The sequence below is a fragment of the Leifsonia sp. LS1 genome (assembly GCF_020521355.1).
Lineage (GTDB): Bacteria > Actinomycetota > Actinomycetes > Actinomycetales > Microbacteriaceae > Leifsonia.
In genome coordinates, this window is the sequence record NZ_BPER01000007.1 from 1 (window position 1) to 115,343 (window position 115,343).

Genomic DNA, 115,343 nt, shown 5'->3' on the forward strand with positions numbered 1-115,343 from the left:
CCACCCCACCCCACCCGACTAAATCCGGAGATGAGCCACGACAGGCGCGTTTCCTCCGGTCGAACGGCGAACTGAGCGGCGTGGCGATCTCAGCCTCCGGAGTTACGGAGTGCACCACAGGCGGCCCAACGGACCGGTTATCCACCGATCCTGCCGACGCACGCCACGTGTGCCCGCCGCCCGGCACGCTGGGGCCATGGATTGGATGATGCGTTTGCGAGACCTCGGGGGTGTCGCATCGTCGGCGCAGCTGATCGCTGCGGGCGCGACAGCCGAGGCCCTCACCCGTGGCGTGCGGAGTGGCACGATGATGCGCCCGCGGCGCGGGTACTACGCGCTTCCCGCCGCTGATCCGATGGCTGTCAACGCGGTGCGAGCGGGAGGTCGGTTGTCGTGCCTCTCGGCGGCGGCGACGTACGGGCTCTGGGCAGGGCGCGATCCGCGGCTGCACGTCACCGTCCCGGCAAAGTCGACGCGGCTGGCTGATCCCGGCGTCGACGTCGTGCGGCACTGGACGACGCGGAGCGGCGGTTCGGAGGTGTGGCGGGTGTCCGTGGTCGACTGCCTGCGCTCGGTCGTCCGATGTGCGCCCCGGGAGGATGCTGTCGCAGTCTTGGACACGGCGGTCACCTCGGGGTTGGCCCGTCTCGCGGACATGGCCTCACTGGTCGCCGGTGAGCCTGCATGGACGGCGGGCGTGTTCGCGCGCGCTCGCCCCGGTTCGGAATCAGGGGTCGAGTCGATCGTCCGGCAGCGACTCACAGAGCGCGGCCATGTCGTCGAGCAGCAGGTGCATGTCGCCGGCGTCGGACGGGTGGACCTGCGCGTCGGAGGACGCCTCCTCGTCGAGATCGACGGGTACGCGTTCCATTCCGACCGCGGTGCGTTCGAACGGGACAGGCATCGCGATGCGGAGCTCGCGCGTCGTGGGCTGAGCGTGCTCCGGTTCTCCGCCGCGCAGGTGCTCGACAGTTGGCGCCAGGTCGAGGCGGCAATTGATCGTGCGGTCACAGATCCGGAGGTCCGGTACGACACTCCGCTCAGAACGCAGCAACTCCGGAGTCTTGCCTGATGTCGGGCAAGAACGCCGGAGTTACTGGGGCGATGCGCGAAGCGCTAGACGATGCTGAGGAGGAGGTGGCCGGAGGAGACGGTCTCGCCGACGGCGGCATTGATGCCGGAGATCGTCCCGTCCTTGTGGGCGGTGAGCGGCTGCTCCATCTTCATGGCCTCGAGGACGAGCACGAGGTCGCCCTTGACGACCGCATCGCCGTCCGCGACGGCGACCTTGACGACGGTCGCCTGCATCGGGGCCGTGAGGGAGTCGCCGGTCGCGGTGTCGACCGCGGCGGCACTGCCGCGGCGACGCGGGGCGGGAGCGCTGGACGCGGATGCGGCGCCGCCGCCGGTGAGGAGCTTCGCGGGCAGAGACACCTCGATGCGCTTGCCCTCGACCTCGACGACCACGCTGCTGCGGCGCTCGGCCGGCGTCTGGTCGCCCAGCTCACCGGACCACGGCTCGATCTCGTTGGTCCACTCGGTCTCGATCCAGCGGGTGTAGATCGAGAACGGCTCGCCGTCCTGCGGGGCGAAGGCGGGGTCGCGGACGATCGCGCGGTGGAACGGCAGGACGGTCGGCAGGCCGGCGACCTCGAACTCGTCGAGGGCACGGCGGGAGCGCTCGAGCGCCTCCTCGCGGCTGGAGCCGGTCACGATGAGCTTGGCGAGCATGGAGTCGAAGGCGCCGCTGATCTCGTCGCCGGCCTGGATGCCGCTGTCGACGCGCACGCCGGGTCCGCCGGCGGGCTTGAAGACGTGCACCGGACCGGGGGAGGGGATGAAGCCGCGGCCGGCGTCCTCGCCGTTGATGCGGAACTCGAACGAGTGACCGCGCGGCGCGGGGTCCTCGTAGTCGAGGGTGCCGCCCTCGGCGAGGCGGAACTGCTCGCGGACGAGGTCGATGCCGGTGACCTCTTCCGAGACGGGGTGCTCGACCTGGAGCCGGGTGTTGACCTCGAGGAAGGAGACGGTGCCGTCCTTGCCGATGAGGAACTCGCAGGTCCCGGCGCCCTGGTAGCCGACCTCCTTGAGGATGGCCTTGGACGCGGTGTAGAGCTGCTCGGTCTGCTCCGTGGTGAGGAACGGGGCCGGCGCCTCTTCGACGAGCTTCTGGTGGCGGCGCTGCAGCGAGCAGTCGCGGGTGGAGACGACGACGACGTTGCCGTATGCGTCGGCGAGGCACTGGGTCTCGACGTGGCGCGGCTGGTCGAGGTACTTCTCGACGAAGCACTCTCCGCGGCCGAAGGCGGCGATGGCCTCGCGGGTGGCGGAGTCGAAGAGCTCCGCGACCTCCTCGCGGGCGCGGGCGACCTTGAGGCCGCGACCGCCACCGCCGAAGGCGGCCTTGATGGCGACGGGGAGGCCGTACTGGTCGACGAACTCGAGGACCTCCGCGGCGTCGGCGACCGGGTTGAGGGTTCCGGGCGCGAGCGGGGCGCCGACCTTCTCGGCGACGTGACGAGCCGACACCTTGTCTCCGAGACGCTCGATGGCGTCGGGCGACGGGCCGATCCAGGTGAGGCCGGCAGCGATCACCGCGCGGGCGAAGTCGGCGTTCTCGGCGAGGAAGCCGTAACCCGGGTGCACGGCGTCGGCGCCGGACCGCCGGGCGATCGAGAGCAGCTTGTCGATGACCAGGTACGTCTCCGCGCTGGTCGTGCCCTCGAGCGCGTAGGCCTCGTCGGCGAGCTTCACGTGGAGGGCGTCGCGGTCCTGGTCGGCGTAGACGGCGACGGAGCCGATCCCGCTGTCCTGAGCGGCGCGGATGACGCGGACGGCGATCTCGCCCCGGTTTGCGATGAGAACCTTGGTGATGGCTGGCACAGTTCTCTAGCCTATGCCGCCCGGCACCCCTCGTTTTGGACGATCCTCACAAAAATGAGTGCCGCGGTAATTGGAGGGTCTACAACCGATTCCAGAGCGAGGTCCACTCCACGCCGAGTTCGCGGACCAGGGTGCGCAGTGTCGAGAGCGAGAGGCCCACCACGGTGCTGGGGTCGCCGTCGACGCGTGTGATGAAGGGGCCGCCCAGGCTGTCGATCGTGAACGACCCGGCGACCTCGAGCGGCTCGCCGCTCGCGATGTAGGCGTCGATCTCGGCGACGGTCACGTCGGCGAACGTCACGGATGCAGTCGCGGTCGCGCCGACCGCGGCGTTCTCGCGGCCGTCGCGGTGGTCGATCAGCCAGTGGCCGGAGTGCAAGACGCCCGTGCGGCCGCGCTGGGCGAGCCAGCGCTCCCGCGCGACCTCGGGCCGATGCGGCTTGCCGTGGATCAGCCCGTCGATCGCGAAGGCGGAGTCGCCGCCGAGGATGAGCCCGTCGATCGGTGCGCCGTCGAGCGTGCCGCGGACGGCCTCGGCCTTCAGTCGCGCGAGGAGGTGGACCATCGCGTCGGGGGCGAGCGGACCGTGCTCCGCCTCCGCCGCGGCGACCGCGGCGGGCTCGTCGACGTGCGACGGCACCACGATCGGCTCGATGCCGGCGGCGCGCAGGAGCGCGAGGCGTGCCGGGGACGTGGACGCGAGGTAGAGGCGCATGGTCACCTGTGGGATGCTCGAAGGATGCCCCAGAACGATGAGGTCGACCTCGACATTACCAACGTCGCCCACGGCGGCGTGTTCGTCGCGCGCCATGAAGGACGGGTCGTGTTCGTTCCGGACACGCTTCCGGGCGAGCGCATCCGCGCGCGGATCTCCGACCGCACCCACGACCGATTCTGGCGCGGCGAGACGGTGGAGGTGCTGGAGGCCGCCCCCGAGCGGCAGGAGCACGTCTGGGAGGCGGCGTCGATCGACCGAGCACCAGGGCGGCGGGCCGGAGGCGCCGAGTTCGGGCACATCCGCCTCGACCATCAGCGCGAGCTCAAGCGCCGGGTCATCGAGGACGCTCTGCAGCGCACCGCGAAGCTCGACGCCGACGCGATCGCGCAGGTCGGCCCGTCGGGAGGCCGGGTCCAGGTGGAATCCGTGGCCGGTGAGACGGCGGACGGCACCGGCTGGCGCACGCGCGTGCGGCTGCAGGTCGGTGCGGCCGGCGAGGTGGGCCCGTACGCGGCGCGCACCCACACCATCGTCCCGGTGCGCAGTCTCCCGCTCGCGACCGCGCTGGTGCAGGAGTCGGCGCCGTTCGGGCAGACGTTCCCCGGCGCGGAGTCCGTCGACGTCGTCGCCACCGGGGCGGGAGCCGCGCACGTGCTCGTCAACGAGGCGCCCGTCCGCATGGGCAAACGTCTCGCGCGTCCGCGCCGGCGTCCGGTCCCGATCCGCGAGCGCGTCGGGGACCGGGAGTTCCGGCTCGACGCCCGCGGGTTCTGGCAGGTGCACCGCGGTGCGGCCGAGACCCTCACGCGGGCGGTGCAGGAGGCGGTGGACGAGGCCCTCTTCGACCCGCGTGCCGCGAACCTCGACCTTTACGGCGGCGTCGGCCTGCTGGCGGCGGCGGTGGGGGACCGGTTCGGCTCCACCCTCCGCATCACCTCCGTCGAGAGCGACGAGGCCGCGACTGACGACGCCGCGGAGAACCTCGCCGACTGGGTGGGCGCCTCCGCCGTCACGGCGAGGGTCGAGCGATTCGCGGCCGACCTCGCGGCCAACGCGAGTGCGAGCGAGCGTGCGCGGCTGCGGGCCGCGACCGTCGTCCTCGACCCGCCGCGCTCGGGCGCCGGACGTGCGGTCGTCGACTCGATCGCCGCTCTCGCGCCGGCCCAGATCGTCTACGTGGCGTGCGACCCCGTCGCGCTGGCGCGCGATCTGGCGTTCTTCGCCGACCGCGGCTACCCGCTCCGCTCGCTGCGCGCGTTCGACCTCTTCCCGAACACGCACCACGTCGAAGCGGTCGCCACGCTGACGCCCTGACGGGGGTCATGGGGTCCTGCACCACTACGATGAACCACATGGTGCGGGTATCTATCGTCGACGATCACGAGTCGGTGCGGCTGGGGCTGAAGGCGGCCTGCCAGGACGCCGGTTACGAGGTCGTCATCACCGCCGCGACGGTCGACGAGTTCGTCGCCGAGATCGGCGGCCAGGAGTGCGACGTGGTCGTGCTCGATCTCTCGCTCGGCGATGGGTCGAAGGTGACCGACAACGTCAAGCGCGCCCAAGCCACCGGAGCCGCCGTGCTGGTGCACAGCATCGCGGACCGCGTCGCCAGCGTCCGGGAGGCGCTCGCCGCGGGCGCGGCGGGAGTCATCCCGAAGTCGTCGCCGACGACGACCGTGATGAACGCCATCGCCACGGTCGCGCGGGGGGATGTCCTCAACAACCTCGAGTGGGCGACCGCGATCGACGCGGATAGCGATTTCGCCAAGGCCCAGCTGGGCCGGCGCGAGCGCGACGTGCTGCATCTCTACGCGTCGGGCCTGCCGTTGAAGGCGGTCGCGGCGCAGCTCGGGATCGCGAACTCGACGGCTCGCGAGTACCTGGACCGGATCCGGGTCAAGTACGTGGAGGTCGGCCGCCCGGCCCCCACGAAGGTGGATCTGCTCCGGCGCGCGGTGGAAGACGGCATCCTGCCGGGTCTCGACCCCGACACGGGCAATGAGCGCGTCTGACTTCGCGCGCCCCGGCAGCGTGCCGGGTGCCCCGCGCGAGTCGTCGAAGCCTCGCAACCCGCTGAGCCGCGCCCGCATCGAGCGCATCGCGGACCGCACCGTGGCGGCGTTCGGACTCGTCTTCGGGCTGCAGACCATCCCGTCGGCACTCGCCCAGCAGCACGCGCTCGTGCAGCCGTGGGGTCTCGTGATGACGATCGTCATCTTCGGCGGCATCGTCGTCACCGTGCTCCTGGCGATCCTGCAGCGCTGGGTCAAGGGGGCGATGGCCGTCCTGGCCGTGCTCTACCTCGTCGCGATCGTCACGTGGCCGTTCGTGGTCTCCGACCCGGCGGCGTTCACGGCGGACAAGCCCTGGATCTGGTTCCTCTGCAACGTCTTCACCGCGTTCGCCGCCGTCGCCTACCCACTCTGGCTGGCTGTGGTCTACACGCTGATCGCCCCGATCGCGTACGGCGTCGTCCGGGCGCTGCCTGCCGGTGGCGGCGTCGGCGCCGAGCTGGCCGGCTTGGACGCGGTCTACGCGATCATCCTCGGCGGAGCCATCCTCGCCATCATCGCGATGATGCGTCAAGCGTCGTCGGGCGTCGACGCGGCGCAGAGCCAGGCGCTCGCCCGGTACGCCACCGCCGTCCGTCAGCACGCCACGGAGGTGGAGCGCGTCCAGGTCGACGCCATCGTGCACGACAGCGTGCTCACGACCCTGCTCTCGGCGGCCAGCGCGCGGACTCCGGAGCAGAAGGAGCTGGCGGCGACCATGGCGGCGGACGCGATCGGCCACCTGCACGCGGCCGAGGCGTCCGGTCCGGAGGACCAGTCCCTCGTCGGCCTCGACCGCCTGAGCGACCGGCTGGTGACGGCCGCCAACGCGTTCTCCTCGCCGTTCGCGATCGAAGTGCAGGACGTCGAGGTCCACAGTCTGCCCGTCAACGTGGCGGAGGCCGTGTACTCGGCCAGCGTGCAGGCGATGGTGAACAGCATGCAGCACGCGGGCGGGCCGGAAGTGCGCCGCAGCATCAGCATCCGCGGGGGCACTCCGTCCGCGACCGTTCATATCGTCGTGCGCGATGAGGGGAAGGGCTTCGCCGCGGACGAGGTGCCGGCGGAGCGTCTCGGGCTGCGGGTGAGCATCCGCGATCGCCTCGCGAAGGTCGGCGGGCGCGCGCGCATCGAGTCCGAGCCCGGTGCGGGGACGACCGTCGTCATCCTCTGGCCGTCCTCCGACCGGGAGCCGGAGGTGGTCGAGTGATCACCCTGAACCGGGTCCTCTTCCTCGGCCTCGGCGCCCTGTTCTCGGCGTATCACCTGTTCCTCGCGCTGTCCTCGCTCTCGATCCCCGCCAATCCCGGGCCGCCCATCGCGGCGATGATCCTGTACGGGGTCGCGACCGTGATGAGCCTCTGGCCGACGAGCCCGACGAAGATGCCCCTGTGGCTCGCAGCGTTCGACCTCGCCGTGTGCGTCGTCATCCCGATCCTCGTCACGAGTCAGCTCGACCCGGCGAAGGACAACGGCTACGGCACGTGGTACGTCGCGGCCGTCGGCACGCTGATGACCATCTGCGCGGTGCGCCGGCAGTCCATCTTCGCGTGGGCCGGAGTCGGTTTCCTCGCCGTGCAGACCGTCGTCTGGGCCGGCCCGGGGGCGCTCGCCGGGCTCGGAGTCATCGGCTCGGTCGTCTGGGTCGGCGTCGCCGTGGTGATCGCGGGCTCGCTCGCCAAGGCCGGCCGCGACTCCCTCCAATTCGCCAGGGCCGAGCGGGAGGCCACGGAGTGGCAGGCCGCTCAGGAGGCGCACGTCATGGAACGTCAGCTGCGGCTGCGGCAGACGTATCGCGTCGCGGCCCCGATGCTCGCCGAGATCGTCCGACGCGACGGCGACCTGACCGAGGCCGAGCGTCGCGAGTGCCGTTATCTCGAGGGCGCCATCCGCGACGAGATCCGGGGGCGACGCCTGCTGAACGACGACGTGCGCCGGGAGGTCATGGACGCCCGTCGGCGCGGCGTGGTCGTCAGCCTCCTGGACGAGGGCGGGATCGACGACCTGGACCAGCGTGGACTCGAGACGGTGTTGCGCCGTCTCGCCGAGGCGATCCGGGGGACGACGACGGACAAGCTGATCGTCCGCACCGTGCCCCGCTCGTCGAAGACGGCGGTGACCGTCGTCGGCCTGCGCATGTCGGACGACGGCGCCGCCAACGCACTGGGCGCCGAGTCGGACGACGACGAGGTCGATCTCTGGCTGGAGATCCCGCGACCGGTCGTCTAGCTCGCGGCGCGCACGAGCGCCAGATCGTGTTCGACCATGGCGCCCACGATCTCCTCGAACGCCAGCGTCGGTGACCAGCCGAGCTCTTCCCTGGCGCGGGAAGGGTCGCCTCGCATCTCCGCGACGTCGGCAGGACGCTTGAACCGGTCGTCGACTTCGAGACGATCCTGCCAGTCCAGGACTCCGGCACGCAAGAAGGCGGCCCCGGCGAAATCGCGAACCGAATGGGTTCGGCCCGTGGCGATGACATAGTCGCCGCCGCTCTCGGCGTCGGCCATTCTGACCATGGCGTCGACGTAGTCCGGCGCCCATCCCCAGTCACGGCGCGAATCGAGGTTGCCGAGCTGCAGCGTCTCCTCGAGGCCGGCGGCGATCCGGGCGACCTGGGCGGTGATCTTGCGCGTCACGAATGTCTCCGGACGTCGAGGTGACTCATGGTTGTACAGGATCGCCGAACTCGCGTGCATGCCGCGGCTCCGGTAGATCCCCATCAGGCTGTGCCCGAGTGCCTTCGCGGCCCCATACGGGCTCGCGGGCCGCACGGGTGTGGTCTCCGTCTGCGGCGACTCGATGGCCGAGCCGAAGATCTCAGAGCTCGACGCCTGAACGAATCGGACAGTGCGTCCCTTACGCTCTTGCAGGCGCCACGAAGCTTCGATCAGAGCTGCCACCGCGGCACCCGACACTTCGACCGTCGCCAGTGGCTGTTGCCACGAGAACGCGACCGAACTGATCCCGGCGAGGTTGAACACGATGTCGGGTTCGACCTCGTCCACAATGTCGACGAGGCTCTGAGTGTCTGCGAGGTCTCCCGTCCGCCAGATCACCCGATCGTCTGCGGGAAGGAGATCACCGGGACGGATGAGGGCATGGATCTCATGCCCTTCCCCGGAAAGCTGGTCGACAAGGTAGCTGCCGTCCTGACCGGTCGCACCGGTGAGGAGGATTCGCTGGGCGGCCGCCACGATCAGCGGGAGAGGTCGGACTGCTCGCGGAGATCGTTCTCGACCATCATCGTGATCAGCTCTTCGAATCCGACCCGGGGTGTCCACCCGAGGACGTCGTGTGCCTTGCTCGCGTCCCCAATGAGGAGGTCGACTTCGGCCGGCCGCATGAAGCGCGGATCCTGACCGACGTACGGGCTCCAGTCGTCCACTCCGATGGTACGGAATGCCACGTCGAGGGCCTCGCGGATGGAGTGCGTCTCGCCGGTCGCCACGACGTAGTCGTCGCCGACCGGCTGCTGCAGCATTCGCCACATCGCGTCGACGTAGTCGCCGGCGAAGCCCCAGTCGCGCTTCGCGTCGAGGTTGCCGAGGACGAGCTGATCCTGCAGCCCGAGCTTGATGCGCGCGACTGACTGACTGATCTTGCGCGTGACGAACTCGGGGCCGCGCCGAGGCGACTCGTGGTTGAAGAGGATGCCGCTGGACGCGTGCATGCCGTAGGACTCGCGATAGTTGATCGTCATGTAGTGACCGAAGACCTTCGCGACGCCGTACGGAGAACGCGGCCAGAGCAGGGTGGACTCGCGCTGCGGGACCTCCTGCACTTTGCCGAACATCTCAGACGAGGACGCCTGATAGAAACGGACCTTCGAGATATCGTCGCCGGCGTAGAGGCGCGTGGCCTCGATGATGTTGAGGACGCCCTTGCCGGTGACGTCGGATGTGAGGGCGGCGTTCTCCCAGGAGTACGCGACGTACGAGATCGCACCCAGGTTGTACACCTCGTCAGGCTGGGCGATTCCCAGCACCCGCACGAGACCCGAGACGTCGGTGAGATCGCCGGTCAGCAATGTCACCTCGGGAACGGTGGTCCGGACCAGGTCGTACTTCGGGTTGTTCTGGCCGCGGATGAGGCCGAACACCTCGTAGCCCTTCGAAACGAGGAGTTCCGCGAGGTAGAGGCCGTCTTGTCCGGTGATTCCGGTGATGAGAGCGCGGGTCATTCGGTTGGTTCTCCGTTTCGTAGAGCGCTGCTGGAGCCCTCCCATCGTATCGGCACGAGGCTGGGCATCGGCGTCGCCCAGGCGCGTGCGGTGACTGCGTGCGATGGTGTCCGCGATCCGCAGGTTAATAGGAGAAAGGGGCCGACACCCGAATTGTCGGCCCCTTTTCAAACCCCGAGTCAGGGCGACAACCCGAATATCGCCCTGACTCGCCCCCAAAGCACTCGCCCGCTTACCCTAGTCGGCGAGTGATTCGGCGGTGTGACTCACGAGGAGAGACACCTAGCAATAACAATATTGGCGCGCTTCCCAGGTATTACATAGTCGTCATTTTGGAGGACATCGGGGGACACTCGGTGTCCTCCCTGTTCCCGCTCGTCCGGAATCGCGCCTGTACCGCATCCGGGGGACGCCTCCTCCGGGGTACAAACCGGGGGACGCGACCGCTCAGGCGGAGAACGACCGCCAGGCCCCGGGACCGGGGGAGAGCGGCGTGCGGAGGCTGCGCTGGCTGCGCCCCCAGGCGTCCGGACCCGTCGTGGGCCGGGCGTCCCGGGCGGCGGCGGCCTGCTCCGCAGCGGCTGCCGTCAGCACGGCGGTGACGGCGGCGACCTCCTCGGCTGTCACGCCACGCGTGACGAACCGGATCTGCGACGGGTCGAGGCCGGCGCTCACAGCGGAATGTTCCCGTGCTTCTTCGGCGGCATGGTCGCGCGCTTGGTGCGCAGCGACCGCAGCGCCTTGATGACCGAGACGCGGGTCGCCGCCGGCTCGATGACGCCGTCCAACTCGCCACGCTCCGCGGCGAGGAACGGGCTCGCGACGTTGTACGTGTACTCGTTGGCGAGCTTGGTGCGCACGGCGGCGACATCCTCGCCGGCCTCCTCTGCCCGCTTGATCTCGCCGCGGTAGAGGATGTTGACCGCGCCCTGTCCGCCCATGACGGCGATCTCGGCGGTGGGCCAGGCCAGGTTGATGTCGGCGCCCAGCTGCTTGGAGCCCATGACGATGTACGCGCCACCGTAGGCCTTGCGCGTGATGATCGTCACGAGCGGCACCGTTGCCTCCGCGTACGCGTAGAGCAGCTTCGCGCCACGGCGGATGACGCCGGTCCACTCCTGGTCGGTGCCCGGCAGGTAGCCCGGCACGTCCACGAGCGTGAGGATCGGGATGCCGAACGCGTCGCAGAACCGGACGAACCGCGATGCCTTCTCTCCGGCGTCGATGTTGAGAGTGCCGGCCATCGCGCTCGGCTGGTTCGCGACGATGCCGACGGAGCGGCCGTCCACGCGGGCGAAGCCGATGACGATGTTGGGCGCGAACAGCGGCTGCACCTCGAGGAACTCCGCGTCGTCGACGATGCCCTCGATGATGGACTTCACGTCGTACGGCTGGTTGGGGGAGTCCGGGATGACGGTGTTGAGACGTCGATCGGCGTCCGTGGTCTCGAGCTCCGGCTCCGACTCGTACTCGGGCAGTTCGGCGAGGTTGTTCTGCGGCAGGTAGCTGAGCAGATTGCGCGCGTAGTCGAGGGCATCCTCCTCGTCGCTCGCGAGGTAGTGGGAGACGCCGGATACCTTGTTGTGCGTCAGGGCGCCGCCGAGCTCCTCGAAGCCGACGTCCTCACCGGTGACGGTCTTGATCACGTCGGGGCCGGTCACGAACATGTGGCTCGACTTGTCCACCATGATGACGAAGTCCGTGAGGGCGGGGGAGTACACCGCGCCGCCGGCCGCCGGGCCCATGACGATCGAGATCTGCGGGATCACACCGGAGGCGGCGGTGTTGCGGCGGAAGATCTCGCCGTACTTGCCGAGGGCGACGACGCCCTCCTGGATGCGGGCGCCGCCGGAGTCGAGGATCCCGATCATCGGCACGCCGGTCTTGAGGGCGTGGTCCATCACCTTGATGATCTTCTCGCCCGCGACCTCGCCGAGCGATCCGCCGAAGATGGTGAAGTCCTGGCTGAACACGGCGACGTTGCGGCCGTGGATGGTGCCGACGCCCGTGACGACCGCATCGCCGTACGGACGCTTGGCCTCCATGCCGAACGCGTGGGTGCGGTGGCGGACGAACTCGTCGAACTCGACGAAGGAGCCCTGGTCGAGCAGGAGCTCGATGCGCTCGCGGGCGGTGAGCTTGCCTTTGGCGTGCTGCTTCTCGATCGCGGTCTGCCCGCTGGCGGTCACGGCCTCGTGGAACCGCTCCTTCAGGTCCGCGAGCTTGCCCGCGGTGGTGGAGAGATCGGGGGTCTGACGTGCTTCGGTGTCGGTCACGCCGTTCACTCTACCTTCTAGTGCAGAGGCGATGCCGTTGAGGAGTTCCTACAAAATCGGGGCCTCACGCTGGCAGACTGGGCCAATGCAGCAGAGCGATCCTCACGCCTTCCGTCGCAGTCGAGCCGTCGTCCCCGTGCTGGAGGTGCTCGACGAGGCCGGGTCGACGAACGACGTCCTCACCGCGCGGGCGGCCACCCTCCCGGACCTCTCCGTCATCGTGACCGGCAACCAGACCGGAGGGCGTGGGCGCCTCGGCCGGGTCTGGGTGGCGCCGCCCGGTCGCACGCTCGCGATCTCGGTGCTCCTGCGCCCGGACGGGCTCGCGCCGGAGGCGTTCGGCTGGTTCCCGCTCCTGGCGGGCCTGGCGATGAGCAGAGCGGTCGCTCCCCTCGTGCCCGGCACGGTCGCCGTGAAGTGGCCCAACGACGTCCTGATCGACGGGGCCAAGGTGAGCGGGACCCTCTCGGAGCTGCTCCCCGACCTCTCCGGTCTGGTCATCGGTGCGGGAGTGAACCTTTCGCAGGAGGCCGACGAGCTGCCGACCGACACCTCCACGTCGCTCGTGCTGGCGGGGGCGGAGTCGCCGGATGCGGACATCGTGCTGTCGTCGTATCTCACCCAGCTGACCGCCCTCTACCGCGAGTACCTCACCGCGGGCGGCGATGCGGTGCGCAGCGCCCTCCGCGACGAGGTCGCCGAGGCGTGCCACACCCTCGGCCGCGCCGTGCGCGTCGAGCTGCCGGGAGGGGACACGCTGCTCGGCACGGCCGTCGGCATCGACGCCGACGGCAGACTGATCGTGGAGTCGGAAACGGGGCGCACGGCTGTCGCAGCGGGAGACGTCACGCACCTGCGGTATTAATGGGAAGCATGAGCAACACGACGGACGGGGTGCCCGGCCAGCCCCCGGAGCGGGTGATCGCGCGCCTGCGCCGCAACGCCCGCGTGCTGTTCTGGCCGAGTGTGGCGTTGATCGCCGCGAGCGGTGCCGCCGGGTACTTCGCCGGCCGGCTGGACGAGGTCTGGGAGATCGTGCTCCTGTGGTCGGCCGCCGCCGCGGTCCTGCTGCTGTTGTTCCTGCTGCCGCTCGCCGCGTGGCTGAGCCGGCGCTACACGATCACGACGCGCCGCATCGTGATCCGGCACGGCTTCTTCGTGCGGGTTCGGCAGGAACTGCTGCACAGTCGCGGCTACGACGTGAGTGTGAAGCGCAACTGGCTGCAGAGCGCCTTCCGCTCGGGCGATGTGCGCATCAACGCGGGTCTCGATCACCCCGTCGTCCTCAAAGACGTGCCGAAGGCCGACCAGGTGCAGCGCGCGCTTGGCGAACTGATGGAGCACGCGCAGAACGTGGTCGCGCTGCGGCGTCAGCAGTCGGAGTCAGTCTCCGACGAGACCACCGTCTGGGGCAGCCGCTAGCGTCGAGCCGGTCAGTACGGCGGGCTCGCCGGGCCGGGTGCCGCCTACAGCCCGGTTCGTGCGACGCGCCGCGCGCCGTCCTGCACGCTCGGGTGAGAACACCCACCAGCGGTAGAAGGCGAAACGGAACACCATGCCGAGGGCCAGGCCGACCACGTTGTTCGCGATGTTGTCCGCCAGGAGCGACGTGAAGCCGAGCGCGTAGTGGGAGACCCAGACGCAGAGCAGCGGGATGGCCATCCCGGCGAGGCTGACGATGAAGAACTCCGCGCCCTCGCGCGCGGTGTTCTCCTGCCGGTTCTTCGCGAACGCCCAGTACCGGTTGCCCACCCAGTTGGTGCCGATGGCGACGAGGGTGGCGATGGCGGTGGCGATGAGCGTCTTGTGGGGGACATTCGAGAGCACGGTGAGCATCAGTCCGTTGAACACCGCGATGTTGACGACGAAGCCGACCGCTCCCACCGCGCCGAACTTGATCAGCTGGGGGAGAAGTCGCGCTTTGCGCGCCGGGATGTCTCGTTGCCCGGGCGATGTCGAACTCTGCGCCATGAGCCGAACCCTACTCGACCGGGTTGTCAAAAGTATGTGTGCGAATGGCCGACGGTGAGAACGCGCTCAGCCGGCTTCGGTTCCCGGCTGGCGGGGGGAGTTGAGCGACGCGGCGTCAGAGCTCGCGGACGCGTCGTCTTCGAAGATCGAGAGTGCCGCTGCCTCGGCCTCGGCGTTCCGTCGCGCTGTCAGGCCGTCCTTGCGGTGATGCCCATACACCCAGTAGCGGTACAGGAGGAAGCGGAACGCCGTCGCCAGGAGGAGCCCGATGACGTTGGTCGAGACGTTGTCCGCGAGCAGGGAGGTGAACCCGAGGACGTAGTGCGAGATGTACAGGCAGAGCAGGCTGATCCCCAGGCCCGCCACCGCGATGACGGTGAACTCGAGCAGTTCCAGCATGAAGTTCTTGCGCCGGTGCTCGCGGAACGTCCAATAGCGGTTGCCGAACCAGGTCACGAGGGTGGACACCGTGACGGAGACGATCTTCGCGCCGAGAGGCGATTGCCAGAAATGGTCGCTCCCCGCCGCGCCGAGGCGGAGCAGGTTGAAGATCCCGACATCGACGAAGTAGCCGACGATGCCGACGACGCCGAACTTCAACGCGTAGCGCACGAGGCGTTCGTACAGAGTGGAGAGGACCTTCATCGTTTCCCGGGTGCGAAAGAGGGATCGGCAGTCGGTCGGTCGGCCGACCGTCGAACAGTATAGGTCGCTGTCGGCCCTTCCGTGACGCCACCCCCGGTAGACTGCCCTGATGCGAAACACAGTCGGAGTGATCGGCGGCGGGCAGCTGGCACGGATGATGATCCCTCCGGCGGTCGAGCTGGGCATCGATATCCGGGTGCTCGAGGAGGCCGCGGGCATGAGCGCGGAAATCGCCGCGACCGGTGTCGGAGACTACCGCGACCTCGACACGGTGCTGGCGTTCGCGGAGACCGTCGACGTGATCACGTTCGACCACGAGCACGTGCCGCCGTCGATCCTGCGGGAGCTGGTCGAGCGCGGGATCCCCGTGCATCCCGGACCGGACTCCCTCCTCTACGCCCAGGACAAGATCCAGATGCGGGCCAAGCTCAGCGAGCTCGGGCTGCCCGTTCCGGACTGGGCGGCCGTGGAGTCGGCCGACGAGCTGGCGGCGTTCCTGGCCGACCACGGCGGCCGCGCCGTGGTGAAGACCGCGCGCGGCGGCTACGACGGCAAGGGCGTGCGCGTGGTATCCGAGGCGGGTGAGGCGGACGACTGGTTCCTCGCGCTCGCCGAGGACGGGCGCGGCGGCGCCCTGCTCGTGGAGGAGCTGGTCTCGTTCCGGCGCGAGCTGGCGCAGCTGATCGCCCGACGGCCGTCCGGCGCGTCGGCCGTCTGGCCGGTGGTGGAGACCATCCAGCGCGACGGCGTCTGCGCCGAGGTGATCGCCCCGGCGCCGGGGGCGGCGGGGCGCGTGGCGGACGCCGCGGCCGACATCGCCACCCGCATCGCGGACGGCCTCGGGGTCACCGGCGTGCTCGCCGTCGAGATGTTCGAGACGACGGACGGCCGCCTCCTGATCAACGAGCTCGCGATGCGCCCGCACAACAGCGGGCACTGGTCGATCGAGGGGGCGGTGACGAGCCAGTTCGAGCAGCACCTGCGCGCCGTGCTCGACCTGCCCCTCGGCGAGACGCGTCCCCGCGACGAGTGGTCCGTCATGGTCAACATCCTGGGCGGTCCCGCGGAGGGGACCCTGCAGGACCGTTACCCGGCCGCGCTCGCCGCGCATCCCGAGGCCAAGTTCCACGGGTACGGCAAGGAGCCGCGGCCGGGCCGCAAGGTCGGCCACGTCACGGTCGGCGGCGACGATCTCGACGACGTCGTCTACCGCGCCCGCGCCGCCGCTGCGTACTTCGAGGGCTGAATTCCGGGGGTGTCCGCACCGCGTGCCGTAACCCGGACGCGGGGGAGCCCGCCTTTACGATTGTGGGCATGCCCGAGAAGTCGCAACCCCTGGTGTCCGTGGTGATGGGGTCCGACTCGGACTGGTCCGTGATGCAGGAGGCGTCGCGGCTGCTCACCGAGTTCGGCGTCGCCCACGAGGTGGAGGTCGTCTCCGCGCACCGCACACCCGTCAAGATGATCGACTTCGGCCGGGCCGCTGCCGGCCGTGGCGTCCGCGTGATCATCGCGGGTGCCGGCGGCGCGGCCCACCTGCCCGGCATGCTCGCCGCGGTGACCACCCTCCCGGTCGTCGGCGTGCCGGTCCCGCTCGCGCGCCTCGACGGCCTCGACTCGCTGCTCTCCATCGTCCAGATGCCGGCGGGAGTGCCGGTCGCGACGGTGTCCATCGGCGGCGCCCGCAATGCGGGACTGCTCGCCGTCAAGATCCTCGCGACCGCCGACCCGTCCCTGGCGACCGCACTCGAGCGTTTCGCCGCCGATCTGGAGGCGAGCGTCGAGGAGAAGAACGCGGCGCTGCACGCGAAGCTATGAACCCCACGAGCCCGCTGCGTCACCCGGACGCGTCGTCCGCGCCCGTCATGACCCGGCGGGCCTGGTGGCTCGTCCTCCTGAACGTCCTGCTGCCGGGTTCCGTCCAGCTGGTCGCCGGAGATCGTCGGCTGGGACGCGTCGGCCTCATCGCCACGGGGCTCCTCTGGCTCGGGGCGATCGTGGCGCTGATCACCTACCTCGTCGCCCCGACCGCGATCTACACCTTCTTCACCCAGGCCGCCAGCCTGACCGTGCTCCAGATCCTGCTCATCGCCTTTGCGATCCTCTGGGTGGTGCTCACCCTCGACACGCTCCGTCTCGTGCGCCTGGTGAAGACCAGGCCCAACGCCCGTGGCTGGATCGCGGCCTTCGCCGTGCTCGTCCTCGTCGGGCTCACGGGCACGGCGGGCTACGCCTCCGTGGTCGCCGGCTCCGCGCGCGGGGCGCTCGGCGACATCTTCTCGGCGGGGCCGTCCGAGCCGCCCGTCGATGGCCGGTACAACATCATGCTGCTCGGCGGCGACGCCGGGCCCGACCGCGAGGGCCTCCGCCCCGACAGCATGTCGGTCGTGAGCATCGACGCCTCGACGGGCAAGGCCGTCACGATCGGCCTGCCGCGCGACCTGGATCCGGTGCCATTCCCCGAGACCTCCCCGCTCCACACGCTCTATCCGGACGGCTACGGCTACGAGGACCGCTGCGACGTCGACGTCTGCCAGCTCAACTCCATCTACACCGAGGTCGAGGTCTACAAGAAGGACCTCTACCCGAACGCCACGAAGAACAAGAGCGAGCCGGGCATCGAGGCCATGCGCGACGCCCTCGAGGGTGCGACCGGTCTGACCATCCAGTACTACGTGCTCATCGACATGCAGGGCTTCTCCGACCTGATCGACGCCCTCGGGGGCGTCGATATCACGGTGACCGACCGCGTCCCGATCGGCGGGGATGAGAACCTCAACGGCGTCGCCGAGTGGATCGAGCCCGGCCAGCACCACATGGACGGCTACCACGCCCAGTGGTACGCCCGCGCCCGGCACGGGTCGAGCGACTACGACCGGATGGCGCGCCAGCGCCAGCTGCAGGACGCGATCCTCAAGCAGGTCAATCCGGTCAACGTCGTCAGCAAGTTCGAGGGCATCGCCAAGGCCGGATCCCAGGTGATGAAGACCGACATCCCGCAGTCGATGCTGGGCTACTTCGTCGACCTCGGGATGAAGACCCGGAAGCTGCCGGTCGACCAGCTGGAGCTGGTGCCGCCGACGATCGATCCCACCGACCCCGACTACACGGAGATCCACCAGCTCGTGCGGCAGGCGCTCGCGCCGGCGACGCCGAAGCCGACCGCGAAGTAGCCGAAGCGCACTCAGCCCACCCCCCAATAGGTCACAGGGACCGCTCAGCGCAACCCCGTAGCGTCGCCCGCCTATGACGGGTACTGGTGGAAACGTGGCTGAGACGACGACACGACGACCGGCGACGGGCCGGCTGACCGCGCTGGACGGGCTCCGCGGACTCGCGGCGGTGATCGTCGTGTTCCATCACGCCCTGTACACCAACCCCGACTTCCCTGGAGCCCCCGGCGGCGGAGACGCCCCTGTCGGCTCCGCACTGTGGTGGATCAGTTACACGCCGCTGAAGTTCCTCACCGCGGGCGTGGAGTCGGTGATCGTCTTCTTCGTCCTGTCCGGCCTCGTGGTGACCCTGCCCGTCGTGCGGCATCGCGGTTTCGACTGGGTCGCCTACTTCCCGCGCCGAGTCGTGCGGCTGATGGTGCCGGTGACGGCGTCGGTGCTCCTGGCAGCCGCGTGGGTAGCCGCCATCCCGCAGATCACGACACAGGCCGCCGGAACGTGGCTGAGCAACTCCTCGACGCCGGACTTCGGCTGGGAGTACATCGTGAAGGCGATCGACCTGCTCGGCGGCGACGGGCAGATCAACAATCCGCTGTGGTCGCTGCGCTGGGAGCTCGTCTTCTCTCTCGCGCTGCCCGTGTTCGCCGTCGCCGCCATCGCCGTGCGGAAGTGGTGGATCGGCGGCCTCGCCGCCGCCTGCGCCCTCACCTGGCTCGGCGCCCGCACCGGGTCGGGGGAGCTCGAGTATCTTCCTGCGTTCTTCGTCGGCGCGGTGATCGCCGTGCGACTGGAGGCGGTCCGCAACGTGGCCGATCGCATCAACGCCCGATGGTACCGTCACCCGCTGTGGGCGGCACTCACTGTCGGCAGCGGCCTGCTGCTCATCGCTCCGTGGCTGTTCGGCCCCGGCATCACGGAGCTGCCCGAGTTGCAGCACGCACTCAAGGGCCTCATCCCGCTCGCCGCCGCGGGCCTGGTCGTGGCCGTGCTGGGGTGGAAGCCGCTGCGTGCCGTCTTCGAGTCACGGCCGTTCCAGTTCGCCGGGACGATCTCGTTCAGCCTCTACCTGGTGCACGTGCCGATCCTGATCTTCAGCACCTACCTCTTCGCGGACGAGCCCTGGTACGTCGCACTCCTGTTCGGGATCCCGCTCGCGACGGCGGTGGCCGTCGCCTTCACCTGGCTGATCGAGAAGCGCAGCCACGGGTGGTCGAAGAAGGCCGGCGCGTGGGCGTCCGAGCGTTATCGCGCCTGGTTCGGCCGGGAAGAGCCGGAGCAGACCGCGCGTCCTGCACTGTCGGCCCCGGCCGAGCGCGAGCGAGAGGACGCCGGCCGCCGCTGACGACCCCCGCGCGGGCGGTCACAGATCGGCGTGCAGCTGCCAGACCCGCTCGGCGGAATCCCGCCAGCTGAATGCGCGCGCCCGGTCGGAGCCGAGCACTCCGAGCCGCTCGCGCAGGGCATCGTCGTCAAGGACACGGCCGATGGCGGCGGCGAGCCGCTCCGAGTACCCGTCGTCGTCGTCGGTGGAGGCGACGCGCTCGACCACGACGCCCGCGCCGCCCGCCACCTCCACCAGGGCGGGATCGTCGGAGTGGATGACGGGAAGACCGAACTTGAACGCCTCCACGATCGGGAGGCCGAAACCCTCCGCGAGGCTCGGGTACACGAACACTGTCGCACGGCTCAGGACGACCGCCAGATCGGCGTCGTCGAGGCGGCCGAGCGCCCGCACCCGGTCCTCGGGAAGGCCGGCGGCGGCGGCGACGCCGGTGGCGCTGCCGTCGCCGTAGCGGTCCGGACCGGCGATCAGCAGGGGGATGCCGTGGGTCTCGGGTCGAGCGATCGCGCGGATCAGCGGCGCGACGCCCTTGCGGGGCATGATCGATCCGAGAGTGAGCGCGTACGAGTCGGGCAGCGCCAGGCGGGCGGCGCGCTCGTCGGCATCGGCGGGCAATCGCAGTGTCGTGGCGGGGGCGCCGCCGATCACCCGGATGCGATCGCCGAAGTCCAACTCCTCCGAGAGGCGTGCCGCCACGGCGTGGGTCGGCACGACGATCGCGTCCGCGTGCTTGCGCGCACGCTTCGCCATCGCCTTGGTCCAGAGGGCGCCGCCCGCGCCGAGCGAGTCGGGGTGCGTCCACGCGAGGGTGTCGTGGATGGTGACGGCCACCTGGTCGCCTTCCTCACGGCGTTTGCGCAGCGGGGCGAAGAGCGAGGGAGCGTGCACCATCCCGCGCACCGATCCCATCGAGACTCCGCCGGGCAGGGCGACCGCGAGCTCGCGGTGGGCGAGCGGGAGGCGCGCGATGTCGGCGATGCCCGGGAGCGCAGCGCGCAGCGCCTCGAGCTCTTCGTCGGGCACGGCGGAGACGATCCCGACCACCTCGCACCCGCGAGGGGCGGTCCTGATCAACTGACGGGTCAACTCCTCGGTGTAGCGGCGCGCGCCGCCGGGAGTCTCGCCGATCAGTTCATCGATCACCACCCTGAGGGTTGTCATTCTGCTCCAGGACTCCGTGACGCGCCGCGTCGGCCAATGCTTCCTCCCATGCACGCATGGGCTCGAGGCCGGCTGCGCGCCAAGCCGCGTGACCGAGCACCGAGAACGCAGGCCGCGGGGCAGGCCGCACGAAGGTCGAGCTGTCGGTCGGTGTGACCCTATCAGGGTTCAAACCGGCCTCGCTGAAGACCGCCTTCGCGAACTCGAACCAGCTCGCGCGGCCGGAATTCGTGCCGTGGTAGACGCCTGCAGGGGCATCGGCGTCGAGCAACGCGACGATCTGCCGGGCGAGGTCGCCCGTCCACGTCGGCTGGCCGATCTGGTCCGCCACCACGCTCACCGTCTCGTGGGTCTCGGCGAGCTTCACCATGGTCTTCGCGAAGTTGGCGCCGCCGGCCCCGTAGAGCCACGCGGTGCGCACGACGTAAGTGCCCGTGGGATGGGCGGCGAGGGCGAGCTCCTCACCGGCGGCCTTGGTGCGGCCGTACGCGTTGATCGGGTCGCGGGGGGTGTCCTCGGCGTACGGCTCGGTGGCGAACCCGTCGAACACGTAGTCGGTCGAGACGGTGACGAACTTCGCGCCGTACTGTGCCGCGGCGATCGCCAGGTTCTCGGTGCCCGTGGCGTTGATCGCGTAAGCGTCTTCCTCGTGGGTCTCGGCGTCGTCGACCTTGGTGTACGCCGAGGCGTTGATCACCACGTCGTGCCCGGCGACGGCCGCGATGACGGCGTCGCGGTCGGTCACGTCGAGGTCGGCCCTGCTCAGCGCGGTGATATCACGGCCGCCGAGGGCCTGCTGGAGGTCCTGGCCGAGCTGGCCGGCCGCACCGGCGATCAGGTAGCGCGTCATGGCGTCGCCGCTCAGGCGTCCAGCGCGGCGCGGGCCTTGAGCGGCTCCCACCACTCGCGGTTGTCCCGGTACCACTGGACGACGTCGGCGAGGCCCTGCTCGAACGGCACCTGCGGCTCGTAGCCGAGCTCGCTGCGGATCTTGGAGATGTCGACCGAGTAGCGGAGGTCGTGCCCGAGGCGGTCGGCGACACGGTCGACGTAGGACCAGTCCTTGCCGGTGGCGTCGAGCAGCAGCTGGGTGAGGTCCTTGTTGGTGAGCTCGGTGCCTCCGCCGATGTTGTAGATCTCGCCGGCGCGACCGTTCACCAGCACCATCGCGATGCCGCGGGTGTGGTCGTCGACGTGCAGCCAGTCGCGGATGTTGTTCCCCTCGCCATAGAGGGGCACGTGCTTGTCGTCGATGAGGTTCGTGACGAAGAGCGGGATGACCTTCTCGGGGAAGTGGTAGGGGCCGTAGTTGTTCGAGCAGCGCGTGATCGACAGGTTGAGGCCGTGGGTGCGGAAGTAGCTGCGGGCGAGCAGGTCGCTGCCGGCCTTCGACGCCGAGTACGGGGAGTTCGGCTCCAGCGGGCGGTCCTCGGCCCACGAGCCCTCGGCGATCGACCCGTACACCTCGTCGGTCGACACGTGCACGAATCGCTTCAGGTCGTGGCGCAGCGCGGCGTCGAGCAGCTGCTGCGTGCCGAGCACGTTGGTCTCGACGAAGATCGAGGCGTCGCGCACCGACCGGTCGACGTGCGACTCGGCGGCGAAGTGCACGACCGCGTCCACCGTCGGGAAGAGCTCGTCGAGCAGCGCGCCGTCGCGGATGTCGCCCTTGACGAAGGTGTAGCGCGGCGAGTCGGCCACGGGGGCGAGGTTCGCGAGGTTGCCCGAGTACGTCAGCGCGTCGAGCACGACGACCTCGGCGCCTTCGAGGCCCGGGTACGCGTCCTGCAGGGTGCGACGGACGAAGTTGGAGCCGATGAACCCGGCGCCGCCGGTGACGAGAATCTTCATAGGAGTCATGGGTGCTTTCTGTCGATGATCAGTGCAGGAGTCTACCGTGCGGGCCTGATTGGTAGACTCCCGGGGTGCAGATCCGAGAACTTTCGATTCCCGACTCCTACGAGATCACGCCGAAGCAGCACCCGGACGACCGCGGTCTCTTCACCGAGTGGTACCGGTTCGACCGGTTGGAGGAGGCGGTCGGTCACCCGCTCGAACTCCGCCAGGGCAACCTGTCGGTGTCGAAGCGCGGGTCGGTCCGCGGCATCCACTTCGCCGACATCCCGCCGAGCCAGGCGAAATACGTCACCGTCCCGCACGGCGCAGTCGTGGACTACGTCGTCGACATCCGTATCGGTTCCCCGACCTTCGGCCTCTGGGACAGCGTGCTCCTGGACGATGTGGACCGACGAGCGGTCTACGTCGCAGAAGGTCTCGGGCACTGCTTCGTCGCCCTGACAGAGGGTGCGACCGTGAGCTACCTGGTGAGTGACACCTACAATCCCGGGCGCGAGCACGGCATCAACCCCCTGGACGCCGATATCGCCCTCGTCTTCCCTCCGGAGGCGGGCGACCCGATCCTCTCTCCGAAGGACACCGACGCCCCCGGCCTGATCGAGGCCCGGGGCAGTGGATTCCTGCCGACCTGGGACGCCGCCCGTGCCTTCTACGCGTCCCTCGATGAGAAGTAAGTAAGGAACGACAACCATGCGCGGAATCATCCTGGCCGGTGGATCCGGTTCGCGGCTGTGGCCCATCACCAAGGGCATCTCGAAGCAGCTGATGCCGATCTACGACAAGCCGATGATCTACTACCCCCTCTCCACGCTGATGATGGCGGGGATCAACGAGATCCTGATCATCACGACGCCCGAGTACAACGACCAGTTCAAGGCGCTCCTCGGCGATGGCTCCCAGCTGGGCATCCGCCTCGAGTATGCGGTTCAGCCCTCTCCGGACGGCCTTGCACAGGCGTTCATCATCGGTGAGGAGTTCATCGGCGACGAGTCGGTGGCGCTGGTGCTCGGCGACAACATCTTCCACGGCAGCGGGCTGGGTTCCGCCTTGAGGGCGCACAGCGACATCGATGGGGCGCTCATTTTCGCCTACGAGGTGAGCGATCCGACCGCGTACGGTGTCGTCGAGTTCGACGACGACTTCAAGGCGCTCTCGATCGAGGAGAAGCCGCAAAAGCCGAAGAGCAACTATGCGGTACCCGGCCTGTACTTCTATGACAACAGCGTCGTCGAGATCGCGAAGACCATCACTCCGAGCGCACGAGGTGAGTTGGAGATCAGCACGGTCAACGAACGCTACCTCGATGGCGGCACGCTGCAGGTCCAGGTGCTCGATCGCGGGACCGCGTGGCTCGACACCGGCACGTTCGAGTCGATGATGCAGGCGTCGGAGTACGTTCGGGTCATCGAAGATCGGCAGGGTTTCAAGATCGGCTGCATCGAAGAGATCGCCTGGCGTGCCGGCTGGATCGATGACGCGCAGCTCGCCGAGCTCGCCCGCCCCCTCGTGAAAAGCGGATACGGCCGGTATCTCACCGGACTCGTCTGAGCGCAGGTGTGCCGAGGGGCGCATCATCCGATAGCGTGATCGAATGCGCTGGCCAATCGTGGGTCCCCGAGTCCGTCTCATCTCCGTCGCGGCGGCCGCGATCGTGCTCGTCTGCGGTGTCGTGCTCGCGCTGGCTGCGCGCGATGTCGGATGGCTCGTCTGCGGGCTCGTGCTCGACCTACTGGTGGTCGTCGTGGTGGCGGCGAGATCCGCCCACAATCAGCTGAACATGGTCGCCGAGCGAGTGACCGCGACGCGTGCGGAGACCCAGGTCGTGCGCTACGAGCCGGGGGAGCCGCTCGATCTCCTCCGCCGGGACCTTCAACGAGACGTCTCGGCGCTGCTCGTCCTGAACCGCATCACCCCGCCGACTGGAGCCATGCCGGCTCCAGGCGGTTGGGCGGCGACTCCCGACACCCTCCTTCTCCTGGTCGATCGGATCCTGGCAGCGGAGGAAGAGCCGCTGGTCGTCGAGTGTGGTAGCGGGACGTCGACGGTGTGGATCGCTCTCGCCCTTCGCGCCCGCGGGGCGGGCCGCGTCATCTCCCTGGAGAACGACGCAGAGTACGCGGCAGCCACCCGTGCGGCGCTCTCTCGACTGGGACTGTCCGACTGGGCGGATGTGCGGCACGCGCCTCTCCAGCGCGTTCGCGTCCGAGATGAGGATGCACTCTGGTACTCTGCGGAGGCCATCGATGACCTCTCCGGAATCACTCTCCTCTTCGTCGATGGGCCGCCCGGACATTTCGGTCCGCGAATGCGCTTTCCCGCCGTGCCGCTGCTGGCGGGGAGGCTGTCCACGGGAGCGCTCGTGGTCTTGGACGACATCGACCGCCCAGACGAGCAGGCCGTCGAGGCCGAGTGGACCGCCCACACCTGGGAGGGAACGTCGTTCCGCCGCGCAGGTGGTTCCGATCGAGCAGCGCTCTTCGAGACGATCCGCTGAGCTCAGTGCCGCTTGATCCCGCGGGCGAGAGCGTCCGCCACCCGGACGACGCGCCTCGATGAGATCTCATCGAGGCGACGCTGCGCCGCATCGAGGCGCGTTTCGAGCTCCCCGCGCGTTTCCTCCTCGAGGTGCAGTCGCTCTTCGAGCTCTTCAATCCGCACCCGTCCGCCCTCGACCGCTCTGACGGCGACCGCGTACCGCTCGTGTTCTGCGGCGATATCGCCACGGAGAGTGCGCTCCGTGGCCGCCACGATTCGACCGGCGTAGCGCGCCTCACCCTCGGCCTGATTGTCTAGGAACACGTCCTCGACCGCGGCCTTCGTGCTCACCAGTCGGCGGTCTTCGACGTAGGTCCCGTCGACGACGCCGGCCGCGAGCTCGGCCTCACTCGGATGCCTGAGCACGTAGTAGGCGAAGAGGGCTCCCTGCTTCCAACGCCAGTACTCGCGCATTCCATGGTGATTCGGGCTGGGGGCGAGTTCGGGATTGGACTCGTACGCGCGACCCGATTTGACGACTTTGGCTTCGAACTGATCCCACGACCGCCACGGAAGGTGCAAGACCTCGAGCCCGAGTTCGGTCGGGAGCTCTCCTGTGGGGAGAGTGACGAAGTGATTGCCCTGGGCGACCTCGACCTCGGGGTCACCGACGTGAACGGCGTCGGGCGTCGAGTGAGCGCGTAGGCCGATCCGCTGGAGTTCCTCGACGGATCGGTTGTCACGGAATCGCAGGCGCTCGAATCCGGTGCCGCGGAGAGCGGGCCTGCCGGTCATATCCACGACCGGCACGGTGAAGGCGCGGAGCGACGCTGGTACCTCTGCGAGGACGTCTTTGATGGTGGCGCCTCCGGCGACGGGCATCCAGAACTCGTCGGCGTCGGCGTTGACGACCCAGTCGGCCGCGTACCGGTTGTAGGCGTCCCGGGCCATGCCCGTGACGACGCTGTGCTGCTGCTTGCGGTGCACAGGGTCGTGGCGCAGGTCGATCCGGTCGCCGAAAGATTCGAGGATCTCTGTCGTTCCGTCGGTGGAACCGTTGTCTGTGACGATGAGGACGTCCACTCCCTGGGCGAGGGAGTGCTCGATCATCGGCCTGATGATATCCGCCTCGTCGCGGACCATCAGAGTCATGGCTAGTCTCACGGGTGAGTTTTCTGTCGGGGGTGAACAGGGGTACCCCCATCGTACGCGGGGGACCTTCTCCTAGCGCGGAGGGCGGGAGAACCCGCGCGCCCGCAGCCGCAGCCCGGCGCGAAGTGCTGCACGGAGGGGAAGGAAGAGCGGGCCGGAATACACCTCGGCGAGGTACCGGTACGCGCTCTCGTGGTGCGCCTGCTCCATCGGGCCGGGCTCGGACGAGGTCGAATGGCCGCCATGGTGGGTGGCACGGGCCTGGGGCACATACACATTCTGGAACCCGGCCAAGCCGATCCTACGCCCGAGGTCGACGTCTTCGAAGTACATGAAATAGCGCTCGTCGAAGCCGTTCAGTTGCGCATAGACGTCTCCACGCACGAAGAGACACGCACCCGAAAGCCACCCGACGGGTGTCGGCCGCCCCGCACCGAGCGTCGTGCGGTAGGCCCGCGTCCACGGATTCGTGGGCCAGCTCCGTGAGAAGAGCGCGTGCCCGACACCGGTTCTCAGCGACGGGAGGGGGCGGCCCGAGGGGTAGAGCGAACCGTCGAGATTGTGGATCGCCGGTCCGAGCGCTCCGCTGCGGGGGTCGACCTCCGCTGCCGCGAGCAGCGCGTCGACGGCGCCGGGCGCAAGAGTGAGGTCCGGGTTCGCCAGCATGAGGAAGTCCGCAGACGGGCCCGCGGCGACGCCGCGATTCATCGCCGAGCCGTAGCCGAGGTTGTCCTCCAGAGCGATGAACCGGGCGCCATGCGCCTCCGCGATCGTCCTCGATGCCTCCGCATCCTGCGACGCATTGTCCACCACCGTCACCTCGAACGGTGACGAGGAGGCCTCCGACAACGACGCGAGGAAATCCCCGAGCACGTCTGAGGAGTTGTACGTCACCGTGACGACGCGAATGCTCGCGGTCATCGGGTTGCGAGCGGGCCCTGTTCGGAACCGAGATCGGTGAACTCCGGCTCCAGATACGACGTCCCTGTGGCCTTCGGGTAGTACGCCACGTTGAATGCGACGGCTTGCGGGTGGTCGGCGAGGTGACGGTTCGACCGGTCGAGGAGCGACACGTTGATGAAGTACTTGCCGGTGCCGAGCTGCACGTTGTTGAGGCGGAACTCCACGGTGCGGCGGCCCTCGAACGGGTCGAGGTCGTGGCCAATCAGATCGCTGCGGGTGCCGTACACCACCTGCCCGTGCGCGTTGTCCATCTGGATGGCGGCCACCCATTCCGGGCTGAGCGTCGGATACTCGAACGTGGTCCGGATGATGAGGTCGTCGCCGTGCTCGACCCGGTCGCCCTCCTCGCGCCCGGCCGCGCGGATCGTCGTCTCGAGGATGCGGGGGACGGCGAGATCCTGCTCGGGGTCCGCGTGCTTGGCGAGGTCGTCGATCCGGCGCTCCTCGAGGATGTCGCGGAATCGGGCGACGGCCTCGTGGGACTCGCCGCTGTAGACGACCTCACCCCGGTTCAGCAGGATGGCCTTGTCGCAGAGTTCCATGACCTGAGCCAGCGAGTGCGTGACCAGGATGATCGTCCGGCCTTCCTGCTGGAACGTGCGGATCTTGTCGAGACACTTCCGCTGGAACGCTTCGTCACCCACGGCGAGGACTTCATCGACCAGGAGGATGTCGGGGTCGGTGTGCACCGCGACGGCGAACGCGAGGCGGACGTACATCCCCGAGGAATAGAACTTCACCTGGGTGTCGATGAAGTCGCCGATCCCGGAGAACTCGGCGATGTCGTCGAAGCGCTCCTCCGTCTCTTTGCGGCTGAGTCCGAGGATCGCCGCATTGAGGAAGACGTTCTCTCTGCCCGTCAGGTCGGGGTGGAAGCCGGCGCCGAGCTCGAGGAGCGCAGCGATCCGGCCGCGACGCGAGACCGTTCCGCTGGTCGGGTCGATGATGCCGCCGATCACCTTGAGCAGCGTGCTCTTGCCGGAGCCGTTGTGGCCGATGAGGCCGATCGTGGTGCCCGCCTTGATCGTGGCCGTCACGCCTCGGAGCGCCCAGAAATCCTCACGATGCTTGCGGCCGGCACGCCCGAACGTGACCAGGCGCTCCTTCAGTGAGTTGTCCTTGCGGATGACGAACCGCTTGGTGACATCGTCGAGGACGATGACGTCAGGACGCCCGTCGGGCGGGCTCGTGAGCTGGGGGGACATCGATTCCTCGTCCACGTTGATTCGATTCGTCATAGTGCCTGGGCGAAGTTTCCCTGAAGCCGGGTGAAGACCCGGTGGAAGAGTGCGATGAGCACGAGTCCGACGACGCCGGCGATCCCGAGTCTGAGCATCAGCTCCCCGGGGTACTCGGCCGTACCCTGGCCGCCGATCCACAGCGCGCGCTGGAAACCGAGAACGGCCAGCGTGAGCGGGTTGTTCGTGTAGACCTCCAGCAGGATCGGAGAGTGGATGACGCTCTTGACCATCGTCCACGAGTACACGATGGGCGACGCCCACATGAGCACCATGAGAGCGACGTCGACGAGGTACTGGATGTCGCGCATGTAGACGTTGAGCGCCGCGAGCAGCAGCCCGAACGCCACGGCGTACACCAAGAGGACGAGGAACGAGGGGATCAGGTAGATGAGGCCCGGTCCGAGCGGGAACTTGCCGAGGACGATCGTCGCGATGACCAGGATGCCGAACTGGATCGCGAAGTTGAACAGCGCGGATCCGACGCTCGCCAGCGGGAAGATCTCCCTCGGCAGGTAGATCTTCTTGATCAGCCCCGAGTTTCCGACGATCGATCCGGTCGATCCGTTCACGATCTCACTGAACAACGTGTAGGCGGTCAACCCGGAGAAGATGTAGATCGCGAAGTCGGGAATGCCGCGGGCTGCTCCGAGGAACTGGCCCATGACCACGTAGTAGATGAGCAACTGTGTCAGCGGTCGCACGAGGGACCACAGGAACCCGAGGGCGCTGTCCTTGTAGCGGGCCTTCAGGTCGCGCCGGATCAGGAGGTCGAGCATCTGTCGCTGCGACCAGATCTCGCGCAAAGAGCCCCACGAGGAGCTGAAAGAAGGGCCGGAGGAGCCGACGGTCTGCAAAGGAGCCGTCCTCAGCGCGGCGTATCGCGCCTCGCGTACCTCGCGGTCTGTGGGTGTAGGAGTAGTCATGAGCGCTCGACAGTTTACCCTGGCCGTTCCTGGCTATCCCCTGCGGAACTCCCGACAGGACGGTTGTTAGACTCCCTCCATCATGGGCATCTCCACTCGACTCCGCAGTTTCGCAAAGAAAGGCGCGAAACGTGCGCTCCTGACAGTGGGAATCGAGCCGTCGTCGATCCGACGTGTCGCCGAAGCGGAGTCGGTCCCCGTGGTCGAGCCCGCGCACCGCTACGCCAACGGGCTCACGACGGAACTCGCCCTCTCGACGGCGCGACGGTGGGCGCACGCACACAAGGCCGCCTCCGCTGCCGCTGTCGTCGTCATCGGGACTGCCGAGGGGCTCTCCGAGTGGATGCACAGCGTGCGGCACACGATCCCCGCCCACTTCCTCGTCTCGTCGGCCGCCTCGGCCGAGCTGGCGTCGGCGGACGACGGTCATTACACCGTCTGCGGCTTCCTCGACGGCGACGATGTCCGCCTGCGTCCGATCCTCCACCACGTGCAGCAGTACTGGCGTCGGTGCGATGTCATCCTGATCGACGCCGCGCAGTCGCTCCCGAGCGCCGACGACATCGTGCGACTGCAGCACGCCGCACACGAATACGATCGCGATGCGGACCTCGGCGTCGTCGCACCTGCCTACCGCTCAGGCCAGTCGGTCGTCCCCGGGTTCTGGTTCGACCGGGTCGGTGAGCGTTTCGTCGCGCCTGAACCCGAGAAGGATCTCGGGCAGGCTCAGATCCCGCGTTTCGTGTTCACCGCTCTGCCTCACGGGATCCTTCTGACGAGGGACACGGTCGATCGCGTCATCTGGCCGAGCAGCGACGCGGACGCCACAGGCAGCCTCGCCGACGACGTGCACGGGTTCATCGCCCGCGCCTGGCTTCAGGGCATCTCGACTCTCGCATACACACCGGTCGTGGTCGACGCCGCCGACATCACACCTCCTCCGGTGACGGATCTCCACCGCTCCTGGCTCCTCGACCGCGTCGTCACGGGGGCGGACGGTCGGCGACGAGTGATCTTCGTGCTCAATGCGACCACGATCTCCGGTGGCATCAAGGTCGTCTTCGAGGAGGCCGAGGGGCTCGCCCAACGAGGATTCGACGTCCAGATCTGGTCGCTGCAGGGTCAGCCCGACTGGACGGAACTGGCCATCCCGGTCACCACTTTCCGCAGCTACTTCGACATGGTGAGAGCGCTTCGCAGCGAAGACGCGATCAAGATCGCGACGTGGTGGGAGACGCAGCAGGTCGTGTGGCTCGGGAGCGCCGTCCGAGGAATCCCCGTGAGCTACATCATGGAGTTCGAGTCGTGGTTCTACCCGACCCAGCCGCTCTCGCGGGCGGCGGTCGCGGCGAGCTACCGCCCCGAGTTCCACAACGTCACCATCGCGAGCTACCAGCAGACGGAGCTCGCCGAGATCGGTGTCTCGGCAGAGCTCATCCCGGTCGGTTTCGACCCGCGCCACTTCCGGACACTGAAACGCGTCGAGCGGCGCGACGACACGGTGCTCGCCCTCGGTCGCACGTTCTTCCAGAAGAACTTCGCCTTCACGGAGAAGGCGTGGCGATCGCTCGGTGACGAGCGCCCGACCCTGCTGCTCTTCGGGTTCGAGCCCGACATGCTCGTCGACGAGAGGGTCGAATACCGGGTGCGCCCGTCGCACGCGGAGGCGAACGAGCTCTACAACACCGCCGCGGTGTTCGTGCAGACGTCGCTCCACGAGGGGTTCGGCCTGCCGGTCATCGAGGCCATGGCGGCAGGATGCCCGGTGATCACGACCGATTCGCACGGCAATCGCGACTTCTGCTTCGACGGAGAGAATTGCGTCGTGGTGGAGCAGAACGACGTCCCCGCACTCGCTGAGGCATTCCGCCGGGTCCTCGGCGACCCCGAGTTGCGCGACAGGTTGAGCCGCGCCGGGCTGGAGACGGCCAAGCGCTACCGGTGGCCCGTCATCTTCGACGAGCTCGCGGAGCACTACGGCCGCATCGGCTGATTCACCCGAGCAGCCGGCGCCGCACCCGCCCGGCGAATCGCCACGCGCGTGTGCCTCGCACACCGCGGACGGGCGGATGCGCCGCCGGCTGCTCGGCGTCCGCCCCGACTCGATCGAGCACGGGTTGCGGGCGCTCCATCAGGTCGCCCAGCAGAGTCGTGCGGAGAGGCGCCGTGGTGCGGCTCCAACGCCATTCGTCCCGGATCGCGCGAACACGTTCGACCGTCGCCGTCCGGAAGGCGTCGTCCGTCGCGTATGCACGGATCGCCTCCTTCGTCGCCTCGACGTCTCCGATGGGGGTGACCGTGCCGAGCGATTCGCGGCCGATGTAGTCGGCGAACCAGTCGCCCGCTGAGACGACACTGGGCAGCGCCGCCCAGAAGTGGTCGAGGATCCGGGTCCGGAACGCGTAGTGCGTCTCAAGCGAGTCCCGGTGAGCGGAGATCGCGATGTCCGCATCGAGGAGGTAGTCCGCCCGTTCGTCGGCAGGAACCCACTCGTCGAGGAAGATCACGGAACGCCCGAGCGCTCCGATCTGCTCAGCGACGGCCATCGCGCGCTCCACCGACGGCGGGCGTCCGATCACGCTGTTCGGGTGGACCGTGCCATAGAACACGAGTTTGTAGCGCGGATCCGCTTCCGCAAGTTCGGCGATCGCGCGGATCGGCGTCTCCGCGTCGAACCAGTCCCAGATGCCGCCCGCCCACAGCACCACGAAGTCGTCGTCGGAGATCCCGTGCGAACCGCGCAGTCCGTGCGACCGCTGGACCGGATCCGACTCCTCCGTCCCGAACGGCACCAGGCCGATGATGTCGTTGAGCGCATGATCCGCGAAGGTGCTCGGGATCAGGCCGCCGCTGGCCATGATGTATCCCATCCAGTAGTCGCGCTGCCGCTCGTTGGAGGCGACGAAGTACGTGCCCGCCTGCGAGACGAACCGGAAGTACTTCAACAGCTCCGTGAACTCGCGGTCCTTCGACGGCAGGTCGCGGAAGCCGCTGATGACCTCCGAGCCGACCGTCTCGACGGGGAGCGCGTTGTACAGGTCGAAGATCAACCGCACATTCCGTCGGGTGGCGGCTCGGGCGACGTTCGTGTCGAACAGCTGGGCGAAGACGGCGTCATGGCCGGCGACGAGCAGTTCGAGCTCCTGCCTGCTGCGGTAGGGAGCGACGGCCACTCCGGGGAGGTCGAGCTCGAGGTGGCTGCTGCCCTCGACGCCCACCGCCAAGGTCACCGGCATGTGCGGCGCGAGCGCCCGCGCGATCGCCACGTATCGGAGGCCGGGTCCCGCCATCCGGCGTCCGACGACGTCGGGTGCGACCACGAGGAGTCGGGGGGCGTCGGCGGTCGAAGGGTCGGTCGGTACCATGGAGAGTCTTACTTCCTGTCTCTAGCGCCCGAGGAACGAATGCTTCGCACAAAGGTGACGGCCGCAGCGCGGTCGATCGTACGTACGCTGCCCGCCGGAGCCAAGGAGCGTGTGCGCGAAACCTTCTCGAGCAAGTTGTTCCAGCGTAATACGGCGGGCCTGGGCGTGTCCGCGGAGGTCCTCGACTGGGTGCGCCTCAACCGCAGGCCCGTCAGCATCGTGATCCCGAGTTACAACGACGTCCCGCTGCTGACGGAATGCCTGGCTTCCATCGATCGCACGTGCGCGGGTTTCGAGTACGAGGTCATCGTCGTCGACGACTACTGCCAACCGGAGAACAGCGAGCGGCTGCGCGCCCTCGAGGGCGGTCGCGTGCGCATGGTCTTCAAGGAGGAGCGTCAGGGCTTCGCGGTGTCGGTGAACGTCGGCATGGCGCAGGCCAAATACGACATCGTGTTGCTCAACAGCGACATCGTGGCGCAGGCCGGGTGGCTCGACGCCCTCCAGCACGCCGCGTACGCCATCGACCCGCGGATCGGTCTCGTCAGCCCGAAACTGGTGTACCCGGACGGCCGGATCCAGTACGGCGGCACGTACTACGCCCGTGTCCTGGCACCGCAGTGGTTCGGGCATCTGTACGTCGGGAGCGCGGCGACGCGGCCGATCGCCAACGTCGCCTCGTACAACAGGTCGATCTCGGGTGCGTGCGTCTACGTCACTCAGGAGGCTTACGCGCGACTGGGCGGTCTGGACGAGACGTATTGGCTGGGCTTCGAAGACGTGGACTACGGGCTTCAGGCGTGGAAGGCCGGCATCCGCTGCTTCTACGAGCCCCAGTCGCTGCTGATCCACCACGAGTCGGCCAGCCGCGGCTACAGCCAAGGCAAGCGCGAGCTCGCCTCGATGCGTCATTTCTGGGCGCGCTGGGAGGGCCTGTTCCTCCGCAGATCCGTGCCGGAGACCTTTGAAGTCGACTTCGTGGTCAGCGAGAAGGCGGACGCGATCTGGCGCCGGTACGTCGACGAGGTCGCAGACGGCCTCGCGGAGCGCGGTGTCGTCACGCGCGTCCATGTCATCGACGGGCCCGCCGCCGACGAGCGTCTCGTCGCCGAGCTGGAGCCCCGGAGCAGCCTCGTCGTCTGCGCCGATTGGGGCTCGGAGGAGACGGTGTGGCTCTCCACGCTGGAGCGCGGCAAGCCCGTCTACCTGCTCCCCACGGTGGAGAGCGGGCTCTTCCCGCAGGACCCGGCGTTGCAGACCCAGATCGTCGCACGCTACCGGCCGGAGTTCGCATACGTCGCGGCGAATCGCTGGGCCGCGGACCAGCTGCGTGCTGAGACCGCCTGGGAGACCAGCGCCCGTGTCGTGCCGGCTCTGGCTCCGCGGCCGGAGGCCGAGGCGGCGGCACCCGAGCACCCGATCGCCCGGTTGATCAGTGTCGGCTTCTCCGCGCGCGATCGTGCGCGGCTCGAGCGGATCGCCTACGGGTTGGAGGCCAGCATCCGCCATGTGGACAGCGCTCTCGACACCGGGGCGATCGAGCGGATCGCCGCGGAACGTCCCACCGCCGTGATATCAGACGAGGAGTATCCGAACAGCGCGGCGCCTCTGGCGCTGATGGGAATCGGGGCGGTGTATGTCGGTCGGGCGAATCCGCGCACGGCGTGGGAGGTGCTCGACGGCTACAACGCGCTTCTCGTGGACACGGCGTCGGACGACGCCCTGCGCCGAGCGCTCCGCGACATCGTGGACGACGCGCAGGTGCGAAAAGAGCTCGCCGCGAACGGCTGGGCCTCCAATGACCACCACCACCGCCGGACGGCGGCGGATCTCGCCGACGCCCTCTCCTCGATCGCTCGCCGCGCAGTCTGAGTCCGCTCGGATATCGCGTTGCTAGACTTCCGGCGACGCGTGGACGGCCGCGTGCACGAAGGTCGAGGTATCCCATCCGCATGAGCACATCGAAGCCCGGTCTGGTCTCCGTCATCCTCGTCAATTTCCGCGGAGCGGACGACACCCTGACCTGTGTGCGCGAGTTGCTGCAGAGCGATTGGCCGCACGATCTGCTCGAGATCGTCGTGGTCGACAACGCTTCCGGCGATGACAGCGTCGCTCGCCTGCGCACCGTGGACGACCCGCGGGTGCATGTCGTGGAATCTCCCCAGAACACCGGTTTCGCGGGTGGATGCAATCTCGGTGTCTCCGAGTCGTCCGGTGAGTTCGTGGCATTTCTCAACAACGACGCGCGGCCCGACGGCCGTTGGATCGCCGAGGCGATCGCGACCTTCGAGTCTCGACCCGATGTCGGAGCCGTGGCCAGCAAGGTGCTCGACTGGGAGGGCGAGCGGGTCGACTTCGTCGACGCGGCGGTCACGTGGTACGGCATGGGTTACAAGCCGCACACGGGCGAGGTCGACCGCGACGAGTGGAGCGTGGAGCGCGACGTCCTCTTCGGCACCGGGGCGGCGATGTTCGTCCGACGGGATGCGTTCGACCTGCTCGGGGGCTTCGACGAGAGCTATTTCATGTTCTATGAAGACGTCGACTTCGGTTGGCGCCTCAACCTGATGGGGTACCGGTTCCGTTTCCAGCCCCGGTCCCTCGCTTTCCACAAGCACCATGCCTCCATGAAGACCTTCGGGGCATATCGCGAGGAATACCTGCTCGAGCGCAACGCCCTGGCGACGCTGTACAAGAATCTCGACGACGATTCCCTGGCGCGGGTGCTGCCCGGCGCGATCCTGCTCGCGGTGCGGCGTGCAGTCGCGCGTGGGGAGCTGGATTCGACGGCACTCGACCTGCGCGTCGCGGGGGACGACAGCGAGCTCGCGATGCCGGTCGCCAAGAGCACCGTCGCCGGGCTGTTCGCCATCGACCGATTCGTGGAGGGTCTCGGAGACCTGGATGCCAAGCGCGCTGCCGTCCAGTCCTCCCGTCGGCGGTCGGATTCCGACCTCCTCGGGCTGTTCGGCGAGTTGGACGAGCCGGCGTACCCGATGGCGGGGTATCAGCGCGGGTACGAGTCCATCGTGAGCGCGCTGCGCGTGCTTCCCACTGGCCGCCGTAATCGTGTGATCGTGATCACCGGCGACCCGCTCGGCGAGAAGATGGCGGGGCCGGCTATCCGTGCATGGAACATCGCGAAAGCGCTCTCGGCTGCGAGCGACGTGCGGCTGCTGAGTCTCGGACATGTCGCCATCGACGGTGACGGGTTCGCGGTCGCCTCCGTCTCGCACCATCGACCGTCGTCGATGAAGGAGCACGAGGAGTGGGCTGACGTGATCGTGCTGCAGGGACACGCGCTCGCTCTGTTCCCGGCCCTGCAATCGACGACCAAGATCGTCGTCGTCGACCTCTACGACCCCATGCATCTCGAACAGCTCGAGCAGGGGCGCGCCCAGAGTCTGGAGCGATGGAACGAGCAGATCCTGGAGACGACCGACCTGCTCAACCATCAGATCGGCCTGGGCGACTACTTCCTGGCGGCGAGCGAACGCCAGCGCAGCTTCTGGCTCGGGCAGCTCGCGGCGTCGGGGCGCGTCAACGCGTACACCTATTCTCGCGACGAGGACTTGCGGAGCCTCATCGACGTCGTCCCCTTCGGCATCGAGGAGCACGACCCCCGTCTCACGCGACATGCCATCCGTGGACGCATCGCCGGGATCGGCGAGAAGGACAAGGTCGTGGTGTGGGGCGGTGGGATCTACGACTGGTTCGACCCGCAGACCCTGGTCCGCGCGATCGCATCGCTAGCAGAGCGACACGACGACGTCCGGCTCTTTTTCCTCGGCGTCCGCCACCCCAACCCGGATGTGCCCGAGATGGCAGCGGTCGCTCGGACGCGGCAGCTCTCCGCCGAGCTCGGCCTGACCGGAAAGCACGTGTTCTTCAACGAAGAGTGGGTGGACTATGCCGACCGGCAGAACTACCTGCTGGACGCCGATCTCGGCGTCTCCACACATTTCCAGCACATCGAGACGACCTTCTCCTTCCGCACCCGCATCCTCGACTATCTGTGGGCCGGTCTGCCGATCGTCACCACCGACGGCGATTCCTTCGGCGAACTCGTCACCGCTCGTGGACTGGGTGAGGCCGTGCGCGAGCGCGACGTCGAAGCGCTCGCCGCCGCGCTCGAGCGCTACCTCTACGACCCGGAGGCCGTTTCGACGGCGCGCGCGGCCGTCGCCGTCGTGCGCGAGGAATTCCGGTGGAGCCGCACGCTCGAGCCGCTCGTCCGATTCGTGGCGGCTCCGCGGAAGGCAGCGGATCGGGACTCCGTCGAGCGGAGAACGACTGGCCAGGCGCCGGTACGACGCGCGCGCCCGACCGGCTGGCGACGCGATCTGCAGCGCGTCCGGTACTACCTGAAGAACGGCGGACCGTCGGTCGTCGCGGAGAAGCTCAGGGTGCGTCTGGCGCGACGGTGACATCCGAACGGAGGGAAGCGGATACCGCGACACGAGCGACTGGCGCTTCGCTCGGCCGGACGAGGGACGTACTCTGTACGAAAACCCCCACCTTTCGCCCAGGCTCCCGACCGGGCTAGACGAGAATTCGAGGGCTACCTCATCATGACCCGCTCCAGACTGCTCGCCGGCGCCCTTGCGACGCTGCTGCTCGTTGTGGGGGTGTTCGCGTTCGGAGCCGTCGCACCGCAGCAGAAGGCCCAAGCGCTCGACGGCTCACAGTTCAACCCCGCGATGATCATCTCCGACGGGTTGTTCTACGACGGCAATGCGATGTCGCAGAACGACATCCAATCGTTCCTCGCCTCCCGCGTCTCGTGCTCGAACAGCAACTGTCTCGCTGTCGCCCAGTTTCCCTCGAACAGCCGGGGCGCGGACGCGATGTGCGCCGCATACTCCGGTGGAGGCAACGAGTCGGCGGCCGCGATCATCTACAAGGTGCAGAAGGCGTGCAACATCAGCGCCAAGGTGATCCTGGTCACGCTCCAGAAGGAGCAGGGACTCATCACCGACCCGGCCCCGTCGACGGGGAAGATCAACATCTCCATGGGGTACGCCTGCCCCGACACTGCTGCGTGCGATTCGCAGTATTACGGGTTCTTCAACCAGGTCTACAGCGCAGCGCACCAATTCCAGCGCTACGGCAACCCGCCTGGCACGTCCAACTTCTTCACCTGGTTCCCGGTCGGTGCGCCTTCGGCCGTCCAGTACAACCCGACCCCGCCGCCGACCTGTGCGGCGCCGACGATTACCATCCAGAACAAGGCGACCGCCGCCCTGTACTACTACACGCCGTATCAGCCCAACGCCGCGGCGCTCGCCAACCTGTACGGGACGGGCGACCGGTGCTCGAGCTACGGCAACCGCAACTTCTGGGTGTACTACAACCAGTGGTTCGGCAGCACCGGCAGCGACCCGACATACGGAAGTCTCGACGAGGCATCGGTCGCATACAACACGAGCAACGCCACGCTCAACTTCCGGGGCTGGGCGTTCGATCCGGCGTCGCCCAAAAGCACGATCTATGTGAATGTCCACATCTGGGGCCCGAACAACTTCTATTCGGTCCAGAACTGGGCGGCGTCGCAGGCGCGCTCCGATATCGGGACCGTGTTCCCGCAGGCGGGGCCCAACCACGGATATACGGGATCGGTGAACATCACGCAGGCCGGGACGTACAAGGCGTGCTCGTATTCGATGCGCTCCGCGGGTCCGGTACTCCTCGACTGCAAGAACATCGATGTCGTGCAGACGCCGCCGAAGGGCAGCGCGGACGACATCACGCTCCAGATCGATGGGAACAAGGCCTCCGTGCTCGTGCGCGGATGGGTCATCGACGGAATCGCGCCGACCTCGACCCGCCGCGCGGACACATGGGTGACGATGCCGGACGGGAAGCAGGCCGCCTACTCGGCCACGGCTGACCAGTCCCGGCCGGATCTGACACCGTTCTATCCGGATGCCGGCCCGAACCACGGGTTCCAGACGAGCATCCCCCTCGCCCAGGTCGGGACCTACCAGTTCTGCGTCTATGGCATCGGCACTCCGTACCTCGGTGACAACAACACGCTCCTGCGTTGCGCCACCATCCAGTTCGGCCCCTCCCAGGCGATCGGGAGCCTGGACTCGGCGACGGTCCAACTCTCGGGGTCTTCGGGTTCCGTCGCGGTGAAGGGATGGGCGTTCGACTCCGCGGCTCCGTCGCAGACCACGGCCATCGACGTCTGGATGACGGCACCGAACGGTTTCAAGTCCGCGACGCACCTCGTCGCCAACCAGAGCAGGCCGGATGTCGGAGCGGTCTATCCTGCGGCCGGCGCAGCACACGGAGCCTCAGGGTCGATCCCGTTGAACAGCGGTTACGGCACGTACCAATTGTGCGCGTACTCGATCGGGTCCACGCTGTTCCCCTCGTCGGCGACGCTCTTGAACTGTCGGAACATCGCCTTCGGGCCGAGTGCGCCGACGGGGTCGTTCGACTCGGCCGGCATCACGTATGACGGCGCGAACGCCTCGATCGCGGTCGGCGGCTGGGCGTTCGACGCCGGTCTGCCGGCGACGACGACCGCGATCGACGTGTGGGTCACGGCTCCCAACGGCGCGCGGTCGGCGACCCACCTCGTCGCCGACAAGGCCCGCTCGGACATCGGCCGGGTGTTCCCCGCGGCCGGACCCAATCACGGTGCGAGCGGCAGCATCCCGATCACGCAGATCGGCACCTACCAGGTGTGCGCCTACTCGATCGGGAACCCCTTCTTCGGGAGCACCGCGTCTCTGCTCGGCTGCAAGAACCTGTCCAACGGTCCGTCCCGTCCGATGGGATCCTTCGACAGCGCTTCCGTGCAGACCGTCAACGGCCAGTCGACGATCTCGGTCTCCGGCTGGGCGTTCGATGCGGCGATCCCGTCTGCGACGACGGCCATCGATGTCTGGGTGACGCTGCCCAACGGTGCGCAGTCGGCGACTCACCTGGTCGCCGATCAGAGCCGCCCGGATGTCGGCCGTGCGTATCCCTCGGCGGGGGCGAACCACGGGGCGTCGGGGAGCATCCCGATCACGCAGGCCGGCACCTACAAGGCCTGCGCCTACTCGATCGGGGCGGCGCCGTTCCCCGGAGCCGCAACGCTCCTGGGGTGCCGCACCGTGACGAAGTAGTCGTCAGCGGGCTCGACCGCTCAGCGCGAGCGGTCGAGCAGCTCCCCGCAGCTCACCTGCACAGCGAAGTGCGGGATCGGCAGGCCGCCGATAGAAACGGTCTCGTCGTCGGGCGTGCCTGGTGAACGGCAGACGGCTGCCGCCTCCGCCAGGGACGCCCGCCAGGGCGCTCCGGACTCGTGGGTCGGGAGCCGCGCGGTCATCGACCAATTGGGCAGAACCAGGAGGACGGTCCCGACGAGGACCGCGGACGAGAGGATCCGCCCGGCGACGACCGAGCTGACGCGATTGCGGAAGGTCTGGACGGCGGCGGCCAGGGAAATGGCCGCGAGCGCCAAGGGGACGACGGAATAGCGAGCTGCGCCCCACATGAGCCAGAGCGCCGGATCGTACTGATCCTTCCAGCGGATGGCGACGGCGATCAGGAAGAACGCCGTGCCTGCCACGAAAGCGATGGTGGCGAGTCCGCCGAGCTGCCGTCCCCAGAGGACGCTCACGAGCACGACGAGCACTGCAAGCACTCCGGCGACGGCGAGTGCAGCCAGGTGGGCGAGCTGGTAGAGACCGATGGATCCTGCCTCGCCGGCGAATTGGGCCAGGTACACGCGCCAGAGCAGGGCGCGGAGAAGTCCGACGGACGAGAGGGGGTCGGTCTTGATGCCGAGGCTTGCTCCGGAGGAGATCACGACCACCTGCAGCGCTGCGCCGGCGAAGAACGCCAGGGGGGCGACGAGCCTGCGCGGCCCGGTCCGGGTGTCGAACGTCTGGAGGAGAACCAGCGGGGTGAAGACGAGTGCGAGGGGATCGCTCGTGATCGTCAGGAAGACCACAGCAGCGGTGACGAGTGTCCAACTGACAGACGCCCACCGTGTGACGAGGACTGCGAACATCGCGCAGAGGAGGTACCAATGCGCGTTCGCGATGCTTCCGTTCGTCTCCACGTCGCCGACGGGCATCGCCACGACGGCAGCCCAGATCGACAAGCGGACGATGCGGGACGGAAGCCGTTCCCGCAGCACGACGAACATGAGCGTGGCCGCCGCCGCCGTGATGGCGCACGCCGAGACCGAGACGGCGGCCGGGAGCACGCTCAGCGGGATGACCGCGGCGAGGACGCCGACGACGACGCGCGGTACGACGTGGAGGTAGCCGTTGAACGGTGTCAGGAGCGCGGAACCGAAGTCGCCGTGAAGCGCTCCGGTCACGAAAACGTTGCCGTCTTCCGCCCAGAGGGCGTTGAGGCCTCCTGCGGGTATCCGGAACACGCAGATGGCGGTGCCCGCGACGAAGAGCCCGAGCGCCCACCACCACGTCGACCCCATGCTCGCCCTGCCGACCGGCCCGAGGCACCACGCGATGAACACCCGCAAAGGGCTGCCTCCGGTTTCCCGATGCGGATCGGTATCGGAGTCGGAGATGGATCGGACAGCGGGGGGCACGGCTATTCCTCTCAGCGGGAGGGGCGGCTTCAACGGACTCGAGAGAGGAGGTCTTCGCAGGTGAGCCGGACGGAGAATCCTGCACTCGGGACTCCGCCGATCCTGACGAACTGGTCGTCTGAACCGGGAACGTCGCATCGCTCGACCGCTCGCTCGAGGGAGACCCGCCACGGTCCGGCCTGCGGGGAGGGGATCCGTGCGTCCATGGACCAGCTCGGGAGGACGAGGCAGATCAGACCGACCACGACGACGGACGTGCCGACGATGCCCGCGACTCGCTTTCTATCCATCAGGGTCTGGAGTGCGGCACCCAGCGAGATCGCCATCAGCGTGAGCGGCACGACGGAATACCGCGCCGCGTCCCAGCGGAGCCATATGGCCGGGTCGTATGCCGGGCTCCAGCGGATGCTCACGGCGGCGAGGAAGAACGCTGCCGCGGCGGCGAACGAGATGACGGAGAGGCCGCCGAGCTGGCGCCCCCACACGATCGAGACGACGACGACGAGGAGGGCGACGACCGCTCCGACGATCAGAGCCGCCGTTCCGAAGGTCGCGAAAGCCCAGAGCGAGCCGGCCTCCCCGGTGTACTGGGCGACGTAGACCCTCCAGAAGAGCGCGCGGGCCAGCCCGGCGACCGACGGCGACGCCGCCTTGATCCCGAGGCTCGCTCCGGATGCGATCACCACGAGCTGCATCGCCGCGCCGACGAGGAAGGCAGCGGGGATGATGAGCCGGCGGAGCCCGGTTCGCCGATCGATGAGGTGCAGGAGGACGAGCGGGATGAAGACGAGCGCGAGGGGGTCGCTCGCGACCGTGAAGAAGGCGACCGCTGCGGCGAGGATCGCCCAGCCGGTGGAGGTCCATCTCGTGACCAGCACGGCGAACAGTGCGCCGAGAAGGTACCAGTGCGCGTTCGCGATGTTCCCGTTGGTCTCGACGGATCCGATCGGCATCGCCACGACGGCGAGCCACACGCTGACGCGGACGAACGTCGACGGGATCCGCGACCGAAGGGCGACGAAGATCAGCGTCGCGCACGCGGCGGTGATGACGCAAGCAGCCGCGGTGATCGCCAGCGGCAGGACGTCGAGCGGGACGGTCGGTGTCAGGAGACCGGCGACCACTCGGGGCACGAAGTGCAGGTATCCGTTGTACGGGGTCAGCAGCGTGGCGAAGAAGTCGTTCTTGGTCGCGTCGGTGACGAAGACGCTCGCGTCTTCCGCCCACAGGACGTTTCGCGCCGCGGCCGGGATGCGCGCGAAGCAGATCGCTGCGCCGACCAGGAAGAGGCCGAGCGCCCACCACCACGTGACACCCATCCGCGCGGACCCGACCGGGCCGAGGCACCATGCCACGAATCGGCTCAGCCACCGAGGCCCGAGGTGCTGCTGCGGAGGGACACCGACCTCCGACGTGACGGTGTCGGGATCGGATGGCGGTACGTCGCTGGCTGCTCTCACGGGTATCCCGGTCTCGGCGGTGATCGACTGCCGAACTTCGCCGGCGGAGGTCGAGGCGGCTGGGGCTGCAGCTGCCACCCACGACATCTTATAGACTCGTCATCGGTCCGGCCCGGGACCGCCGCGGTGAACCGCGCACATCCCAAGATTTGGAAGTCCATTGGCAGAGAGCTTCGAGAAGGACGTCGTCGTCATCGGTGGAGGGGGGCACGTCGGGCTGCCGCTCGCGATCGCCCTTGCGGACCGTGGTTCACGCGTCGTCGTGTTCGATATCAACGAGAAGACCGTCGCGACCATCAACGGCGGGACGCTGCCGTTCACCGAGCCGGGGGCCGAGCCGGTGCTGAAGCGCGTTCTCGCCGACGGTCGACTGACGGCGACGACCGATCCGGCATCGGTCGCGACGGCGGAGAATGTGGTCGTCGTCATCGGCACCCCGGTCGACGAGCACCTCAACCCCGATCCGAACGCCATCCCGAAGGCGCTGGAGTCCACCAGCGGGTACTTCCGCGACGGCCAGATCCTCATCCTCCGCTCCACCGTCTATCCCGGCGTGACCGCGCTCGTCGAGCGCACGGTCGGCGGGCTGGGCCTCGACATGGATGTCGCCTTCTGCCCGGAGCGCATCGCCGAGCACAAGGCGATGGAGGAGCTCTTCTCACTGCCGCAGATCGTGTCTTCGCGCACCTCGCGCGGTCGCGAGCGCGCGAGCCGCCTGTTCTCGACCCTCACCGACGAGATCGTCGATCTCGAGCCGGAGGAGGCGGAGCTCGCCAAGCTGTTCACGAACACCTGGCGCTACATCAAGTTCGCCGCAGCGAACCAGTTCTACATGATGGCCAACGACCGCGGGCTCGACTTCGAACGGATCCGCGCTGCGCTCAGCCACAACTACCCGCGCGCGAAGGACATCCCCGGCGCCGGGTTCGCCGCAGGCCCCTGTCTCTTCAAGGACACCATGCAGCTGGCGGCGTTCAGCGACAACAAGTTCTCCCTTGGCCACTCGGCGATGCTCGTGAACGAGGGGCTCCCGCTCTACGTCGTCACGCAGCTCGAGAAGCGCTTCGACCTCGAGAACCTGACGGTCGGCATCCTGGGCATGTCGTTCAAGGGCGGATCGGACGACATCCGCTCCAGCCTCTCGTACAAGCTGCGCCGCGTGCTCAAGTTCAAGGCGAAGGCCGTGATCTGCACCGACCCGTACGTCTCGGAAGAGACCGACGACACCCTCCTGCCGTTGGACAGCGTGCTCGAGAAGGCGGACGTCCTGATCGTCGCGACCCCGCATCCCGAGTACCGCGGCATCCTGACCGACAAGCCGGTCGCCGATGTCTGGAACCTCCTCGGCAACGGGGTGACCGTGTGACTTCGACGCCACGCGCTTCGATCGTCATCCCCGCCTACAACGAAGGGGAGTCCATCGTCCCCGGGCTGGAGCGCATCTTCGAGGCCGTCACGGTCGACGCTGAGATCCTCGTCGTGGTCGACGCGCCCGAGGACACCACCATCGCCCCGGTGGAACGCCTCGCCGCGAGTCACCCGAACCTGCGCATCGAGCTGAACACCTACGGCAGGGGACCCGCCCAGGCGATCCGGTTCGGCATCGACAAGGCGACCGCGCCGACGACGGTGGTCACCATGGCGGATGGCTGCGACGACCCTCGCCAGATCGACGATCTGGTGCGGCTGGTCGAGCGCGGAGTGGTGGTCGCGGCGGCTTCGCGCTACATGGCAGGCGGACAGCAGGTCGGCGGACCCCGTCTGAAGTCCTTCCTCTCGCGGTCGGCCGGCAAGTCGTTGCACACGCTGACGAGTGTGGGCACGCGCGACGCGACCAACTCGTTCAAGGCCTACAAGACGGACTTCGTCCGCGACGTCGGGATCGACAGCCGCGACGGTTTCGAGATCGGTCTCGAGCTGACGGCGAAGGCCAGGCGCCTGCGCCTGCCCGTCGCCGAGATTCCGACGATCTGGCTCGACCGGACGTTCGGAGAGTCGAACTTCCAGCTCAAGAAGTGGATCCCGAAATACCTTCGCTGGTATCGCTTCGCGTACGGCCCGCAGCTCACCATGAACGAGCTGAAGGCCAAGTCGCTGGAGATCGCGTCCAACGGGTAGACTTGCGCGATTTCACACGTCAGGCATCGGAACCACAGAGGATAGGAAAAGCGTTGAGTAAAGTATTGGTCACAGGTTCGTCGGGATTCATCGGCGGCTACATCGTCGAAGAGCTCCTTCGCCAGGGTCACGAAGTCGTGGGAGTGGACAACTACTCCAAGTACGGCCCAGTCACGAAGTCCTATGACGACAACCCGAACTACACCCTGGTGGTCGGAGATGTGCAGGACACCGCGCTCATGACCGAGCTGCTGTCGGATGTGGACCACTTCATCGCCGGTGCGGCGCTCATCGGCGGCATCTCCTACTTCCACACGTACGCGTACGACCTCCTGGCGCAGAACGAGCGGATCATCGCGTCGTCGGTGGATGCCGCGATCGAGGCGCACAAGAAGGGCCGCCTGAAGAAGGTCACGTACATGTCGTCCTCGATGGTCTTCGAGTCGACCGATCGCTGGCCGAGCAGGGAGGGCGACGAGCGCGAGGTGGCGCCGCCGCTGTCGTCGTACGGTTTCCAGAAGCTCGCGGTCGAGTACTTCGCGCGTGCGGCCTGGGACCAGTACCGTCTGCCGTACACGATCCTGCGCCCCTTCAACTGCGTCGGGATCGGCGAGTCCCGTGCTCGCGGTGACGTCGAGATCGACTCGGGCAATGTCAAGCTCGCGATGAGCCACGTCGTTCCGGACCTCGTTCAGAAGGTGCTCAAGGGTCAGGACCCGCTGCACATCCTCGGCGAGGGCAACCAGGTGCGTCACTACACGTACGGAGGGGACCTCGCCCGCGGAATCGTGCTGAGCCTCGACCACCCGGAGGCGCTCAACAACGACTTCAACATCTCGACCGCCGACGGGCACACCGTGGTCGAGCTCGCCGAGATCATCTGGCGCAAGATCAAGGGCCCCGACGTCCCGCTCCGGCTCGTCAGCGACCAGGGCTTCGAGCACGACGTCCAGCGTCGCGTTCCCGACGTCACCAAGGCGAAGGAAGTGCTCGGGTTCGAGGCGACTACGAAGCTCGAGGACATGCTCGACGAGGTCATCCCGTGGATCGAGAACGCCGTCTCCGAAGGCACGATCTGACCGGGATCCGCCGGTCGTCGAGCGGGCGTGTCGCACGGTGCGGCGCGCCCGCTCGGTGCGTGCAATGAATATGGAATGATTTCACTGTGAGTTCGCGTGAGGCCTCGTGGGGGGCGACAAGCCGGGGCCTCGCGGGCTCATGGACGGTCTTCTGGCTCGCGTTCGTCGCGTTCACGGCTGTCGCCGTGTCGTGGGCACTCGCGTCGCCGATCTTCTCGGTTCCGGATGAGAGCGCCCACGTCATCAAGGCGATCGGCCAGGTGCACGGCGAGGTCGTCGGCCACCGCGAGGCCGGGGTGCGGCATCTGGTCGTCGACCTGCCGCAGCAGTTCTCGTTCAGCTCTCAGACGATGTGCTTCGTCTACCATTCGGAGGTCCCGGCTTCGTGCGGGATCGAGGTCGGCGATCCGCGCGGTGCCACAGAGGCCGCGAGCTGGGTGAGCACCTACAACCCGATCTACTACTACCTGGTCGGTTGGCCGAGCCTGTTTCTGGGCGGTCCCGCCGGGATCTACGCCATGAGGATCGCCAGCGCGATCCTCGGTGGTCTGCTCTTCGCCGCGGCCTTCCAAGCCGCGACGGCTTCGCGCCGTGCATGGTGGCTGCCCGCCGGCCTCGGGTTCCTCGCGCTGCCGATGGTGGGCTACTTGAACGGTTCGGTGAACCCCAACGGGGTGGAGATCGTCTCGGCCGTCGCACTGACGGCCGGCCTCCTCGGACTGCTGGGGACATTCGATCCGGCCCGCTTCGAGCCGTCCGCACTGCGCAGAGGGCACCTCTGGGCCATTGTCACGGTGGCGGCGATCCTCCTGGCGAATGCCCGTGCGCTCGGTCCGCTCTGGGTGGTGGTGATCGTCGCGCTCTGCTTCGTGGCCTGCGGCTGGCAGTCCGTCCGCGGACTGTTCGTGACGGCGCGGAGCTACATCTGGCTCGCGATCATCGCCGCCGGCGGGCTGTTCTCCATCGGCTGGACGCTTGCAGGCGGAAGCCTCTCCGGCCAAGCGGAGAAGGCGGACGCGCCGCTCGTGGACGCCGGCTTCCTCCAAGGGGCGACGTACATGGTTCGGGCAACACCACGCTTCGCCGTCGAGGCTCTCGGATACTTCGGCTGGTTCGACGCCCCGCTCCCCGGCTACGCGTTCTGGTTCGCGGTCGCGGCGCTGGCCGTCCTCGCCGTGCTCGCCCTCGCGACGGCGCGACGCCGTGAATTCGTCGTCCTGGTGATCGCGGTCGGTGTCGCGGCGCTCCTGCCCGTCCTCGTGCAGGCGTCCAGCGTCCATCAGACGGGAATCATCTGGCAGGGACGCTACGGGCTGTTCCTGTATCTGTCGGTGATCCTCCTGTTCGCCTGGGTGCTGTCCCGAGGCGGGGGCGATCGGATCGCGTTCCTGTCCGTGCGTCTCACCTGGACGATCGGCGCGCTCCTCTGGATCTTCGGGGCTCTCGCTTTTCTGCTCACCCTTCGTCGGTATGTCATCGGGAATGCCGAGCCGATCGGACAGATGCTCAAGGACCCCCAGTGGCAGCCGCCACTGGGCTGGCCGGTGCTTCTGGCGCTCTTCCTCATCGCGTCGGCGGCGTTCGTCGTCCTCGTCGGTGCGGCGGCCCAGCGTCTCGCCCGTTCGGATGCCTCGATCCGGGAGCTGACGACGACGTGAGCGCGGATGGGCTCCCGAGGGTCGCCATCGTCTACGACTGCCTCTACCCCTTCACGACCGGCGGCGGCGAGCGAGTGTATGCCGAGATCGCGTCGCGTCTCGCCGCGCGCGGGCACCATGTCGACTACCTCACGAGAACGCAATGGGAGGGCGACACCCCCGAAGCCGCCTTTCGGATCGTGCCCGTCTGGTCAGGGGATGTCGCGAACGCGCAGGGGGACCGGCTCCCGGCGGCGGCGGCGGGGTTCGCCAGGGCCGTGCATCGGGAGCTTCGTCGGCGGCGCGACGACTATGACATCGTGATCGTCAGCGCGCTGCCGCCGCTCAACGTCTTCGCCGCACGTCTGGCGCTGCGTGGCCGTCGGGCCTGGCTCGTCGCCGACTGGCTCGAGGTGTGGACGTACCGCAAGTGGCGCCAGTACTCGGGCGTACTCGTCGGTTCTGTCGCCTTCCTTGTGCAATGGGCCGGCCTGCGTCGAAGCGACGAGGTCACCGTCAACAGCACCTTCACGCTGAACCGGGCCCGTTCCCGGCTGCGCGACGGTGAGGGTGTCGTTCTGGGACTGGTGGACCTTGTGCCCGATCGGGGCGCGGCCGATCCCGCACGCCCCCGGCCGACCATCCTGTTCGCCGGACGGCACATCCCGGACAAGCAACTGCACGTCCTTCCTGCAGCCGTCGCCGTGGTCGCGAGCTCATTCCCCGATGTGCGCCTCCTCGTGACCGGTGCCGGCTCGGAGACCGGGCGGCTGCAGGAGGCGGCGGCAGATGCCGGCATCGATGTCGAGTTGCTCGGACGCGTCTCGGACACGGAACTGGCCCGCTTGATGGGCGACGCGGGAGTCCTCGTCAATCCGTCCCGCCGGGAAGGGTTCGGGCTCGTTGTCGCCGAGGCGGCATCGCGCGGCACGCCCAGCGTCGTCGTCGCCGGCGAGGACAACGCAGCGGCGGAGCTGGTCGAGGATGGTGTGAACGGGTATGTCGCGGCCTCGACCGCCCCCGAAGACCTGGGCGGCGCGATCGTTGCCGCGCTTCGAGGGGGCGCAGGCCTGCGGTCGTCGTCCCGCGCTTGGTACGAGCGTTCGCGGTCGGCGAGGAGCCTCGACGCCTCGATCGACGAGGTGCTCGAGCGTTACCGTTCTGCCAGAGCGCGCTGAAAGGCGTCGAGCACGCCGCCAGCCGTCCGCTGCCAGGAGAATTCCCGGGCGCGCTCAACCCCTGCCGACTCGAGGGCGTGCAACCGCGTGCGATTCCAGGGGAGCTCGGCGAGTGCCTCAGCCCAGGCGGCCGTGTCGGTCGGCGGAAGGTAGACCGCAGCATCGCCTGCGACCTCGTGGAGGACCGGGATGTCGGAGCACACCACCGCGCGTCCACGAGCCATCGCCTCCAGGACCGGGATCCCGAAGCCTTCGAACCGCGTCGGGAATGCGACGAAGGAGGACTGCCTGAAGAGGTCCTCGAGCTCGCCCGGGCTCACCCATCCGACGAAGTCGATGTCAGGCTCGATGCCGAGGTCGGTCGCGAGTTCGCGGAGCGGGTCGCGTCCGGCGACGCCGCCAGTGATCGCGAGTCGGGGCCGGCGGTCGGGCTCGAGAGCGGCGAGAGCGCGTACGAGCGTTTCCCCGTTCTTGTGCGGCATCCTGTTGCCGATCATCAGAGCGAGGGGGCGCTCGGCGGCGGCGGGGGAGCCGCTCGGTGCGACATCATCATCGCCGCTGAGCGGCACGATGTCGATACGGTCGCGCGGGACGCCCAGTTCCCGCGTGATGTCGGCGGCCGACGCCTCGCTGATGGTGACGAGACGGGTGGCCGCCTTCGCGGCGCGACGTATCAGCCAGCGCAAGGCGGCTCCGTACCGCCCGGGCACCCACTCGGGGTGAACAAACGGGAGCACGTCGTGCACGGTGAGGACTAGCGGAACACTCGTGCGGATCGGCCCGAGGTTCGCGGGGGAGTGAATCAGGTCGGCGCCGATCCGCCGGGCTGCGCGCGCCACATTCCGGATCTCCCCTACGGCCCATGCCACGCGGTTCTCTCCGCTGACTCCCGACGGAAGGACGTCACCGGGGAACCAGCTCAGGTCCATCGACTCCGCCTCCCGCGAGATCAGCGCGGTGAAGTCGAAGCCTGTGCCCTCCGGCATCGCGGAGTACATCCGCTCGACGTAGGACTCCATGCCGCCTTTGGTGCCGGTGAAGAACAGGAGGTCGACGAGCACGCGGGGCATCGGCATAGCCTAGCGGACCGCCCGCTCCGCGCGAGCCGTGACCCGTCGGCGGGCGACTTCGTAGACGATCGCCTGAAGGAGTTCGCCCGCCAGGAGCACGGCGAAGACCCAGACCAGATCGTCGAGGGCCACCGCGGCGAGCGCGGCCCCGAACGTGATCGCCGCCACGAGGGCACGAAGAAGGGTGAGGAGCTTCGCTTCGCCCATGCGCCGCAGGCTCGCGAACGGGATGGTGGTGGCGAGGGAGGCGGCACGCCAGAGGCAGGCGACGAGCAGAGGAAGGGCGGTGGCGCTGGTGGACCACGCGTGGGAGAACACGAAGCCGAAGATCCCGAGCCATTCGCACACGAAGATCACAGCGATCGCCGCGACGACACTTGCTGTCGCGAGGACGATGTCCAGGCGGGAGTGGTCCTTGAGCAGCCGCAGCCGCAGGTAGTTGAGCGGGATGGCGAGCAACCCGGAGACCGTACTGATCGATGTGAAGAGAACCGCCTGGACGGGGCCGAGCAGCGCGAGGATCGTGGCGTTCAGCGTCGGGTAGACCCCACCCGTGACGGCGACGTCGGTCACGACCCAGCCCATGACACGGGGCTCCGGCCGAGACGCTCGGTGGTCGACCGGCCGGGAGCGGATTACCGTGGCGGCCAGGATACCGGCGACGAGGGGGATGAGAGCCCAGTCCAACCCGGCGAACGCGCAGAGCACTCCGCACAGCGCGCCAGCGCCCACCGCCAGGGCCGACCACATCTCACGGACCTCCAGATGCTCCGCGACCGAAACGCCGCGGCCGACTTCGAGCGACGCGACGAGCACCGGGAGGGCGATGCACAGGACCCACGCATTGTGGTAGCCGACCGCAACGGCGACCGCCGCGAGGAGGGACAACCCGGCGAGCCAGAGCGGAAAGACGACCCGGCGCTCCGTTGCTGCGGAGCTCAGCCGTGACTCCACGACCACGGCGAACGTCACCTGACCGACGAAGGTGGCGATCATGCTCGCCACGGCGACTGCGCCCTGCTCCTCGAGGGTGAAGATGTGGGAGGCGATGGCGATCGTCGCCGCGGGGATGACCGCGAGCGAGACACCGCCGACGAGCGTGACGACGGACATCGCGGCGCGGCGGAGATTGATCTCCGGAGGGAGCTCGGTACTCATCAGGCGCGTCTGTCTCCGAGGCGGAGCCGAAGCGATGTCACGAAACCGATCCGTCGGTCGACGGCGGACACCGCTCGCGAGCGTTTCTGCGCCGTTCTGCCGGCGCGCCAGCCGGCGATCCGTCCGCTCAAGGATGCGAAGTCGCGGGAGAGCGCGATGTCGCCGACGCACACGATCAGTTCGGTGACGACCGCACGCAGACCGTACCGGCCGGTGAGCACACCGTAGGTGCGAAGCAGGTACCCGCGACCGAAGCCGGCACGGCGGCGCTGGCTCGCGGACGAGCGGCCCGAGGTCGCGCCGCCGAGATGGACACCTCGCGCGTGCGGCGCGGCGGTGGTCGGCCAGCCTCCCGCATCCAACCTCAGCGCGAGGTCGAGCTCCTCGCCGTACATGAAGATCGCCTCGTCGAGCAGGCCGACCTCAGTGAGGGCGGAGCGGCGGAAAGCCGCCACCGCACCATAAGGGCCGAGCAACCGCCATCCCTTGTCGGAGTCCACCTGGTCCATCTGAGCGCCGTTGAAGCGGGTGAAACCCGCCAGCGTTGGATCCACACACAGGCCGTACGCATCGATCCGCCCGTCCGGTTTCGTCAGGACGGGAACGGCGGAGCCGCAGTGCGGATTCGCGTCGAGAGCTGCGACCAACTCGGAGATCATCGCGGTGTCGGCGACGACATCGTTGTTGACGAGGATCACGATGTCGCCGGTGCCGTGACGGATCCCCGCGTTGCATGCGGCGGCGAATCCCGAGTTGCGTTCGAGCGCCACCACGTCGACGTGCGGATGCTCGCGCAGCCGTTCGAGGGTGTCGTCAGGGCTCGCATCGTCGACGACGACGACCCGGTGCTCGTGTGTCTGTGCGGCCAAGGAACGTAGGCAGGTCTCCGTGACCTTCCAGTTCCCGTGCACGGGCACGATCACGTCGACCGATGTCGTCACGGCATTCCCTTCTCACGCACCCGTCCACTATCGCATCCCCGGGGAGTCGACGGGTTCAGCGGGCGACACCGGTTAGGATCGGATCGCCTCATCCGACTCCGAGAGAAGCCACGTACGCAATGCTTGAGACCGACACGATCGAACTGACGATCGTCATGCCCTGCCTCAATGAGGCGGAGACGCTGGCGACGTGCATCCGGAAAGCCACCGGCTACCTGGAGAGCAGCGGCGTGTCCGGAGAGATCGTGATCGCGGACAACGGCAGCACCGACGGTTCGCAGGAGATCGCCAGAGAACTTGGTGCTCGAGTGGTCGACGTGCCTGAGAAGGGGTACGGCGCTGCGCTCTTGGGCGGTATCAACGCCGCCCGTGGAACGTACGTCATTATGGGTGACGCCGACGATAGCTACGACTTCTCCGATCTGGACGCGTTCCTCGAAAGATTGCGCGCGGGCGATGAACTCGTCATGGGCAACCGCTTCCGCGGAGGCATCGAGCCCGGGGCCATGCCGCCTCTGCACAAGTATCTGGGCAACCCGGTGCTCTCTGCGATCGGCCGCATCTTCTTCCGCTCCCCCATCAAGGACTTCCACTGCGGGCTCCGCGGGTTCAACCGTCAGTCCATCCTCGATCTCAAGTTGCAGACCACTGGGATGGAGTTCGCGAGCGAGATGGTGGTGAAAGCATCGCTCGGCGGCAGCCGCGTGAGCGAGGTGCCGACCACTCTCAAGAAGGACGGCCGGTCGAGGCCCCCGCACCTTCGGAGCTGGCGGGACGGCTGGCGTCACCTGCGGTTCCTTCTCATCTTCAGTCCGCGGTGGCTGTTCCTGGTGCCCGGTACGGTCGCGTTCCTCATCGGCATCCTCGGCACCTTCTTCCTGAGTCTCGGTCCACTCGTGATCGGCGACATCGGCTTCGACATCTCCAGCCAGGTGTATCTCGCCGCATTGTCCGTCGTTGGCTACCAAGCGGTTCTGTTCGCCATTTTGACCAAGATCTACGCGCAGCACGAAGGCTTCCGCATCCCGAGGAGCCGCAACTTCGATCGGCTCGAGCGAAGGATCAGCCTGGAGTCGGCCGCGATCGTCGGCGTCATCATCTTCGTGCTCGGGCTCATCGTCGCGATCGTGCAGTTCTCGTTTTGGGCGGGGAGCGGGTACGGCGCCCTGGATGCCGACGCCACGCTCCGGATCGCCATCCCCGCTTCGCTTCTGATGATCCTGGGTGCCCAGACGATCATGGCCGGCATGTTCCTCGGCGTGCTCTCGGTGGTCCTCAAGCGCCGATGAGCGGGTTCCCGACGGTCGGGATCGCGCTCTGCACTTACAACGGTGCCCGGTTCCTCGACGAGCAGCTGGCGAGCATCCTCGAGCAGGAGCCGCCGGCCGAGCAGGTCGTCGTCGCCGACGACAGCTCGCGCGACGGGAGCCTCGAGATCGTCCGGCGCGCCGCCGACGGCACCGGCGTGCCGATCGTGGTGCTCGAGGGGACGGGCGCGCCCCTCGGTGTCACGGCGAATTTCGAGCGCGCGGTGAGCGCTGTGACCCAGGAGCTCGTCGCCTTGAGCGATCAGGACGACCGCTGGCATGACGACCGCCTCGCCGTGCTGCGCGAACGCTTCGCAGCCGACCCCGACCTCGTGCTCCTGCACACCGATGCCGACCTGGTGGACGCGGAGGGTCGTCCGCTCGGGCGCACGCTGTTCGAATCGCTGGAGGTCCAGCCGCACGAGTTCGCCGCCGAGGAGTCCGGGAGGGCGTTCGAGGCGTTCCTGCGCCGCAACCTGGCGACGGGAGCGACCGTGGTCTTCCGGCGCTCGCTGCTCGACCTCGCGACCCCGTTCCCGGCGGACTGGGTGCACGACGAGTGGCTCGCCATGATCGCTGCGGCGACCGGTCGCGTCGGTGTCGTCCGGGCGGCAACGATCGACTACCGGCAGCATGGTGCCAACCAGATCGGCGTCGGAGCACCCACCCTGTCCCGCAAGATCGGCCGCGTCCTCGAGGCCCGCGGGGAGCGCAACCGGACTCTCGCGAGCCGGTTCGCCGTGCTGGCGGATCGGCTCGCCGCTCTCGGTGACCGCGTCTCCGACGAGCAGCTGGCCGAGGCCAGGGCCAAGGCGTCGTTCGAACGCACACGGGCCGAGTTCCCGGCGAATCGCCTGCGCCGGGCGCTTCCCGTGCTGCGTCTGGCGAGGACCGGCCTCTACGAGCGCTATGCGAGCCGGGGCAGGGCGGACGTGCTCCGCGACCTCCTGCAGCCCGCCTGATCCCGCCGTCGCGGCATCACGCGGCGTCGCGGCGCGGCAGCCGCAACCGCCAGCTCATCCCCTGCGACGCCTTCACCGTGCAGACGATGAGCAGCAGCCAGCCCGCCTCCACCAGGATCGAGCTCTCGAACACGCTCGTCACGAGCAGGGCGACGAGCACGAGCGGCGCCCAGGCGTAGACGACGCTGCGCCGGTTCGAGGCCAGGAGCCATGAGCGGACGAACGCCAGCGCGATCAGGGCCACGAAGAGCAGCAGCCCGATGATGCCGACCTGGAGGTAGACGTCGAGATAGGCGTTCAAGCCGTCGGAATGGTAGACCCCCGTGGCCGACTGGATCGCTGTGAACGGGTACAGCTCGGTGGGCCACGCCCCGACCCAGCCCCAGCCGACGCTCTGCTGCACCGGGATGAGCTCCCAGATCTGGATCCAGAGCCGGTAGCGCACCTGGAAGTCGGCGCGCGCGTTGAGGAGGTCGATCACGCGGGTGCGGTACAGGTACGCGAGCACGAGCGCGGCGACGGTGAGGATCGCGAGGCCCCACTGCACGAAGGTGCGCTGGTGCGCCGGAACCTTGCGCATCAGGTACAGGGCGAAGGTCGCGAGTCCGACGACGAGTGAGACCGCCGCGATGACGGGCGAGTGGGCGAGCAGGATGCAGAGCACGGCGAGGGTGATGGAGAACGCGGCACGCGGCGGGCGCACCGAACGGGTCCGCAGCTCGACCAGGAAGGTCACGAACGCGATGAGGGCGACGATGCTGAGCTGGTTGCGGGTGCCGAAGAGGCCTTGGATCGGTCCGCCGACGGCGATGTTGCCCTGGATGCCGAGGAACGTGATCGGCAGATCGATCAGCAGCCCGCTGAGCACCTCGAGGGCGAGGGAGACGGTCAGCAGGAAGCGCAGGGCGTCGCCCACCACGCGCACGATCTGGATGGCGTCGCGGACCAGAGCGATGTAGACGGCGAGGAACGCGAACAGCAGCTGGTAGATGACGCCGGCGAGAGTCGCCCACTGGTATTGGCTCCACAGCAGTGACAGCGCGCACCAGCCGACGAACAGCAGCGCCGACACCGGGAGCAGGCCGTGCCATTCGATCAGCTTCCACTGCGCGACGAACGAGATCGCGGCGAGCACGGCGAGGCCGCCGAGCACGCCGATCAGACCGGGCCAGCCGATCAGGGCGCGGATCGCGTGGGTCGAGAACGCGGTGCCCACTGCGACGAGCGCGAGAGCCGAGTTGAAGCGGGCCGACCCCAGGAACTCGGTCACCGCGGCGGGGACCCGGGGGGTGCGCGGTTCGGCCATACCTGGAATCCTACGGTGCGGCTTGTTTCGTCTTCACCGCGAGCACGACGAGGAGGGTCCATCCCGCCTCGATCAGGATGCGGCTCTCGGCGAGGGACTGGGCGAGCAGGGCGGCCAGGAGCAGCAGAGGCAGCAGTGCGGAAGCGGTGTACGGGAGCCGGTCGGCGACGTCGACGCGCGGCCGGTCCACGGCGGTGAACCACGAGCGCCAGAGCGTGCTCACGATGAGCAGGCCGAAGAGGATCAGGCCGATGACGCCGAGCTGCAGCCAGACGTCCAGCCAGGCGTTGTGGGCCTGCAGGTAGACCACGCCGTTGCGCTCGGCGAGGTCGTGGAACGGCGAGACCCAGGGCGCCCAGTAGCTCACCCATCCCCACCCGAAGACCGGGCGTTGCTGCGCGAGCCCGATCACTTTCTCCCAGATGTCGAGCCGCCCGGTCAGATCCTCGCTCTTGCCGAGGAGTGCGGGGACGCGCGGAGCGAAGATGGCGATGAGCGCGACGGCCGCGATGGCCGTCGCCGCGGCCGTGAGATAGACCGGGCGGCGCCGGCTCGGGGCGACGCGGCGCGTCCACAGCGCGAAACCGAGCACGACGGCGGTGACCAGCGTCGCGACGATCACGGTCGACGACCGGGTCAGCGCCAGCGTCAGTGCGGCGACGACGAGCCAGGTGATCACGACGCCGCGGCGGGGCGCACGATCGGCGAGCTGGATTCCGAAGACGATCAGCGCGAGCAGCGCCACCATGGCGAGGAGGTTGCTGTTGCCCAGGATTCCCTGGATCGGTCCGCCGTGGAACAGCAGATCCCGGCTCCAGTAAAACGCGGAGGGCAGTCTGCCGGACGGGACGGGCTGGATCGGCGTGAGGGGGAGCACCGGCCGCCGCACGAACACGGCGACGATCAGCTCGAAGACGAGGGAGAGGCCGAGGATCCACTTGAACGCGTTGCTCAGCGCGGCCACCAGCCCCGGCCAGCTGAGGCAGAGCGCGAGGAAGACCGCCGCCGTCGTCGTCGCCAGCTGGGCGAGGACGCCGAGAGCGCTGGCGCCCGGATAGGAGGACCACGCGATCGACAGCACCGCGAGCAGCAGGAACAGCCCGAGTGTCTTCGGCGCCTTGCGCCAGCGGAACGCCGGCCGCAGCCGCACCAGGAACAGCACGCTCCCCGCTGCCAGAAGCGCGGCGAGCACGAAGTAGCCCGGCCAGCTGATCAGGTTGCGCCAGAAGTCGCCCGCGAAGAGCGTGAAGAGCAGGAGCGAGGCGAAGACGGACGCCGCGGTCCCGGTCGTCGTCCGGGCCGCGCGGCTGCGCGCGGCGAGCGGCGAGGAAGCGGTGGTCACCCGGGCAGGATAGCCGACCCGCGGGTCGCCGGGCCCCGAGCGGTCCGTCACCGGTTGGGTGTGGCGACGAAGAGGGTTCCGGCGCCGGTGGCGGTCAGGTCGCCCTCGTCGGCGGTCACGACGGCCGCCTCCCCCCGCTGCAGGGTGAGCGTCCCGCCCTGCGCCCCGGTCAGCTCGACGGCGCCCGACGTGCAGAGCGCGATCGCGGTCCCGGGCAGCTCGATCGGTGCGGACATGACGTCCCCGCCGACCACGATGTGCTCGAGTGCGAAGTCCGGGACGTCGGGCCGGAAGACCTCGACCCCCGCCGCCGGGTGCTCGGGAGCCAGCGGCGTCGCGACGATCGGCGCGAAGTCGAGGATGGAGACGAGCTCGGGCACGTCGATCCGCTTCGGGGTGAGACCCCCGCGCAGCACGTTGTCCGACGCGGCCATGAGCTCGATGCCGAGACCCGAGAGGTACGCGTGGATGTTGCCGGCCGGCAGATAGAGCACCTGGCCGGGTGCGAGTGTCGCGCGGTTGAGCAGCAGCGCGAGCACGATGCCCGGGTCGCCGGGGAACGCCGCCGAGAGCATCCGGACGGTGTCGGCGTCGCGCCCGTCGGCGTCTCGTGCGGCGGAGACGACGGCGTCGACGAGCCCCGCGACGGCCGGGTCGCCGCCGAGCAGCCACTCGGTGGCCCGGCGGAGCACGGCGCCGGCGTCGCCGTCGAGCGTGGCGGCGAACGCCGAGATCCGCCCGTCGCCGGAGACCGCGGCCAGGGTGTCGAGGGCCCGCCGGCTCGCAGCCGGGTCGCGGAAGCCGCAGAGCGCTTCGAACGGATCCGAGAGGGCGAAGATCAGCTCCGGTTTGTGGAACGGGTCCTTGTAGTTGCGCTCGGGGGAGTCCGCGGCCAGCCCGGCGGCATTCTCGCGCTCGAAGCCGGCGCGGGCCTGCTCGGACGACGGGTGCGCCTGGAGCGAGAGCGGGCCTGCGGCGGCCAGGACCTTCAGGAGGTACGGCAGGTGTGCGGTCTCCGCCCAGGCCGCGAGGTCGGCGGCCCCGCCGGTCTGCGCGGGGTCGAGGATCCGAGCCGGCGAGCCGGCATGGGCGCCGAGCCACAGCTCGGCCTCGGGGTGTCCGCTCGGCGGAGTGCCCAGCAGCTCGGCGATCGCGGTGCGCGATCCCCAGGCGTAGTCCCGCGGCGTGTTGCCGATGCGCACAAACATCCGTCGTGATCCCTTCGGTCCGGTTAGATCAAACTACCAACCGCTTTGTGCGACGGCGCACCGCTGCCTAGGCTGGCGCTGGCCGCGCGGCGGCCCGCCGACCCCTGGACGCACTGGAGCAGACATGGCCTTCGAGACACTCGCGAGCGACTTCTACGGCTTCGAGAGCCTTCTCGGCGAGCGGGAGAAGGACTTCCTCGTGAACCTCCGCTCGGAGCTCGAGACGAAGATCAAGCCGATCGTCAACGAATACTGGGAGCGCGCCGAGTTCCCGCACCAGATCGTGGAGGTGCTGCACGGCACGGGCACGATCGGTCTCGGCTTCCCCGAGACGGCCGCGTTCGAGAACTCGGCCGTGTTCCGCGGCTGGGTCGCCCTCGAGCTCGCCCGGGTGGACGCCTCGGTCAGCACCTACGTCGGCGTGCAGAACGGTCTCGCCCTCGGAGCGGTCGGGGTGTGCGGCTCGCCGGAGCAGCGCGCCGAGTGGCTCCCCAAGCTCGCCAGCGGCGAGGTGATCGGCGCCTTCGGACTGACCGAGCCGACCTCCGGGTCCGACTCGGCGCAGGGGCTGCAGACGGTCGCCACACGGGACGGCGACAACTGGATCCTCAACGGGTCGAAGCGCTGGATCGGCAACGCCACCTTCAGCGACATCACCGTGATCTGGGCGAAGAGCGCCGATGACGGCCAGGTGAAGGGCTTCATCGTCCCGACCTCCACGCCCGGATACACGGCCACGAAGATCGAGGGCAAGCAGTCGCTGCGCATGGTCCAGAACGCCGACATCACCCTCGAGAACGTGGTCGTCCCCGAGTCCCTGCGCCTGCAGAACGCCAACAGCTTCCGCGACACGGCGGCCGTGCTGCGCCTGACGCGCGCCGAAGTGGCGTGGGCGGCGGTCGGGGTGGCGGTCGGTGCCTACGAGGCCGCCCTGCTCTACGCGCAGGAGAGGGTCCAGTTCGGTAAGCCGATTGCCAAGCACCAGCTCATCCAGGACCTCCTCGTGAAGTCGATCGGCAACATCACGGCCTCGATCGCACTCTGCACCCGGGTCTCCCAGATGCTCGACGACGGGCAGCAGCGCGATGAGCACTCGGCGCTCGCGAAAGCGTTCGCGACCGCCCGGATGCGCGAGACCGTCGCCTGGTGCCGCGAGATCCTCGGCGGCAACGGCATCGTGCTCGAGTACGACGTCGCGCGCTTCTTCGCGGACGCGGAGGCGCTGTACTCGTACGAGGGGACCCGCGAGATGAACACCCTGATCGTGGGCCGCGCCATCACCGGGGAGGCGGCATTCGTGTGATCCGCCCGCGATAGGGTTCTCCTGGACTCGACAGTCGAGCAGATCGGGAGGATCGTCCGTGGCGTGGTTGGTGACCGGAGGAGCGGGCTACATCGGCTCGCATGTGGTGCGGGCGTTCCGCGACGAGGGCATCGACGTGGTGGTGGTGGACGACCTCTCCAGCGGACATGAGGCGTTCGTCCCGTCCGGAGTCCCCTTCTACCGCGGCACCATCCTGGACGGCGCCCTGCTCGAGCGCGTCTTCGCCGAGAACCCCATCACCGGCGTCGTGCACGTGGCCGGCTTCAAGTACGCGGGGGTCTCGGTGCAGCGGCCGCTGCACACGTACGAGCAGAACGTGACCGCCACGGCGGTGCTGCTCGCGGCGATGCAGGAGGCCGGGGTCGACGCGATCGTGTTCTCGTCCTCCGCGGCGGTGTACGGGACGCCCGATGTGGACATCGTCACCGAGACGACGCCCAAGAGCCCGGAGTCGCCGTACGGCGAGTCCAAGCTCATCGGCGAGTGGCTGCTCCGCGACCAGGGAGTCGCCGCAGCGCTGCGGCACACGTCGCTCCGCTACTTCAACGTGGTCGGCTCCGGGGACGTCGCGCTGCGTGACACCAGTCCGCACAATCTCTTTCCGCTGGTCTTCGACGCCCTCGTCGACGGCCGCACTCCGCGGATCAACGGCACCGACTATCCGACGCCCGACGGCACGTGCGTCCGCGACTACATCCATGTCGCCGACCTCGCCGTGTCGCACGTGGCGGCCGCGAAGCGCCTGGACGCAGGGGAGTCCATCGAGCCCGTCTACAACCTCGGCAGCGGCGACGGCGTGAGTGTGGGACAGATCATGTCCACCGTCGCCGCAGTGACCGGGATCGCCTTCACCCCAGAAGTGGGGCCTCGACGGGCGGGCGATCCCGCGAGGATCGTGGCCTCAGGTGAGCTCGCCGCGCGCGATCTCGACTGGAAGATGCGCCACACCCTCGAGCAGATGGTGCGCAGCGCCTGGGAAGCACGCCAGGCGGCGTCGTGACACCGCCTCCGCGGGGGTAGAACGCCCGGGCGTGTCGCGATTGTTGTCGACGGTCGGCGCGTCGTGAAGTCTCGACCATGGCTTAAGGCTTTACGATTCGCGACTTGACGGACGCGAATGACAACGGTGTAATTATTCCGACACGTCATAATGCGTGCGCTAGCAGTCGACAGTAGGAGGGGTGGGGGAGACCGATATGACAGTTCCTGAATATCGTTCTGGGGTACCCGACGACTGGTTCATCGATCCGGTCCGGCTCGGAGTCCCGGGTGTGCGGGCCAACGCCGACGACGCGGAGGAGAATCCTCTCGCCTGGCAGTCGGACGCGCTGTGCGCGCAGACGGACCCCGAGGCGTTCTTCCCCGAGAAGGGCGGATCGACGCGCGACGCGAAGCGCATCTGCACCTCCTGCGAGGTGCGGTCGCAGTGCCTGGAGTACGCGCTGGCGAACGACGAGCGTTTCGGCATCTGGGGCGGCCTGTCGGAGCGCGAGCGACGCAAACTCCGCAAGCGCGCCGGCTGAACCCGATCGAATCCACGCCGCGCCCGAGGCACTACCGGGATCGGCGTGACCCCAACCTAGGCTGACTCCCGATGTATCCGAGAGTCACCGCCATCGTCGTCGCCCACAGCGGCGGCCCCCGTCTCGAGCGCACTCTCGACGCCCTCGCGGCCCAGACGAGAAGACCGGACGCCGTGATCGCCGTCGATTGCGCGACGAGCGACGACGCAGCGCGCCTGCTGTCCGAGTCCGGCCCGACCCAGCTGCTGAGCGTCCCCGAGCGCCTCCCGTTCGGCGCCGCCATCGCCACGGCCGTCCGTGTGCTGCCCCCCACGACCTCCTCGGACGAGCTGATCTGGCTGCTGGCGCACGACACCGCGCCCGAGCCCGAGGCGCTCGCCGCCCTGCTGGGTGCGCTCGAAGTCTCCCCGTCGGTCGCGGTGGTCGGACCGAAGCTCGTCGACGCGGACGACCCGGCGTTCATCCGGGAGTTCGGCGAGACGATGACTCCGTTCGGCGCCTCGGTGCCGCTGGTCGAGAACGAACTCGACCAGGCGCAGCACGACGGACTGACCGACGTCCTCGCGGTCTCCTCCGCGGGCATGCTCGTCCGTCAGCAGCTGTGGGAGGCGCTCGACGGCTTCGATCCCGCCCTGCCGACGGCCGACGACGGCCTCGACTTCTGCACCAGAGCACGGCTCGCCGGCTTCCGCGTCACGCTGGTCGCGCAGGCCCGCGTCGCCATCGGCGGCGACGGACTGGCCGGCCCGAATCTCTCGCCGAAGTGGCGCATACGCCGCCGTCTGGTGAAGGAGCGTCGCGCCGCCCAGCTGCACCGTCGCATGGCCTACGCGCCCGGAGGGGCGGTGCCGTTCCACTGGCTCAGCCTCGTGCCGCTCGCCATCCTCCGCTCGCTGCTGCGTCTCCTGCGTAAGGAACCGGGATCGATCGGCGGCGAACTCGCCGCGGCCTTCCGGGTCGCTTTCTCCGGGCTCGCGGTGAGCACTGCGCGACGGCGACTCGCGCGGAGCCGCACCGTCACCTGGGCTGCGGTGGCGCCGCTGCGCATCCCGTTCTCAGAGGTCCGGCGGGCGCGCGCGCTCAAGCGGGAGGCCGCTCTGGTCTCGCAGCAGGGCGAGAAGCAGGAGCTCGACTTCTTCGCCACCGGGGGCGGCTGGACCGTCCTGATCGCGCTCGTCGTCGGCGTCGCGATGTTCTTCCCGCTCGTCGGCTCGGGCGCACTCTCCGGCGGCGGGCTGCTTCCGCTGGACACCTCCGTGGGACAGCTCTGGGCCAATCTCGGCTACGGCTGGCGGGATGTGAGCCTCGGGTTCACCGGCGCGGCCGATCCGTTCTCCGCGGTGCTCGCCATTCTCGGCTCGCTGACCTTCTGGCAGCCGTCGCTCTCCCTCGTCGTCCTCTACCTGGTCGCTCTGCCGGTCACCGCGCTCGGCGCCTGGCTGGCGGCTGCGCGCCTGACGTCCCGCACGATGCTGCGCGTGTTCGGCGCCCTGGTCTACACGTTCGCCCCCACTCTCCTGCTGGCCATGCAGGACGGCCGCCCGTCGGCCGTGCTCGCCCACCTGCTGCTGCCGTGGCTGTTCTTCGCCGGGCTCGCGGCGCGCCGATCGTGGGCCGCGAGCGCGACGACCGCCCTGCTCGCCGCGGCGACGGCCGCATGCGCACCGATCCTGATCCCGGCCCTGGTGGTCGCCTGGATCGCCGCGATCGTGTTCGCCGGGCGGCGTGCCGCACGTATAGCGTTCATCCCCCTGCCCGCCGTCGTGCTGTTCGGCCCGCTCGTCGGGCAACAGGGCGCGCGCGGAGCCTGGCTGTCGATCCTGGCCGATCCCGGCGTGCCCCTCGACACCCGGCAGACACCGGCGTGGCAGCTGGCGCTCGGCTTCCCGGACGGCCTCCTCGGCGGCTGGCACGAGCTCCTCGCCGGGAACGGCTTCGCCCAGGCGCCCACCCTCGTGGTGGCGGTGCTCCTCGCCCCTCTCGGCATCCTGGCCCTCCTCGCGCTCTTCCTGCGCGGGACGGTCCGTGCGATCGTCGCCCTCGTCGTCGCGCTGACCGGGTTCGTGACGGCCGTGGCCGCTCTGCACCTCCAGGTCGCCGTCACGGGAGGGACGGTCGTGCCGATCTGGCCGGGGACCGCCGTGAGCCTCTACTGGCTCGGGCTGACGGGCGCCGCAGTGCTCGCGCTCTCGGCGCTCGGGCGCGCGGCCGTCTACCCCGCCTGGGCCGGCATCGTCGCGATCGCGATCGTCGCGACGCCCGTGGCCCTGATGGCACACCGCGACGACGCTGTGGTGAGCGAGAGCGACGGCCGCACCATGCCGGCCGTCGTCACCGCCAAAGCATCGACCCAGCCACGCACCGGGACGCTCCGGATCACCCCGCAACCCGACGGCGGCATCGCCGCCGAGGTCGTGCGGGGCAGCGGGCAGACGCTCGACGACCAGTCCACGCTGAGCACGACCGAACGCTCTTTGACCGCGGACCAGAAGCGCCTCGCGACCCTCGCAGGAAACCTCGCATCGCGCAGCGGATTCGACGCGACGTCACAGCTGAAGCAGCTCGGCATCGACTTCGTCCTGCTCGCCCCTCCCGCGACGGCTCTCGACGAGGGAGCCAGCACGACGGCGTCGGCCACCTCCACCCGCGCCACCGTCGCGCTCGACGCCAACCCTGTGCTCTCCAGCGTCGGCACCACGTCGAGCGGAGCGCTCTGGGCGTTCGACCGGGGGACGAGCACCGTGCCCCCCGCCGCGCAGATCCCGACCGATGCCGGTGGGATCTGGCGAGTGCTGGTGCTGCTCGTCCAGGGCATCGTGATCGGTGTGACGCTCCTGCTGTCCATCCCCACCACGCGTTCCGCCGACCGCGTCGCCGAGCTGAACGCCCGCCGCGCCCAGGGCAGAGGGGGCGACGACGACATCACGGCTGTGGAGCCCGACGACCGCCCCGATGCGCCCGTCGCGGGCGAAGAGACCATCGCGGAGGAGAGCCTCGACGAGTACGAGGCCGAGCCGGAGGACGAGGCCGCCGTCGAGTCCGCGGACGAGGACGAGGGCCGCGCGGTCGAGCCGGAGCCGGAGCCCGGGCTGGAGCCGGAGCCGGAGTCGGACCCCGGGCACGAGCCTGAGCCCGAGAACGGGCCGGAGCCGGAGTCGGCACCGGTCATCCCAGCACTCCCGCCGACGCCGCCGGCCGAGCAGCGTACAGGCGCGGACCGCGTCCCGGTCGTCGGGCCGGCGCCGGTCGCCGTGGCCCTGCCGGACGCCCCCGAGCAGGACACGGCCGTCGCGGGCGGCGCGACGCCGTCCTCGGAATCCAGGCTTCCCACCCGCCCCGTGCCGGTGGTGGACGAGCCCACCACCCTCGACGACGGACTGGAGGAGACGATCATCCGACCCCGACGCGTGACCGAGCCAGGAGGCGACCGTGGCTGACAAGCGTGGAATCGCCCGCATCGGCGCGCGCGCGCTGGGCGGCCTGATCGGCGCCGGGGTGGCGGTCGTCGCCATCGCGGGTGCGACCCTCCTCCCGCTGCCCGACTTCGCGATCGGCGCCCCGGCGGCCACCGTGCGCCCGGTCCCGGCCGATCAGCAGCGGGTGTGCCCCGGTCCCGTCCTGGCTCTCGCCGCCGACTCCGGTTCCGCCACACAGGCCAGCCCGATCGGCGAAGCGACGACCAGCTACGGAACGGACGGGCCCGACGTGCAGGTCACTGATCTGAAGCCGGACTCCGACGGGGGTCACGGGTCGGAGACGCCCCAGGCTCTCACGGTGAGCACCCCGCACGGATCGCGCACACCTCCGCTCTTCGCCGGTGCACAGCTGCAGAACGCGGCCTCCGACGACCTCGCGGGCCTGACCTCCGCGGCCTGCGCAGAGCCCGCCGCCGACACGTGGCTCGTGGCCGGCGCCACCTCGCTCGGCCAGACGAGTCTCGTCCTGCTCGCCAACCCGACCTCGGTCGATGCGACCGTGTCGCTCAGCATCTACACCGAGACGGGCACCGTCAGCGCGCCGGGCGCCACCGGCATCGTCGTGCCCGCCGGCGGGCAGAAGGTCGTCCCGCTCGCCGGGCTGGCCCCTGCCGCCGCCGCGCCCGTCGTGCACGTGCAGACGACGGGTGGCGAGGTCGTCGCCACGATGCAGCAGAGCTTCGAGCAGGGCATCCAGCCGCAGGGTGCCGAGCTCACGGGAGGCACCGGCGCTCCCTCACGGCAGCAGGTCATCCCCGGCATGACGATCGCCGGTCTCGCGAAGGTGACCGCGGCACAGTCGGGCGAGAGCGTCGGCGTGGCGTTCCCCGCCGTGCGGATCTTCGTCCCGGGAGACAAGGACGCCGAGGTCACCATCGGCGCGGTGGGGGAGGAAGGCACCGCGGCCGGCACGTCGTACGCGCAGACGGTGAAGGCCGGCAACGTCGCCGAGGTCCCGCTGGAGAACCTCAAGGACGGCAGCTACACGGTCACCGTCAACTCCTCCGTCCCGGTCGTCGCGGCCGCGCGGACGACGTCGATCGGCACGAAGACGAGAGACTTCGCCTGGTTCGTCTCGTCCGAACCGCTCCGGGACACCTTCCTCGCCGCGATCCCGTCCGGCGCAGGCGGGACGCTGCACCTGGCCAACGCGTCGGAGAAGGACCAGAAGGTGACGGTCACGCCCGACGGCGGCAAACCGACCGACCTCGTCGTCCCCGCGGAGGGCGCGGCGAACATCCGGCTCAGCGCGAACCGCTACACGGTCACCAATGCGGACGGCCTGCGTGGCGGGGTGACCTTCGCCGGCGACGGCCTGACGAGTGCGTTCGCTCTCGCACCGCCCGGGCCGCTCGCCGCACCGATCGACGTCTACGCGCACTGACCCGCGACAGGCGGTCCCGGTGCGAGCGGGGACTCCGGCCCGTCAGAAGTGGCGGAAGCGGTCGGGAGCCAGGTCCCACGGATCCTTGCCGAGCAGCTCGGCGACGGCCCGGAACACGCAGCCCTCGATGTACATGCGCCGGTGGATGTCGTCCTCACGGTGCAGTTTCGTCAATCGCTGGATCGGCACACGGTAGAGGACGATCCGGCGGCGGGAGTGGTCGACGCGCCAGCGGTCGACACCGTCCGTCCCGGAGTTGCCGATAGGGGTCGCGGCGACGTCGAAGTGGACGTCTGCGAGCTCCTGCGGCCACACCCCTTTGAGGTAGTCGGCCGTGGAGGCGACGGTCATGTCGAAGAAGTCGATGCGGTTCTGCAGCATCGGCAGATGCGGACCGGTGACCGGCCCCCGGGCCCCGCGCCCGTGCCGGCTGCGCCACCTGCTGGTGGCCGGCGGCTGGCTGCTGGTGCGGCGGTTGCGGGGCATGTCGCCATCCTACGTCGGACGCGCTCCGGTATCCTGGCCCCGATGTTGAGCCGTCCGTGTTCCCGTGTCGCGTGCCCCCGCGACGCTGTCGCGACCCTCACCTACGTCTACGCGGACTCCATGGCGGTGCTCGGCCCGCTCAGCCTCTCGCACGAGCCGCACACCTACGACCTCTGCGCCATCCATGCCGAGCGGCTCTCCGCGCCGCAGGGGTGGAGCATCGTGCGGCACGAGGTGTTCGGTGAAGTAGGTTATGGGGCGTGAACATTCGCAACTCTGACACCCTCCGCTCCTCGCTCGACGCCGTCGTCAAGGCTTACGACATCCGCGGTCTGGTGGGTGACCAGCTGACGCCGGAGGTCGTCGAGGCGATCGGCGCCGCCTTCGTCGACGAGGTCGGCGCGGCCGGTGGGGACCTGGTCGTCGGACACGACATGCGCGACTCGTCGCCGGGTTTCGCCGCCGCATTCGCACGTGGCGCGCAGGCGCGGGGTGCAGACGTGGTCTCGATCGGGCTCTGCTCGACGGACGAGTCCTACTACGCCTCGGGGGCTCTGGCCGCGCCCGCGGCGATGTTCACCGCCAGCCACAACCCCGCCACCTACAACGGCATCAAGCTCTCCCGTGCGGGAGCGCAGGGGCTGAGCATGGAGACCGGCCTCGCCGGGGTGCGTGAGCGTGCGGCCGCCTACCTGGCCGAGGGGATCGCAGCGGTGGCCTCGCCGGGCGCCTACCGCGAGGAGGACGTGCTCTCCTCGTACGCCGCCTATCTGCGGTCGCTCGTCGACCTCTCCGGCATCCGACCCATCACCGTCGTCGTCGACGCGGGCAACGGTATGGGCGGCCTCACGGTCCCGGCGGTGCTGGGCGAGGCGGCCGGTCTCCCGGCGCTCCCGATCACGATCGTCCCGCTGTACTTCGAGCTCGACGGCACCTTCCCGAACCATGAGGCGAACCCGCTCGAGCCCTCCAATCTGGTCGACCTGCAGAAGGCGGTCGTGGAGCACGGCGCCGACCTGGGGCTCGCGTTCGACGGAGACGCCGACCGCTGCTTCGTCGTCGACGGCAACGGGGACCCGGTCACGCCGTCCGCCGTGGCGGCGATCGTCGCGCTGCGCGAGATCGCCCGTGCGCGCGCCGCCGAGCCGGACGCCGAGATCACGGTCATCCACAACCTCATCACATCGAACATCGTCCCCGAGACGATCGAGGCCGCGGGCGCGACCCCGCTGCGCACGCGTGTCGGCCACTCGCTGATCAAGGACGCCATGCGCGCGTCGGGCGCGGTCTTCGGCGGCGAGCACTCGGCGCACTACTACTTCCGGGACTTCTGGAGCGCCGACAACGGGATGCTCGCCGCGATGCACCTCCTCGCCGAGTTCGGCGGGCAGGACCGCCCGCTGTCGGAGCTGGCCGCCGCTTTCTCGCCCTACGCCATGTCGGGAGAGATCAACTCGACCGTCGACGACGTGCCGGCCGCCTTCACCCGCGTCGTGGAGGCGTTCGCCTCCCGAGCCGAGTTCGACGAGCTCGACGGGCTGACGGTCATCGGGCAGGTCGGCCAAGACGACCCGTTCTGGTGGTTCTCCGTGCGCTCCTCGAACACCGAGCCGCTGCTTCGGCTCAACGTGGAGGCCGCCGACGCCGCGACGATGGCGCGCATCCGCGACGAGGTCCTCGCGCTCATCCGCGCCTGACGGCGACCCGGCCGTCACGGATCGCCTCTTCGGCGCGGTCCGATGCGAGAATGGATGCCATGCCTGCTTCGACCGTGTCCGAAACCGCCCTGCCCTTCAAGGTCGCCGACCTCTCGCTCGCCGCGGCGGGCCGCCACCAGCTGCGACTCGCCGAGAACGAGATGCCCGGCCTCATGGCGCTTCGCGAGGAGTTCGGCGCCTCGCAGCCGCTCGCCGGGGCGCGCATCGCCGGATCCCTCCACATGACCGTCCAGACCGCGGTCCTCATCGAGACGCTCGTGGCCCTCGGCGCGCAGGTGCGCTGGGCGAGCTGCAACATCTTCTCCACCCAGGACGACGCCGCCGCCGCTGTCGCCGTCGGCCCGACCGGCACCGTCGCCGCGCCCGCCGGAGTCCCGGTCTTCGCCTGGAAGGGCGAGTCGCTGGAGGAGTACTGGTGGTGCACCCAGCAGATCTTCGACTGGAGCGCGGAAGCCGAGGCGGCGGGAGCCGATTGGACCGGCCCGAACCTGATCCTCGACGACGGCGGCGACGCCACGCTGCTCGTGCACAAGGGTCGTGAGTTCGAGGCCGCCGGCGCCGTCCCGGACGACACCGAAGGGGACAGCCACGAGTACCGTGTCATCCTCGCCGCGCTCCGCGCTTCGCTCGCGACGTCGGCCGATCGCTGGACGCGGATCGCGGACGGCATCATCGGCGTGACGGAGGAGACCACCACCGGCGTCCACCGTCTGTACGAGCTCGCCAAGGCCGGCGACCTCCTGTTCCCGGCGATCAACGTCAACGACTCGGTCACGAAGAGCAAGTTCGACAACAAGTACGGCATCCGCCACTCCCTCCCGGACGGCCTCAACCGGGCCACCGACGTCCTGATGGGCGGCAAGGTCGCCTTCGTGGCCGGATACGGCGACGTGGGCAAGGGTGCCGCGGAGGCGCTGCGGGGCCAGGGTGCGCGCGTCATCGTCAGCGAGGTCGACCCGATCAACGCGCTCCAGGCCGCCATGGACGGCTTCCAGGTGGCGCGGCTCGAGTCGGTCATCGACCAGGTGGACATCCTCATCACCGGGACCGGCAACCTGAACGTGGTGACGCTCGACCACCTGCTCGGGCTCAAGCATCTCGCGATCGTCGCCAACGTCGGACACTTCGACAACGAGATCGACATGGCCTCACTCGAGGCGCTCCCGGGTGCCGAGAAGATCGAGATCAAGCCGCAGGTGCACGAGTGGCGCCTGCCGACGGGCCGCAGCATCCTGGTGCTCTCCGAGGGCCGGCTCATGAACCTCGGCAACGCCACCGGCCACCCGAGCTTCGTGATGAGCAACTCGTTCGCGAACCAGGTGCTCGCGCAGCTCGAGCTGTACGTCTCCCGCGAGAACTACCCGGTCGGCGTGTACGTCCTGCCGAAGCACCTCGACGAGAAGGTCGCACGCCTCCACCTCGCCTCGTTGGGCGTCGAGCTGACGGTCCTGACCGAGGAGCAGGCCGCCTACATCGGCGTGCCCGTGGACGGCCCGTACAAGGTCGACCACTACCGCTACTGATGACGCTCGAATTCGCCGACCGCGAGCTGCCCGGCGGCCTGACCCTGCGCGTGCGCCGCGAGCAGGACGCCGCAGCGCTCGCGGCGGCCTACGTCCGCAATCGGGGGCACCTCGCCCCGTGGGATCCCACGCGCACCGAGGAGTTCTTCACCGAGGAGGGGCAGCTGGCGCGCACCCGCGAGCTTCTCGCGATGCGCGATCTCGGCACCGGCCTGCCGCTGGTGCTGGTCGACGGCGCCGAGATCGGCGGCGCGATCGACCTGAGCGCCATCGTTCGCGGCGCCTTCCAGAGCGCGATGGTGGGCTACTGGCTCGACAGGGCCCATACCGGCCAGGGGCTGGCTTCGACAGCGTTGGCGGCGGTTCTGGAGGCGGCGCTCGGCTTCGGTCTGCACCGCGTCCAGGCGGCCACCCTGCTCGCGAACCATGCTTCGCAGTCCGTGCTCACGCGGGCGGGCTTCGAACGCATCGGCGTCGCCCCGGCCTACCTGAAGATCGCGGGGCGGTGGCAGGACCACGTGCTGTTCCAGCGCATCCTCCACGACTGAGACCAGGCCGGCCCGCCGGTCCTCAGAGTTCCGCGAACGCCCGTACGGGGAAGGTCCCGAACCCCTCCACCGCCGGCGGCGCCGCTGTGAAGCGTGCGCCGCGCGGCGGGAGCTCGCCGAGGCGGGTCAGGTGCTCGACGACATGCACACCGGCGGCCAGCAGGCGCGAGTGCACCGGGCGTGCGCCGCCGCCCTCGGTGTCGTCGATGTTGAGGGAGTCGATCCCGACGAGGACGGCTCCCTGCTCGACGAGGTGCGCCGCCGCGTCGTCGGTCAGATACGGGGCGCCCGCGGCGTAGGCGGGGGTGCCGAAGTGCGCATCCCAACCGGTGTGCACCAGCACCGCGGCGCCGGCGACATCCCGGTCGAAGAAGACCGATGCGGGGACCCCGCGCTCGATCGCGTCGGGTACGTGGATCACCTCGGCGCGCAGGCCGACGAGCGACGACAGGTCGAGGGACGCGAGGTCGCCGCCGTCCGCATAGCGGTGATACGGACTGTCGAGGTAGGTGCCGGTGTTGCCGATCATCGTGATGACGTCCATGGCGAACTCCGTCCCGGGCGCGTACGTCGCGCGTGAGTCCTCCCGCGTCAGATGCGGGGTGATGACCGGTGCCGGGAGGCCGGGATAGGTGATCAGGCCGGCACGGATGGGGTGGCTGAGGTCGATGACGCGGCGGCTCGGATCGCTCTCGCTCCGCTCGGCCGCCCCCACTCCGCGACTGCCCCGGTGGGCCTCCTCGACGATCCGCAGGTCGCCGAGACGGACCTCTCCGACGAGCGCCAGCCCGAGGTGCTGGACGAACAGGCGGGCGATCTCGCCCTCGCTCAGATGGGCGGAGGGGAGGTCGAGACGGAATCCCTCCGCGGTGAGGCCGCCGCCGTTCACGAAAGCGACGGTCGCGTCGAAGTGGGCGCGGTACTCGGGGATGCGGGCGTCGGTCACCGGGGCTCCTAACGGTCGGGAAAAGCGTGGGGGAGCCCGTCGAGCACGGGCGCCAGCCGGTCGAGCCGCTCCTGTTCGAGCGCCAGGCCGCGGGCGTCCCGCTGACGGCGCAGCACGGCGACGCCGACGAGGAAGGTCTCCGCGTCGACATCGGGCAGGGGCGAGACGTGGGCGGATGCTTCACGGGCGAGCTCGGTGCTCAGACCGTAGCGCGCGGCCGGCGTGAGCTGCGGCGCTTGCCGGGCGAACTGCGCGATCCGGCGCGAGAGGCGATCGGGGAGACGTGCGACGTCGGCGGTCACCGCCCACCCGGCAAGGGCGGGGGAGAGGTAGAGGTCGAGCGGGCGCGGCTGCGGGACGCGGACCAGCTGGCTGTAGGTTCCGGCGAGCAGGTCGCCGAGCCGCTTCGAGCGCGCGTTGAGCAGGCCGGTCAGCGCCGCGATGCCGCCCACCGTCAGGAAGATCTCGAGCACACCGGCGAGCGCGCGGATGAACGCGTGCCGGAAGCCGATCGCGCCGCCGTCGTCGCGCACGATCCGGGCGCCGACCGCGAGCTTGCCGAGAGAGCGACCGCGCGACGCCAGTTCGACGGTGGTCGGGAGGACGACCGTGCCCAGCACGAGGATCAGGATGACGAGAGCGCGGACGAGGGCCTCGTCGAGGCCGCCGCCCGTCGCGACGAGCAGCAGTACGCAACCGAGCATCACCAGCATGGAGACGAGCCAGTCGATGACCGTGCCCGCTGCGCGCAGGATGTAGCTGACCGGCTTGACATCGAGGGTGACGGCCTCGCCGGTCACCAGTTCGCGCTCGACCGGCTCCGGGAACCCGTCCGCCGCTGCCGTCATGGCTATCATTCAAGCAGATGGATCTCGACGCATACACCGCAGCGCGCAGCGCCGACTGGGACCGACTGGCCCGGCTGGCCGCGAAGAGACGACTCGACGGCAAGGACGCCGATGAGCTCATCGATCTCTACCAGTCGGGTGCGGCCGATCTGTCGGCGATCCAGACCAGCGCGGGATCGACGGCGGTGGGCGACCGGCTGTCGCTGACCCTGTCGTCCGCACGATTGCGTTTCACCGGCGCCGGCGCCAACCTCTTCTCGCAGATCCCGCGCTTCTTCGCCCTCGAGCTCCCCGCGGCCTTGTACCGTATCCGCTGGGTCGTGCTGGGAGTGACCGTGTTCACCGTGATCGTCGCGACTCTGTACGCGCTGTGGATCACGGGGAACCCCGATGTGCTGCGCAACCTCGGGAGCGATGCGAACCTGCGGCGGTACGTCGACCACACGTTCATCGACTACTACTCGAACAACCCGGCTGCGTCGTTCGCCGGGCAGGTCTGGACCAACAACGCGTGGATCGCCGCGCAGTGCATCGCGTTCGGCATCACCGGCCTCTGGGTCCCGTACGTCCTCATCCAGAACGCCGTCGGCGTCGGCACAGCGGCCGGGGTGATGTTCGCCTACGGTCGCGGCGACGTGATGTTCTCGTACATCCTGCCGCACGGTCTCCTCGAGCTCACCAGCGTCTTCGTGGCGGCGGCGGCCGGGCTCCGCATCTTCTGGGCGTGGATCGCGCCGGGCGCCCGCACCCGTGCGCAGGCTCTGGCCGAAGACGGCCGCGCGCTGTTCACGGTGGCGGTCGGGTGCGCGATCAGCCTGTTCGTCTCCGGTCTCATCGAAGGGTTCGTCACCCCGTCGGACCTGCCGGTCTGGGCCAAGATCGCCATCGGAGCCCTGGCGCTCGCCGCGTTCCTGTTCTATATGCTGTTCGTCGGACGACGCGCCGTCCGTCTCGGTGAGACCGGCGACCTCGGGGAGTTCGACGCGGGCGCACGCCGGATCGTCGCCGCCTGATCCGGCGGCCCGGACCGGGCGGGCTCCCGGAGCGCTGTCCCCGGGTGTCAGAGCCGCCCGGCGGCCTTGAGAGCAAGGTAGCGGTCTGCGAGAGCAGGGGGGAGATCCTCGGGCGAACCCGTGACGACGTCGCCGCCCAGCCGCCGCACGGCCGCGGTCACGCGCGCCAGGTCGAGCAGAGACCGTTCTGCCGCCGCCGCACGGTAGACGGCGGAGCGGTCGCCGCGTTCGCGTGTCGCCGTGAGCGTGTCCGGGTCGATCACGCTCGCCACCACCACGAGGTGCTTCCTCGTCAGCTGCGGCAGGACCGAGAGCAGGCCGCGCGAGGCGCCGGGGGCGTCGAGGGAGGTCAGCAGCACGACCAGGGAACGCTGACTCGTCATCGCTCCAACCTGTGCGGGGACCGCCGACCAGTCCATCTCGATGAGGGCGGGATCGATGGCGGACATGGCGTCGACCATCCGGGAGAGCAACTCCGGGCCGTTCGCCCCGTGGACCCGGCCCCGGACGACCCGGTCGTAGGCGAGGAAGTCGATCCGGTCACCGGCTCTGGTGGCGAGTGCCGCGAGCAGGAGCGAGGACTCGAAAGCGGTGTCGATCCGGGGCTCGTCGGCGATTCGGGCGGCCGACGTACGTGCTGTGTCCACGACGATCACGACACGGCGATCCCGCTCCGGCCGCCACGTGCGCACCATCACCCGGGCTCCGCTCCCGCCGGTCGGATCGTGCCGCCGGGCGGTCGCGCGCCAGTCGATGGAGCGCACGTCGTCCCCACGGACGTATTCCCGGAGCGAGTCGAACTCGGAGCCTTGACCGCGCAGGAGCACGCTGGTGGTCCCGTCGAGCTCGCGCAGCCGCGCCAGTCGCGACGGGAGATGCTTGCGGGAGGAGAACGGCGGAAGCACCCGGATGCGCCCGGGCGCGGAGAGCGTCGCCTGCCGCGCCCACAGGCGCAGCGGCCCCCATGCCCGCACGGTGATCTGCGCGACCCGGCGCTCGCCCCGCCGCCACGGCTTCAGCGTGACTGCGAACCGGCGACGCTCGCCGGACGGGAGCACCATCCGGTGCCGGGAGGGCGCCGCCCCGGCCGACGGCTCCCACGCATCGCGCAGGGTTCCGCGGATCGTCCGCCTACCGGTGTTCGTGATGACGAGCTCTGCCGTCGCCTCGGCGCCGAGACGGACACGCCCCGGGATCGAACGCTCGATGCGCACGCGTCGTGGGGAGCCCGCGATCGCGAGGTCCACGGCGCCGAGCAGGAGGCAGAGCAGCACCCAGCCGCCGAGCGCGGCATAGGCGGGCGCAGCCTCACGCCCCAGCAGCACGATGGGGATGACCCCCAGCGCGAGCAGGGCGACGAAACGTCCGGAAACCGTCATGGTCGGTCAGATCGGGACCTGGACCTGCTGGACGATCGAGCGCAGGATCGCATCCGGTCCCACGCCCTCCAGCTCCGCCTCGGGCCGCAACTGGATACGGTGCCGCCAGACGGGGACGAGCATCGCCTGCACATGATCCGGCGTGATCGAGTCGTAGCCGGACAGCCAGGCCCACGCCTTCGCGGCGGCGAGAAGGGCGGTGGTTCCGCGCGGACTCACGCCGAGGCGCACGGACGGGCTCTGCCGGGTGGCGCGGGCCAGATCCACGATGTACGCGAGCACGTCCGCGTTCGCCCCCACCGCGGCGGCCGAGTCGCGGGCGGCCTGCAGCTCGGTGGCGGTGAGGACGGGCGTGACGCCGGCAGCGGCCAGATCCCGCGGATTGAAGCCGGCCGCGTGGCGGCGCAGCACCTCCACCTCGGTCTTGCGTTCGGGGATGTCCAGGGTCAGCTTGAGCAGGAAGCGGTCGAGCTGTGCCTCAGGCAGCGTGTACGTGCCCTCGTACTCGATCGGGTTCTGCGTCGCGGCGACGATGAACGGGTCGGAGAGGCGACGGCTCAGACCGTCGACGCTCACCTGGCGCTCCTCCATCGCCTCGAGCAGGGCGGACTGAGTCTTCGGGGGAGTGCGGTTGATCTCGTCCGCGAGCAGGATGTTCGTGAACACCGGGCCCTCGCGGAAGACGAAGCCGCCGGTCTGCGCGTCGTAGACGAGGGAGCCCGTCACGTCGCCGGGCATCAGGTCGGGCGTGAACTGGACGCGTTTGGTGTCGAGGCTGAGCGCGTGGCTGAGCGAGCGGACCAGGAGCGTCTTCGCCACCCCGGGGACCCCCTCGAGCAGCACGTGCCCGCGGGCGAGGAGGGCGATGATCAAGCCCGTGACGGCGCCGTCCTGGCCGACGACGGCCTTGCCGACCTCGGTCCGCACGCGGGCGAGGGTCTGCCGCAGCGCCGCAGCGTCTTCCGGCGGGGCGGGGGATACGGGGACTCCGGTCGTGACGTCGGTCATGGCTCCATTCTTCCGGTCGAGTCCGCCTCGGCGGGCGAGGCGGCGGCAGCGGTCGCCCGTTCGAGCGCCGCGAGGTCGTCGGAGAGGGCGATCAGGTCGCGGTCCGTGCGGGGGATGTCGTCGACCAGCAGATCGCGGACGCGAATGCGATCCTGGGCGGTGAGCGCCGCGACGGCATCGGCGAGTTCTGTCGCGCTCGCCGAGGCGGGAAGGCCGACCAGGGCGGCCAGGCGCCCGAGCGTGCCGATCCGGAGGGCATCGGCCGCGCGCAGGTGCGCGGACGAGCGCTGGTACAGGCGAGCGCGGCCCTCCCGCGTCTCACCGGCGCGCACGACGACGGGCAGGTTCTCGACCACGAGCGGGCCGAACCGACGCCCTCGCCAGACCGCCGCCGCCATGAAGACGAGGACGAGAAGGAGGAGCACGGGCGTCACCCAGCCCGGCGTCAGGGCCGCGAGGTCCGGCGGCCCGGTCACCGGGCGGTCGTCGATCCCCGGCAGGTACCAGACGAGGGTGCCGTGCTGTCCGAGCAGGTTCAGACCCAGTGCGGCGTTCCCGGCACGGTCGATCCCGTCGTTCATGAGCAGCGGCGCCGACCCGACCAGGTAGACGGTCGCACCCTTGAACATGGTGCGGACGAGAGAGGCCGCGCCCGTCGCGTCGGCGAAGCAGGAGGCGCCGTCGTCCTGCACGCGGAAGGTGCCGGGGACTGTCGCCCCGGAGGTGTTGCCGGTCGGGCGCGGGTCGATCCGCGCGGCCCGCTCCGCGGCGGGGACACCGCAGCCGGCGTCCGCGGGCCCCCTCGGCTCGCCGCTCGCGTGGACGCCGGGCGCCACCGTGCGGAGGGTGCGGAAAGTCGGCTCGACGATCACGATCGTCTTTGCGAGCCGCGCGAGCTCGTCGTAGGCCGACGATTCGAGATTGCCCGCGTCGTCGAACACGAAGAGGGTCGTGTCACTTCCGGCGCCGACCGCTTCGCGCACCTGATCGAGAGACGATGCGTCGCGCACGTCCACACCGCGGGACCCGAGGACCTGTGCGAGCGCCTTGCCTCCGGTCGGCCCGGCATTGCCTGCATCCAGCGGGACACCGGACGAGGAGCGGCCCCCGGTCAGGAGGATGCCCGCCAGCGCGACCAGGACGGCGACGGCGCTGAGCACGATCCACGGCACGGCGCGACGGCCGCTCTGCCGGAGGGTGGGGGAGACAGCCGACGCGTCCGCCGGCGTCGTGCTCGTCTCCGGTGTCATGTCGACGGGAGGTGCGGGCGTCATGGCACCGCCACCGGGATCGCCGGACGCACCTGCTGCAGCCGTCGGTCGAGAGCGACGAGCTGCTGGTAGGCAGCGGGGGTTCCGGGACGGTCGAGGTAGCGCACGGCATCGAACGAGCGCGCCGCTTCGCTCAGCTGCTCCCGTTCGCCCGGGACGACGGTGGAGGCGGTCGCGGCGAAATGGGTCGCGGTGGTCCCGGGCGTGACCGCCACGAGGGTCCGCTCGTCGAGCCCGACCGCGATCGCCCGGAACTGCTCCTCGATCGCCAGCACCCAGTCGCCGGCGGTCGCCGCCTCCGACGCGGAACGCCGCAGTTCTGCGGCGGAGCGGCCGTCGTCGTCCCCGAAGACGGGCCGCCTGTCCAGGGCCGAGCGGCGGTTCATCCGCGGGCGGCCGAAGATCACGAACGCGGCGACGACGAGCGCCGCGATCACCAGGACGACGACCAGCAGCAGGACCGGGCCGGCATCGCCTGTCGGTCCCTGCAGCAGCGAGTCGATCCAGTCCTGCACGGCCTTGGAGGCGAGGTCGAACCAGGTCGGTTTGGCCGCCTGGTACTCCGGCCTGGCCAGCTCCTCCCTGATCCACTCCTGAGCCTGCGGCCCGGACGGGTCGACGGGGATGTCGAAGCGCACGATCCTCAGCTGCCCGGCCAGGGCGGGGTCGCCGAGGGCGCCGCCGGGGCTGCGGGGGCGGGGACCAGGTACGGGTCGGGCAGCTCCTGCCCGGTCTGGCGTGCCTCGACGAAGCGGACAAGCTGGAGGTCGAGACCCTCCTTGCGCATCCGGAGGTCGATGTAGAGCAGCGACACCGCCGCCGTCTGGACCACGCTCCCGATCGCACCGACGACGGCGCCGACGATGCTCGACAGCACATTGACGCCGAGCTGTCCGACGAGGATCTGAGTGAACGACGATGGATCGTTCGCGCTGAGCGAGGTCGGCGCGAAGATGCCGCCGAGCATCCCGCCGACCACGCCGAACGGGATCGACACGATCTGCGCGACCGCGTAGATGATGACGGTCATCAGGGCGATGAGCCCGAAGGTCTTCCAGAAGTACCCGGTCGTGAGCCGCCACGAGCGCGTGAGGGCCTCGCCGATCCGCAGCCGTTCGAGCACGATCGCGCTCGGCACGAGAGCGATCTTGGTGTTGACCCACACGGCCAGCGCGATCAGCCCGAGGCCGCCCAGGATCCCGACGAGCGCGGCCCCGATGATGCCTGCCGAGCCGCCGACGGCGGCCAGCGCGACGGCGATCGCCACGACGAGGGCGATCGCGACGAACCAGGCGAAGGACACCAGGAAGGTCCAGCCGATCAGCGCACCGATGCGCCCGCGCACGAGCTGCCAGAGGGACCGGAAGGTGAGCTTGTCGCCGAGCGTCTCGCGCGCGACCTCGCCGACCACGACGCCCTGGAGCAGTGCGCTGGAGATCGCCGAGACGACGATCGAGAGCAGGCCGAGCACGATGGCGCCGCCGACGGCGCCCGCGAGCAGAGTGCTCTGATCCGACGTGTCGGCGTTGATGGCGCGCTGGAGCAGGAAGTACACGGCGCCGGCGAGGATGACCGTGACCAGGATGGTGGGGATGCCCTGGATGAGCAGCGCCGCGCCGACGGTGATCTTCGGATTGCGCCGCAGCGCCTGGAACGGAGCGCCGAGAAGCGTTCCGAACGGCAGCGGGCGCAGGGGGACGAGCCCCGGTTTCGGCGGCGGCGCCCAGCCGGGCTGCTGCTGCCAGCCGGGCTGCTGCTGCCAGGTCGGAGGCTGCTGCTGCCACGCCGGCGGCTGCTGGCCGTAGACCGGCGGCTGCTGGCCATAGACCGGCGGCTGCTGGCCATAGACCGGCGGCTGCGCCTGACCGGGCTCCTGTCCCGGCGCGTACTCCCCGTATCGCGGCCGCGGTGCCTGACCGTGTTGTTCGTCGCTCACGCCGTGCCCTCTCATCCCCGCCCGTCGTGCGTTGCTCCCATGCTGGCACATCCGTCACCGCCGCACGGTCCCGTCCACAGGGAACGGGCAGGCTTCCGACTTCTCCACAGCGGCCTTGCGGCGGCCCTCCACGGCTCGACCAGGGGACTCGACTATGGTTGTGCCGTTGCATCCGCGGCCGCCGGCCGCCCGAGAGGGGTTCAGGGGAACTTCGCACATGACTAGTCGCATCCTGGTGGTCGACGACGACACCGCCCTCGCCGAGATGATCGGCATCGTGCTGCGCACCGAGGGCTTCGACCCGGTCTTCTGCGAGGACGGCGCCCAGGCCGTCGACACGTTCCACTCGGCACGACCCGACCTCGTCCTGCTCGACCTCATGCTGCCGGGGCTCGACGGCATCGAGGTATGCAGCCGGATCCGGGCGGAGTCGGGCACGCCGATCATCATGCTGACGGCCAAGTCCGACACCGCCGACGTGGTCAAGGGGCTCGAATCCGGCGCGGACGACTACATGGTCAAGCCGTTCAACCCGAAGGAGCTCGTCGCGCGGATCCGCACGCGGCTGCGTCCCGCCGCCTCCACGCCGCCGGCCGAGCAGCTGCGCATCGGCGATCTCATGGTCGACGTCGCCGGCCACGAGGTGCGTCGAGGCGAGCAGCGCATCGCACTCACCCCTCTCGAGTTCGACCTCCTCCTGGCGCTCGCGTCGAAGCCGCAGCAGGTGTTCACCCGCGAGATGCTCCTCGAGCAGGTGTGGGGCTACCACTACAAGGCCGACACCCGGCTCGTCAACGTCCACGTCCAGCGCCTGCGTGCCAAGGTGGAGCAGGATCCCGACAACCCGAAGATCGTCATGACCGTGCGCGGCGTCGGCTACCGCGCCGGCGCGGCGACATAGCGCGGAGCCGGTCGCGATGCGGTTCCGGTGGCCGGACAAGGAGTGGTGGCGACAGGCGCCGTCGCGGCTCGCCCGACTGTGGCGCCGTTCCCTCCAGCTGCGCACCGTCGCGATCACCCTCGCCCTCACCGGGGTCGCGATCCTGGTGACCGGCGTCTACATGGCACTCAGCATCTCCAACGACCTGTACCAATCGCGGCTGGACCAGGCGCTTCGCGACTCCAGTCGGGCGACGACGGCTGCGCAGTCGACCATGAACGCCTCCGACGTCTCGTCGGCGGACGGCGGCCGCAACCTCCTGAACTCGGCGCTGCAGTCGGTGCAGACCTCGACCTCCAGCCGGCTGGTCGCAGCGTACCGGGTGCCCGGACAGGACACGAGCGTTCTCGCGCCGCCGGACCGGGGGAGTCCGGCGCTCAACTCGGTCATCTCCGACCAGCTCCGCGCCAAGGTGCAGACCGGCGGGACCGAGCAGTTCTACCAGTCCGTCGCGCTGCCGGCGGGTTCCGACTCCTCCGATCCCGGGATCGTCGTCGGAACCCAGCTGACCCTCCCGTCCTACGGGCGGTACGAGCTCTATATCGGCTACAACCTGCGCGACTCCGAGAACACGCTGCTGTTCGTGCAGAACACCCTGCTGCTCGCCGGGCTCGCGCTCATCGTCCTCATCGGAGCGATCACCTGGGTCATCGTACGGTTCGTGGTCGAACCGATCCGCGTCGCCGCCCGCACCAGTGAGCGTCTGGCGGCGGGCGACCTCGCCGTCCGAATCCCGGAACGCGGCGAGGACGTCTTCGCGTCGCTCGCGCGGTCGTTCAACGGGATGGCGGACAGCCTCCAGAGCCAGATCAACCAGCTCGGGACGCTGTCGCAGCTTCAGCAGCGCTTCGTCTCGGACGTCTCCCACGAACTGCGGACGCCCCTGACGACCATTCGGCTCGCCGGAGACGTGATCTACGACCAGCGGTCGACGTTCCCACCCGCGACGGAGCGGACGGCCGAGCTGCTCCACACGCAGATCGAGCGGTTCGACCGGCTCCTCTCCGACCTGCTCGAGATCAGTCGGTACGACGCGGGCTCCGTCGTCCTCGACCCGGAGCCCACCAATCTCGTCCGGCTCGCCGAGGATGTCGTGGACGAGCTGCGAGCGCTGTCCGAGCAGAACGGATCCCCCCTCACCCTCGACGCGCCCGGCGGCTACTTCGACGTCGGGATGGACCCGAGACGGATCCGGCGCGTGGTGCGCAACCTGATCGGGAACGCGATCGAGCACGGCGAGCGGCGGCCGGTCGTGGTCACCGTCGACAGCAACGAGAGCGCGGTCGCACTGACCGTGCGCGATTACGGCATCGGGATGAGCCATCACGACGTCAACCACGTCTTCGACCGGTTCTGGCGAGCCGATCCGTCGCGCAAGCGCACGCTGGGCGGCACGGGGTTGGGGCTCGCCATCTCCCTCGAGGACGCGACGCTGCACTCGGGCTGGCTGCAGGTGTGGTCGATGCCGGGGCAGGGGTCGTGCTTCCGGCTGACGCTCCCGCGAGTGCCGGGACGTGAGATCGCCGGATCCCCGCTGCCGCTGCCGCCGGTCGACGCGGGCGAGCTGCCTGCGGCCCCCACGCCGCCCGACGCGCCCGCGTCGCCCGACGCCTCCGCCGACGACGTCCGCCCCATTCCGAAGCGGGAGGCCCGCGCGTGAGCAGACGACTGATCCGGTTCATCGCCGCGGCCGTCGCGGTGGCGGTCGCCCTCGTGCTCTCGGCCTGCGCCAGCATCCCGGACAGCGGTCCGGTGCGGCAGGGCGGCCCGGTCGCCCAGGTGGACGACCCTCTCGACCTCGACTTCAACCCGTCCCCACCTGAGAAGGGCGCCTCCCAGCAGCGCATCGTGCAGGGGTTCATCGACGCCGCCTCGAGCCCGAAGAACAACTTCGGGATCGCTCGTGAGTATCTGACCGACGCCATGGCCGCGAGCTGGAACCCGGACGAGTCGGTCACCGTGGACGATGGTCGTAACCGCACCTACGACAGCGATGGCGACCAGTGGGGGGTGGAGGTCAATCCGGTGGCGAGCGTCGATTCGGTCGGCGCGTACCACCCGGTGACGAGCCGAGCGCCGATCGGCCTGCGCTACGAGCTCGTCAAGCAGAGCGGTGAGTGGCGCATCGCCGTGGCGCCGAACGGCATCGTGATCGACGACCCGACGTTCCGCGCCGTCTTCACGCAGCAGACGCTGTACTTCTACAGCCCGGACTACAGCTACCTCGTGCCGGACGCCCGGTGGTTCCCCGCCCGAGTCGCGACCTCCGCGACCCGGGTGGCGAGCGCGGTGCTCGCCGGACCGGCGAAGTGGCTGAACGGTGCGGTGGCCAACGCGTTCCCCGAAGGCACACAGCTGGCGGTCCCGTCGGTGACCACCGTCGGCGGCGTCGCCCAAGTCGACCTCAGTTCCGAAGCGGGACGGGCCGACACGCTCCAGTTGCAGCGCATGCAGCTGCAACTGGAGCAGAGCCTCGGGAGCCTCGCCCAGACGGTGCAGCTCTCCATCGAGGGCAATGTCGAGCAGATCGCCCCGCTCAACTCCGGGGCCGCACCCCAGCAGGACCCGTCGGTCGACACCCACGCGATCGTCTCCCGCGGGGACACGTTCGGACTGCTCTCCGGTTCCACCGTGACCCCGCTCAGCGGCCTCAGCGACCGGGTGGTCGCGCTGCAGCCGACGGCGGTGGCCCTCGACGCAGCCCGTGACGAGGCCGCCGTGCTCTCCGCCGGTGGCGCGTACCTGGTGCGGCGCTCCGGCGACACGATCCGCGTCGACGCGCGGGCCGGGCTGATCGCACCGGCCATCGACAACACGGGATTCGTCTGGTCGGTGCCGGCCGACGCGCCGGGCGCGCTCCAGGCGACAGCGGCGAACGGCGAGGTGCACGCGGTGGCGACGGACTGGCCGCAGGCGGTCGGGATCCAATCGTTCGCCCTCTCCCGCGACGGCACGCGTGTCGTCGCCCTGCTGCGCACCTCGACGGGGTACGCACTCGTGGCGGCGGGGATCGTGCGCGGGTCCGGATCCGTCCCCACCTCGCTGACCCAGCCGGTGGAGCTCGCGGTCGGCTCCGGCACGCCGCTGGCCGTCGCGTGGACAGGCGAACTCACGGTCGCCGTGCTCAACGCGACGAACGGGGACGCGACGAGCATCGTCGAGCAGACGATCGGCGGCGAGCAGACCATCACGACCGGGCCGGGCGGAGGCCGCACGATCGTGGGAGCGGACGGTCTTGCGCGCTATCTCGTCCTGACCGCGGATGGAAGCCTCCAGGCGCCCACCGGGACGGGATGGCAGGCGCAGGCCGACAAGGTGGGTGCGGTCGCCGTCCAGCTCGGACAGCCGTAGCGCGTTCTCCACAGCGGAGAGGCTCGGCGCCGTTCTCCACGAAGATCTTCCCGGCGGCCCGGGGCCGCGCGAGCGCCGCGATGCTGGAGCGCATGACAACCACATCGATCCTTCAGGAGTCCCTCCGCGACGCGGCCGCCGTGCTGCTCCCCGTCCGCTGCGCCGGCTGCGGTGAGCCGGACCGCAGTCTGTGTGCGCGATGCAGGCACGACCTGACCCCTCGCGTGGCGACGACGTCGGCCGGGGGCGTGCGCGTGTGGGCGGCTCTCGAATACGCCGAGACTCCGCGGCGGGTGATCCTCGCCTTCAAGGAGTCCGGGCGGGTGGACGCTGCGCCGGCCCTCGGTCGTGCACTGCGGGCCGCCGTGGTCGACGCGCAGCGAGCCGTGAGCGACCGAGCGGAGACGGGGCGGGGGCGCAGCGATGGCAGGGGCGCGGACGCCTTGCTCCCCGTCCTGATCCCGTCGACCACCGAGGCACGCCGTCGACGCGGCTTCCATCCGACGGGGATGCTGCTCGGCCGTGCCGGCATCCTCGTGCCGCCGCTGTGGCGCGCCCTGCGGCTCACCCGGCAGACGCAGGACCAGGCCGGTCTCTCGTCCGCGGGACGGGCGGCCAATCGTGCGGAGAGCCTGGCCGCGTCCACGCGGCTCCGGGGAAGGCGTTGCCTGATCGTCGACGACATCGTGACCTCGGGGTCGACGGTCGCTGAAGCCGCTCGCGCGATCCATGCCGCGGGAGGGCTGGTGTTCGGTGCCGCAGCCCTGGCGCGGACGCCGCGCCGCGACGGCGCCGACCTCACAGCGAGACCTCGGAACGTTCCCAGTCAATAACAGGCGTTGTCCGGTTCCTTTCCCCGTGAGGGAGCACTACGGTAGTCCAAAAGGCGCACGGGTCGCCCGGGATCAGGACGACACCGCGTCGGATCAGGGAGGTCTCCATGGACATCAACATCATCGGACGCAACCTGGGAATCACTGATCGCTTCCGTGAATACGCGACCGAGAAGTCGGACAAGATCGCGCATCTGGCAGAGCGGGCCATCTCCCTCGAGATCAAGGTCAGCCGCCACAACGAGAAGCTCGGTGGCCAGAACGGCGATGATCGGGTCGAGCTGACACTCGTGGGGCCGAAGGCGGTGGTCCGCTCGGAGGCGACGGGCACCGACAAGTACGCGGCGTTCGACATCGCCCTGGGCAAGCTCCTCGAGCGCGTGCGTCGCGCGAAAGACCGTCGCAAGGTCCATCGCGGGCAGCATCGGCCGACCTCGCTGCGCGAGGCGAGCACGGACGGCTTCAGCGCCGTGGGGCTCGCAGCGGCGCCGGTCGCGGTGCTCGACCAGGTCAGGACGGGCAGCGTCCCGGTGGTGCAGGACTCCGAGGCGACGGAGGAGGCCGCTGAGGAGGAGTACTCGCCGGTCGTCATCCGCAAGAAGGTGTTCGCCTCGCTTCCGATGACGGTCGACGACGCGCTCTACTACATGGAGCTCGTCGGCCACGACTTCTACCTGTTCGTCGACCAGGAGACGCAGCGACCGAGCGTGGTCTACCGCCGCAAGGGCTGGGACTACGGCGTGATCGCGCTGGACGACGACGCGGATGAACTGCAGGAGGTGGCCACCGCCAGCCGCAAGCTCGGCTGACGACCCCGCGCCGATGGCGTCCGCCCGGGCGGCGGACGCCATCGGCGCCTCCGTGCGCGGATCCACCCTCCATTCGGCCGGCTTTCAGCTTCCGCTGGAGGAACCCGACGGCTGATCCCGTACGATGTCTCTAACGTCGGCGGTGCCAGCCGTCCGGCGTGCGTCCGACACGGGCGCGGGCACGATCGGCCCGAACGAACACAAGTGGAGTGCATCAGTGGCCTCAGTTCTGGAAAAGGTTCTCCGTCTCGGCGAGGGGCGCACCCTCCGTCGGCTCGAGGCGTACGCGAAAGCGGTCAACGCCCTCGAAGACGACTTCGCCGCGCTCACCGACGAAGAGCTCATGCACGAGACCGTCGAACTCCGCGAGCGCTACAGCAACGGGGAGTCGCTCGACGACCTCCTGCCCGAGGCGTTCGCCGCCGTCCGTGAGGCGGCGAAGCGCACGCTGGGCATGCGCCACTTCGACGTGCAGCTCATGGGAGGCGCCGCGCTTCATCTCGGCAACATCGCCGAGATGAAGACCGGTGAGGGCAAGACCCTCGTCGCGACGACGGCCGCCTACCTCAATGCCATCGCCAGCCGCGGCGTTCACGTGATCACGGTCAACGACTACCTCGCAAGCTACCAGTCGGAGCTGATGGGCCGCGTGTTCCGCGCCCTCGGCATGACGACCGGCGTCATCCTCTCCGGACAGACCCCGGAGGAGCGCCGGGAGCAGTACGCCGCCGACATCACGTACGGAACGAACAACGAGTTCGGCTTCGACTACCTGCGCGACAACATGGCGTGGCAGGCACAGGACATGGTCCAGCGCGGACACTACTTCGCCATCGTCGACGAGGTCGACTCGATCCTCATCGACGAGGCACGTACCCCGCTCATCATCTCGGGACCCTCGTCGGGTGAGGCGAACCGCTGGTTCGTCGAGTTCGCCAACCTCGCCAAGCGCCTCACCGCCGGTGAGGACTTCGAGGTCGACGAGAAGAAGCGCACCATCGGCGTGCTCGAGCCGGGTATCGAGAAGGTCGAGGACTACCTCGGCATCGACAACCTCTACGAGTCCGCCAACACGCCGCTGATCTCGTTCCTGAACAACGCCATCAAGGCCAACGCCCTCTTCAAGCGCGACAAGGACTACGTCGTGATGAATGGCGAAGTCCTGATCGTGGACGAGCACACCGGCCGCATCCTGGTCGGCCGCCGCTACAACGAGGGCATACACCAGGCGATCGAGGCGAAGGAGGGCGTCGAGGTCAAGGCCGAGAACCAGACGCTCGCCACCGTCACCCTGCAGAACTACTTCCGCCTCTACAAGAAGCTGTCGGGCATGACCGGTACGGCCGAGACCGAGGCGGCCGAGTTCATGAGCACGTACAAGCTCGGCGTCGTCCCGATTCCGACCAACAAGCCGATGCAGCGCATCGACCAGCCAGACCTCGTCTACAAGAACGAGCAGGCGAAGTTCGAGCAGGTCGTCGAGGACATCGTCAAGCGCCACGAGAAGGGCCAGCCCGTCCTGGTCGGCACGACCAGCGTCGAGAAGAGCGAGTACCTGTCGCGCTCTCTCGCCAAGAAGGGCGTCCGTCACGAGGTCCTGAACGCGAAGAACCACGCGCGCGAGGCGGCGATCGTGGCCCAGGCCGGCCGTCTCGGCGCCGTCACCGTCGCCACCAATATGGCCGGTCGAGGCACGGACATCATGCTCGGCGGCAACGCCGAGTTCATCGCGGTCGCCGAGATGAACGCGCGCGGGCTCTCCCCGGTGGAGACGCCCGACGAGTACGAGGAGCAGTGGGACGCCGTCTTCGCCGAGGTGAAGGAGAAGGTGCAGGAGGAGGCCGACAAGGTCATCGAGGCGGGAGGACTGTACGTGCTCGGCACCGAGCGCCACGAGTCCCGTCGCATCGACAACCAGCTCCGCGGTCGTTCCGGCCGTCAGGGCGACCCGGGCGAGAGCCGCTTCTACCTCTCCCTCACCGACGACCTCATGCGCCTCTTCAACGCCGGCGCCGCCGAGAGCCTCATGGGCCGGTCGAGCGTCCCGGACGACATGGCGATCGAGTCGAAGGTCGTCAGCCGGGCGATCCGCAGCGCGCAGTCGCAGGTGGAGGCGCGCAACGCGGAGATCCGCAAGAACGTCCTCAAATACGATGACGTCCTCAACCGTCAGCGCGAGGCCATCTACGGCGACCGCCGCCACATCCTCGAGGGCGACGACCTGCACGAGCGGGTGCAGAAGTTCCTGACGGACGTCATCGACGATATCCTCGACCAGCACACCGGCGAGGGCAGCGGGGACGACTGGGACTTCGACGCCCTATGGGCGGAGCTCAAGACGCTCTACCCGGTCGGCGTCAGCATCGACGAGGTCATCGCGGAAGCGGGCAACAAGGGCCGCATCAACCGCGAGTTCATGCGACGCGAGATCATGTCCGACGCCCGCCTCGCGTATCAGCGTCGCGAGGAGTCCCTTGGCTCGCCGGCGATGCGCGAGCTCGAACGCCGCGTGGTGCTGTCGGTCATCGACCGTCGCTGGCGTGAGCACCTGTACGAGATGGACTACCTCAAGGACGGCATCGGCCTGCGCGCCATGGCGCAGCGCGACCCGCTGGTCGAGTACCAGCGCGAGGGCTATGCGATGTTCCAGCAGATGATGGGGGCGATCCGCGAGGAGACCGTCGGCTTCCTGTTCAACCTGGAGGTCGAGGTCAACCAGGCTCCGGGCGAGGTCGAGTCCCCGTCGGTGGCGGCCAAGGGTCTGGCCCGTGGCGAGAGCGAGCAGCAGCGTCTGAGCTACTCCGCCCCGGGCGAGGGTGGCGGCGTCGAGGTCCGCAACCAGCGCGGTCAGATCGAGCAGGCCGCGACGGCTCGAGCCCAGAAGGCGCAGCAGCAGGCGGCGCCTCAGGCCGCCGCTCCGCAGCAGGCGTCCGCGCAGCGCGGCGCCTTCGGCCAGCGCGTCGAGTCCGACGGCGACGAGGCTCCCGCGAACCGCGCGGAGCGCCGAGCCCAGTCCAAGAAGCGCTGAGCCCCGCACGACCTGGCCCAGACCGGAAGGCGGCCCCTCTCGAGGGGCCGCCTTCCGGCGTTCCGGTGTCGTGCTGCTGATCCGGTCGGGGTCAGAGGACGCTGATGGCCGTCGCGCGCCAGCGGGAGCGGTGACGCTCGAGGCGCACGGCGACGGCGCGGGAGCGTGAGGTCTGGTGCACGACCACGACCGCCTCGATCACGCCGTCGGCGGGGCGACCGAGCACAGGAGCGCCGAGCCGGAAGCGCGGACGCATGGCCTCCTGCGCGGCGACGCTGCGGGCACGCGCGGCCAGCACCGTCCGCCGCAGGAGATGCAGGAAGACCGCGTCGGTGACCCAGCGGCCGATCTGGTCGAGCGCCCGCGCACCCGCGAGGATCTCGACGACGCAATGGGCGAGATTCAGGCAGAGGAGCTCCGGATCGTCGTCCAGTGCGGCCAGCGCGTCGTCCGCGCCGGGATCCGACGTGGTCAGCGGAGGAGGCGGGACGGCGCGGGCGGCACGGGCGGCATGGGGTCGCTGTGACGTCGGCGGCCGAAGATCGGCGGGCCGCGCGGGGGAGGCGTCCCCGGCTTCGTCGGCCTGAGTGCGTCCGGTGGCGGAGCGACCCGCGCCGCCGCCCTCGACACCCCGCGGCTGTTCGCGATGGATCGTGGGACGGGCCGGACAGGACTTCTGGACGGCGCCGACCGGAGCGTTCGACCGGTCGTGTCGCGGCGGCGCCGTTCGCTCCGGGGCGTTCGTCCGCGCGGGAGCGGGCGAGCGGTCGGTCGTCGTCGCTGTGGTGGGCATGGGTCTCCTTGTGATGTGATTCGGTATCGTGCTGCGTCGTCCGCTCCCGCGGGGAGGGGCGGCGGTGGAGACCGTCCGCCGCCGCGAGGACCGCGCTCACGGATGTCGACGCGCGCCGGATTTCCTGTGCTCACGGTTCCCCCCGATCGTCGACGGCCCCCGGCCGGTGTTCGCACGACCTCACTCAAGCAGCGGGGAGCGGGGGAGTCCAGGGCGTCGACGCGGGTGTGGATAACCGCCGTCAGGGCGCCGGGGGTCCGCCTACACTAGGGGGGTGTCGACGCTCAGTGATCTCATCCATGCCCAGGGTCGTTCGTCCGAGGCCGACGTGGAATGGCTCCACGGACTCGTCGGCGACTGGCAGCTGCTCGCCGACCTGGCGTTCGCCGACATCGTGCTGTGGGTGCCCACGTCCGACGACGACTTCGTCGCCGTCGCGCATGCGCGGCCGTCGAGCGCCGCGACGCTGTTCTACCGCGACTTCGTAGGGCAGCGCATCAAGCCGGAGTGGAAGCAGCAGGTGACCGACGCCTTCCGGACCAAGACGATCATCGACACGTCGGCCCCCGACTGGTACGAGGAGACCCCGACGCGCGTGCGGGCGGTTCCGGTCATCCGTCGCCTCACGGTGCACTCGCCCGACACGGCCGACGAGCCGATCGCGGTGATCACCCGGCACACCAACCTCAGCGAGGCGCGCACGCCGAGCCGGCAGGAGCTCGTGTTCAACGAGTGCGCCAACGACCTGTTCAGCATGATCGCCTCCGGCGACTTCCCCGACCTGGGCGCACCGGCCGCCCCTCGACGCGGCCAGCCGCGCGCCGCGGACGGGCTGATCCGTCTCGACGTCGACGGGATCACGACGTTCGCCAGCCCGAACGCCCTGAGCGCGTTCAACCGTATGGGCTTCACCGGCGAGCTGGAGGGTGAGTCGCTGGCGACGGTCACGACCGGCCTGGTGGTGGGCACGCTGACCGTCGACGAATCGCTCCCGCTCGTCGTGACCGGCCGCGCCCCGTGGCGGACCGACATCGAGGCACGCGGGGTGACGGTGTCGCTCCGCGCCATCCCGATCCGCAATCGCGGAGAGCGGGTCGGCGCGATCGTCCTCTGTCGCGACGTGTCGGAGCAGCGGCACCAGGAGCGTGAGCTCATCACCAAGGACGCGACGATCCGCGAGATCCACCACCGGGTCAAGAACAACCTGCAGACGGTCGCTTCGCTGCTGCGCATCCAGGCGCGCCGGACGCACTCGGAGGAGGCCCGCGAGGCTCTCAGCCAGGCGATGCGCCGAGTGGCGGCCATTGCGGTCGTGCACGACACGCTGTCGACCGGACTGGCGCAGATCGTCGACTTCGACGACGTGTTCGACCGCGTCCTGCTGCTCGTCGCGGAGGTGGCCGCGAGCCACACCACGACGGTCCATCCCAAGAAGTCGGGCTCCTTCGGCACGCTGCCGAGCGAGTACGCGACGCCGCTGGCCCTGGCGCTGACCGAGCTGGTCACGAACGCCGTCGAGCACGGCCTCGCCGGCCGCGAGGGCCAGGTCGAGATCATCGCGAACCGCTCGGCGGAGTCGCTGACGGTCAAGGTCGTCGACAACGGGTCGGGCCTGCCGGAGGGCAAGGTCGGCTCCGGTCTCGGCACGCAGATCGTGCGCACGCTCATCCAGGGCGAGCTCGGGGGAGCGATCGACTGGCACACGCTCATGGGGCAGGGCACCGAGGTGACCATCGAGGTCCCCCTGCGCTACCTCACGACGGTTTGACGCCGTCGGCCGCCCCTCGGCAAGAGAAAGGCCGAGGGGCGCTCCGCCTCGTCGGTGCTGTGCGGGGTGCTAGGTGTCCGTCCAGCTGGTGCGGAGCGCCGCCTCGGCGGTGCTGTGGTGCGATGAAGAGTCTGTGGTGTGGCGGTGCCGCGCGCTCAGGAAGCGCGGCGGGCGCGGGCGGCGCGACGCTTGAGAGCGCGGCGCTCGTCCTCTGAGAGGCCGCCCCAGACGCCCGAGTCCTGGCCGGTCTCGAGGGCGTACTGCAGGCAGATCTCGGTGACGGTGCACCGCGCGCAGACCGCCTTCGCCTTGTCGATCTGGTCGACGGCGGGTCCCGTGTTTCCGACGGGGAAGAAAAGCTCGGGGTCCGCGGTCAGGCAGGCGGCTTTGTCGCGCCAATCCATGAAGATATGCTCCTTGTTCGCTGAATGTCTCCTGGCCTGAGTGGCCTAGAATGCAGGTAAGCAGTCGGGTTACAGGGTTCTTCAGATCCGTTGGGGAAAAGACCTGCCCACCACCCTGTGAGCACTAACTCGACCTCCAATATGCTCCCATAGGGCCCAACTCGAATCAATAGTTTTGTATGGGATAACCCTGGGAACACATGACGGAAATAGTGGAGTGATATAGTGCCCGACTCGAACTCCCGACCGCCCGCGCTGATCGCCCTCGCGGTGATCCTGTTCCTGGAGGCCGCTCTGGTCACCGGGCTCGCCGGCTGGCTGCTCGTCGAACTGCTCACGGTGACACCCGAGTCGTTCGCGACCGCGATCGCGATCTTCATCCTGACGCTGCTCGGGGCGATCTGGGTCATCGTCACCGCCGCGGGCATCCTGCGGAAGCGGGGATGGGCGCGCGCGTCGACGGTGACCATCCAGATCCTGCAGATCGCCGTCGCCGTCGGCTGTTTCCAGGGTCTCGTCGCGCGGCCGGACCTGGGCTGGGCGCTCCTGATCCCCGCCCTGGTCGCCGGAGTCCTCGCCCTCACGCCGTCCGTCGTCCGTGCCACGGTGCGCAACACAGAGCAACACGATTGAGCACGAGTCGGGAACAAGACGCAGACTGAGTGCGTTATGCCCGACATCGTGACTGATCTCTCCGCCCCGCAGGCCCCCGCATTCAGACCCTCTTCGCCCGCGTCCGTCGACGCGGCACGCGCCGGCTACGACGCATGGCGACGGGCGCGGCTCGCGAGCGTCGCCGCCCCGACCGGCAACCTCGCACTCGTGGAGACGCGCTGGCTCGCACCCGACGATCAGACCACGGCGGAGGACGCGCTCGCCGGCCGGCCCGCCACCGTCACCGCCACGGAGCTGACCCGCCGCGACCTGGAGACCGGGGAGCCCGAGCGGGGAATCCGCCTGTGGGACGCCGACTCGCCGGCCATCCGGGCGTTCGAGACCATCGACGCGTTCCCGTTCGATCCGGAGTGGGTCGTCGAGGCCGAGTTCCACCCGGTCGCGGCCGACCGCACGGTGCCCTTCGAGCATCTACGCGACAACGGGCTCACCCGCGATCTCGTCGTCCCCGGTGACATCACCTTCCGGCTCGACGGCGTCGACCACACGCTGAGCGCGTTCGACGACGACGGCACTCTTCTGCTCGTCTTCGCCGACGCCACCAACGGTGCGGAGGGGGACGACGGAACGTACGCGTCCGGGCGCTTCCTCTTCGTGCAGCGCGACGGAGACCGCGTCGTCCTGGACTTCAACCGCGCCTTCGTGCCTCCCTGCGGCTTCTCGGACCAGTACAACTGTCCGCTGCCGCCGCGGAACAACCGCTTCGCCGTGCCCGTCCTCGCGGGCGAGAAGCGCGTGGTGCTCCGCTCGGGCGGCGCGCGATAGCGCATCCGGTTCGCTCCACCCTTCCCTTCCCCCCCTCCACAGCACAGGAGAACTCCGTTGAGAAAGACCCCCCTGCTCGCCACTCTCGCGATCGGCATCGCCGCGGCGTTGACGCTCGCCGGATGCTCGGGCGCCTCGTCCTCCTCGTCGGCGTCCGGAACGGACGCGACGATCGCCGTCGGCTCGCAGAACGAGCCCGTCCACCTCGACAACACCGCCGGCAGCGGCAGCGGAGTCACGGAGGCGTTCAACGGCAACGTCTACGAGGGGCTGTTCAAGCTCACCGACGACGGCAAGGTCGAGCCGCTGCTCGCGACCAAGTACACCGCCAGCGAGGACGGCCTCACCTACACGTTCACGCTCCGGGAGGGCGTGAAGTTCCACGGCGGCTCCGCGTTCACCAGCGCCGATGTCAAGCGGAGCATCGAGCGCGTGACCGCCGCCGACTCGCAGTCGGCCCGCAAGTCGCAGCTCGCGGTGATCTCGGGCATCGAGACCCCCGACGCGCACACCGTTGTCATCACACTGAAGAACCGGTCGATCTCCCTCCCGTACAACCTCAGCTACGTGTGGATCTACGGTCCGGGCGTGAAGGACTACAAGACGGCGGAGGACGGCACCGGCCCCTACACGCTCGGCACGTGGAAGCGCGGCAGTTCGCTCAGCATCGAGCGCTGGAGCGGCTACTGGGGCGAGAAGGCGAAGAACAAGGAGGTCGTCTTCGACTACTTCACCGACGCCTCCGCCCTCTCCAACGCGCTCGTGACGAACCAGGTCGACATCGTCACCAACATCCAGAGCCCGGACGCGCTCGACCAGCTCAAGGGCAACACGGACTATGCGATCAACGACGGCAAGTCGACGGTCAAGGAGCTCCTGGCGTTCAACGACCGCGTCGCGCCGTTCGACAAGGCTGAGGTCCGCAAGGCCGTGTACTCCGCGATCGACACCAAGAAGCTCCTCAACTCGATCTGGGGCGACTACGGCACCCTGATCGGCTCGATGGTCCCGCCGAGCGACCCCTGGTACGAGGACCTCACCACGGTGAACCCCTACGACACGGCCCTCGCGAAGAAGGAGCTCGCCGACGCGGGCTATGCGAACGGCTTCACGTTCACGCTCGACACCCCGAGCTACGACCCGCACCCCGCCGTCGCCGAGTTCGTGAAGAGCGAGCTCGCCAAGGTGGGCATCACCGTGAACATCAACACCATCTCGGCGGACGAGTGGTACTCGAAGGTGTTCAAGGAGAAGAACTTCGAGGCGACCCTCCAGGAGCATGTGAACGACCGCGACGTGGTCTGGTACGGGAACCCCGACTTCTACTGGGGCTACGACAACCCGCAGGTCACCCAGTGGGTGGACGAGGCCGAGCAGTCCTCGACCACCGCCGAGCAGACCGCGAAGCTGAAGCTGGTCAACGAGCAGATCGCGAAGGACGCTGCGAGCGTGTGGCTGTACCTCACGCCGCAGATCGTCGTCGCCTCCAGCGACCTCTCCGGCTATACCGTCAACGGGCTGAACTCGACCTTCTACACGTACGACATCGTCAAGAAGTAGCGCCGAGAGCACACCCTCCTCGCCCGGGGAGTCCGTGACGGACTCCCCGGGCCTCTACGCTGAAAACACCATGGCCCCGTATCTGTTGCGTCGCACCGCGTTCCTCGTGGTGTCGCTGCTGCTCGCCATGGTGGTCCTGTTCTTCCTCCTGCGCGTGCTCCCGGGCGACCCGGCGAATGCGCTGCTGTCGGTCAACGCGACCCCGGAGCAGATCGCAGCCGCCCAGAAGCAGGTGGGCAGCGACAAGCCGCTGATCGACCAGTTCTTCGCCTGGTTCGGCAGCCTGCTGCGGCTCGACCTCGGCACGTCCTTCATCAGCTCTCTGCCGGTCGGGCCCGAGATCGTCTCCCGGCTGGCGGTCACCATCCCGCTGACACTGCTGTCGTTCGCTCTCGCGCTCGTCCTCGCCCTCCCGATCGGATTCGTCGCGGCCTGGAAGGCCGACCGCTGGTACGGCATCGCCCTCTCCGCGTTCTCACAGCTCGGGATCGCCGTGCCGGTGTTCTGGGTCGGCATTCTGCTGGTCAGCGTCTTCTCGATCAACCTCCGCTGGTTCCCCTCGGGTGGCTTCCCGCGCGACGACTGGGCCGATCCGGCGGCGGCGCTGGAGTCGCTCGCGCTGCCGATCATCACCATCGCCATCGTGATGAGCGCCTCCATCGCGCGATACGTCCGCAGCGCGACGCTCGACGTGATCGGGAGCGACTACCTGCGCAACTCGCGGGCGCTCGGGTCGACCTTCGGCGGGGCGATGTGGCGGCACGGCGTGCGCAATGGAGCCGTGCCGGTCATCTCCATCCTGGGCATCGAGCTCGCCACGACCTTCCTCGGCGCCGTCGTCGTCGAGAGCGTCTTCACCCTGCCCGGGCTGGGGAGCATGCTGCTGCGGGCGATCGAGCAGCACGACTTCCAGAGCATCCAGGGCATCCTCTTCGTCTCGACGTTCGCCGTGCTGATCATCGGTTTCGCCGCCGATGTGGTGCAGCGCCTCGTCGACCCGCGCCTGCGGCACAGCATCTCGGGGAACCGATGAGCGCGGTCGTCGATCAGGCGGCGGCGCAGGGCGCCGCACCGCAGCGGCGCGGCCGACGGCGTGCCCGCCGTTCGGTGACCCTCGGGATCGGGCTGACGCTCGTCGGACTGGTCGCGCTCGTCGCACTGGTCTCGTTCTTCTGGCTGCCCTACGCGCCCAGCGACACGTCGGGCGGGAGGCTCGAGCACCCCGGGCCGGAGCACTGGCTGGGCACCGACAAGCTCGGCCGCGACCTCCTGTCGCAGCTGATGGTCGGCGCTCGCATCGCGCTGGCCGTCGGCCTCGGCTCGGTCGCGATCGGCGCGCTCATCGGCGTGACGATCGGTCTCCTCGCGGCGTTCGCCTCGACGTGGCTCGACGACACCATCTCCGCCGTGCTGGACATCCTGATCGCCTTCCCGACGCTCCTGCTCGCCATGCTCATCGTGGCGGCGCAGGGCGCATCGCTCGGCACGGCGATCCTTGCGATCGGGCTGGCGATGTCGGCCGTCATCGCGCGTCTCACCCGCGTGCTCGCCAAACGTGTGCTGGGGCACCAGTACGTCACGGCCGCGCGCACGTCCGGCACGGGCTGGCCCGGCGTGGTCGGCCGGCACGTGCTGCCGAACATCTGGCCGACCCTGCTGGTGAACCTGGCGCTGCAATTCGGCATCGCGGTGCTCGCCGAGGCGAGCCTGTCGTACCTGGGCCTGGGTGCGCCGCCGCCGAACGCATCGTGGGGCCGCCTGCTGCAGGAGGCCCAGGGCACTGTGGCGGTCGCCCCGGTCGGCGCCATCGCACCCGGCGTCGCGCTGGTCGTGCTCGTGATCGGCGTCAACCTGGTCGCAGACGGTCTCCGTGACGTCGTCGACCCGACGAGGAGGCGGTCCCGATGATCCTCGACGTGAGATCCCTCTCCGTGGCGGCGCGCGACGGCGCACCACTCGTGCGCGACATCTCCTTCTCTCTGGCGGCCGGGGAGCGGCTGAGCCTGATCGGCGAGTCCGGTTCCGGCAAATCGCTGACGTCGTACGCGGTGGCCGGCCTCGTGCCGGACGGCCTGACCGCCGCGGGATCGGTGGAGCTCGACGGTGTGCAGGTCGTCGGGGCGAAAGAACGCGATCTGGTCCCGCTGCGCGGACGTGTGGTGTCGTTCGTCTTCCAGGAGCCGCTGACCGCGCTCGATCCGCTGATGCGACTCGGGCAGCAGGTCGCGGAGCCGCTGCGCCGCCACCTCGGCCTGCGCGGGAGCGCGCTCCGAACGGCGGTGCGCGAGGCCCTCGACGAGGTGCGGCTGCCGGATCCCGACCGCATCGCGCGTGCCTACCCGCACGAGATCTCCGGCGGTCAGCGGCAGCGCGTCGCGATCGCTGCGGCGCTCGCCTGCCGACCCCGGCTGCTGATCGCGGACGAGCCGACGACCGCGCTCGATGTCACCGTGCAGGCCGATGTGCTCGCCCTGCTCGACTCCCTCGTCGCCGAGCGCGCGATGGCGCTGCTGTTCGTCAGCCACGACCTCGCCGTCGTGTCCCGCATGACCGATCGCGCTCTGGTGCTGCGCGGAGGGCGCGTGGTGGAGGAAGGCTGCATCCAGCGCCTCCTCGACGCGCCGACGGACCCGTACACGATCGAGCTTGTGCGCAGCGCCCGGGAGCTCGACGCCGCCCTGGAGGTGGAATGACCGCCATCCTCGAGCTCCGCGACGCAGGCTTCCGCTATCGCCGCGCCACCGCTCCCGCGCTGGAGGGCGTGTCGCTGAGCGTGGAAGAGGGACGCAGCGTCGGTCTCGTCGGCGAGTCCGGCGCGGGCAAGACCACCGCCCTCTCGCTCCTGCTCGGCCTCAGCAGCCCGAGCAGCGGCGCCGTGCTCTTCGACGGCGCCCCTCTCGACCGCCGGGATGGACGGGTCATGCGCGTGTTCCGGCGGAGCGTGCAGACGGTCTTCCAGGACCCCTACTCCTCGCTCGACCCGCGCCAGAGCGTCGGCCGCATCGTGGGCGAGCCGCTCGCGTCGCTCCGGATCGCGTCGGGAGCCGACGCCCGCGACCGTGTCGCCGCGGCGCTCGAAGCGGTGGCTCTTCCCGCGGATGCGGCCGGACGCTACCCGCACGAGTTCTCCGGCGGGCAGCGGCAGCGCATCGCGATCGCCCGCGCGATCGTGTCGCGGCCGCGGGTGCTCTTGGCCGACGAGCCGGTGAGCGCCCTCGACGTGACGACGCGCATCCAGATCGTCGAGTTGCTCGGCCGGCTGGCCGAGCAGGACGGCATGACCGTCGTCATGGTGTCGCACGATCTCAGTGTCGTGGCGTCGCTCTGCGCCGAGACCGTCGTGCTCCGCGGCGGACGGGTGGTGGAGCAGGGGCCGACCAGGGCGGTGCTGCGCACCCCGGCCGACCCCTACACGCAGCGCCTGCTCGCGTCGGTTCCCCGCCTCCCGGCCTGATCCGGCCTAGTCGAGGCCGAGCTTCTTGCGGAGCGACGCCACGTGGCCCGTCGCCTTCACGTTGTAGAGCGGCAGGCGCACCGAGCCGTCGGGGTCGATCACGAACGTCGAGCGGATGACGCCCTGCACCACCTTGCCGTAGAGCTTCTTCTCGCCATAGGCGCCGTACGCGTTGTGGACGGCGAGGTCCTCATCGGAGAGCAGCGGGAAGTTGAGGCCCTCCTGCTCCTGGAACTTCTTGTTCTGTGCCGGGGCGTCCTTCGAGATGCCGATGACCTGGTAGCCGGCCGACTTCAGCGAGTTGAGGTTGTCGCGGAAGTCGCACGCCTCCTTCGTGCACCCCGGCGTCATCGCCGCAGGATAGAAGTAGACGATCACGTTCTTCCCGGCGTAGTCGCTGAGGGAGACGGGGGAGCCGTCCTGGTCGGTCAGGGTGAACGCGGGGGCCGGCCGGCCGGCTTCGAGTCGCACGTCAGTCATGCGTCCATTCTCGCTCAGCGCGCGAAGGTCGTGAGCAATCTCTGGAGGGAGTCGAGTCGTGCGCGCCCCGCCTCGCCCAGGGCGCCGGCCTCCACTGCCTCCACGATGGCGCAGTCCGGAGCGTCCGGCAGGTGAGTGCAGCCGCGCGGGCAGTCCTCCGCCAGCTCGGCGAGGTCGGTGAAGGATTTCAGGATGCTGTCCGTGTTCACGTGCCCGAGCCCGAACGAGCGCACGCCGGGGGTGTCGATCACCCAGCCGTGTCCCTCGCGGCTCTCGACGCGGAGCGAGACGGTGGACGAGGAGGTGTGCCGGCCTCGCCCGGTGACGACGTTGACATGGCCTGTCGCTCGGCGTGCGCCGGGCACGAGCTCGTTGACCAGGGTCGACTTGCCCACACCCGAATGGCCGACGACGACCGTGTCGTGCCCCACCAGAGCCGCCCTGATCTCGTCGACCGGGATGCGGTCCTCACGGCTGGTGAAAATTGGCAGGTCGAGTCCGGCGAAGTTCTCGAGGAACGGGGCCGGATCGGCGAGGTCGATCTTCGTCACGCACAGCATGGGCGCGATCCCGGCGTCGTACGCGGCGACCAGGTAGCGGTCCACGAGTCGCGTGCGCGGCTCGGGGTTGGCCGCCGCGACGACGATGAGCATCTGATCGGCGTTCGCCACGATCACCCGCTCCACATCGTCGGTGTCGTCGGCGCTGCGGCGCAGAAGGGTCGAGCGCTCCTCGATCCGCACGATGCGGGCGAGGGTGCCCTCCTCCCCGGTGGTGTCGCCCACGACGGCCACGCGGTCCCCGTTCACGATCGGCTGGCGGCGCAGCTCGCTGGCTCGGGCGGCGACGACCTGGCGTTCGTCGTCGGTGTCCTCATCGAGGAGCACGGTGTATCGGCCGCGGTCCACGCCCAGCACCCGCGCGATCTGCGCGTCGGTGTGCCCGGGCCGCGTCTTCGTGCGCGGCCGGTTGCCCTTCGGGTTCGGCCGCGAGCGGACGCTCGACTCGTCGAAGGCGTCGTATTCGTCGTCGTCGTCGTCGCCGTCGTCCCACCAGGCCCCCGTGTTCTCCGTCACTGCGTAGCGGTGCCTTCCGCGAGCATCCGCGTCCACAGCTGGGTGAACTGAGGCAGGGTCTTCGCCGTCGTGGCGACGTTCTCGATCTCGACGCCCGGGACGACCAGTCCGACGATGGCGCCGGCGGTCGCCATGCGGTGGTCTTCATAGCTGCGCCACACGCCGCCGCGCAGCGGCCGCGGCTCGATGCGCAGGCCGTCCTCCAGCTCGGTGACCGCACCGCCGAGGCCGTTGATCTCGGCGGCCAGAGCCGCCAGCCTGTCGGTCTCGTGGTGGCGGATGTGCCCGATGCCGGTGATCTCGCTCGGCCCGTCCGCCAGAGCGGCGATAGCGACGAGCGCCGGGGCGAGCTCGCCGCCGGTGGTGAGGTCGAGCTGCACGGGGCGGATGCGCTCGGGCCCGGCGACCGTCAACCGGTCGCCCTCGCGCGTCACGGTCGCGCCGAACAGAGGCAGCAGTTCCGCCAGGTCGGCGCCCACCTGCGTGGTCGACTCCGGCCAGCCGGTGATGGTCACCGTGCCGCCGGTGACCACCGCGGCCGCGAGGAACGGCGCCGCATTGGAGAGATCGGGCTCGATGTCGACGTCCCGCGCGGCGATGGCGCCCGGCCGTACGACCCAGCGCCCCACCTCCGGCGACTCGACCTCGACGCCGCGGGCCGCCAGGGTGGCGATGGTCATCTCGATGTGCGGGAGGCTCGGGAGGCGCTCGCCGGAGTGGGTAAGGTCGAGGCCCTCAGTGAAGCGGCTCGCCGAGAGCAGCAGCGCGCTGACGAACTGGCTGGAGCTGGAGGCGTCGACACTGATCGCGCCTCCGGCGACCGAGCCCGTCCCGTGCACCGTGAACGGGAGCGAGCCGCGGCCGTCGTCGTTCACGTCGACGCCGAGCGCCCGGAGGGCCGCGATGATCGCCCCCATGGGCCGACCGCGCGCGGAGTCGTCCGCGTCGAACGACGTCGGCCCGAGGGCCAGACCCGCGATCGGGGGGACGAAGCGCATGACGGTGCCCGCCTGGCCGCATTCGATCGTGGTGCTGCCGAGCAACTCCTCCGCGGGCGTGACGAGGAGGTCGGCGCCGAACTCGCTGTCGCCGTGCTTCTCGTCGATGCCGACGCCGAGAGAGCGCAGCGCCTCGATCATGTTGGCGCTGTCTCGCGAGTGCAAGGGAGCCCGCAGCAGCGAGGGCCCGTCGGCGAGGGCCGCGAGCACGAGCTCGCGCGCGGTGAGCGATTTGGATCCGGGGAGCGACACCGACGCGGAGACCGGCCCGGACGCGACGGGCGCGGGCCACAGCGTGTTCGGCTCCTCCGTGCGGGCGTCGCCGTACGGGTCGAAGTCGGGAGCGGAATATTTCGAGATCAGCATTGTTGTCAAGGGTATCCGTGTTCCCGACCGAAGGAAGGACATCCCGTGGCATCCAGGACCGCCGTTCTCGACGCTCCCCGCGCGACGACACGTCGCGTGCCCCTCGGGACCCGATCCCTCCGCCGCTCGGACACCCGTCGAGACGTCGTGGCGGCGGCACAACTAGACTTGCCCCCGATGAGCACCGAAACCGAGGACAGCGGTCGCCTCTTCGAGGAGCAGGCCCTGCCGTTCATGGACCAGCTGTACGCAGCGGCCCTCCGCATGACCAGGAATCCGTCGGACGCACAGGACCTGGTCCAGGAGACGTATGTCAAGGCGTACGCCGCCTTCGCGCAGTTCCAGCAGGGCACGAACCTCAAGGCGTGGCTGTACCGCATCCTCACCAACACGTTCATCAACACCTATCGCAAGAAGCAGCGCGAGCCGTATCAGGGGACGATCGACGAGCTCGAGGACTGGCAGCTCGGAGGCGCGGAGTCGATCTCCGCGTCGTCCAGCCGCTCGGCCGAGGCGGAGGCGATCGACCATCTGCCCGACAGCGCCGTCAAGGACGCGCTGCAGGCCATCCCGGAGGATTTCCGGCTGGCCGTCTACCTCGCCGACGTGGAGGGGTTCTCCTACCAGGAGATCGCCGACATCATGAAGACCCCCATCGGCACGGTGATGAGCCGGCTGCACCGCGGTCGCAAGATGCTGCGGGAACTCCTCACCGACTACGCGCATGAGCGCGGGCTCTCTGCTGTCCAGCCCGCCGCCGTGCAGACCACCAGGAGCACGAAATGACGGACTGCGGCTGCGAGAAGGCCAAGAAAGACCTCGAGGAATACCTGCGCAACGAGTTGTGCCGCGAAGATGCGGCGGACATCCGGGAGCACCTCGCGAACTGCGACGGGTGCACGAACGAGGCGCACCTCAATGTGGTGCTGACCGAGGTCGTGCAGCGGGCGTGCAAGGAGACCGCGCCGGAGACGCTGCGCACCGAGGTGCTGCTGCGCATCCGGTCGTTCCAGGCGACCGCCCACTGACGCCCGCCGGAGGCTAGTCGGTCCAGCGCGGAGCCGGGTCGCCCGCGGAGGCGAAGCGTGCCTCCCAGATCGCGTCCAGCTCGGCCGTGGTCGCCGGGTCGAGGTCGATCCCGCCGACGGCGACATTCTCGGCCAGGTGTGCGGCACTCGACGTCCCGGCGATGATCAGGGCGACGGGGGAGTGACCGAGCAGCCACGCGAGTCCGATCTGCGCCGGGGTCGCTCCCCGTCGTTCGGCGGCGGCGACCACCTCGGGCTGCTCGGTGGCTTTGGGGATGCCGGGGAAGCCGGAGCCGAGCGGGAAGAACGGCACCCATGCGATCCCCTGGTCGGCGCACAGCCGCAGGAGAGGTTCGAAGCGCCGGTCGACGACGCCGTAGGCGTTCTGCACGCACACGATGCCGGCGGGGAGGGCGCGCCGCCATCGGGCTCGTCGACCGCGCTGAGTCCGATGGCGCGGATGGTGCCGGCGTCGCGCAGGGCGATGAGCGCCGCCAGCTGATCGTCGAGGTCGACCACCTGCTCACCCTCCGCCACGACGCCGGGTCCGACGTCGAGACGACGGAGGTTCACGACGTCGAGGCGTTCGCGCCCGAGCGTGCGGAGGTTGTCCTCGACGGCCTGCCGGAGTTGCTCGGGCCGTTGGCCCGGCCGGAGCGGAATCGGGCCGCCGGGATTCTTCAGCGCGCCCACTTTCGTGACGACCACCACGTCGTCCGCGGGCCGGATCGCGCGGCGGATGAGGTCGTTGGAGATGCTGTCGCCATAGAAGTCGGCGGTGTCGATGTGGTCGATGCCGAGTTCGACCGCCCGGCGCAGAAGGCGCACGCCCCCGTCGGGGTCTGCGCTGAACCGTTCCAGCGCCATCGCGCCGTAGCCGATGCGCGCCACGGAGTGGCCGGCCAGGTCCGCGGTTCCGCCCGGGCGGATGATCGTGTCGTTCATGGGGGACTTCCCTATACTCAAGAGAGAGCGGAGGAGCCTCCGCTTAACTTCACTATACGGAGGAGCCTCCGCTTTGTCATCCCCTGAGACGACCTCGACGCGATCCCGCGCACCTCGCGCGGATGCCGCTCGCAACCGCGCCGTGCTCGTGGAGGCCGCACGGTCCGCGTTCGCGGCCGGCGGGGAGCAGGTCTCCCTCGAAGCCATCGCACGGGCGGCCGGGGTGGGGATCGGAACCCTCTACCGCAACTTCCCGACCCGTGAGGACCTCGTCGCCGCGGTGTACGCCCAGGAACTCGATGCGGTCATCGCCGCAGCGGAGGACCACCTCGACGCCGTGCCCGCTGATGCGGCACTCCGCAGCTGGCTGGACCGCTATGCCGGGTTCGTGACGACCAAACGCGGCATGGCCGAGTCACTGCGAGCCGGCGCACTCGCGGACGCGGCCAACACCCTCCACACCCGCGAGCGCGTGAACAGTGTGATCGCGCGCTTCCTCGAGGCGGGGGTGGCGACCGGGGCACTACGGGGCGACCTCGAGGCCGACGACGTCACGACCGCGCTCGTCGGCGTCTTCCTCGCCACGCGGAGTACCGCGGACACGGCCCAGATCGCGCGCCTGCTCGACCTGCTCGTGGACGGCCTCCGACCGCGAGCCTGACGCGGGCGCAGACGGAGGGGCGGCGACGGTCGGTCAGCGCACCTGGTGCAGGAAGAAGAGCGCGCCGAGCGGGTCGGTCGCCTGCGCGAAACGGCCGAACTCGCTGTCCCACGGATCCCGCACGATCGTGCCGCCGAGTTCGGCGACCCGCTGCGAGGCGGCGTCCGCATCGGCGACGCCGAAGTACACCACCCAGTGCGACGGCACGCCGGGCGGCAGCATCCCGTCGGCGTCGTAGATCCCGCCCGCTGGCATCTCCGGGTCGCCGAACGTGGAATAGCGGAAGTCTGCCGTGTCGCCGAGTACCTGGGTCTGCCACCCGAAGACCCGCGTGTAGAAGTCGACCTGCGCGGGGTAGGCGCGCGCATAGAGCTCATGCCAGGCGATGCCGCCCACCTCCGCGACAAGCTCGAAGCCGCGGTGCTGCTCCGGTTCCCACAGCCCGACGACCGCGCCGCCGGGGTCCGCGATCACCGCAAGACGGCCCTGGTCGCCCACTTCCATCGTCGGCGCCAGCGCGTTCGCGCCGTTGTCGACGGCATCGCGCTCGGCCGCGTCGGAGTCCTCGACCAGCAGGTACGTGAGCCACGCATCGGGCTGCGCGCCGGGCATCGCGGGTCCGAGCCCGGCGACGGTGCGGCCGTCCTTGCGGAGGGTGACGTACCCGCCGTACTCCTCGCCGGCCTCGTCTGCGGTCCAGCCGAACAGGGACGTGTAGAACGCGAGCGCGCGGGGGACGTCGGAGGATGCGAGGTCGACCCAGCAGGGCTCGCCGAGGCGGTGGGTGGTCAGCACGGTCATGGCCACAACGTACGCCCGAGAGCGCGCCCGGCAACAGGCCCCTGGCGGCCGGGGTGCGTGAACGACGGAGGCCGGCCGCACCCGAAGGTCCGACCGGCCTCGCACACCGTCCGTGCGCTAGAGCGTCAGCGCACGCTGGATGAGCACCGACTGCTCCTGCGCGTGGCGCTTCGCCGAGCCGGCGGCCGGGGAGGCCGACGGCGGGCGGGAGACGACGCCGAGCGGTCGCGGGCCCAGCTTGGAGGTCTCCAGGATCATGTACGGCCACGCGCCCTGGTTCTCGGGCTCGTCCTGCACCCACACCAGCTCGGCGTTGGGGTAGGAGTCGACGACCGCCTTGAGTTCGGCCCCGGGCAGCGGGTAGTACTGCTCCACGCGGACGAGGGCGATCTCCGGGTTGGGATTCTTGTCGAGCTCGTTGAGGAGGTCGTAGTAGAGCTTGCCCGCCATCAGGAGCACGCGCTTGACGGCGCCCTTGTCGGAGATGCGGGCGTCGTCGATGACAGGCTCGAACTTGCCGTTGGTGAAGTCCGCGACGTCACTGGTCGCACCGCGCAGCCGCAGCATCGCCTTCGGAGTGAAGACCACGAGCGGACGGCGCGGGCGGGCGTACGCCTGACGACGCAGCAGGTGGAAGTACGACGCCGGGGTCGACGGGCGGGCGACGGTCATGTTGTTCTCGGCGCACAGCTGCAGGTACCGCTCGATGCGGGCACTGGAGTGGTCCGGTCCCTGGCCCTCGTAGCCGTGCGGAAGGAGCAGGACGAGCGACGAGCGCTGACCCCACTTCTGCTCGGCCGACGAGATGAACTCGTCGATGATGATCTGCGCGCCGTTGGCGAAGTCGCCGAACTGGGCCTCCCACAGCACGAGGGCGTCCGCGCGCTCGACCGAGTAGCCGTACTCGAATCCCATCGCGGCGTACTCGCTCAGCAGCGAGTCGTAGATCCAGAACCGGGCCTGGTTGTCGCTGAGGTTCGCGAGCGGCAGCCACTCCTGGCCGTTCGAGCGGTCGTGCAGCACAGCGTGGCGCTGCACGAACGTCCCGCGGCGGGCGTCCTGGCCGGCGAGGCGCACCGGGGTGCCCTCGAGGAGCACGGAACCGAGGGCGAGCAGCTCGCCGAAGCCCCAGTCCACACCGCCGTTGCGGCTCATGTCGCTGCGCTTGTTGAGCAGCTGCTGGAGCTTGGGGTGCACGGTGAAGCCCGCGGGCGGGTTGTTGAACGCGTCGCCGATGAGCTGGATGACCTGCTCCGAGACGGCGGTGCTCTCCGGCTCCCCGACATTGTCGTCGTTCTGCTGCGCGTTCGGCGCATCGAGTCCGGCCGCGACGCCGTCGGCGGTCACGATCGGGGTCGAGTTGGTCTGCGCCGCGTGCGTCTCCATGAAGGCGCGCTCCAGGCGCTCCTGGAAGTCGCGGTGCGCCTGCTCGTACTCTTCCTCGGTGATGTCGCCGCGGCCGACGAGGGCCTCGGTGTAGAGGCGGCGCACGGAGCGCTTGGCCTCGATCAGGTTGTACATGAGCGGCTGCGTCATCGACGGGTCGTCGCCCTCGTTGTGACCGCGGCGGCGGTAGCAGATGAGGTCGATGACGACGTCGCGCTTGAACTCCTGGCGGTACTCGAACGCCACTTGGGCGACGCGGACCACGGCCTCCGGGTCGTCACCGTTCACGTGGAAGATCGGCGCCTGGATAGTCTTCGCGACGTCGGTCGAGTACACCGACGTGCGGCCCTCGCCGGGAGGGGTGGTGAAGCCGACCTGATTGTTGATGTTGACGTGGATGGTGCCGCCGGTGCGGTAGGCGCGCAGCTGCGACATCTGCATCTGCTCGACGACGATGCCCTGGCCCGCCATCGCGGCGTCGCCGTGGATGAGGATCGGCAACGTGAGGAAGGTCCCGGCCGGTCGGCGGTCCTGCTTGGCGCGGACGATGCCCTCGAGCACGCCGTCGACGGCCTCCAGGTGCGACGGGTTCGCGGCCAGGTAGACCGCGATCTCCTCGCCGCCCGAGCCCTTGAAGGTGCCCTCGGTGCCGAGGTGGTACTTGACGTCGCCCGAGCCCTGGACCGTGCGCGGATCCTGCGTGCCTTCGAACTCGCGGAAGATCTGGCCGTAGGTCTTGCCCGCGATGTTCGTCAGCACGTTGAGGCGGCCGCGGTGGGCCATGCCGATGGCGGCCTCGTCGAGCCCCGCCTCCGCCGCGCCCTGCAGGATCGTGTCGAGGAGTGCGATGGTGGACTCGCCGCCCTCGAGGCTGAACCGCTTCTGACCGACGTACTTCGTCTGCAGGAAGGTCTCGAACGCCTCCGCCTCGTTGAGCTTGCCGAGGATGCGCAGCTGCTCGTCGTGGGTCGGCTTCTCGTAGGCGCGTTCGAGCTTGTCCTGGAACCACTTGCGCTGGGCCGGGTCCTGGATGTGCATGTACTCGATGCCGACCGTCCGGCAGTACGAGTCGCGCAGCACGCCGAGGATGTCGCGCAGCTTCATCGTGCGCTTGTCGCCGAACTGGCCGGTGACGAACTCGCGGTCGAGGTCCCAGAAGGTGAGACCGTGCGTCTCGATCTCGAGGTCGGGGTGCGATCGCTGCTTGTACTCGAGCGGATCGATGTCGGCCATGAGGTGGCCGCGCACCCGGAACGAATTGATGAGCTCCTGCACCCGGGCGGTCTTGTCGACGGCACTGGCGAGGTCGACGCTGATGTCCGGGTTCCAGCGGATCGGCGCGTACGGGATGCGCAGCTCGGCGAAGATGTCCTCGTAGAAGCTCCGCTTGCCGATGAGCAGCTCGTGCACGATCTTCAGGAACTCGCCGGAGCCGGCGCCCTGGATGACGCGGTGGTCGTAGGTGCTCGTGAGCGTGATCGTCTTGCCGATCGCCAGGCTGGCGAGGGTCTTCTCGCTCGAGCCCTGGAACTCGGCCGGGTACTCGAGGGCGCCGGCGCCGATGATCGCGCCCTGCCCCTTCATCAGGCGGGGCACCGAATGCACGGTGCCGATGCCGCCCGGGTTCGTCAGGGAGATCGTGGTCCCGGCGAAGTCGCCGGCGGTCAGCTTGTTGGCGCGCGCCTTCTGCACCAGCTCCTCGTACGCGGTCAGGTAGTCGCCGAAGTGCATGGTGTCGGCCCGCTTGATGCTCGGGACGAGCAGGGCACGGCTGCCGTCGGGCTTCGGGATGTCGATCGCGATGCCGAGGTTGATGTGCGCGGGGGCCACGACCGACGGCTTGCCGTCGACCTCGTCGTAGTAGACGTTCTGGCTCGGGAACTCCTTGAGAGCCTTGATCAGCGCCCAGCCGATGAGGTGGGTGAACGAGACCTTGCCGCCGCGGGCGCGCTTGAGGTGGTTGTTGATGACGATGCGGTTGTCGATCATCAGCTTCGCCGGGATGGTGCGGACGCTGGTCGCGGTCGGGACCGTGAGGGAGGCGTCCATGTTCGTGGCGAGCGACTTCGCCATGCCGCGCAGCGGAGTGACCTTGTCCTCCGCCTCCTCGCCGTCGCCGACGACGGCGTTGGGGGAGGTGACGGGGGCGTCGGCCGGAACGGGCGCGGGTTTCGGCGCCACCGACGTGGTGCGTGCGACGGGCTGGCTGCCGATCACGGGGATCGGTGTGGTCATGGGATGGGCGTCGGACGGGGTCGTCGGCTCGGACGGCGCGGGAACGGCGGGCTCGGCCGGGCTCGGGGCGGTCGGCTCGCTCGGGGTCGGCGCGACCGGTTCGGAGGGGGTCGGTGCGGGGGTCTCGTCGGGGGAGGGGATCGAAGTCTCGCCGTCGCCCTCCGCGACCGAGGGCCGGTAGCTCTCGAGGATCGGCCACCAGGACTTGTCGACCGAGTTCCTGTCCTTGACGAACTGTTCGTACAGCTCGTCGACGAGCCATTCGTTGGCTCCGAACTCGCCCGACGATCCGTCGTCGGTTCCCACTCCGGTCAATTGGCTCGACACAGCCGATCGCCCACTCTCTCCATTGATTTCGTCCGTTCGGGCGACTTGTGGCCACCCGCTTCCATCCGAGCATCAAGCCTAATCCCATCGGCGCATCCGTGCAGTCGCCCAGCCGGGGGCGATACCGTTATTCCCATGCAGTTCTATGGAACGACGCCACGCCACGACCTCACCTACTCCGACGTCTTCCTCGTCCCCTCCCGATCGGACGTGACGAGCCGGCTCGACGTCTCGCTGGCGCCGGGCGACGGCACCGGGGCGACCATCCCGATCGTGTCGGCGAACATGAACTCGGTGACCGGCAAGCGTCTCGCCGCGACGCTCGCCCGGCGCGGCGGTCTCGGGGTGCTCCCGCAGGACATGCACCTGCAGGATCTCGACGAGGCGATCCGTTGGGTGAAGGCGCAGCCGGTCGCGTTCGACACCCCGTATCCGGCCGCCCCGGAGGAGACCGTCGCCGACGTGCTCCGCCGCATCCCCGCCGTCGAGGGGCACGGCATCGTCGTGCACGACCAGTCGGGGGAGTTCCTCGGCTGCCTCGCCGCCGTGCAGCTCGGCTCGGCGCTTCCCGACGCGCGGATCGGCGACCTGCTCCACGGCACCCTGACCTCCCTCGACGCCGAGGACCTCGCCGACGGCCGCTCAGCGTTCGCGGTGATGGACGCCGCCGGCCTCGAGTTCGCCCCGGTCCTGGACCACGGCCGCCTCGTGGGCACCCTGAGCAAGAAGAGCGCCTTGCGCTCCACCATCTACACGCCCGCCGTCGACGCTTCCGGCCGGTTGCGCGTCGCCGCCGCCGTCGGCATCAACGGCGATGTCGCGGGCAAGGCGAAGGCGCTCGCTGCCGCCGGCGTCGACGTGCTCGTCATCGACACCGCCCACGGCGACCAGGACGGCATGCGTCGTGCTCTGCACACCGTCAAGGGACTCGGCCTCGGGCTGCCGATCGTCGCCGGCAACGTCGTCACCGAGCAGGCCGTTCGCGATCTCGTCGCCGCGGGGGCGGACATCCTGAAGGTCGGTGTGGGCCCCGGCGCCATGTGCACCACGCGCATGATGACCGCGGTCGGCCGCCCGCAGTTCTCCGCCGTGCTCGAGACGAGCGAGACGGCACGCGAGCTCGGCGCCCACGTGTGGGCCGACGGCGGCGTGCGCTACCCGCGCGATGTCGCGCTCGCCCTCGCCGCGGGAGGTGCCTCGGTCATGATCGGCTCCTGGTTCGCCGGGACCATCGAAGCCCCGGGCGCGCTGGACCGCGATGCGAACGGCGCCCTCTATAAGGAGAGCTGGGGGATGGCGAGCACCAAGGCGGTCAACGGCCGCTTCGAGCGCCTGGACGCCTACGAGCTCGCGCGCAAGACCCTCTTCGCCGAAGGCATCTCGAGCTCCCGCATCTACCTCGACCCCCTGCGCCCGTCGGTCGAGGACCTCCTCGACATGATCACCACCGGCGTCCGCAGCTCCTTCACCTACGCGGGCGCCCGCAGCGTCGAGGAGTTCCATGAGCGCGCCCTGGTCGGCATCCAGTCGGCCGCCGGCTACGAGGAGGGCAAGGCGCTGCCGGTCAGCTGGTAGCCCGGAGGGTCACAGCCGCGGGTCGATCGACTCGGTCTCCATCGCCAGCACGGCGAACACCGCCTCGTGGACGCGCCAGAGCGGCTCACGGTCGACGAAGCGCTGCAGCGACTCCAGACCGAGCGCGTACTCGCGCTGGGCCAGCGAGCGCTTGTGGCCGACCGCGCGCTCGCGTAGTCGACCGAGCTGACGCTCGTCGGTGTAGTCGGGTCCGTAGACGATGCGCAGGTACTCCCGCCCGCGCACTTTGATCCCGGGCTGGGCGAGCGCGCGGCCGCTGCGCACCAGGTTCCGGCGCGGCTTCACGACCATCCCCTCGCCGCCGGCCCCGGTCAGCTCCGACCACCATCCGACCGCCGCCGCGATGGATTCGGGGTCGTCGAGATCGATCGTGACGTGGCGCGTGGCACGGACGAGCGCGGGATCGGCGGCGACTAGGCGGTCGGCGCGGGCGAGATGCCAGTCGTGGTCCTGGTCCGCGAAGATCCGTCCCTCGGCGGCGAGCAGCTGGAACGGGGCGAACTGCACGCCCTCCAGGCCGTCGGTGCGGCTCACGTACCGCCGGTAGGCGTCGACGTAGCGGCGCGCGTTGTCTTCGCGCCCGCGGGTCCGCTCGAGCAGGGCGGCGACGTCGAGCCCCGACTTCACGGCCCGCTCGAGCGCCGCGACGGCCGAGGGGAGGGCCGAGAGCGCCGACGCGCCGACGGCGGCATACTGCTCGCGGACCAGGGCTCCGGCCTTCAGCGACCAGGGCAGCAGCTCGCCGTCGAGCAGGAGCCAGTCCGTCCCGAGCTCGTCGAAGAGACCGGCCGATTCCACTGCGGCGACGAGCCGCTCCAGGAAGGCCCGCTCCAGGGCGGGCTCGAAGAAGCGCCGGCCGGTACGCGTGTGCACCGTCCCGATCCAGCCGGCCGGCGCGTCGAAGCGGGCTGGGTCCTTCGCCACGAGGGCGATCGCGCGGGAGCCCATGTGCTTCTCCTCGGCGATCAGGTCCGTCACGCCCGTCGATCGGTAGGCGGAGAACGCCTCGTCGGGATGCTCGAGATACTCGGGGCGCGCCGACGCCGTGGGCGGCGACATCGTCGGCGGGAGGTGGAGCAGCCAGCGTGGATCGACGGCCCAGCGGCTCATCACCTCCAGCGCACCGGCTCGGCTCTCCTCGCGCACGCGGAGGCGGCCCAGCGTGCCGGTCTCCACGGTGGGGGCGGACATCACGTCGTCGATGTGCAGCACTCCGGCCGGACGCGGCTCCGTGGTGGCCGTCGCCGCCTGGAACGGCCGGCCCGGCTCCGCCCACCGCTGCTCGGCGGCGACGGAGACGACCTCGCGCTCGGGGTAGCGCAGCGCGCTCAGTGCGCCGCCGAAGACGCAGCCGGTGTCGAGGCACATCGTGTTGTTGATCCATTCGGCCCGCGGGACCGGGGTGTGCCCGTAGAGGACGACCGCACGGCCGCGGTAGTCCTCGGCCCACGGGAGGCGCACCGGCAGGCCGTACTCGTCGGTCTCCCCGGTCACGTCGCCGTAGAGCGCGAACGCGCGCACCCTGCCGGAAGCACGGCCGTGATAGGCCTCCTTCAGACCGGCGTGCGCGATGACGAGCGCGCCGTCGTCGAGCACAAGGTGGGCGACGAGCTCGCGGCAGAACCGCTCGACCTCGGCGACGAACTCCGGCGGCTCATCCGCCAGCTGGGCCAGAGTGAGCTCGAGGCCGTGTGCGACGGTGACCTTGTCGCCCCGCAGGGCTCGGGCGAGCTTGTCCTCGTGGTTGCCCGGCACCGCGATGGCGTGACCGGCGCGTACCATGCCCATGGCCAGGCGGAGGACGCCGGGCGAGTCCGGCCCGCGGTCCACCAGGTCGCCGAGGAACAGGACGCGGCGGCCCTCGGGGTGCTCCGCGTCGATCGGCCGGCCGTGGTCGTCCCGCTCGATGACGTAGCCGAGCGCTCCCAGCAGCGTCTCCAGCTCGGAGCGGCAGCCGTGCACGTCGCCGATCGCGTCGAACGGACCATGCTCGTCGGTCCGGTCGTTGAGCAGCCGGGTGCGCACGATCGACGCGCGCGCGACGCTCCCCTCGTCGCGGAGCACATGGACCGTGCGGAAGCCCTCACGCTTCAGCCCGGCGAGCCCCGAGCGCAGCTGCTTGGACTGCCGGCGCACCACGTCGGCCCCGAACGCACGGTCGGAGCGCGCCTCGGTGCGCTCGATGCAGAGGGCCGTCGGCAGGTCGAGCACGATCGCGGTCGGGAGCACGTCGTGGTCCTTCGCGAGCTGGACGAGGCTGCGGCGCGCAGACGCCTGCACGTTCGTCGCATCGATCACGGTGAGGAGCCCGGCGCGGAGTCGTGCCGCGGCGACGTGCCGGAGCGCCTCGAACGCCGCCTCGGTCGCGCTCTGGTCGTTCTCGTCGTTGGACACCATCCCGCGGAACGTGTCGCTCGAGAGGGCCTCGTAGGGAGCGAACTTCTCGCGGGCGAAAGTCGACTTGCCCGAGCCGCTCACTCCGACCAGCACGACCAGGGACTGCGTCGGAACCGGGAGCTCCACCGCGGCGGTGTTGTGCGTCTCGTGGGTCGTCATGGCGCCTCCCGGCGGAACAGAGCGAGCTGGGTGGGGGAGCCGTGCGCGGGGTCGACGTCGCCGACGGCGCGGAACTCGACGGTGTAGCCGTAGCGGCGCGCGGCCTCCTGCGCCCAGGCCGCGAACTCGGCGCGGGTCCACTCGAACCGGTGATCGGGATGGCGGAACCCGTCGGCCCGCAGACCGGGGTAGTGCACGTTGTACTCGGCGTTGGGCGTGGTCACGATGACGGCGCCGGGACGGGCGAACGCGAACACCGACCGTTCGAGGGCGTCGAGCCGGTCCGTCTCGACGTGCTCGACGACCTCCATCAGCACGAGGGCGTCCAGCCCGGCGATGCGGTCGTCCTGGTAGGTGACGGACGACGTCAGGAGCTGGATGCGCGACCGCTCGGCGTCGCTGCGCTCCGCGAGGCCCAGCCGGTCGGCCGCCCGGACGAGCGCGGCGCTCGACAGGTCCGTCCCGACGATGCGGCGGATCGCGGGGTCGACGGCGAGGCGGGCGAGCAGCGCACCCGGTCCGCAGCCGATGTCGCCGACCGATGTCGCCCCCACCTCGCGCAGGGCGGCGAGCACCGCCTCCGCGCGCTGCTGGTTGAGCGGGCGCGGGCGGGATTCCGTGTCGGCGTCGGAGGCCGCGTCGTCGTCGTGGGCGGTGGAGCCGTCCAGGGCGTCGAGCCGCGACGCGGCATCCTCCACGTAGGAGCGCTGATGGGCGAGGTAGCGGCGGCTGATGAGCTCCCGTTCCGGGTGGGCGGCCAGCCAGCCCTCGCCGGCCCGCATCAGCTTGTCGACCTCCGCGTCGGCGACCCAGTAGTGCTTGGCGTCGTCGAGCACCGGCAGGAGCACGTAGAGCTGCCGGAGGGCGTCGGCGAGGCGGGAGTGGCCGCGCAGGGTGAGCGTGCGATACGGCGAGGGGCCCCACTCGGGGTGGTCGGTGTCGAGCGGGGAGACCTCCTCGTCGATCGCCCACCCCAACGGGACGAACAGTCGCGCCACCAGATCGTCGTCGCCGCGGACCGGGATGGTGCCGACCGAGATCTCGAGCTCGAGCTCCGCGGCGGCGAGCTCGGGGCGCGCGTCGCAGCGACCGGTCATCGCGGTCCGGAAGACCGACTGGAGCGCGACTGCCAGCATCGAGCCCGAGACGTAGGGACGGTCGTTGACGTAGTGCGCGAGCATCCCGCTGTCGCCGCGGAATCGCTTGCTCCGCACGAGCTCGATGGGATCGACCTCGAGCAGGAGGGCGGCCGTGCAGCCCTCGGGCGTCGCCTCCGGGTAGAAGACGTGCGCGGTGCCGACGGGGAGGTCGAACGCGTGCACGCGATCGGGGTGCTTGTGGAGCAGGAAGCCGAGGTCTGTCGCGGGCGCACCCGCGTAGGCGATGGTGATGAGCACGGTTCCCCTCGGATCGATCTGATCCGGAGTCTAGCGGTCGACCGGATCGGGGCTGGGGTGGCGGGTGGCGGCGGGAGGCGCCGCACCTGGCAAGAGACTGGGAGCGCGTCCGGCGGGGAATGCGGCGCGCCCGTCCTCCGGTTTGCTGATCCCGATACCCCCACGTCGAAATGAGGCCCACCCGTGACCCCATCCCCGTCCGCCCCGAACCGCAAGCAGAAGCAGGCAGAGGCCCGCGCGGCCAAGCTGGAGGAGTTCAAGAAGGAGCAGGCGCGCCGCAAGCGCAACCGCTGGATCGGGATCGGGTCGGCCATCGTCGGTGCGGTCGCCGTCGCCGCGCTCATCACCACGATCATCGTGACCGCGCCCAAGGCGGCCACCTACGAGGCCGGCGGCAAGAGCATCTCCATCGAGGGAGTGAAGACGTTCGACAACACGGCGGGTCACGTGACCGGAGCCGTCGACTACCCGCAGAACCCGCCGGCCGGTGGTGAGCACAACCCGATGTGGCTCAACTGCGGCGTCTACACCCAGCCGGTGCCGAAGGAGAACGCCGTCCACTCGCTCGAGCACGGCGCGATCTGGGTGACCTATTCGCCCGACCTCTCGACGGAGCAGCTCGACCTGCTGAAGACCAAGCTGCCGCGCACGTACGCGGTGCTGTCGCCGTACGACGGCCTCCCGGCCCCGATCGTGCTGAGCGGATGGAACGTCCAGCTCCAGGTGCAGGAGGCGGACGACCCGCGCATCGCGAAGTTCTTCGAGGCGTACTGGCAGAGCTCTTCGGTGCCGGAGCCGGGCGCGTCCTGCACGGGCGCGTACGACGCTCCCGGCAAGGTCTCCTAGCCGATGAGCCGAGCGCCGGGACGGGCGTGGCCGATCGCGCTCGCGGGTCTGGTGGTCGTCGCGGTCGTGGCGGTGCTCGCCTTCTCCGCGGGGCGGTTGAGCGTCGGTGCGCCCCGGACTCCGGGGACGACCAGCGCCGAGGCCGGATTCGCCCGCGACATGCAGGAGCACCATCAGCAGGGCGTCGAACTGGCGATGATCGTGCGCGACCGCACCGACGACCCCGAGACGCGCCTCCTCGCGTACGACATCGCGACGGCGCAGAGCCAGCAGGCCGGACAGCTCTACGGCTGGCTGACGGGCTGGCGACTGCCGCAGGCCGCGTCCGAGCCGTCGATGACCTGGATGACGCGGCCGGCGACGGTCGGTGCCACCGCAGGGTCCCACGAGCACGACAGCGGCGCGCACCGACCCGGGGAGCCGATGCCGGGCCTCGCGACGCCCGAGCAGCTCGCGCAGCTCCGCACTGCGACCGGCGTCGATGCCGAGCGGCTCTTCCTCACGCTGATGATCGCCCACCACCGCGGCGCGATCGAGATGGCGGACGCGGTGCTCGTGCGCAGCGAGGACGCGACGGTGCGGACTTTCGCCCAGGGCGTGGTCGCCAGTCAGACATCCGAGATCGAGCTGATGGAGTCGATGCTCGCGGCGCGGGCCTAGGAGCCGGCGGCGCACAAGGCTTCCGGTCGCCTCAGCCGGCAGCACTGCGGGAGCGCTGGGCCCGGCTGAGGGGAACGCTGGGAATCCGCCCCGGATCCGCCCCGGTCCGCGCGGATCCCGTCGGTATACTTGCCGGGAAATGGACGACCCTCCCTCTTGTAGCCCATTCCAGTTCCCGAATCCGCCGTCACGGCGCGAGCGGGGTGACCACCGTGCTCACTGAGTGGCTCCTGCTCGGCGTTGGATTGCTGCTGACCATCGGCACCGGCCTCTTCGTCGCGAGTGAGTTCGCGCTGGTGAACCTCGACCGCGGTGACCTCGAAGCGCGGCGCGCCCGCGGCGAGTCCCGCCTCGGCATGACGATCGCGGCGCTGAAGATCACCTCGACGCACCTCTCCAGTGCGCAGCTCGGCATCACACTGACGACGCTGCTGACCGGCTACACGATGGAGCCGGCGATCAGCTCGCTCCTGCGCGGGCCCCTGCTCGCGCTCGGGCTCCCCGGTGCAGCGGTGACGCCGATCGCGACGATCGTGGCCATCCTGGTCGCGACGCTGCTCTCGATGATCCTCGGCGAGCTGGTGCCCAAGAACTTCGCACTCGCGCTCCCGCTCGCCACGGCGAAGCTCGTCATCCCGTTCCAGACGGTGTTCACGACCGTGTTCCGCCCCTTCATCGCGCTCCTGAACGGCACGGCGAACGGCTTCCTCCGCCTGCTCGGCATCGAGCCGAAGGAAGAGCTCTCCGGCGCCCGCACGGCCGAGGAACTGTCCTCCCTGGTGCGCCGCTCGGCGAGTGCCGGCGTGCTGGAGGCCGACACCGCGACTCTCCTCAGCCGCACCCTCGCGTTCTCCACCCGCACCGCCTCCGACGTGATGACGCCGCGCCCCCGGATAGAGACCGTGCGCCGCACCGATCCGGCCCAGGCGGTCATCGGGCTGGCGAGGACATCGGGCTTCTCGCGCTTCCCGGTGGTGGACGAAGACGTCGACGACGTCGTCGGGTTCGTGCACGTCAAGCAGGCGGTCGCGGTGCCGCGCGAGCGCCGCGCCAAAGTGCCCGTCTCGGCTCTGCAGACCGACGCGCTCCGTGTTCCCGAGACCATGAGCCTCGAGACGCTCCTCGGCGAGCTGCGAGGCCGCGGCTACCAGATGGCCGTCGTCGTGGACGAATACGGCGGAACCTCCGGGATCGCCACCCTCGAGGACCTCGTGGAGGAGATCGTGGGCGAGGTCGCCGACGAGCACGACCGCACCCGCGCGGGCGTCGTGCGCGGCCGCGGCTCCATCACCTTCCCCGGCATCCTGCGCCCCGACGAGCTCGAGGAGCGCGCGGGTGTGACCGTCCCCGAGGAAGGCCCGTACGAGACCGTCGCCGGGTTCGTCATGAACGAGCTCGGCCGTCTGCCGAAGGTGGGCGACGAGGTGGCGATCGAGGGCGGGACGCTGCGCGTCGAGCGCCTGGAGGGGCGGCGCGTCGACCGCATCCGGTACACGCCGGACCCGGCCCCCGCCCCGGGC

Annotated in this window: 98 protein-coding genes and 1 pseudogene (1 of these 99 running past the window's edge); 56 read left to right on the forward strand and 43 right to left on the reverse strand. The window is 69.5% G+C overall.

Going from position 1 to position 115,343, the window contains the following annotated elements; all coding sequences use genetic code 11:
• Window positions 1–208: 208 nt before the first annotated feature.
• A complete protein-coding gene (locus tag LLS1_RS13320) occupies window positions 209–1,072 on the forward strand; it encodes a type IV toxin-antitoxin system AbiEi family antitoxin domain-containing protein (protein ID WP_226656216.1) in 864 nt (287 codons plus the stop codon).
• 44 nt (window positions 1,073–1,116) lie between these two features.
• On the opposite strand, the gene LLS1_RS13325 is transcribed toward LLS1_RS13320, so the two are convergent.
• Both LLS1_RS13325 and LLS1_RS13330 read right to left on the reverse strand, forming a co-directional pair.
• Entirely contained in the window at window positions 1,117–2,883 is a 1,767-nt protein-coding gene (locus tag LLS1_RS13325) for a biotin carboxylase N-terminal domain-containing protein (RefSeq protein ID WP_226656218.1), read from the reverse strand.
• A 79-nt stretch (window positions 2,884–2,962) separates the two neighbouring features.
• On the reverse strand, window positions 2,963–3,598 hold the full coding sequence (locus tag LLS1_RS13330; protein WP_223360908.1) for a nucleoside triphosphate pyrophosphatase: 636 nt from the start codon (window positions 3,596–3,598) through the stop codon (window positions 2,963–2,965).
• Between the two features lie 24 nt (window positions 3,599–3,622).
• Between LLS1_RS13330 and LLS1_RS13335 the strand changes: the two genes are divergently transcribed.
• From LLS1_RS13335 to LLS1_RS13350, 4 genes are read left to right on the forward strand one after another with little or no spacing between them, the layout of a single operon-like run.
• Window positions 3,623–4,915, forward strand: coding sequence for a class I SAM-dependent RNA methyltransferase (locus LLS1_RS13335; RefSeq protein WP_226656220.1), 1,293 nt, complete (start codon window positions 3,623–3,625; stop codon window positions 4,913–4,915).
• A 38-nt stretch (window positions 4,916–4,953) separates the two neighbouring features.
• Window positions 4,954–5,613, forward strand: a complete 660-nt coding sequence (locus tag LLS1_RS13340) for a response regulator transcription factor (RefSeq protein ID WP_179699859.1) — start codon at window positions 4,954–4,956, stop codon at window positions 5,611–5,613.
• Entirely contained in the window at window positions 5,600–6,862 is a 1,263-nt protein-coding gene (locus LLS1_RS13345) for an ATP-binding protein (protein WP_226656222.1), read from the forward strand. Before LLS1_RS13340 ends, LLS1_RS13345 begins: the two co-directional genes overlap by 14 nt.
• The gene (locus LLS1_RS13350; protein WP_226656224.1) at window positions 6,859–7,881 is read left to right on the forward strand and encodes a hypothetical protein; all 1,023 of its coding nucleotides are present in this window, start codon (window positions 6,859–6,861) and stop codon (window positions 7,879–7,881) included. Before LLS1_RS13345 ends, LLS1_RS13350 begins: the two co-directional genes overlap by 4 nt.
• Here LLS1_RS13350 and LLS1_RS13355 read toward each other — a convergent pair.
• The 4 genes from LLS1_RS13355 to LLS1_RS13370 form a co-directional block, all read right to left on the reverse strand.
• Window positions 7,878–8,846: a GDP-mannose 4,6-dehydratase gene (locus LLS1_RS13355; protein ID WP_226656226.1), complete on the reverse strand. Its 969-nt coding sequence runs from the start codon at window positions 8,844–8,846 to the stop codon at window positions 7,878–7,880. The genes LLS1_RS13350 and LLS1_RS13355 overlap by 4 nt on opposite strands.
• A gap of 2 nt (window positions 8,847–8,848) precedes the next feature.
• On the reverse strand, window positions 8,849–9,832 hold the full coding sequence (locus tag LLS1_RS13360; RefSeq protein WP_226656228.1) for a GDP-mannose 4,6-dehydratase: 984 nt from the start codon (window positions 9,830–9,832) through the stop codon (window positions 8,849–8,851).
• 447 nt (window positions 9,833–10,279) lie between these two features.
• Complete coding sequence (locus tag LLS1_RS13365; protein ID WP_226656230.1) at window positions 10,280–10,507, reverse strand: acyl-CoA carboxylase epsilon subunit; 228 nt, start codon at window positions 10,505–10,507, stop codon at window positions 10,280–10,282.
• Window positions 10,504–12,117 carry an acyl-CoA carboxylase subunit beta gene (locus LLS1_RS13370; RefSeq protein WP_226656232.1) on the reverse strand — a complete coding sequence of 538 codons (1,614 nt, stop codon included), beginning with the start codon at window positions 12,115–12,117 and terminating at the stop codon, window positions 10,504–10,506. The genes LLS1_RS13365 and LLS1_RS13370 overlap by 4 nt, the downstream gene beginning before the upstream one ends.
• Window positions 12,118–12,193: 76 nt before the next feature.
• On the opposite strand from LLS1_RS13370, the gene LLS1_RS13375 reads away from it, so the two are divergent.
• Both LLS1_RS13375 and LLS1_RS13380 read left to right on the forward strand, forming a co-directional pair.
• Entirely contained in the window at window positions 12,194–12,973 is a 780-nt protein-coding gene (locus LLS1_RS13375; protein WP_226656234.1) for a biotin--[acetyl-CoA-carboxylase] ligase, read from the forward strand.
• A gap of 8 nt (window positions 12,974–12,981) precedes the next feature.
• Entirely contained in the window at window positions 12,982–13,530 is a 549-nt protein-coding gene (locus tag LLS1_RS13380; RefSeq protein WP_226656236.1) for a PH domain-containing protein, read from the forward strand.
• Here the strand turns inward: LLS1_RS13380 and LLS1_RS13385 are convergent.
• Together LLS1_RS13385 and LLS1_RS13390 are read right to left on the reverse strand one after the other, a co-directional pair.
• The gene (locus LLS1_RS13385) at window positions 13,492–14,079 is read right to left on the reverse strand and encodes a GtrA family protein (RefSeq protein ID WP_226656238.1); all 588 of its coding nucleotides are present in this window, start codon (window positions 14,077–14,079) and stop codon (window positions 13,492–13,494) included. The genes LLS1_RS13380 and LLS1_RS13385 overlap by 39 nt on opposite strands.
• A gap of 66 nt (window positions 14,080–14,145) precedes the next feature.
• Entirely contained in the window at window positions 14,146–14,724 is a 579-nt protein-coding gene (locus LLS1_RS13390) for a GtrA family protein (RefSeq protein ID WP_226656240.1), read from the reverse strand.
• 109 nt (window positions 14,725–14,833) lie between these two features.
• Here LLS1_RS13390 and LLS1_RS13395 point away from each other — a divergent pair, with 109 nt between their 5' ends.
• The 4 genes from LLS1_RS13395 to LLS1_RS13410 all read left to right on the forward strand — a co-directional run bounded on the left by LLS1_RS13395 (window position 14,834) and on the right by LLS1_RS13410 (window position 19,239).
• A complete protein-coding gene (locus LLS1_RS13395; protein WP_226656241.1) occupies window positions 14,834–15,970 on the forward strand; it encodes a 5-(carboxyamino)imidazole ribonucleotide synthase in 1,137 nt (378 codons plus the stop codon).
• Between the two features lie 68 nt (window positions 15,971–16,038).
• Window positions 16,039–16,542: a 5-(carboxyamino)imidazole ribonucleotide mutase gene (purE, locus tag LLS1_RS13400; protein ID WP_223360016.1), complete on the forward strand. Its 504-nt coding sequence runs from the start codon at window positions 16,039–16,041 to the stop codon at window positions 16,540–16,542.
• Window positions 16,539–17,897 (forward strand): LCP family protein, encoded by a 1,359-nt coding sequence (locus LLS1_RS13405; protein WP_226656243.1) that lies wholly within the window; start codon window positions 16,539–16,541, stop codon window positions 17,895–17,897. Before purE ends, LLS1_RS13405 begins: the two co-directional genes overlap by 4 nt.
• Before the next feature lie 94 nt (window positions 17,898–17,991).
• Window positions 17,992–19,239, forward strand: a complete 1,248-nt coding sequence (locus tag LLS1_RS13410) for an acyltransferase (RefSeq protein ID WP_226656245.1) — start codon at window positions 17,992–17,994, stop codon at window positions 19,237–19,239.
• An 18-nt stretch (window positions 19,240–19,257) separates the two neighbouring features.
• On the opposite strand, the gene LLS1_RS13415 is transcribed toward LLS1_RS13410, so the two are convergent.
• From LLS1_RS13415 to rfbB, 3 genes are read right to left on the reverse strand one after another with little or no spacing between them, the layout of a single operon-like run.
• Complete coding sequence (locus tag LLS1_RS13415; protein ID WP_226656247.1) at window positions 19,258–20,400, reverse strand: glycosyltransferase family 1 protein; 1,143 nt, start codon at window positions 20,398–20,400, stop codon at window positions 19,258–19,260.
• Window positions 20,372–21,250 carry a dTDP-4-dehydrorhamnose reductase gene (gene rfbD, locus LLS1_RS13420; RefSeq protein WP_226656248.1) on the reverse strand — a complete coding sequence of 293 codons (879 nt, stop codon included), beginning with the start codon at window positions 21,248–21,250 and terminating at the stop codon, window positions 20,372–20,374. The genes LLS1_RS13415 and rfbD overlap by 29 nt, the downstream gene beginning before the upstream one ends.
• 11 nt (window positions 21,251–21,261) lie before the next feature.
• Window positions 21,262–22,251 (reverse strand): dTDP-glucose 4,6-dehydratase, encoded by a 990-nt coding sequence (gene rfbB / locus LLS1_RS13425; protein ID WP_226656250.1) that lies wholly within the window; start codon window positions 22,249–22,251, stop codon window positions 21,262–21,264.
• A 74-nt stretch (window positions 22,252–22,325) separates the two neighbouring features.
• Between rfbB and LLS1_RS13430 the strand changes: the two genes are divergently transcribed.
• From LLS1_RS13430 to LLS1_RS13440, 3 genes are read left to right on the forward strand one after another with little or no spacing between them, the layout of a single operon-like run.
• Window positions 22,326–22,931: a dTDP-4-dehydrorhamnose 3,5-epimerase family protein gene (locus LLS1_RS13430; protein WP_226656252.1), complete on the forward strand. Its 606-nt coding sequence runs from the start codon at window positions 22,326–22,328 to the stop codon at window positions 22,929–22,931.
• Window positions 22,932–22,947: 16 nt separating this feature from the next.
• Window positions 22,948–23,805: a glucose-1-phosphate thymidylyltransferase RfbA gene (gene rfbA, locus LLS1_RS13435; protein WP_226656254.1), complete on the forward strand. Its 858-nt coding sequence runs from the start codon at window positions 22,948–22,950 to the stop codon at window positions 23,803–23,805.
• Between the two features lie 58 nt (window positions 23,806–23,863).
• The gene (locus LLS1_RS13440) at window positions 23,864–24,751 is read left to right on the forward strand and encodes a class I SAM-dependent methyltransferase (RefSeq protein ID WP_226656256.1); all 888 of its coding nucleotides are present in this window, start codon (window positions 23,864–23,866) and stop codon (window positions 24,749–24,751) included.
• 2 nt (window positions 24,752–24,753) lie between these two features.
• On the opposite strand, the gene LLS1_RS13445 is transcribed toward LLS1_RS13440, so the two are convergent.
• The 4 genes from LLS1_RS13445 to LLS1_RS13460 form a co-directional block, all read right to left on the reverse strand.
• The gene (locus LLS1_RS13445; protein WP_226656257.1) at window positions 24,754–25,884 is read right to left on the reverse strand and encodes a glycosyltransferase family 2 protein; all 1,131 of its coding nucleotides are present in this window, start codon (window positions 25,882–25,884) and stop codon (window positions 24,754–24,756) included.
• Between the two features lie 72 nt (window positions 25,885–25,956).
• The gene (locus LLS1_RS13450) at window positions 25,957–26,805 is read right to left on the reverse strand and encodes a glycosyltransferase family 2 protein (RefSeq protein WP_226656258.1); all 849 of its coding nucleotides are present in this window, start codon (window positions 26,803–26,805) and stop codon (window positions 25,957–25,959) included.
• Entirely contained in the window at window positions 26,802–28,052 is a 1,251-nt protein-coding gene (locus LLS1_RS13455) for an ABC transporter ATP-binding protein (RefSeq protein ID WP_226656260.1), read from the reverse strand. Before LLS1_RS13455 ends, LLS1_RS13450 begins: the two co-directional genes overlap by 4 nt.
• Before the next feature lie 29 nt (window positions 28,053–28,081).
• Window positions 28,082–29,011, reverse strand: a complete 930-nt coding sequence (locus tag LLS1_RS13460) for an ABC transporter permease (protein ID WP_374758275.1) — start codon at window positions 29,009–29,011, stop codon at window positions 28,082–28,084.
• Between the two features lie 82 nt (window positions 29,012–29,093).
• Between LLS1_RS13460 and LLS1_RS13465 the strand changes: the two genes are divergently transcribed.
• Window positions 29,094–31,004, forward strand: coding sequence for a glycosyltransferase family 4 protein (locus LLS1_RS13465; RefSeq protein ID WP_226656264.1), 1,911 nt, complete (start codon window positions 29,094–29,096; stop codon window positions 31,002–31,004).
• Window position 31,005: 1 nt separating this feature from the next.
• Here LLS1_RS13465 and LLS1_RS13470 read toward each other — a convergent pair whose 3' ends face one another.
• The gene (locus tag LLS1_RS13470; protein ID WP_226656266.1) at window positions 31,006–32,376 is read right to left on the reverse strand and encodes a hypothetical protein; all 1,371 of its coding nucleotides are present in this window, start codon (window positions 32,374–32,376) and stop codon (window positions 31,006–31,008) included.
• Window positions 32,377–32,487: 111 nt separating this feature from the next.
• Between LLS1_RS13470 and LLS1_RS13475 the strand changes: the two genes are divergently transcribed.
• From LLS1_RS13475 to LLS1_RS13485, 3 genes are all read left to right on the forward strand, one after another.
• Entirely contained in the window at window positions 32,488–34,248 is a 1,761-nt protein-coding gene (locus tag LLS1_RS13475; protein ID WP_226656268.1) for a glycosyltransferase, read from the forward strand.
• A gap of 80 nt (window positions 34,249–34,328) precedes the next feature.
• The gene (locus LLS1_RS13480) at window positions 34,329–36,803 is read left to right on the forward strand and encodes a glycosyltransferase (protein WP_226656270.1); all 2,475 of its coding nucleotides are present in this window, start codon (window positions 34,329–34,331) and stop codon (window positions 36,801–36,803) included.
• 144 nt (window positions 36,804–36,947) lie between these two features.
• Entirely contained in the window at window positions 36,948–39,497 is a 2,550-nt protein-coding gene (locus tag LLS1_RS13485; protein ID WP_226656272.1) for a hypothetical protein, read from the forward strand.
• A 20-nt stretch (window positions 39,498–39,517) separates the two neighbouring features.
• Here the strand turns inward: LLS1_RS13485 and LLS1_RS13490 are convergent, their stop codons facing one another.
• Together LLS1_RS13490 and LLS1_RS13495 are read right to left on the reverse strand one after the other, a co-directional pair.
• On the reverse strand, window positions 39,518–40,819 hold the full coding sequence (locus tag LLS1_RS13490) for a hypothetical protein (protein WP_226656274.1): 1,302 nt from the start codon (window positions 40,817–40,819) through the stop codon (window positions 39,518–39,520).
• A gap of 146 nt (window positions 40,820–40,965) precedes the next feature.
• Window positions 40,966–42,255, reverse strand: a complete 1,290-nt coding sequence (locus LLS1_RS13495) for a hypothetical protein (protein WP_226656275.1) — start codon at window positions 42,253–42,255, stop codon at window positions 40,966–40,968.
• A gap of 301 nt (window positions 42,256–42,556) precedes the next feature.
• On the opposite strand from LLS1_RS13495, the gene LLS1_RS13500 reads away from it, so the two are divergent.
• The 5 genes from LLS1_RS13500 (at window position 42,557) to LLS1_RS13520 (ending at window position 48,408) form a co-directional block, all read left to right on the forward strand.
• The gene (locus LLS1_RS13500; protein ID WP_226656276.1) at window positions 42,557–43,762 is read left to right on the forward strand and encodes a nucleotide sugar dehydrogenase; all 1,206 of its coding nucleotides are present in this window, start codon (window positions 42,557–42,559) and stop codon (window positions 43,760–43,762) included.
• Complete coding sequence (locus LLS1_RS13505) at window positions 43,759–44,514, forward strand: glycosyltransferase (RefSeq protein ID WP_226656278.1); 756 nt, start codon at window positions 43,759–43,761, stop codon at window positions 44,512–44,514. Before LLS1_RS13500 ends, LLS1_RS13505 begins: the two co-directional genes overlap by 4 nt.
• Before the next feature lie 65 nt (window positions 44,515–44,579).
• Window positions 44,580–45,593 carry an NAD(P)-dependent oxidoreductase gene (locus tag LLS1_RS13510; protein ID WP_226656280.1) on the forward strand — a complete coding sequence of 338 codons (1,014 nt, stop codon included), beginning with the start codon at window positions 44,580–44,582 and terminating at the stop codon, window positions 45,591–45,593.
• Window positions 45,594–45,679: 86 nt separating this feature from the next.
• Window positions 45,680–47,251, forward strand: a complete 1,572-nt coding sequence (locus tag LLS1_RS13515; RefSeq protein ID WP_226656282.1) for a DUF2142 domain-containing protein — start codon at window positions 45,680–45,682, stop codon at window positions 47,249–47,251.
• Window positions 47,248–48,408: a glycosyltransferase family 4 protein gene (locus LLS1_RS13520; protein ID WP_226656284.1), complete on the forward strand. Its 1,161-nt coding sequence runs from the start codon at window positions 47,248–47,250 to the stop codon at window positions 48,406–48,408. Before LLS1_RS13515 ends, LLS1_RS13520 begins: the two co-directional genes overlap by 4 nt.
• Here the strand turns inward: LLS1_RS13520 and LLS1_RS13525 are convergent.
• From LLS1_RS13525 to LLS1_RS13535, 3 genes are read right to left on the reverse strand one after another with little or no spacing between them, the layout of a single operon-like run.
• Window positions 48,384–49,478: a glycosyltransferase family 1 protein gene (locus tag LLS1_RS13525; protein ID WP_226656286.1), complete on the reverse strand. Its 1,095-nt coding sequence runs from the start codon at window positions 49,476–49,478 to the stop codon at window positions 48,384–48,386. The two genes, LLS1_RS13520 and LLS1_RS13525, sit on opposite strands and share 25 nt — an antisense overlap.
• Window positions 49,479–49,487: 9 nt before the next feature.
• Window positions 49,488–50,636 carry a hypothetical protein gene (locus LLS1_RS13530; RefSeq protein ID WP_226656288.1) on the reverse strand — a complete coding sequence of 383 codons (1,149 nt, stop codon included), beginning with the start codon at window positions 50,634–50,636 and terminating at the stop codon, window positions 49,488–49,490.
• Window positions 50,636–51,577 carry a glycosyltransferase family 2 protein gene (locus LLS1_RS13535; RefSeq protein ID WP_226656290.1) on the reverse strand — a complete coding sequence of 314 codons (942 nt, stop codon included), beginning with the start codon at window positions 51,575–51,577 and terminating at the stop codon, window positions 50,636–50,638. Before LLS1_RS13535 ends, LLS1_RS13530 begins: the two co-directional genes overlap by 1 nt.
• Before the next feature lie 119 nt (window positions 51,578–51,696).
• Between LLS1_RS13535 and LLS1_RS13540 the strand changes: the two genes are divergently transcribed.
• Window positions 51,697–52,866, forward strand: a complete 1,170-nt coding sequence (locus LLS1_RS13540; protein ID WP_226656292.1) for a glycosyltransferase family 2 protein — start codon at window positions 51,697–51,699, stop codon at window positions 52,864–52,866.
• Entirely contained in the window at window positions 52,863–53,846 is a 984-nt protein-coding gene (locus LLS1_RS13545; protein ID WP_226656294.1) for a glycosyltransferase family 2 protein, read from the forward strand. Before LLS1_RS13540 ends, LLS1_RS13545 begins: the two co-directional genes overlap by 4 nt.
• A 16-nt stretch (window positions 53,847–53,862) precedes the next feature.
• Here LLS1_RS13545 and LLS1_RS13550 read toward each other — a convergent pair whose 3' ends face one another.
• Genes LLS1_RS13550 through manA form a run of 3 tightly spaced genes read right to left on the reverse strand, consistent with a single transcriptional unit; the run spans window position 53,863 to window position 57,702 of the window.
• Complete coding sequence (locus tag LLS1_RS13550) at window positions 53,863–55,152, reverse strand: O-antigen ligase (protein ID WP_226656296.1); 1,290 nt, start codon at window positions 55,150–55,152, stop codon at window positions 53,863–53,865.
• 10 nt (window positions 55,153–55,162) lie between these two features.
• Complete coding sequence (locus LLS1_RS13555; RefSeq protein ID WP_226656297.1) at window positions 55,163–56,494, reverse strand: O-antigen ligase; 1,332 nt, start codon at window positions 56,492–56,494, stop codon at window positions 55,163–55,165.
• A 47-nt stretch (window positions 56,495–56,541) separates the two neighbouring features.
• Window positions 56,542–57,702 carry a mannose-6-phosphate isomerase, class I gene (gene manA, locus LLS1_RS13560; RefSeq protein WP_226656299.1) on the reverse strand — a complete coding sequence of 387 codons (1,161 nt, stop codon included), beginning with the start codon at window positions 57,700–57,702 and terminating at the stop codon, window positions 56,542–56,544.
• Between the two features lie 124 nt (window positions 57,703–57,826).
• Between manA and LLS1_RS13565 the strand changes: the two genes are divergently transcribed.
• From LLS1_RS13565 to LLS1_RS13585, 5 genes are all read left to right on the forward strand, one after another.
• Complete coding sequence (locus LLS1_RS13565; RefSeq protein ID WP_226656301.1) at window positions 57,827–59,005, forward strand: acyl-CoA dehydrogenase family protein; 1,179 nt, start codon at window positions 57,827–57,829, stop codon at window positions 59,003–59,005.
• A gap of 58 nt (window positions 59,006–59,063) precedes the next feature.
• On the forward strand, window positions 59,064–60,026 hold the full coding sequence (galE, locus tag LLS1_RS13570; RefSeq protein ID WP_226656303.1) for a UDP-glucose 4-epimerase GalE: 963 nt from the start codon (window positions 59,064–59,066) through the stop codon (window positions 60,024–60,026).
• A 196-nt stretch (window positions 60,027–60,222) separates the two neighbouring features.
• Window positions 60,223–60,549 (forward strand): WhiB family transcriptional regulator, encoded by a 327-nt coding sequence (locus tag LLS1_RS13575; RefSeq protein ID WP_223360054.1) that lies wholly within the window; start codon window positions 60,223–60,225, stop codon window positions 60,547–60,549.
• A 71-nt stretch (window positions 60,550–60,620) separates the two neighbouring features.
• Window positions 60,621–63,986, forward strand: a complete 3,366-nt coding sequence (locus LLS1_RS13580; RefSeq protein ID WP_226656305.1) for a glycosyltransferase family 2 protein — start codon at window positions 60,621–60,623, stop codon at window positions 63,984–63,986.
• Window positions 63,979–65,409: a DUF5719 family protein gene (locus tag LLS1_RS13585; protein ID WP_226656307.1), complete on the forward strand. Its 1,431-nt coding sequence runs from the start codon at window positions 63,979–63,981 to the stop codon at window positions 65,407–65,409. Before LLS1_RS13580 ends, LLS1_RS13585 begins: the two co-directional genes overlap by 8 nt.
• A gap of 42 nt (window positions 65,410–65,451) precedes the next feature.
• Here the strand turns inward: LLS1_RS13585 and LLS1_RS13590 are convergent, their stop codons facing one another.
• Window positions 65,452–65,895: a metallopeptidase family protein gene (locus tag LLS1_RS13590; RefSeq protein WP_223360057.1), complete on the reverse strand. Its 444-nt coding sequence runs from the start codon at window positions 65,893–65,895 to the stop codon at window positions 65,452–65,454.
• Window positions 65,896–65,937: 42 nt separating this feature from the next.
• On the opposite strand from LLS1_RS13590, the gene LLS1_RS13595 reads away from it, so the two are divergent.
• From LLS1_RS13595 to LLS1_RS13610, 4 genes are read left to right on the forward strand one after another with little or no spacing between them, the layout of a single operon-like run.
• A complete protein-coding gene (locus tag LLS1_RS13595; protein WP_223360058.1) occupies window positions 65,938–66,159 on the forward strand; it encodes a DUF3499 family protein in 222 nt (73 codons plus the stop codon).
• Window positions 66,156–67,592, forward strand: a complete 1,437-nt coding sequence (locus LLS1_RS13600) for a phosphomannomutase/phosphoglucomutase (RefSeq protein WP_226656309.1) — start codon at window positions 66,156–66,158, stop codon at window positions 67,590–67,592. Before LLS1_RS13595 ends, LLS1_RS13600 begins: the two co-directional genes overlap by 4 nt.
• A 59-nt stretch (window positions 67,593–67,651) precedes the next feature.
• Window positions 67,652–69,136, forward strand: coding sequence for an adenosylhomocysteinase (gene ahcY, locus LLS1_RS13605; protein WP_226656311.1), 1,485 nt, complete (start codon window positions 67,652–67,654; stop codon window positions 69,134–69,136).
• Window positions 69,136–69,684 (forward strand): GNAT family N-acetyltransferase, encoded by a 549-nt coding sequence (locus LLS1_RS13610; RefSeq protein WP_226656312.1) that lies wholly within the window; start codon window positions 69,136–69,138, stop codon window positions 69,682–69,684. The genes ahcY and LLS1_RS13610 overlap by 1 nt, the downstream gene beginning before the upstream one ends.
• A 22-nt stretch (window positions 69,685–69,706) precedes the next feature.
• Here the strand turns inward: LLS1_RS13610 and LLS1_RS13615 are convergent, their stop codons facing one another.
• A complete protein-coding gene (locus LLS1_RS13615) occupies window positions 69,707–70,630 on the reverse strand; it encodes a cyclase family protein (RefSeq protein ID WP_226656314.1) in 924 nt (307 codons plus the stop codon).
• An 8-nt stretch (window positions 70,631–70,638) separates the two neighbouring features.
• The gene (locus tag LLS1_RS13620; RefSeq protein ID WP_226656316.1) at window positions 70,639–71,478 is read right to left on the reverse strand and encodes an RDD family protein; all 840 of its coding nucleotides are present in this window, start codon (window positions 71,476–71,478) and stop codon (window positions 70,639–70,641) included.
• Window positions 71,479–71,495: 17 nt separating this feature from the next.
• Between LLS1_RS13620 and LLS1_RS13625 the strand changes: the two genes are divergently transcribed.
• A complete protein-coding gene (locus LLS1_RS13625; RefSeq protein WP_226656318.1) occupies window positions 71,496–72,491 on the forward strand; it encodes a stage II sporulation protein M in 996 nt (331 codons plus the stop codon).
• A gap of 47 nt (window positions 72,492–72,538) precedes the next feature.
• Here the strand turns inward: LLS1_RS13625 and LLS1_RS13630 are convergent, their stop codons facing one another.
• From LLS1_RS13630 to LLS1_RS13650, 5 genes are read right to left on the reverse strand one after another with little or no spacing between them, the layout of a single operon-like run.
• Window positions 72,539–73,870, reverse strand: a complete 1,332-nt coding sequence (locus tag LLS1_RS13630; protein WP_226656319.1) for a DUF58 domain-containing protein — start codon at window positions 73,868–73,870, stop codon at window positions 72,539–72,541.
• A gap of 6 nt (window positions 73,871–73,876) precedes the next feature.
• A complete protein-coding gene (locus LLS1_RS13635; protein ID WP_226656321.1) occupies window positions 73,877–74,878 on the reverse strand; it encodes a MoxR family ATPase in 1,002 nt (333 codons plus the stop codon).
• Window positions 74,875–76,152: a DUF4350 domain-containing protein gene (locus LLS1_RS13640; RefSeq protein WP_226656323.1), complete on the reverse strand. Its 1,278-nt coding sequence runs from the start codon at window positions 76,150–76,152 to the stop codon at window positions 74,875–74,877. Before LLS1_RS13640 ends, LLS1_RS13635 begins: the two co-directional genes overlap by 4 nt.
• A complete protein-coding gene (locus LLS1_RS13645) occupies window positions 76,149–76,787 on the reverse strand; it encodes a DUF4129 domain-containing protein (RefSeq protein WP_226656325.1) in 639 nt (212 codons plus the stop codon). Before LLS1_RS13645 ends, LLS1_RS13640 begins: the two co-directional genes overlap by 4 nt.
• A gap of 5 nt (window positions 76,788–76,792) precedes the next feature.
• Window positions 76,793–78,085 (reverse strand): hypothetical protein, encoded by a 1,293-nt coding sequence (locus LLS1_RS13650; RefSeq protein ID WP_226656326.1) that lies wholly within the window; start codon window positions 78,083–78,085, stop codon window positions 76,793–76,795.
• Window positions 78,086–78,302: 217 nt separating this feature from the next.
• On the opposite strand from LLS1_RS13650, the gene mtrA reads away from it, so the two are divergent.
• From mtrA to secA, 6 genes are all read left to right on the forward strand, one after another.
• Entirely contained in the window at window positions 78,303–78,986 is a 684-nt protein-coding gene (gene mtrA / locus LLS1_RS13655; protein ID WP_226656328.1) for an MtrAB system response regulator MtrA, read from the forward strand.
• Window positions 78,987–79,002: 16 nt separating this feature from the next.
• Complete coding sequence (gene mtrB, locus LLS1_RS13660) at window positions 79,003–80,685, forward strand: MtrAB system histidine kinase MtrB (RefSeq protein WP_226656330.1); 1,683 nt, start codon at window positions 79,003–79,005, stop codon at window positions 80,683–80,685.
• Window positions 80,682–82,376, forward strand: a complete 1,695-nt coding sequence (locus tag LLS1_RS13665) for a GerMN domain-containing protein (protein ID WP_226656332.1) — start codon at window positions 80,682–80,684, stop codon at window positions 82,374–82,376. Before mtrB ends, LLS1_RS13665 begins: the two co-directional genes overlap by 4 nt.
• Window positions 82,377–82,468: 92 nt before the next feature.
• Window positions 82,469–83,209: a ComF family protein gene (locus LLS1_RS13670; RefSeq protein WP_226656334.1), complete on the forward strand. Its 741-nt coding sequence runs from the start codon at window positions 82,469–82,471 to the stop codon at window positions 83,207–83,209.
• A gap of 107 nt (window positions 83,210–83,316) precedes the next feature.
• Window positions 83,317–84,018, forward strand: coding sequence for a ribosome hibernation-promoting factor, HPF/YfiA family (gene hpf / locus LLS1_RS13675; protein WP_226656335.1), 702 nt, complete (start codon window positions 83,317–83,319; stop codon window positions 84,016–84,018).
• 217 nt (window positions 84,019–84,235) lie between these two features.
• Entirely contained in the window at window positions 84,236–87,046 is a 2,811-nt protein-coding gene (gene secA, locus LLS1_RS13680; protein WP_226656337.1) for a preprotein translocase subunit SecA, read from the forward strand.
• Window positions 87,047–87,137: 91 nt separating this feature from the next.
• Here the strand turns inward: secA and LLS1_RS13685 are convergent, their stop codons facing one another.
• On the reverse strand, window positions 87,138–87,839 hold the full coding sequence (locus LLS1_RS13685; protein ID WP_226656339.1) for an Rv3235 family protein: 702 nt from the start codon (window positions 87,837–87,839) through the stop codon (window positions 87,138–87,140).
• A 274-nt stretch (window positions 87,840–88,113) separates the two neighbouring features.
• Between LLS1_RS13685 and LLS1_RS13690 the strand changes: the two genes are divergently transcribed.
• Window positions 88,114–89,607 carry a sensor histidine kinase gene (locus tag LLS1_RS13690; protein ID WP_223360077.1) on the forward strand — a complete coding sequence of 498 codons (1,494 nt, stop codon included), beginning with the start codon at window positions 88,114–88,116 and terminating at the stop codon, window positions 89,605–89,607.
• 155 nt (window positions 89,608–89,762) lie between these two features.
• Here the strand turns inward: LLS1_RS13690 and LLS1_RS13695 are convergent, their stop codons facing one another.
• Entirely contained in the window at window positions 89,763–90,011 is a 249-nt protein-coding gene (locus LLS1_RS13695; protein ID WP_018190103.1) for a WhiB family transcriptional regulator, read from the reverse strand.
• Between the two features lie 225 nt (window positions 90,012–90,236).
• Between LLS1_RS13695 and LLS1_RS13700 the strand changes: the two genes are divergently transcribed.
• From LLS1_RS13700 to LLS1_RS13730, 7 genes are all read left to right on the forward strand, one after another.
• Complete coding sequence (locus LLS1_RS13700; RefSeq protein WP_226656341.1) at window positions 90,237–90,644, forward strand: hypothetical protein; 408 nt, start codon at window positions 90,237–90,239, stop codon at window positions 90,642–90,644.
• A 36-nt stretch (window positions 90,645–90,680) separates the two neighbouring features.
• Complete coding sequence (locus LLS1_RS13705) at window positions 90,681–91,451, forward strand: DUF1684 domain-containing protein (protein ID WP_226656343.1); 771 nt, start codon at window positions 90,681–90,683, stop codon at window positions 91,449–91,451.
• 57 nt (window positions 91,452–91,508) lie between these two features.
• Window positions 91,509–93,011 (forward strand): ABC transporter substrate-binding protein, encoded by a 1,503-nt coding sequence (locus LLS1_RS13710; protein ID WP_226656345.1) that lies wholly within the window; start codon window positions 91,509–91,511, stop codon window positions 93,009–93,011.
• A 70-nt stretch (window positions 93,012–93,081) separates the two neighbouring features.
• Entirely contained in the window at window positions 93,082–94,044 is a 963-nt protein-coding gene (locus LLS1_RS13715) for an ABC transporter permease (RefSeq protein ID WP_223360081.1), read from the forward strand.
• Window positions 94,041–94,919: an ABC transporter permease gene (locus LLS1_RS13720; RefSeq protein ID WP_226656347.1), complete on the forward strand. Its 879-nt coding sequence runs from the start codon at window positions 94,041–94,043 to the stop codon at window positions 94,917–94,919. The genes LLS1_RS13715 and LLS1_RS13720 overlap by 4 nt, the downstream gene beginning before the upstream one ends.
• Window positions 94,916–95,704: an ABC transporter ATP-binding protein gene (locus LLS1_RS13725; protein ID WP_226656349.1), complete on the forward strand. Its 789-nt coding sequence runs from the start codon at window positions 94,916–94,918 to the stop codon at window positions 95,702–95,704. The genes LLS1_RS13720 and LLS1_RS13725 overlap by 4 nt, the downstream gene beginning before the upstream one ends.
• Window positions 95,701–96,465 (forward strand): ABC transporter ATP-binding protein, encoded by a 765-nt coding sequence (locus LLS1_RS13730; protein ID WP_226656351.1) that lies wholly within the window; start codon window positions 95,701–95,703, stop codon window positions 96,463–96,465. The genes LLS1_RS13725 and LLS1_RS13730 overlap by 4 nt, the downstream gene beginning before the upstream one ends.
• A 6-nt stretch (window positions 96,466–96,471) precedes the next feature.
• Here the strand turns inward: LLS1_RS13730 and bcp are convergent, their stop codons facing one another.
• From bcp to aroA, 3 genes are read right to left on the reverse strand one after another with little or no spacing between them, the layout of a single operon-like run.
• A complete protein-coding gene (gene bcp, locus LLS1_RS13735; protein WP_226656352.1) occupies window positions 96,472–96,945 on the reverse strand; it encodes a thioredoxin-dependent thiol peroxidase in 474 nt (157 codons plus the stop codon).
• Between the two features lie 14 nt (window positions 96,946–96,959).
• Window positions 96,960–98,021 carry a ribosome small subunit-dependent GTPase A gene (gene rsgA / locus LLS1_RS13740; RefSeq protein ID WP_226656354.1) on the reverse strand — a complete coding sequence of 354 codons (1,062 nt, stop codon included), beginning with the start codon at window positions 98,019–98,021 and terminating at the stop codon, window positions 96,960–96,962.
• Window positions 98,018–99,385, reverse strand: a complete 1,368-nt coding sequence (gene aroA / locus LLS1_RS13745; protein WP_226656356.1) for a 3-phosphoshikimate 1-carboxyvinyltransferase — start codon at window positions 99,383–99,385, stop codon at window positions 98,018–98,020. The genes rsgA and aroA overlap by 4 nt, the downstream gene beginning before the upstream one ends.
• Before the next feature lie 177 nt (window positions 99,386–99,562).
• Between aroA and LLS1_RS13750 the strand changes: the two genes are divergently transcribed.
• Window positions 99,563–100,171 (forward strand): sigma-70 family RNA polymerase sigma factor, encoded by a 609-nt coding sequence (locus LLS1_RS13750; RefSeq protein WP_223360088.1) that lies wholly within the window; start codon window positions 99,563–99,565, stop codon window positions 100,169–100,171.
• Window positions 100,168–100,413 (forward strand): zf-HC2 domain-containing protein, encoded by a 246-nt coding sequence (locus LLS1_RS13755; RefSeq protein ID WP_223360089.1) that lies wholly within the window; start codon window positions 100,168–100,170, stop codon window positions 100,411–100,413. Before LLS1_RS13750 ends, LLS1_RS13755 begins: the two co-directional genes overlap by 4 nt.
• Window positions 100,414–100,426: 13 nt before the next feature.
• Here LLS1_RS13755 and LLS1_RS19475 read toward each other — a convergent pair whose 3' ends face one another.
• Complete coding sequence (locus LLS1_RS19475) at window positions 100,427–100,804, reverse strand: aldo/keto reductase (RefSeq protein ID WP_264186917.1); 378 nt, start codon at window positions 100,802–100,804, stop codon at window positions 100,427–100,429.
• A 101-nt stretch (window positions 100,805–100,905) separates the two neighbouring features.
• Window positions 100,906–101,358, reverse strand: a pseudogene (locus LLS1_RS19480) (aldo/keto reductase); the annotation flags it as partial.
• Between the two features lie 73 nt (window positions 101,359–101,431).
• Here LLS1_RS19480 and LLS1_RS13765 point away from each other — a divergent pair.
• Entirely contained in the window at window positions 101,432–102,019 is a 588-nt protein-coding gene (locus LLS1_RS13765) for a TetR/AcrR family transcriptional regulator (protein ID WP_226656358.1), read from the forward strand.
• 33 nt (window positions 102,020–102,052) lie between these two features.
• On the opposite strand, the gene LLS1_RS13770 is transcribed toward LLS1_RS13765, so the two are convergent.
• Window positions 102,053–102,820 carry a VOC family protein gene (locus LLS1_RS13770; RefSeq protein WP_226656360.1) on the reverse strand — a complete coding sequence of 256 codons (768 nt, stop codon included), beginning with the start codon at window positions 102,818–102,820 and terminating at the stop codon, window positions 102,053–102,055.
• A gap of 117 nt (window positions 102,821–102,937) precedes the next feature.
• Entirely contained in the window at window positions 102,938–106,768 is a 3,831-nt protein-coding gene (locus tag LLS1_RS13775) for a multifunctional oxoglutarate decarboxylase/oxoglutarate dehydrogenase thiamine pyrophosphate-binding subunit/dihydrolipoyllysine-residue succinyltransferase subunit (protein ID WP_226656362.1), read from the reverse strand.
• Window positions 106,769–106,903: 135 nt separating this feature from the next.
• Between LLS1_RS13775 and LLS1_RS13780 the strand changes: the two genes are divergently transcribed.
• Window positions 106,904–108,343 (forward strand): GuaB1 family IMP dehydrogenase-related protein, encoded by a 1,440-nt coding sequence (locus LLS1_RS13780; protein ID WP_223360094.1) that lies wholly within the window; start codon window positions 106,904–106,906, stop codon window positions 108,341–108,343.
• A 9-nt stretch (window positions 108,344–108,352) separates the two neighbouring features.
• On the opposite strand, the gene LLS1_RS13785 is transcribed toward LLS1_RS13780, so the two are convergent.
• Both LLS1_RS13785 and LLS1_RS13790 read right to left on the reverse strand, forming a co-directional pair.
• Window positions 108,353–110,920 carry a polynucleotide kinase-phosphatase gene (locus LLS1_RS13785; RefSeq protein ID WP_226656364.1) on the reverse strand — a complete coding sequence of 856 codons (2,568 nt, stop codon included), beginning with the start codon at window positions 110,918–110,920 and terminating at the stop codon, window positions 108,353–108,355.
• A complete protein-coding gene (locus LLS1_RS13790; protein ID WP_226656366.1) occupies window positions 110,917–112,317 on the reverse strand; it encodes a 3' terminal RNA ribose 2'-O-methyltransferase Hen1 in 1,401 nt (466 codons plus the stop codon). Before LLS1_RS13790 ends, LLS1_RS13785 begins: the two co-directional genes overlap by 4 nt.
• 183 nt (window positions 112,318–112,500) lie before the next feature.
• On the opposite strand from LLS1_RS13790, the gene LLS1_RS13795 reads away from it, so the two are divergent.
• From LLS1_RS13795 to LLS1_RS13805, 3 genes are all read left to right on the forward strand, one after another.
• Window positions 112,501–113,163 carry a DUF3105 domain-containing protein gene (locus LLS1_RS13795; RefSeq protein WP_226656368.1) on the forward strand — a complete coding sequence of 221 codons (663 nt, stop codon included), beginning with the start codon at window positions 112,501–112,503 and terminating at the stop codon, window positions 113,161–113,163.
• A gap of 3 nt (window positions 113,164–113,166) precedes the next feature.
• Complete coding sequence (locus LLS1_RS13800; RefSeq protein WP_226656370.1) at window positions 113,167–113,823, forward strand: DUF305 domain-containing protein; 657 nt, start codon at window positions 113,167–113,169, stop codon at window positions 113,821–113,823.
• A 203-nt stretch (window positions 113,824–114,026) separates the two neighbouring features.
• A protein-coding gene (locus LLS1_RS13805) for a hemolysin family protein (RefSeq protein ID WP_223360097.1) crosses the window boundary here: on the forward strand, window positions 114,027–115,343 show its 5' portion. It continues 24 nt past the right edge of the window; the window shows 1,317 of its 1,341 coding nt (coding positions 1–1,317); the start codon lies at window positions 114,027–114,029; the stop codon falls past the right edge of the window.

Bases quoted from the DNA above. Each gene is read 5' to 3' on its own strand.
- LLS1_RS13320 (WP_226656216.1), top strand. From the start codon at position 209: ATGCGTTTGCGAGACCTCGGGGGTGTCGCATCGTCGGCGCAGCTGATC.
- LLS1_RS13330 (WP_223360908.1), bottom strand. From the start codon at position 3,598: ATGCGCCTCTACCTCGCGTCCACGTCCCCGGCACGCCTCGCGCTCCTG.
- LLS1_RS13335 (WP_226656220.1), top strand. From the start codon at position 3,623: ATGCCCCAGAACGATGAGGTCGACCTCGACATTACCAACGTCGCCCAC.
- LLS1_RS13340 (WP_179699859.1), top strand. From the start codon at position 4,954: ATGGTGCGGGTATCTATCGTCGACGATCACGAGTCGGTGCGGCTGGGG.
- LLS1_RS13345 (WP_226656222.1), top strand. From the start codon at position 5,600: ATGAGCGCGTCTGACTTCGCGCGCCCCGGCAGCGTGCCGGGTGCCCCG.
- LLS1_RS13360 (WP_226656228.1), bottom strand. From the start codon at position 9,832: ATGACCCGCGCTCTCATCACCGGAATCACCGGACAAGACGGCCTCTAC.
- LLS1_RS13375 (WP_226656234.1), top strand. From the start codon at position 12,194: ATGCAGCAGAGCGATCCTCACGCCTTCCGTCGCAGTCGAGCCGTCGTC.
- LLS1_RS13380 (WP_226656236.1), top strand. From the start codon at position 12,982: ATGAGCAACACGACGGACGGGGTGCCCGGCCAGCCCCCGGAGCGGGTG.
- LLS1_RS13385 (WP_226656238.1), bottom strand. From the start codon at position 14,079: ATGGCGCAGAGTTCGACATCGCCCGGGCAACGAGACATCCCGGCGCGC.
- LLS1_RS13390 (WP_226656240.1), bottom strand. From the start codon at position 14,724: ATGAAGGTCCTCTCCACTCTGTACGAACGCCTCGTGCGCTACGCGTTG.
- LLS1_RS13395 (WP_226656241.1), top strand. From the start codon at position 14,834: ATGCGAAACACAGTCGGAGTGATCGGCGGCGGGCAGCTGGCACGGATG.
- purE (WP_223360016.1), top strand. From the start codon at position 16,039: ATGCCCGAGAAGTCGCAACCCCTGGTGTCCGTGGTGATGGGGTCCGAC.
- LLS1_RS13405 (WP_226656243.1), top strand. From the start codon at position 16,539: ATGAACCCCACGAGCCCGCTGCGTCACCCGGACGCGTCGTCCGCGCCC.
- LLS1_RS13415 (WP_226656247.1), bottom strand. From the start codon at position 20,400: ATGACAACCCTCAGGGTGGTGATCGATGAACTGATCGGCGAGACTCCC.
- rfbD (WP_226656248.1), bottom strand. From the start codon at position 21,250: ATGACGCGCTACCTGATCGCCGGTGCGGCCGGCCAGCTCGGCCAGGAC.
- rfbB (WP_226656250.1), bottom strand. From the start codon at position 22,251: ATGAAGATTCTCGTCACCGGCGGCGCCGGGTTCATCGGCTCCAACTTC.
- rfbA (WP_226656254.1), top strand. From the start codon at position 22,948: ATGCGCGGAATCATCCTGGCCGGTGGATCCGGTTCGCGGCTGTGGCCC.
- LLS1_RS13445 (WP_226656257.1), bottom strand. From the start codon at position 25,884: ATGACTCTGATGGTCCGCGACGAGGCGGATATCATCAGGCCGATGATC.
- LLS1_RS13450 (WP_226656258.1), bottom strand. From the start codon at position 26,805: ATGACCGCGAGCATTCGCGTCGTCACGGTGACGTACAACTCCTCAGAC.
- LLS1_RS13455 (WP_226656260.1), bottom strand. From the start codon at position 28,052: ATGTCCCCCCAGCTCACGAGCCCGCCCGACGGGCGTCCTGACGTCATC.
- LLS1_RS13460 (WP_374758275.1), bottom strand. From the start codon at position 29,011: ATGACTACTCCTACACCCACAGACCGCGAGGTACGCGAGGCGCGATAC.
- LLS1_RS13465 (WP_226656264.1), top strand. From the start codon at position 29,094: ATGGGCATCTCCACTCGACTCCGCAGTTTCGCAAAGAAAGGCGCGAAA.
- LLS1_RS13470 (WP_226656266.1), bottom strand. From the start codon at position 32,376: ATGGTACCGACCGACCCTTCGACCGCCGACGCCCCCCGACTCCTCGTG.
- LLS1_RS13480 (WP_226656270.1), top strand. From the start codon at position 34,329: ATGAGCACATCGAAGCCCGGTCTGGTCTCCGTCATCCTCGTCAATTTC.
- LLS1_RS13485 (WP_226656272.1), top strand. From the start codon at position 36,948: ATGACCCGCTCCAGACTGCTCGCCGGCGCCCTTGCGACGCTGCTGCTC.
- LLS1_RS13490 (WP_226656274.1), bottom strand. From the start codon at position 40,819: ATGGGGTCGACGTGGTGGTGGGCGCTCGGGCTCTTCGTCGCGGGCACC.
- LLS1_RS13495 (WP_226656275.1), bottom strand. From the start codon at position 42,255: ATGGGTGTCACGTGGTGGTGGGCGCTCGGCCTCTTCCTGGTCGGCGCA.
- LLS1_RS13525 (WP_226656286.1), bottom strand. From the start codon at position 49,478: ATGCCCCGCGTGCTCGTCGACCTCCTGTTCTTCACCGGCACCAAAGGC.
- LLS1_RS13530 (WP_226656288.1), bottom strand. From the start codon at position 50,636: ATGAGTACCGAGCTCCCTCCGGAGATCAATCTCCGCCGCGCCGCGATG.
- LLS1_RS13540 (WP_226656292.1), top strand. From the start codon at position 51,697: ATGCTTGAGACCGACACGATCGAACTGACGATCGTCATGCCCTGCCTC.
- LLS1_RS13545 (WP_226656294.1), top strand. From the start codon at position 52,863: ATGAGCGGGTTCCCGACGGTCGGGATCGCGCTCTGCACTTACAACGGT.
- LLS1_RS13550 (WP_226656296.1), bottom strand. From the start codon at position 55,152: ATGGCCGAACCGCGCACCCCCCGGGTCCCCGCCGCGGTGACCGAGTTC.
- manA (WP_226656299.1), bottom strand. From the start codon at position 57,702: ATGTTTGTGCGCATCGGCAACACGCCGCGGGACTACGCCTGGGGATCG.
- LLS1_RS13565 (WP_226656301.1), top strand. From the start codon at position 57,827: ATGGCCTTCGAGACACTCGCGAGCGACTTCTACGGCTTCGAGAGCCTT.
- LLS1_RS13575 (WP_223360054.1), top strand. From the start codon at position 60,223: ATGACAGTTCCTGAATATCGTTCTGGGGTACCCGACGACTGGTTCATC.
- LLS1_RS13580 (WP_226656305.1), top strand. From the start codon at position 60,621: ATGTATCCGAGAGTCACCGCCATCGTCGTCGCCCACAGCGGCGGCCCC.
- LLS1_RS13590 (WP_223360057.1), bottom strand. From the start codon at position 65,895: ATGCCCCGCAACCGCCGCACCAGCAGCCAGCCGCCGGCCACCAGCAGG.
- LLS1_RS13595 (WP_223360058.1), top strand. From the start codon at position 65,938: ATGTTGAGCCGTCCGTGTTCCCGTGTCGCGTGCCCCCGCGACGCTGTC.
- ahcY (WP_226656311.1), top strand. From the start codon at position 67,652: ATGCCTGCTTCGACCGTGTCCGAAACCGCCCTGCCCTTCAAGGTCGCC.
- LLS1_RS13610 (WP_226656312.1), top strand. From the start codon at position 69,136: ATGACGCTCGAATTCGCCGACCGCGAGCTGCCCGGCGGCCTGACCCTG.
- LLS1_RS13620 (WP_226656316.1), bottom strand. From the start codon at position 71,478: ATGACGGCAGCGGCGGACGGGTTCCCGGAGCCGGTCGAGCGCGAACTG.
- LLS1_RS13625 (WP_226656318.1), top strand. From the start codon at position 71,496: ATGGATCTCGACGCATACACCGCAGCGCGCAGCGCCGACTGGGACCGA.
- LLS1_RS13630 (WP_226656319.1), bottom strand. From the start codon at position 73,870: ATGACGGTTTCCGGACGTTTCGTCGCCCTGCTCGCGCTGGGGGTCATC.
- LLS1_RS13635 (WP_226656321.1), bottom strand. From the start codon at position 74,878: ATGACCGACGTCACGACCGGAGTCCCCGTATCCCCCGCCCCGCCGGAA.
- LLS1_RS13640 (WP_226656323.1), bottom strand. From the start codon at position 76,152: ATGACGCCCGCACCTCCCGTCGACATGACACCGGAGACGAGCACGACG.
- mtrA (WP_226656328.1), top strand. From the start codon at position 78,303: ATGACTAGTCGCATCCTGGTGGTCGACGACGACACCGCCCTCGCCGAG.
- mtrB (WP_226656330.1), top strand. From the start codon at position 79,003: ATGCGGTTCCGGTGGCCGGACAAGGAGTGGTGGCGACAGGCGCCGTCG.
- LLS1_RS13670 (WP_226656334.1), top strand. From the start codon at position 82,469: ATGACAACCACATCGATCCTTCAGGAGTCCCTCCGCGACGCGGCCGCC.
- hpf (WP_226656335.1), top strand. From the start codon at position 83,317: ATGGACATCAACATCATCGGACGCAACCTGGGAATCACTGATCGCTTC.
- LLS1_RS13685 (WP_226656339.1), bottom strand. From the start codon at position 87,839: ATGCCCACCACAGCGACGACGACCGACCGCTCGCCCGCTCCCGCGCGG.
- LLS1_RS13695 (WP_018190103.1), bottom strand. From the start codon at position 90,011: ATGGATTGGCGCGACAAAGCCGCCTGCCTGACCGCGGACCCCGAGCTT.
- LLS1_RS13705 (WP_226656343.1), top strand. From the start codon at position 90,681: ATGCCCGACATCGTGACTGATCTCTCCGCCCCGCAGGCCCCCGCATTC.
- LLS1_RS13715 (WP_223360081.1), top strand. From the start codon at position 93,082: ATGGCCCCGTATCTGTTGCGTCGCACCGCGTTCCTCGTGGTGTCGCTG.
- LLS1_RS13720 (WP_226656347.1), top strand. From the start codon at position 94,041: ATGAGCGCGGTCGTCGATCAGGCGGCGGCGCAGGGCGCCGCACCGCAG.
- LLS1_RS13725 (WP_226656349.1), top strand. From the start codon at position 94,916: ATGATCCTCGACGTGAGATCCCTCTCCGTGGCGGCGCGCGACGGCGCA.
- LLS1_RS13730 (WP_226656351.1), top strand. From the start codon at position 95,701: ATGACCGCCATCCTCGAGCTCCGCGACGCAGGCTTCCGCTATCGCCGC.
- bcp (WP_226656352.1), bottom strand. From the start codon at position 96,945: ATGACTGACGTGCGACTCGAAGCCGGCCGGCCGGCCCCCGCGTTCACC.
- aroA (WP_226656356.1), bottom strand. From the start codon at position 99,385: ATGCTGATCTCGAAATATTCCGCTCCCGACTTCGACCCGTACGGCGAC.
- LLS1_RS13750 (WP_223360088.1), top strand. From the start codon at position 99,563: ATGAGCACCGAAACCGAGGACAGCGGTCGCCTCTTCGAGGAGCAGGCC.
- LLS1_RS13755 (WP_223360089.1), top strand. From the start codon at position 100,168: ATGACGGACTGCGGCTGCGAGAAGGCCAAGAAAGACCTCGAGGAATAC.
- LLS1_RS13770 (WP_226656360.1), bottom strand. From the start codon at position 102,820: ATGACCGTGCTGACCACCCACCGCCTCGGCGAGCCCTGCTGGGTCGAC.
- LLS1_RS13780 (WP_223360094.1), top strand. From the start codon at position 106,904: ATGCAGTTCTATGGAACGACGCCACGCCACGACCTCACCTACTCCGAC.
- LLS1_RS13785 (WP_226656364.1), bottom strand. From the start codon at position 110,920: ATGACGACCCACGAGACGCACAACACCGCCGCGGTGGAGCTCCCGGTT.
- LLS1_RS13800 (WP_226656370.1), top strand. From the start codon at position 113,167: ATGAGCCGAGCGCCGGGACGGGCGTGGCCGATCGCGCTCGCGGGTCTG.